General features: G+C 61.5%; 94 protein-coding genes and 4 pseudogenes (1 of these 98 only partly in view). 51 read left to right on the top strand and 47 right to left on the bottom strand.

What is annotated here, in order from left to right; genetic code table 11:
• The 3 genes from NCT05_RS12775 to NCT05_RS12765 form a co-directional block, all read left to right on the top strand.
• A partial coding sequence (locus NCT05_RS12775; protein WP_250502399.1) for a transposase domain-containing protein occupies window positions 1-136 on the top strand: 136 nt, incomplete at its 5' end.
• A 175-nt stretch (window positions 137-311) separates the two neighbouring features.
• Window positions 312-596 carry a transposase gene (locus NCT05_RS12770; protein ID WP_250502393.1) on the top strand — a complete coding sequence of 95 codons (285 nt, stop codon included), beginning with the start codon at window positions 312-314 and terminating at the stop codon, window positions 594-596.
• Window positions 550-1128: an IS5 family transposase gene (locus tag NCT05_RS12765; protein WP_250502392.1), complete on the top strand. Its 579-nt coding sequence runs from the start codon at window positions 550-552 to the stop codon at window positions 1126-1128. The genes NCT05_RS12770 and NCT05_RS12765 overlap by 47 nt, the downstream gene beginning before the upstream one ends.
• A gap of 472 nt (window positions 1129-1600) precedes the next feature.
• Here the strand turns inward: NCT05_RS12765 and NCT05_RS12760 are convergent.
• The 6 genes and pseudogenes from NCT05_RS12760 to NCT05_RS12735 all read right to left on the bottom strand — a co-directional run.
• Window positions 1601-2503 (bottom strand): annotated as a pseudogene (locus NCT05_RS12760) (IS3 family transposase); the annotation flags it as partial.
• Window positions 2504-2527: 24 nt separating this feature from the next.
• Window positions 2528-3883 (bottom strand): IS110 family RNA-guided transposase, encoded by a 1356-nt coding sequence (locus NCT05_RS12755; RefSeq protein ID WP_250502391.1) that lies wholly within the window; start codon window positions 3881-3883, stop codon window positions 2528-2530.
• Between the two features lie 223 nt (window positions 3884-4106).
• Window positions 4107-4379, bottom strand: a pseudogene (locus NCT05_RS12750) (transposase); the annotation flags it as partial.
• Between the two features lie 90 nt (window positions 4380-4469).
• Complete coding sequence (locus tag NCT05_RS12745; protein ID WP_250502390.1) at window positions 4470-5138, bottom strand: hypothetical protein; 669 nt, start codon at window positions 5136-5138, stop codon at window positions 4470-4472.
• Between the two features lie 728 nt (window positions 5139-5866).
• On the bottom strand, window positions 5867-6115 hold the full coding sequence (locus tag NCT05_RS12740) for an amidase family protein (RefSeq protein WP_502801788.1): 249 nt from the start codon (window positions 6113-6115) through the stop codon (window positions 5867-5869).
• Between the two features lie 286 nt (window positions 6116-6401).
• On the bottom strand, window positions 6402-6680 hold the full coding sequence (locus tag NCT05_RS12735) for a hypothetical protein (RefSeq protein WP_250502389.1): 279 nt from the start codon (window positions 6678-6680) through the stop codon (window positions 6402-6404).
• A 719-nt stretch (window positions 6681-7399) separates the two neighbouring features.
• Here NCT05_RS12735 and NCT05_RS12730 point away from each other — a divergent pair.
• Together NCT05_RS12730 and ltrA are read left to right on the top strand one after the other, a co-directional pair.
• Complete coding sequence (locus NCT05_RS12730) at window positions 7400-7846, top strand: hypothetical protein (RefSeq protein WP_250502388.1); 447 nt, start codon at window positions 7400-7402, stop codon at window positions 7844-7846.
• Between the two features lie 701 nt (window positions 7847-8547).
• Window positions 8548-9675 carry a group II intron reverse transcriptase/maturase gene (ltrA, locus tag NCT05_RS12725; RefSeq protein WP_250502387.1) on the top strand — a complete coding sequence of 376 codons (1128 nt, stop codon included), beginning with the start codon at window positions 8548-8550 and terminating at the stop codon, window positions 9673-9675.
• 87 nt (window positions 9676-9762) lie between these two features.
• Here ltrA and NCT05_RS12720 read toward each other — a convergent pair whose 3' ends face one another.
• Window positions 9763-10941: a hypothetical protein gene (locus tag NCT05_RS12720; protein WP_250502386.1), complete on the bottom strand. Its 1179-nt coding sequence runs from the start codon at window positions 10939-10941 to the stop codon at window positions 9763-9765.
• A gap of 768 nt (window positions 10942-11709) precedes the next feature.
• On the opposite strand from NCT05_RS12720, the gene NCT05_RS12715 reads away from it, so the two are divergent.
• The 20 genes from NCT05_RS12715 (at window position 11710) to NCT05_RS12620 (ending at window position 43244) form a co-directional block, all read left to right on the top strand.
• A complete protein-coding gene (locus NCT05_RS12715; RefSeq protein WP_250502385.1) occupies window positions 11710-12531 on the top strand; it encodes an SDR family NAD(P)-dependent oxidoreductase in 822 nt (273 codons plus the stop codon).
• 148 nt (window positions 12532-12679) lie between these two features.
• The gene (locus NCT05_RS12710) at window positions 12680-14065 is read left to right on the top strand and encodes an LTA synthase family protein (RefSeq protein WP_250502384.1); all 1386 of its coding nucleotides are present in this window, start codon (window positions 12680-12682) and stop codon (window positions 14063-14065) included.
• Window positions 14066-14067: 2 nt separating this feature from the next.
• Window positions 14068-21726, top strand: a complete 7659-nt coding sequence (locus tag NCT05_RS12705; RefSeq protein WP_250502383.1) for a type I polyketide synthase — start codon at window positions 14068-14070, stop codon at window positions 21724-21726.
• Window positions 21723-22673 carry a UDP-3-O-acyl N-acetylglycosamine deacetylase gene (locus NCT05_RS12700; protein ID WP_250502398.1) on the top strand — a complete coding sequence of 317 codons (951 nt, stop codon included), beginning with the start codon at window positions 21723-21725 and terminating at the stop codon, window positions 22671-22673. The genes NCT05_RS12705 and NCT05_RS12700 overlap by 4 nt, the downstream gene beginning before the upstream one ends.
• Before the next feature lies 1 nt (window position 22674).
• Window positions 22675-24006, top strand: a complete 1332-nt coding sequence (locus NCT05_RS12695; RefSeq protein WP_250502382.1) for an aminotransferase class I/II-fold pyridoxal phosphate-dependent enzyme — start codon at window positions 22675-22677, stop codon at window positions 24004-24006.
• A gap of 574 nt (window positions 24007-24580) precedes the next feature.
• Window positions 24581-25750, top strand: a complete 1170-nt coding sequence (locus tag NCT05_RS12690; protein WP_284507520.1) for a polysaccharide biosynthesis/export family protein — start codon at window positions 24581-24583, stop codon at window positions 25748-25750.
• A 6-nt stretch (window positions 25751-25756) separates the two neighbouring features.
• Entirely contained in the window at window positions 25757-26575 is an 819-nt protein-coding gene (locus NCT05_RS12685) for an ABC transporter permease (RefSeq protein WP_250502380.1), read from the top strand.
• Window positions 26572-27234 (top strand): ABC transporter ATP-binding protein, encoded by a 663-nt coding sequence (locus tag NCT05_RS12680; RefSeq protein WP_250502379.1) that lies wholly within the window; start codon window positions 26572-26574, stop codon window positions 27232-27234. Before NCT05_RS12685 ends, NCT05_RS12680 begins: the two co-directional genes overlap by 4 nt.
• Window positions 27231-28409, top strand: coding sequence for a KpsE/RkpR family capsule polysaccharide export protein (locus tag NCT05_RS12675; protein ID WP_250502378.1), 1179 nt, complete (start codon window positions 27231-27233; stop codon window positions 28407-28409). Before NCT05_RS12680 ends, NCT05_RS12675 begins: the two co-directional genes overlap by 4 nt.
• Window positions 28410-28522: 113 nt before the next feature.
• Complete coding sequence (gene wecB / locus NCT05_RS12670) at window positions 28523-29641, top strand: non-hydrolyzing UDP-N-acetylglucosamine 2-epimerase (RefSeq protein WP_250502397.1); 1119 nt, start codon at window positions 28523-28525, stop codon at window positions 29639-29641.
• 128 nt (window positions 29642-29769) lie between these two features.
• The gene (gene wecC / locus NCT05_RS12665; protein WP_502801787.1) at window positions 29770-31032 is read left to right on the top strand and encodes a UDP-N-acetyl-D-mannosamine dehydrogenase; all 1263 of its coding nucleotides are present in this window, start codon (window positions 29770-29772) and stop codon (window positions 31030-31032) included.
• 3 nt (window positions 31033-31035) lie between these two features.
• Window positions 31036-32883, top strand: a complete 1848-nt coding sequence (locus tag NCT05_RS12660) for a glycosyltransferase family protein (RefSeq protein ID WP_250502376.1) — start codon at window positions 31036-31038, stop codon at window positions 32881-32883.
• Between the two features lie 164 nt (window positions 32884-33047).
• Window positions 33048-33866 carry a hypothetical protein gene (locus tag NCT05_RS12655; protein ID WP_250502375.1) on the top strand — a complete coding sequence of 273 codons (819 nt, stop codon included), beginning with the start codon at window positions 33048-33050 and terminating at the stop codon, window positions 33864-33866.
• 133 nt (window positions 33867-33999) lie between these two features.
• Window positions 34000-34950, top strand: a complete 951-nt coding sequence (locus tag NCT05_RS12650; RefSeq protein ID WP_250502374.1) for a polysaccharide deacetylase family protein — start codon at window positions 34000-34002, stop codon at window positions 34948-34950.
• Complete coding sequence (locus tag NCT05_RS12645) at window positions 34947-35906, top strand: polysaccharide deacetylase family protein (protein WP_250502373.1); 960 nt, start codon at window positions 34947-34949, stop codon at window positions 35904-35906. Before NCT05_RS12650 ends, NCT05_RS12645 begins: the two co-directional genes overlap by 4 nt.
• 137 nt (window positions 35907-36043) lie before the next feature.
• Window positions 36044-37219 (top strand): glycosyltransferase family 4 protein, encoded by a 1176-nt coding sequence (locus tag NCT05_RS12640; protein ID WP_250502372.1) that lies wholly within the window; start codon window positions 36044-36046, stop codon window positions 37217-37219.
• Window positions 37220-38305, top strand: coding sequence for a CgeB family protein (locus NCT05_RS12635; RefSeq protein WP_250502371.1), 1086 nt, complete (start codon window positions 37220-37222; stop codon window positions 38303-38305).
• Between the two features lie 106 nt (window positions 38306-38411).
• Entirely contained in the window at window positions 38412-40934 is a 2523-nt protein-coding gene (locus tag NCT05_RS12630; protein WP_250502370.1) for a coiled-coil domain-containing protein, read from the top strand.
• A 125-nt stretch (window positions 40935-41059) separates the two neighbouring features.
• Window positions 41060-42535, top strand: a complete 1476-nt coding sequence (locus tag NCT05_RS12625) for a glycosyltransferase (protein WP_250502369.1) — start codon at window positions 41060-41062, stop codon at window positions 42533-42535.
• A complete protein-coding gene (locus NCT05_RS12620) occupies window positions 42522-43244 on the top strand; it encodes a GNAT family N-acetyltransferase (protein WP_250502368.1) in 723 nt (240 codons plus the stop codon). Before NCT05_RS12625 ends, NCT05_RS12620 begins: the two co-directional genes overlap by 14 nt.
• A gap of 42 nt (window positions 43245-43286) precedes the next feature.
• Here NCT05_RS12620 and NCT05_RS12615 read toward each other — a convergent pair whose 3' ends face one another.
• The gene (locus NCT05_RS12615) at window positions 43287-45305 is read right to left on the bottom strand and encodes a putative phage tail protein (protein WP_250502367.1); all 2019 of its coding nucleotides are present in this window, start codon (window positions 45303-45305) and stop codon (window positions 43287-43289) included.
• On the opposite strand from NCT05_RS12615, the gene NCT05_RS37200 reads away from it, so the two are divergent.
• The 4 genes and pseudogenes from NCT05_RS37200 to NCT05_RS12595 all read left to right on the top strand — a co-directional run bounded on the left by NCT05_RS37200 (window position 45266) and on the right by NCT05_RS12595 (window position 47856).
• Window positions 45266-45736, top strand: a complete 471-nt coding sequence (locus NCT05_RS37200) for a hypothetical protein (protein ID WP_502801786.1) — start codon at window positions 45266-45268, stop codon at window positions 45734-45736. The genes NCT05_RS12615 and NCT05_RS37200 overlap by 40 nt on opposite strands.
• Window positions 45737-45750: 14 nt before the next feature.
• Window positions 45751-46431: pseudogene (locus NCT05_RS36975) on the top strand (LysR substrate-binding domain-containing protein).
• Between the two features lie 607 nt (window positions 46432-47038).
• On the top strand, window positions 47039-47257 hold the full coding sequence (locus NCT05_RS12600; RefSeq protein WP_250502366.1) for a sulfite exporter TauE/SafE family protein: 219 nt from the start codon (window positions 47039-47041) through the stop codon (window positions 47255-47257).
• A complete protein-coding gene (locus NCT05_RS12595) occupies window positions 47254-47856 on the top strand; it encodes a sulfite exporter TauE/SafE family protein (RefSeq protein WP_250502365.1) in 603 nt (200 codons plus the stop codon). The genes NCT05_RS12600 and NCT05_RS12595 overlap by 4 nt, the downstream gene beginning before the upstream one ends.
• Before the next feature lie 311 nt (window positions 47857-48167).
• On the opposite strand, the gene NCT05_RS12590 is transcribed toward NCT05_RS12595, so the two are convergent.
• On the bottom strand, window positions 48168-48434 hold the full coding sequence (locus tag NCT05_RS12590) for a hypothetical protein (RefSeq protein ID WP_250502364.1): 267 nt from the start codon (window positions 48432-48434) through the stop codon (window positions 48168-48170).
• Window positions 48435-48767: 333 nt separating this feature from the next.
• On the opposite strand from NCT05_RS12590, the gene NCT05_RS12585 reads away from it, so the two are divergent.
• The 3 genes from NCT05_RS12585 to NCT05_RS12575 all read left to right on the top strand — a co-directional run bounded on the left by NCT05_RS12585 (window position 48768) and on the right by NCT05_RS12575 (window position 52774).
• Entirely contained in the window at window positions 48768-50417 is a 1650-nt protein-coding gene (locus NCT05_RS12585; protein WP_250502363.1) for an OmpA family protein, read from the top strand.
• Window positions 50418-50434: 17 nt separating this feature from the next.
• Complete coding sequence (locus tag NCT05_RS12580; RefSeq protein WP_250502362.1) at window positions 50435-51916, top strand: hypothetical protein; 1482 nt, start codon at window positions 50435-50437, stop codon at window positions 51914-51916.
• A gap of 159 nt (window positions 51917-52075) precedes the next feature.
• Window positions 52076-52774, top strand: a complete 699-nt coding sequence (locus NCT05_RS12575; protein ID WP_250502361.1) for a hypothetical protein — start codon at window positions 52076-52078, stop codon at window positions 52772-52774.
• 57 nt (window positions 52775-52831) lie between these two features.
• On the opposite strand, the gene NCT05_RS12570 is transcribed toward NCT05_RS12575, so the two are convergent.
• The 8 genes and pseudogenes from NCT05_RS12570 to NCT05_RS12535 form a co-directional block, all read right to left on the bottom strand.
• Window positions 52832-53323: an RES family NAD+ phosphorylase gene (locus tag NCT05_RS12570; RefSeq protein ID WP_250502395.1), complete on the bottom strand. Its 492-nt coding sequence runs from the start codon at window positions 53321-53323 to the stop codon at window positions 52832-52834.
• 5 nt (window positions 53324-53328) lie between these two features.
• Window positions 53329-53847 carry an Xre family toxin-antitoxin system antitoxin gene (locus NCT05_RS12565; protein ID WP_250502360.1) on the bottom strand — a complete coding sequence of 173 codons (519 nt, stop codon included), beginning with the start codon at window positions 53845-53847 and terminating at the stop codon, window positions 53329-53331.
• A gap of 656 nt (window positions 53848-54503) precedes the next feature.
• A complete protein-coding gene (gene arsN2 / locus NCT05_RS12560; protein WP_250502359.1) occupies window positions 54504-55262 on the bottom strand; it encodes an arsenic resistance N-acetyltransferase ArsN2 in 759 nt (252 codons plus the stop codon).
• 61 nt (window positions 55263-55323) lie between these two features.
• Entirely contained in the window at window positions 55324-56046 is a 723-nt protein-coding gene (arsH, locus tag NCT05_RS12555) for an arsenical resistance protein ArsH (RefSeq protein ID WP_034474331.1), read from the bottom strand.
• Between the two features lie 30 nt (window positions 56047-56076).
• The gene (arsB, locus tag NCT05_RS12550; RefSeq protein ID WP_250502358.1) at window positions 56077-57147 is read right to left on the bottom strand and encodes an ACR3 family arsenite efflux transporter; all 1071 of its coding nucleotides are present in this window, start codon (window positions 57145-57147) and stop codon (window positions 56077-56079) included.
• Window positions 57148-57169: 22 nt separating this feature from the next.
• Window positions 57170-57662 (bottom strand): annotated as a pseudogene (locus NCT05_RS12545) (arsenate reductase ArsC).
• A 23-nt stretch (window positions 57663-57685) separates the two neighbouring features.
• The gene (locus NCT05_RS12540) at window positions 57686-58162 is read right to left on the bottom strand and encodes an ArsI/CadI family heavy metal resistance metalloenzyme (RefSeq protein ID WP_008342563.1); all 477 of its coding nucleotides are present in this window, start codon (window positions 58160-58162) and stop codon (window positions 57686-57688) included.
• A gap of 12 nt (window positions 58163-58174) precedes the next feature.
• Window positions 58175-58498: an ArsR/SmtB family transcription factor gene (locus tag NCT05_RS12535; protein ID WP_008342560.1), complete on the bottom strand. Its 324-nt coding sequence runs from the start codon at window positions 58496-58498 to the stop codon at window positions 58175-58177.
• Window positions 58499-59335: 837 nt separating this feature from the next.
• On the opposite strand from NCT05_RS12535, the gene NCT05_RS12530 reads away from it, so the two are divergent.
• Window positions 59336-60352 (top strand): IS110 family RNA-guided transposase, encoded by a 1017-nt coding sequence (locus NCT05_RS12530; protein ID WP_034474336.1) that lies wholly within the window; start codon window positions 59336-59338, stop codon window positions 60350-60352.
• Window positions 60353-63324: 2972 nt separating this feature from the next.
• Here the strand turns inward: NCT05_RS12530 and NCT05_RS12525 are convergent.
• The 3 genes from NCT05_RS12525 to NCT05_RS12515 are packed head-to-tail and all read right to left on the bottom strand — an operon-like array spanning window position 63325 to window position 66803.
• Window positions 63325-64065, bottom strand: a complete 741-nt coding sequence (locus NCT05_RS12525; protein WP_250502357.1) for an SDR family oxidoreductase — start codon at window positions 64063-64065, stop codon at window positions 63325-63327.
• Window positions 64062-65378, bottom strand: a complete 1317-nt coding sequence (locus NCT05_RS12520; RefSeq protein WP_250502356.1) for an FAD-binding oxidoreductase — start codon at window positions 65376-65378, stop codon at window positions 64062-64064. Before NCT05_RS12520 ends, NCT05_RS12525 begins: the two co-directional genes overlap by 4 nt.
• 3 nt (window positions 65379-65381) lie before the next feature.
• The gene (locus tag NCT05_RS12515; RefSeq protein WP_239295218.1) at window positions 65382-66803 is read right to left on the bottom strand and encodes a UbiA family prenyltransferase; all 1422 of its coding nucleotides are present in this window, start codon (window positions 66801-66803) and stop codon (window positions 65382-65384) included.
• A 193-nt stretch (window positions 66804-66996) separates the two neighbouring features.
• Here NCT05_RS12515 and NCT05_RS12510 point away from each other — a divergent pair, with 193 nt between their 5' ends.
• The 6 genes from NCT05_RS12510 (at window position 66997) to NCT05_RS12485 (ending at window position 73554) form a co-directional block, all read left to right on the top strand.
• Entirely contained in the window at window positions 66997-67395 is a 399-nt protein-coding gene (locus NCT05_RS12510) for a GtrA family protein (RefSeq protein ID WP_034474346.1), read from the top strand.
• A gap of 117 nt (window positions 67396-67512) precedes the next feature.
• A complete protein-coding gene (locus tag NCT05_RS12505) occupies window positions 67513-68337 on the top strand; it encodes a glycosyltransferase family 2 protein (protein ID WP_250502355.1) in 825 nt (274 codons plus the stop codon).
• Window positions 68334-69305, top strand: coding sequence for a UDP-glucose 4-epimerase family protein (locus NCT05_RS12500; RefSeq protein ID WP_250502354.1), 972 nt, complete (start codon window positions 68334-68336; stop codon window positions 69303-69305). Before NCT05_RS12505 ends, NCT05_RS12500 begins: the two co-directional genes overlap by 4 nt.
• 191 nt (window positions 69306-69496) lie before the next feature.
• On the top strand, window positions 69497-70522 hold the full coding sequence (locus NCT05_RS12495; RefSeq protein WP_250502353.1) for an MraY family glycosyltransferase: 1026 nt from the start codon (window positions 69497-69499) through the stop codon (window positions 70520-70522).
• Between the two features lie 12 nt (window positions 70523-70534).
• A complete protein-coding gene (locus NCT05_RS12490; protein WP_175980403.1) occupies window positions 70535-72430 on the top strand; it encodes a polysaccharide biosynthesis protein in 1896 nt (631 codons plus the stop codon).
• Between the two features lie 17 nt (window positions 72431-72447).
• Window positions 72448-73554 (top strand): glycosyltransferase family protein, encoded by a 1107-nt coding sequence (locus tag NCT05_RS12485; RefSeq protein ID WP_250502352.1) that lies wholly within the window; start codon window positions 72448-72450, stop codon window positions 73552-73554.
• Here the strand turns inward: NCT05_RS12485 and NCT05_RS12480 are convergent.
• From NCT05_RS12480 to NCT05_RS12465, 4 genes are all read right to left on the bottom strand, one after another.
• Entirely contained in the window at window positions 73490-74410 is a 921-nt protein-coding gene (locus tag NCT05_RS12480) for a LysR family transcriptional regulator (RefSeq protein WP_033537194.1), read from the bottom strand. The two genes, NCT05_RS12485 and NCT05_RS12480, sit on opposite strands and share 65 nt — an antisense overlap.
• 111 nt (window positions 74411-74521) lie before the next feature.
• Entirely contained in the window at window positions 74522-75109 is a 588-nt protein-coding gene (locus tag NCT05_RS12475) for a phosphatase PAP2 family protein (RefSeq protein ID WP_250435025.1), read from the bottom strand.
• Between the two features lie 30 nt (window positions 75110-75139).
• The gene (locus tag NCT05_RS12470) at window positions 75140-76198 is read right to left on the bottom strand and encodes a GlxA family transcriptional regulator (RefSeq protein WP_034472789.1); all 1059 of its coding nucleotides are present in this window, start codon (window positions 76196-76198) and stop codon (window positions 75140-75142) included.
• A 189-nt stretch (window positions 76199-76387) separates the two neighbouring features.
• Window positions 76388-76840, bottom strand: a complete 453-nt coding sequence (locus NCT05_RS12465; protein WP_034472787.1) for a GDP-mannose mannosyl hydrolase — start codon at window positions 76838-76840, stop codon at window positions 76388-76390.
• A 1081-nt stretch (window positions 76841-77921) separates the two neighbouring features.
• Between NCT05_RS12465 and NCT05_RS12460 the strand changes: the two genes are divergently transcribed.
• From NCT05_RS12460 to NCT05_RS12440, 5 genes are all read left to right on the top strand, one after another.
• A complete protein-coding gene (locus tag NCT05_RS12460) occupies window positions 77922-78920 on the top strand; it encodes a GlxA family transcriptional regulator (protein WP_033537200.1) in 999 nt (332 codons plus the stop codon).
• A gap of 143 nt (window positions 78921-79063) precedes the next feature.
• Window positions 79064-80593: a mannose-1-phosphate guanylyltransferase/mannose-6-phosphate isomerase gene (locus tag NCT05_RS12455; protein ID WP_239295211.1), complete on the top strand. Its 1530-nt coding sequence runs from the start codon at window positions 79064-79066 to the stop codon at window positions 80591-80593.
• Between the two features lie 112 nt (window positions 80594-80705).
• Window positions 80706-82085 carry an undecaprenyl-phosphate glucose phosphotransferase gene (locus NCT05_RS12450; RefSeq protein ID WP_008342527.1) on the top strand — a complete coding sequence of 460 codons (1380 nt, stop codon included), beginning with the start codon at window positions 80706-80708 and terminating at the stop codon, window positions 82083-82085.
• Window positions 82086-82135: 50 nt separating this feature from the next.
• A complete protein-coding gene (locus NCT05_RS12445; RefSeq protein WP_008342525.1) occupies window positions 82136-83290 on the top strand; it encodes a polysaccharide biosynthesis/export family protein in 1155 nt (384 codons plus the stop codon).
• A gap of 86 nt (window positions 83291-83376) precedes the next feature.
• Entirely contained in the window at window positions 83377-85608 is a 2232-nt protein-coding gene (locus NCT05_RS12440; protein WP_250502351.1) for a polysaccharide biosynthesis tyrosine autokinase, read from the top strand.
• Window positions 85609-85619: 11 nt separating this feature from the next.
• Here NCT05_RS12440 and NCT05_RS12435 read toward each other — a convergent pair whose 3' ends face one another.
• Entirely contained in the window at window positions 85620-85910 is a 291-nt protein-coding gene (locus NCT05_RS12435; RefSeq protein ID WP_250502350.1) for a hypothetical protein, read from the bottom strand.
• Window positions 85911-86007: 97 nt separating this feature from the next.
• On the opposite strand from NCT05_RS12435, the gene NCT05_RS12430 reads away from it, so the two are divergent.
• Window positions 86008-86466: a hypothetical protein gene (locus NCT05_RS12430; protein WP_034472777.1), complete on the top strand. Its 459-nt coding sequence runs from the start codon at window positions 86008-86010 to the stop codon at window positions 86464-86466.
• Window positions 86467-86477: 11 nt separating this feature from the next.
• On the opposite strand, the gene NCT05_RS12425 is transcribed toward NCT05_RS12430, so the two are convergent.
• Window positions 86478-87899, bottom strand: coding sequence for a hypothetical protein (locus NCT05_RS12425; RefSeq protein ID WP_241814162.1), 1422 nt, complete (start codon window positions 87897-87899; stop codon window positions 86478-86480).
• 536 nt (window positions 87900-88435) lie between these two features.
• Between NCT05_RS12425 and NCT05_RS12420 the strand changes: the two genes are divergently transcribed.
• A complete protein-coding gene (locus NCT05_RS12420; RefSeq protein ID WP_008342514.1) occupies window positions 88436-89131 on the top strand; it encodes a dienelactone hydrolase family protein in 696 nt (231 codons plus the stop codon).
• Between the two features lie 44 nt (window positions 89132-89175).
• Here NCT05_RS12420 and NCT05_RS12415 read toward each other — a convergent pair whose 3' ends face one another.
• From NCT05_RS12415 to NCT05_RS12395, 5 genes are read right to left on the bottom strand one after another with little or no spacing between them, the layout of a single operon-like run.
• Window positions 89176-90285, bottom strand: coding sequence for an MraY family glycosyltransferase (locus tag NCT05_RS12415; protein ID WP_250502349.1), 1110 nt, complete (start codon window positions 90283-90285; stop codon window positions 89176-89178).
• Window positions 90286-90343: 58 nt separating this feature from the next.
• On the bottom strand, window positions 90344-91378 hold the full coding sequence (galE, locus tag NCT05_RS12410) for a UDP-glucose 4-epimerase GalE (protein WP_034472825.1): 1035 nt from the start codon (window positions 91376-91378) through the stop codon (window positions 90344-90346).
• A 25-nt stretch (window positions 91379-91403) separates the two neighbouring features.
• Window positions 91404-92543: a glycosyltransferase family 4 protein gene (locus NCT05_RS12405; RefSeq protein WP_250502348.1), complete on the bottom strand. Its 1140-nt coding sequence runs from the start codon at window positions 92541-92543 to the stop codon at window positions 91404-91406.
• 19 nt (window positions 92544-92562) lie between these two features.
• The gene (locus NCT05_RS12400; RefSeq protein WP_250502347.1) at window positions 92563-93369 is read right to left on the bottom strand and encodes a glycosyltransferase; all 807 of its coding nucleotides are present in this window, start codon (window positions 93367-93369) and stop codon (window positions 92563-92565) included.
• Complete coding sequence (locus NCT05_RS12395; protein ID WP_034472769.1) at window positions 93366-94628, bottom strand: oligosaccharide flippase family protein; 1263 nt, start codon at window positions 94626-94628, stop codon at window positions 93366-93368. The genes NCT05_RS12400 and NCT05_RS12395 overlap by 4 nt, the downstream gene beginning before the upstream one ends.
• 452 nt (window positions 94629-95080) lie before the next feature.
• Between NCT05_RS12395 and NCT05_RS12390 the strand changes: the two genes are divergently transcribed.
• The 5 genes from NCT05_RS12390 (at window position 95081) to NCT05_RS12370 (ending at window position 100893) form a co-directional block, all read left to right on the top strand.
• Entirely contained in the window at window positions 95081-96481 is a 1401-nt protein-coding gene (locus tag NCT05_RS12390) for a phosphomannomutase/phosphoglucomutase (protein WP_250502346.1), read from the top strand.
• 148 nt (window positions 96482-96629) lie between these two features.
• Window positions 96630-97625, top strand: a complete 996-nt coding sequence (gene waaC / locus NCT05_RS12385; RefSeq protein WP_250502345.1) for a lipopolysaccharide heptosyltransferase I — start codon at window positions 96630-96632, stop codon at window positions 97623-97625.
• 47 nt (window positions 97626-97672) lie between these two features.
• Window positions 97673-98557 carry a Kdo hydroxylase KdoO gene (gene kdoO, locus NCT05_RS12380; RefSeq protein ID WP_034472762.1) on the top strand — a complete coding sequence of 295 codons (885 nt, stop codon included), beginning with the start codon at window positions 97673-97675 and terminating at the stop codon, window positions 98555-98557.
• Between the two features lie 44 nt (window positions 98558-98601).
• On the top strand, window positions 98602-99924 hold the full coding sequence (gene waaA / locus NCT05_RS12375) for a lipid IV(A) 3-deoxy-D-manno-octulosonic acid transferase (RefSeq protein WP_250457503.1): 1323 nt from the start codon (window positions 98602-98604) through the stop codon (window positions 99922-99924).
• Between the two features lie 165 nt (window positions 99925-100089).
• Entirely contained in the window at window positions 100090-100893 is an 804-nt protein-coding gene (locus NCT05_RS12370) for an FkbM family methyltransferase (protein WP_034472761.1), read from the top strand.
• A gap of 27 nt (window positions 100894-100920) precedes the next feature.
• Here NCT05_RS12370 and ureG read toward each other — a convergent pair whose 3' ends face one another.
• The 16 genes from ureG to urtA form a co-directional block, all read right to left on the bottom strand.
• Entirely contained in the window at window positions 100921-101571 is a 651-nt protein-coding gene (ureG, locus tag NCT05_RS12365) for an urease accessory protein UreG (RefSeq protein ID WP_250502344.1), read from the bottom strand.
• 11 nt (window positions 101572-101582) lie between these two features.
• The gene (locus NCT05_RS12360) at window positions 101583-102263 is read right to left on the bottom strand and encodes an urease accessory protein UreF (protein ID WP_250502343.1); all 681 of its coding nucleotides are present in this window, start codon (window positions 102261-102263) and stop codon (window positions 101583-101585) included.
• A complete protein-coding gene (gene ureE, locus NCT05_RS12355; protein WP_034472758.1) occupies window positions 102250-102855 on the bottom strand; it encodes an urease accessory protein UreE in 606 nt (201 codons plus the stop codon). Before ureE ends, NCT05_RS12360 begins: the two co-directional genes overlap by 14 nt.
• Window position 102856: 1 nt before the next feature.
• On the bottom strand, window positions 102857-104563 hold the full coding sequence (gene ureC / locus NCT05_RS12350; protein ID WP_250502342.1) for an urease subunit alpha: 1707 nt from the start codon (window positions 104561-104563) through the stop codon (window positions 102857-102859).
• 12 nt (window positions 104564-104575) lie between these two features.
• Window positions 104576-104881 (bottom strand): urease subunit beta, encoded by a 306-nt coding sequence (locus NCT05_RS12345; RefSeq protein ID WP_008342484.1) that lies wholly within the window; start codon window positions 104879-104881, stop codon window positions 104576-104578.
• A gap of 4 nt (window positions 104882-104885) precedes the next feature.
• Window positions 104886-105188 (bottom strand): urease subunit gamma, encoded by a 303-nt coding sequence (locus NCT05_RS12340; protein WP_008342482.1) that lies wholly within the window; start codon window positions 105186-105188, stop codon window positions 104886-104888.
• 99 nt (window positions 105189-105287) lie between these two features.
• Window positions 105288-106007 carry an amino acid ABC transporter ATP-binding protein gene (locus tag NCT05_RS12335; RefSeq protein ID WP_008342480.1) on the bottom strand — a complete coding sequence of 240 codons (720 nt, stop codon included), beginning with the start codon at window positions 106005-106007 and terminating at the stop codon, window positions 105288-105290.
• Window positions 105994-106644, bottom strand: a complete 651-nt coding sequence (locus NCT05_RS12330; RefSeq protein WP_008342479.1) for an amino acid ABC transporter permease — start codon at window positions 106642-106644, stop codon at window positions 105994-105996. The genes NCT05_RS12335 and NCT05_RS12330 overlap by 14 nt, the downstream gene beginning before the upstream one ends.
• The gene (locus NCT05_RS12325; RefSeq protein WP_250502341.1) at window positions 106641-107318 is read right to left on the bottom strand and encodes an amino acid ABC transporter permease; all 678 of its coding nucleotides are present in this window, start codon (window positions 107316-107318) and stop codon (window positions 106641-106643) included. The genes NCT05_RS12330 and NCT05_RS12325 overlap by 4 nt, the downstream gene beginning before the upstream one ends.
• A gap of 18 nt (window positions 107319-107336) precedes the next feature.
• The gene (locus NCT05_RS12320; RefSeq protein WP_008342474.1) at window positions 107337-108125 is read right to left on the bottom strand and encodes a transporter substrate-binding domain-containing protein; all 789 of its coding nucleotides are present in this window, start codon (window positions 108123-108125) and stop codon (window positions 107337-107339) included.
• 172 nt (window positions 108126-108297) lie between these two features.
• Entirely contained in the window at window positions 108298-109158 is an 861-nt protein-coding gene (locus NCT05_RS12315) for an urease accessory protein UreD (RefSeq protein ID WP_250435013.1), read from the bottom strand.
• Window positions 109159-109190: 32 nt separating this feature from the next.
• Window positions 109191-109883 (bottom strand): urea ABC transporter ATP-binding subunit UrtE, encoded by a 693-nt coding sequence (gene urtE / locus NCT05_RS12310; protein ID WP_008342470.1) that lies wholly within the window; start codon window positions 109881-109883, stop codon window positions 109191-109193.
• 150 nt (window positions 109884-110033) lie between these two features.
• Window positions 110034-110900: an urea ABC transporter ATP-binding protein UrtD gene (urtD, locus tag NCT05_RS12305; RefSeq protein WP_250502340.1), complete on the bottom strand. Its 867-nt coding sequence runs from the start codon at window positions 110898-110900 to the stop codon at window positions 110034-110036.
• The gene (urtC, locus tag NCT05_RS12300; protein WP_250435012.1) at window positions 110897-112090 is read right to left on the bottom strand and encodes an urea ABC transporter permease subunit UrtC; all 1194 of its coding nucleotides are present in this window, start codon (window positions 112088-112090) and stop codon (window positions 110897-110899) included. Before urtC ends, urtD begins: the two co-directional genes overlap by 4 nt.
• A 3-nt stretch (window positions 112091-112093) precedes the next feature.
• The gene (gene urtB / locus NCT05_RS12295) at window positions 112094-113698 is read right to left on the bottom strand and encodes an urea ABC transporter permease subunit UrtB (RefSeq protein ID WP_250502339.1); all 1605 of its coding nucleotides are present in this window, start codon (window positions 113696-113698) and stop codon (window positions 112094-112096) included.
• Window positions 113699-113775: 77 nt separating this feature from the next.
• Window positions 113776-114800, bottom strand: partial view of an urea ABC transporter substrate-binding protein gene (urtA, locus tag NCT05_RS12290; protein ID WP_008342462.1) — the 3' portion only. 283 nt of this gene lie beyond the right edge of the window; 1025 of the gene's 1308 nt are visible here — the last part of the coding sequence; its start codon lies beyond the right edge, outside the window; it ends in the stop codon at window positions 113776-113778.

Raw genomic sequence — 114800 nt, 5'->3', positions numbered from 1 at the left:
TTGCGGCGTCGAGCCGTACGACTACCTGCTGCATGTGCTCACGGAGCTGCCGCAGCGTGCGCCGGATGCGGATTTGACTGATCTGCTGCCGTTCAATTATGCGCGGCAACAGCAGGACAAGGCGGAGACCGGCTGACTCACAGGCCGCGCGCCGGTCATCGTGACTGCGCGCTTCCATCGCCCTGATGCAGATTCACGAGTGAATATCAACCGCCGCGGTGCGGCTACGCTTCGCTCGATCGTCACTTGCAAACAATTCTCGATACGGTGTGCTAAAGCTCGCGCTTACATCTGAACAACTGGAGCCAAGGATGGGCGCGCCGATTGTTGAGGACGAACTGTGGGCACTGATCGAGCCATTGCTGCCGATGCCAAAACCACGGCGCAAGAAGTATCCGGCACGGTTGCCGGTTGCGAACAGGGCTGCGCTGAACGGCATCCTGTTCGTGCTCAAGACCGGTATTCGCTGGCGCGACCTGTCGACAAAATTAGGATTTGGCTTGGCTCAATCTGCTGGAGACGGTTGCGCGACTGGCAGAAGGCGGGTGTGTGGAAGCGATTGCACGAACTACTGCTGGCGAAGTTACGCGAGGTAGGCGAACTGGACTTCTTGCGAGCAGCCGTCGACTCTTCATCTGTGCGAGCCGTTGGGGCGGGCGAAAAACTGGACCGAACCCCACGGATCGCGCGCGACCAGGTTCCAAGCACTACATTTTGGTAGACGCCACCGGCGTTCCGGTCAGCGCGATCCTGACAGGCGCGAATCGCAACGACGTCACCCAATTGCTGCCACTCGTTGACGCCATTCCACCGATACGCGGCATACGTGGCCGACCTCTTCAGAAGCCCAAAGTCATCTACGCAGACCGTGGCTATGACTCCGAGACGCATCGCCAGAAGCTTCGCAAGCGCGGCATCAACCCGGTGATTGCCAAGCGCCGGACCGAGCACGGAAGTGGTCTGGGCAAATTCCGATGGGTTGTCGAACGTACTCATGCGTGGTTTCAAAGCTTCCGTCGTCTTCGTATTCGCTTCCAACATCGCGCCGACATTCACGAAGCGTTTCTCAAACTCGGTTGCTCCCTTGTCTGCTGGAACATCGTCAGACGGACGGAGCAGCCTTTTTGAATCCATCTCTAAGCGCCCAGCAGCCACGGCTTGCGTCCGTGGTACGAATGTGGGGGAAGTACCCAATTTGAAGTGTGGACGAGCCGAGCCTAAAGGGTCCGAACGCTTAACGAACGCGACAAGGTATTGGTGTTAGGACATTGGCGACACGCCATAGGGCCGACTCATACTCGTCTGCATCGGAGTGGCAACACGGCGTCCCGGAAGATCTTCGAGCGTCGCATGTCAATCTGGTTGTACACAAAAGCCCAAATGTCAATAATTTATAGACGAACAGCAGAGGCGTAACAGCGCGCTTGGTCGACTTTGATAAAAAGGGGACGGGGGTATCAAGCGTTCGTATTCGGTCAGTGGGTGACGCGAAGAGTAGCCTCTAGCCCGACTCGTTCTCAAGCAGAGGAACGGAATCAAGCAGGAACTGGATGAGTCGCACGCAGGGTGAGGTCGGTCGGAATCGGTGGAGGCCAACGCGTTAAGCAACGGTACGACCCAGATAGAACCGCTGCGTAAATGCAGCAGGCGACAGGTAGTTCAGACGTGCCTGCGTGCGCTGCCGGTTGTAGAACATTTCGATGTACTCGCCGATCGCGAGCCTGGCCTGCTCGCGCGTTGCGAAGCGCTGATGATAGATCAGTTCGTTCTTGAGTGAACCCCAGAATGATTCGATCGGCGCGTTATCGTAGCAATTCCCGCGGCGACTCATCGACGCGCGCATGCCGAACTGCCTGAGCAGCTTTTGGTATGCCTGTGCGCAATATTGCGAGCCGCGGTCGGTGTGCTGAATCAGGCCCGGCTTCGGGCGCCGGATCGAGACGGCGCGAAACAGCGCCTGCATGACCAGATTTTTCGTCATGCGCTCGCTCATCGCGTAGCCGACGATTTCGCCGCTGTACAGATCCTTCAGGCCAGCGAGATACAACCAGCCCTCGTCGGTCGCGATGTACGTGATGTCGGCGCACCAGGCCTGATCGGGCGCTGCAACCGAGAAGTCCTGGTCCAGCAAGTTCGGCGCGACCGGCAAATCATGCTTCGAATTGGTGGTTGCCTTGAACTTGCGCTTCTGCCTGCACCGCAGGCCCAGTTTCCTGCGCAACCGTTTTATCCGGTGTACGCTCACACAAACACCGTGCTGTTCAAGATGCTTCTGCAGGCGCTCGGGACCGAAGCTCTCGCGCGTGCGCTGATGAGCAGCGAGAACCTCTGTTTCCAGTCGTGGTTCCTGCTGTGCCCGTTTCGAGGGCGTGCGTTTGCGCCATGCGTAATAACCGCTGACCGAAACACCCAGCAACCGGCACATCGGTGGCACCGGATAATCCTGTCGCATCTTTTCAATCACGCCGTACTTCACCGCGACTCCCTCGCAAAGTACGTCGCGAACTTCCTGAGAAACTCCTTCCCGTCAGGCGGATTTCGCCTGCAGTACAAAGCCCAGCGATTCGGCCCGTCGGGTGAGATTGTTCAGGACACGCTGCCGGTAGCGTTCCTCATAATATTCGGCGCCCGGATCGACGTACTCCATCCCGTAACGCAATGTGTTGTAGAACAGCACCGCGACCTTGCGAGCCGTAGCAGTGACGGCCTTTGCCTTGCCGATACGCGCCGACAGGCGTCGGTAGAAACCGCCCAGTGCCGTGTCCGTCTTGCCGATCGTGACGGCCGCGAGGCGCAGCGCAGCAGCGGCCTTGCTGGACGAACGACGGGTTTTGGAGGACAGCACTTTGCCACCGGAAATCTTGTTGCCCGGCGCCAGACACAGCCACGATGTGAAGTGCTTCACCGTCGGCCAGCGCGACATGTCTGTGCCGCATTCAGCGACTAGCTTCAGGGCAAGGTAAGGTCCGAATCCGTGGATCTGTGTGAGGTCGACACCGAGCACGCTGTAGAGCTCCGCACGTACGTCGAACGAGAAGTCATTTGACTGCCTGCTCCGACGACGCGCGGCAGGCAACGGAGTGCTCACCGGAGTCGCATTGGCGTGTAGTTGCCGGAGTACGAGTTCGATACGTTCGTCGCACTGCGCCACCTGCGTTTGATAAAAATCATAGAGTGCAAGCGCCTGGGTCAGCTCGAACACATGTTCGTCCTGGTAATTACCGACCAGCGCATCGCGAATCGTTTCGCTCGACGCCTTGCAGCGGACGTCGCGATGTCGGGCCAGTTCTTCCGGATTGCGTTCGCCGGCAACGATCGAGCGGATAATCTTCATACCGGTAGCGCCGGTGACGTCCTGCACGACATGATGCAGTTGCAGGTTCATCTGCATCAGCGCCTTCTGCATGTGCTGGATATGTGCTGCGGCATACTCGAGTAGTCGTTCGCGTTGACGCAGATAGGCGCGTAACGTCGCGATATCATGCCGGGGACGGAAGCTGGCCCGCAGCAGGCCGTACGCGTGTAACTTCTGCAGCCACTGCGCGTCGCTGACATCGGTCTTGCGGCCGGGCACATTTCTCACATCCCGTGCATTGACCAGCACCACCTCGAAGCCGTACGCTTCAAGCACTTCGAAAGCGGGAATCCAGTAAACACTGGTCGATTCCATCGCGATCTTTGTGATCCCTATCTGCTTGAGCCACTGCGCGAGCTGGTGAAGCTCCTGCGTAAAGCTGCCAAATGACCGGACCGGTTTCGCATCTCGTTCCGGTCCAACTGCGACCACGTGAAACTTGGCGCCGATGTCGATGGCCGCAGCATAGGGATGCACTACTGTAACCGATGCGCCGCTGGTGGCGCCCTGAGACTTCATCGTCTTCATGTCTACCTCCGCCTGGGGATGGTCAGAGAGCGGGACAGCGGAGTAGATCACCTTCCTGAACGGGATCGCCTGACGGCGTCACCAATGCTGGGTCCGCATCAGTCCCTGGACCATGTTTTTTAACGGGATGAATCACCAATAATTCGACGGCCGCTCTCCCTGATGCGCATCAGTGTAGCGCTGCCCGGAGTTTCTGCCCTTCGGGCAGGGGCGCGCCCCTTCACATGTTTTTTAACAGATCGCGCTCCATCTTCACTTCCGCCAGTTCTCGCTGTACGCGCGCCAGCTCGGCCTCCAGTTCGGTCAGCGGCTTCTGGTCCCTGCCGACCTTCTGCAGTTTGCCTGCCCTGGCTGAACGCACCCAGTTCGCCAGTGTCTTGAGCGGAACCGAGAGCCGGCGTGCCGCTTCCGAAACACCGACACCTTCAGTCAATGCCAGCTTGACCGCCTCCTCACGAAACTCTCTTGTGTAGACCGCTTTGGGAATTCGATTCATTCATGCCTCCGTTTCATGATTTTACGAAACGTTGGCTTCCACTTTTTTCAGCCGACCTCAGGGATCAGCGGGCGGATCAAGGTTGCTCGATCAATTACCGATCATCTTCTTCGCCCTTCGTTCCCGACCGATGATGCTGAGACGGAGCCGGTATCCGCTTTTCTCCATAGCAAGCGCTGCCGTTACCAACGCCCGCGTTAGAAAGCCACGCCTGCGGCTGGACCGGGTTATAGTGTCCGCATAAGGCGTCTCGCCATATTTCACAGGTTGCACAGGCCTCGTTGGTTCTTTTTCCGGATTCGGTGCGCTGGTTTCGGAATCAGGGACGAGCGATGCGAGAGTCGCGACGGTGTCACGCTGCGAGGGTGTTCCGGTCACGAGATTGTGCGGGGATCCTTCGATGGGCTGAAGCGTTTGCGGGGCGCGCGCAGCCGACGAAACGTCTGATGTGCATCCGAACTGCCTCTGGTCCTCGTCGAAAACGCCTGTCTCGGAGAAGAGGGGCCCGGGCTCAATCGAAGAAGAACTTGGCTCAGCTTCTGATCGTATGGCCCGCGGCATGACACTGGTGCCTGCCGTGACAGAGGTCGCAGTGGGCGCTATCTGACTGGTCGGAACGCTGTTGCGCAGCGCGTCCTCGGCGAGGCGCTTTAGTAGTGACGCTCGTTGCCTTGGATTCGGAATGGCAGACACGGCGCGAAACAAGTCTGGCGTGACAAACTCGTTGATAGTGATCTTTATTTGCAATGAAGCCGTCATGTGGTCATTCCATCGTTGGGTTTCTTGTCTTGCATCGAAGTCGCCTTGCCCGACGCAGCGAAAAAAACGCTCGAGTTGAAAAAGCAGGGATTCGCCGTAGCATCGCTCTGTGTGACTCACGACGCTAAAGGCCGATGTTGCGCTTCGAGGAGGAACATGGCGCCTATGAGCACGAGCAAGGAATATTCATTACGCTAGTGACTTCTAGTGCTGGACAGTTCCATCGTTAATCATTCGCGAAGTGGAGCTTCGGTGCGAGTTCGTTCCGTGCGGTCAAGGCGGCTCCTCTGTTTCCCGTGGCTGCTAGGCTGTTCAGGCCCGACTGATCAGGTCCACTGTACCCGGGTACAGGCGCATGCGAGCAAGCGAAAGCTCTCGAAAAGGGGTAGCTTTTGAGTTTCGTCCCTTCTTGCTGACTCAACGCGATCGCGCAATCTTCGCTTGTGCCCGAAGCAGGACGTTACAAGCGAAACATGGTCGTGGAGAGTCGACCACGTCGCGTTATCAGCTCGGCAACCCTGCCGACTTTACTCGCAGCCGTCGAAGAGCCGGTGCCAAGCGTTCAAGAATGCGGCCTGAATTGCTCTGAGCAACGCACTCCTCAAAGCGGTTTAGGGTGGCAAGCCGCGGCGTGAGATGCGTTCCGGCTGCGCAATTGGCGTCGGGGGCAGCAACAATCAAAGCAGCCTGTAGGCGATCGCTCGCCTTGTTAGTCTGAGCCTATGTGGCTAGATGGTTTGCAATGGAAATCCGACGACATTGACGCGACTCGGCTTCAGGCCCTCGCTTACAAGCGGTATCGCGCCGAGCCCGATCAGTTGGTCGACGAGCGTCGCGGATACCTCGGGCGTGTACGCGAACGCGGGACAGCCCGCGGTCGTTTCAATGCTCACGAGATCGATGTTGTCCTTGATTGCGAACGGTATGCCGTAGAGCGGCAGACTGTCCGGATCGTGGCCTTCCAGTCGATCGATCAAAGGCGCGATCTCTTCTTCGGTTAGCAGATGAACTACGGGCGGTGACTTCGTTAGCTTTGTACGGCGACGGCGGTGGTCTAAAGTGCCGCCTCGAATCGTCAGTGAGCCCTCGCTTGGGCACGCTTCGACAGCCTTTGCTGAACCGAATCTCATGACCGACGAACTAACAAACGCCAGCTTCGCGGATGCACTCGATCGCATGCGCACGGTGCCTTGCGACTCCCGACGGTGCATCGCGTAGGTTCGCTCGTCCATTCCATGCCGCATCAACGTTGCGGTTCAGGCTTCAGCCCGCTGCGCCGATTCCGAGCCAGTCGTCATCGTCGCCCCGATGAAAGACATCGACATCGTTAAGCCCAACCAAGTCCCACCCGACCACCGCATGTAGGACATCGCGGGCAAATTCTTCGATGATCACATGCCACTCTGGCGAGGCTAGTAAGCAATCTTCCGGGTTTAGCTTGCCGCGGGCTCTGCGAAGAGTAGCGACAGTCAGAGCGAGAGCGCGAGCTTCGACGAGCAACGCGTCTCGCGAGATTTGGCTGGGCAATTGATTGTCTTTCATGGCCATTATTACGGCGCAAACGTTAAAAACTTGAGTCACTTGTCGATCGCGACAACCTTTGTACGACTGTCAGCGCGGATCCGCCTCAGTGCGACAAAATATAGTGGTATGATACATTATCATTATGATAAGTATGATAAGATCGCATAAATTTGGTGAAGATCGTAAAAGCCGGTTCGCGTAAATAGTAGCTGACGTATTGCCGTGGCGTAAGACGGTGTATTCGCCGCACACGATCTGTTTAGAACATTGTTTTGCGAAAGGCGTCGCTGCATTGAGCTCTCGGTTTGCTGTTCACACTTTACTTACCGTCAGCCCATTACCATAATGACGCACCGATCACTTATCCCTACGGGGCGCTGGAAGGTTCAAGCTGAATTGGTGAATGGAAAATCGGCCATTCGCGTATGCGGTCATGCATTGTCTGAAACATTGCCATCGCTACCGGCACATGATTTTTCGCTTACGCCAGACCAAGCTAACGAACTTATTTTTAGCCTGAATCAGGCGTTGCTAGATCTGCAACGCAGGGAAAGTCGGGACTAAGTTGTTACCAAGTGGCAGAAGTCGCGATCGAGCACTAAGTGCGCCTGTTCGAAATCTTCTATGCGCTGCTGGCGCCGCTGCGAAGTCGAAAGAGTCGACGAAGATCCTAGACTCATAGTTCGCCTCGCTCTCGATCATCGTTTACGTTTTCGTGCGCGCTTTCATGCGGTACCTTGGACACTGTCGTCAGCGCAGAGTACCGCAACAAGTTGTCCGCAGCCGTACTACAAGTAACCGAAAGATGCATCGCACCAGAAATAAAAATGAAAATAATGCGGGTCGTCAGGGTAGGTCTATGCGCTTTAATGGCGATAGCCGTCACACGATTTTGTACTCAGGACTCGGAGTCGGCTCAAGCAGAGATCGACCGACAGACCGTCAACTGCTTAACAAGCGAACTCACGAGTGAAGAAAAGTATCGCATGGCGCAGCTCGCCGATGAACATAACATGGAAGCGACGCGATCTGTCTATGACGAAGTGTTTTCCAGATGCATTGTTAGACTCGACCAAGTTGACCGCCAAGAAACCTTGATAAGAACTGCGCAGCAAGCCCTGAATCATGACCCTGAATTCCAGCGGATGTTGAGGGTACGCGGCTTGGCTCAAAAACACATGTAGGACCGGTTGGGATCGGCTGACTCGCGACTGAATGAAAGCGAGGTTTCCTGCGAATCGCACCGGCTTTTTTGGAGTGCCGTCTTGTCGGTCAAGCGGTCGCGACGTAGTTCGCTTGGTAAGGGCTGTCGTATTTTCAGGCTCTTTTGAAAATGAAGTGGGGTGTGCCAAGAACGCGAGCATCAATTGACCGATGTTTGCGGTGCTTTACCAAAGATGAAGGAAGGCCCTTCGGAGTCGGCTTGCAGGAGCAGGCTCCAAACCGCCACAAGCTGCGTGGGTAAAGAGCCCTCGTGGTGAGCGTTGTCGGAAAAGGCAGGGATTACTCTGTCAGGTAAGAGTCAAAGAGACGAACGTGAGTGAACCGCTGATGACGTGTCGATAATTTCACGAACCGATGTCAAAACCGGAGAGCCCACTTGCTCCGGGACAAGATTGGGCGATGCCTGCTGACGGCCCAATCGGCATCCGGCATAAAGGCGGCGTGACTTTGATTCGGGCTTTGGAAAGGAACTTGGGAACCTGTCGTCCTGATGCGAAGGGAGAAATCCAAGCGGAAGGCCTCCGCAAGGATGAGAGTACCGATGCAGGGCACAGGGGCGGAGACGCCCATAGTAGGGTTGAAGGTTCTGTAATGGGACTGGACCGAAGGGGCGTCATCGTCTGGCGTTATCTCGTCGGCAACTTGAAAGAGGAGGACCGGGGTGAATAACGCAAAGCCGTTTTGTATTTCCAAGCGAGAGGTATGGGAGGCGTATAGGCAAGTGAAGGCCAACCGCGGGGCGGCGGGTGTGGACCGGCAGTCGATGGCGGAATTCGAGGCGGATCTGAAGCACAATCTGTATCGAATCTGGAATCGGATGTCGTCTGGCAGCTACCTTCCGCCGCCGGTCTTGCGGGTTGACATACCAAAGGACGGGGGTGCGGGTACGAGACCGTTGGGAATACCGACTATTTCAGATCGCATCGCCCAGACGGTGGTCAAACGATATCTGGAACCGCTTGCGGAGCCGGTGTTCCACAACGATTCGTACGGGTATCGTCCTGGACGGTCGGCGCATCAGGCGCTCGAAGTGGCCCGGCAGCGATGCTGGAACCATGACTGGGTGCTGGACCTCGACATCAAGAATTTCTTCGGTAGTATTGATTGGGAACTCATGATGCGAGCGGTGCGCTGCCATACGACCTGTGCGTGGGTGCTGCTATATATCGAGCGCTGGCTCAAGGCACCCGTGCACATGCCGGACGGGACCGTAGTGACGCCGGATAAGGGCACCCCGCAAGGTGGTGTCGTTAGTCCGGTGCTGGCCAATCTGTTTCTTCACTATGCGTTCGACCGGTGGATGCAAAAGTCCTACCCGGACATGCCGTTCGAGCGATACGCCGATGACGCCATTTGTCACTGCAAGAGCGAAGCGCAGGCTCGGCGGCTGAAGCAGGACCTGGAGGCGCGGCTTGCGGAGTGCAAGCTGGAGTTGCATCCAGAAAAGACAAAAATCGTGTACTGCAAGCAGGCCAACAGGCGTGCCGACTATCCGATCTGTCAGTTCGACTTCCTGGGCTATACGTTCAGACCGCGAAGTGTCATGAACCGGATGGGTAAGCTGTCCGTAGGCTTCACTCCGGCCGTAAGCAACAAGGCCGCCCGAGCGATGCGTCAGGAGATGCGCCGCAAGGGGCTGTTGCGTCGATACGATCTGGATCTGAATGACCTGGCGGACCAAACCCCTCCGATCCTGCGAGGTTGCCATAGCGCCCGGCAGCGGCGGATCAAGGCAAGCCAATGTTGGTTCAAAGCGTGCGTAGTGAGCGCGGCAACGTGGCATATTTAAAGAAACACAACTTCTGCGCAGGCGCGCACTGTCATGCGCAGTTCGGGCTTGCGTCCCCCTGGCTTCGAAAGTGTAGGCGTCAGTGCATTACATCAGCGGCTCGTAGACGGTGACGGCGAAGCTCCAAAGGCAGGAGTTCCAGCCGTTCCAGTCCTTGAAGAGGTCCGCTTCGTCCAGCTCGACGCCGTACTTCTTCCTGAACTTGCTTTTCTCGTACGCGTCGAGCATCGACGCCCGCCTTTCCGGCGATACATTGAAGCGATACGCCGCCTTCTGCACTGGAATATCGATCAGGCCGAGCCGTTCCACCAGATCGGATCGCACCTTGTCCCGACCGATGCGCGGATCCTTCACGTTCTTCCATTTATTCGGCATGGCCACAGTGAGGTCGAGCATGTCGTGGGTCAGGAACGGGAAGAACACATCCTGGAAGACGTTCGCCATTCGGTGGATGCTTTCCCCGCGAGTATTGAAGAAGCTACGGTCATAAACCCATCTGTCGTAAGGAACGGAATAGGTTTCCTGAGCGCCGGACAACAGCACATACTCGCTGGGGTTGTGATCGCCCCAAAAGTCCAGTTGATAGGTGTAGGGGTTCCATCCTTCGCACGGCATGTCCAGCCTTCCGATGTTATAGACATCGGGCTTGCTGTCGTCCACGAGGGAGATGTGGGTCCAGTCGTTCGCGGCCATGATCTTGCGGAAAGAATCGACCTCGAACCTACACCAGCAATGGAACAGCACGTTGTCGAACGGCATCTTGCCCTGACGTCGCAGGCGCGCCATGGTTCCCGAAATGATTCGGCTATCCGATCCCGACGAATGCGCCATCAGATATCGCTTCGAGGGATTCATGCGCAGGAGCACTTTCTCGAGCGTATTTTCCAGTTCTTCCAGATAACTTTCGTACGAGCCGGAATACGTGGGAATACGTGTTGGCAGTACGTCAGCGCAATATTCTTCCGGCGCCGCTCTCCAGATTTCCTTGAACGGTGTTTCGGTCGTATTTTTGAAGGTTTTGTCCAAAAAACGCTCGTCGAACGTCAGGGTCTTCTGCGCCTTGGCCAACGCATGAAAGCTATCCGAGAAAACTTCATTCCGATCCTTGAAGACACATCGATTGAAAAACGTGTCCGTGTTCAATTTGGAGCGATAAGGACTTTTCATAAAGAACCGGGGTCGAAAGCGCTCTGCGCGATGCGGATGTGACGGAAAGGAAGGGCGGCAATCGAGGCGAGTCACGCACCATGCGATAACCTCGGCCAATCGAATTCCGCTGGCGGGCCAAAACATACTGGCGAACCGATCGGAAGTCAAACGGCCCGCCGAGGAGACGACGGCCGTCGCGCTGGACGAGCGATAACCTTGCAGAAGCGCTCAGATTTCCTCGCTGATAGCCGTTAAACTCATGCTTGAGCACTGGAGAAGTCCTGTGCTCATCGGTTCGCGAACGTTTGCGCGAAGTGCGCACGCGGGTCAGAGTCTTATTGAAGGAGTTTTATTCCGTGCTCCACCGCGTTGCATTTCCGGCTGAAGCATCGCGCGCCCGCACAACAATGCAATCTCTGCGGACGCATGCTACTTGACATCACCGGATCAATTATCAGAGCGCTCAGGGCCAATACGGCCATGTCGAAATCGGTAAAACATTCGCTTTTTTTTTGATGAAATGTGTTGCCAAGGTACAACTTTTAAGGAGGCGTTGCAAAATGTATGGCGTCGAGGAATTCACTCGCGGTATGATTGCGCCCGCTCACTAAAAGCTTGCAACTCTTTTTCAGTGCACCCGTTTGCCAGTCAATAGTTGTGTCGCGCTGAACTGAATGTTTTCCAAGTGGATCGGAGAGCTTAAGAGGATCGGCGCGTCAAGTGTGGTTCTCGCGACTTTATACCTTGATTGGCGCAAATCCACGTCAGAACTGACATTCGCGGTATCAGCAGATGCTCTGGCCTCGCATGTTTTTAGCGGTGGTCTGCGGGATATTCCGCGGGCCTGTCGCTGCAAAAAAAAGCGAATAACTCCGTGCTGAGATCATGGCAAAACAGGATGGTTTGAAAGCGAGGGGGCAGGCGAGCACGAATGAGCCGCGCGTAGTTGTTATCACGGGCGGCAGTGCGGGACTCGGTCGGGCGCTAGCCTTGAGCTATTGCGCCCCCGGCATCACGCTGGGACTGATCGGAAGGAACGCTGAACGTCTCGAAGCCGTCGCCGCGGAATGTCGCACGCGCGGCGCCGAAGTCGTGGCTGGCTGCATGGACGTCCGCGACGCCGCCGCGCTTCAAGCGTGGATCTTCGATTTCGACGCGCGACACCCGATCGACTTGCTAATCGCGAATGCCGGCGTCGCCAGCACGCTGCGCTCATCGGACGACTGGGAAGGCGCGAGCCGTACCGCCGAAGTCGTCGATATCAATCTCTATGGCGCTTTGCACGCGGTGCTTCCCGCCATCGAATGCATGCGTACCCGGCGGCGCGGCCGGATCGCGGTCGTCAGTTCGCTCGCCGGATTGAGAGGCATGGCAATCTCGCCCGCGTATTGCGTCAGCAAGGCCGCGCTCGTCGCGTACTGCGATTCCGTGCGTCCGGTGCTCGCGCGCCACCATATCGGCATGTCGATCGTGATGCCGGGCTTCGTGCGAACCGCGATGAGCGACGTTTTTCCCGGCAGCAAACCCTTCATGTGGAGCGCCGAAAAGGCCGCTTCTTATATCAAGAAGCGCCTGAACCGGCGCCGTGTGGAAATCGCTTTTCCCTTCAGTCTGACGCTCGGCCTCAAGTTATTGCGCCTGTTGCCCGCCGCCCTGGCCGACGCGATCCTCGGTCTCCTGTTTCAAGTCCCTCGTCGGAATATGTGAAGTGTCTCCCAGTTTGACATTCGCGGCCGTCCTGGTCGCATGCTCCTTTGCCGTTGAAGCGATCGCCGTGACGCGATCGCCGCTTCGTCGACCGCCCGTTGCGCTGGTACTGCATCTAGCCGTGCTCGCTGGCCTGACGGCGGGCTGTATGGCGCTGACCGGGCGGCCGCTGTTTTCCGCGGGCTTCGTGCTCGTGCTGATCGGCGTGCTCGCGGTCGTCGGCAACGCCAAGTATGCTTCGCTGCGCGAGCCGCTCGTCTTCAGCGACGTGAGCCTGTTCAGCCAGGTCTTCTCGCATCCGCGTCTGTATCTGCCGTTCCTCGGATTCGGCAAGCTCGCCGCCGTGCTGGTCTGCCTCGCGGCGGCGGCGGGCGCATTCCTGGCCGAAGCGCCCGTGGCGGCCAGGCAGCGATGCATCGAAGGCATCGTCGCGTTGCTTTGTCTGCCGATGTGCGTCGCGCTGTCGCGGCGTTTGCCGTTTTCGCTGCAGCCGTTTTCGGATCAGCGCCGATTCGGCTTCTTCGCCGCGTTCGTCGGCTATCTGGTCAATGGCCTGAGCGGTGCGCAACGGCGCGCGTTTGCACGCGCCCTCAGCGCGAGCCCGTTTGCGGGCAGTTGTCCGGACGTCCATCCGGACGTCATCGTCATCCAGAGCGAATCTTATTTCGATGCCCGCCGGCTCGGCTCATGCGTCTCGAATGCGCCGTACGGGCATTTCGATCGCGCGCGACGCGAGTCGTTCGAGCAAGGCAAGCTCGATGTGCCCGCATGGGGCGCGAATACGATGCGCAGCGAATTCGCGATGCTCACCGGCCTCGCGTCCGCCGCACTCGGTTACTCGCGTTTCTATCCGTATATGTTCGTGCGCGGGGCGTGCGCATCGCTGGCGGGATACTTCAGCCGGGGCGGATATCGCACGGTGGCCGTGCATCCGTATCACGCGAATTTTTTCGGTCGTCACCGCGCATTCGCGCACATGCATTTCGAGCGCTTTCTGGATATCGCGCATTTCGATAACGCGCCGCGCGTCGGGCCCTACGTCGGCGATGCCGCCGTGGCCGACGAGCTCATCGCGCTGTTGCGGGCCAGCGACGGCAAGCCGCTGTTCGCTCTCGCGATCACGATGGAGAATCACGGCCCCTTGCATCTGGAAACGGTTGCGCAGGGGGAGGCCGCATCGCGGCACACGCTGGGCGACGACGCGCGCTGGCGCGATCTGACCGCGTACCTTCGTCACGTGGAAAACGCCGACGCGATGATCGGCACGTTGACGAGCTGTCTGCGCGACCGTGACCGCCCGGCGATCCTGTGCTTTTACGGCGATCACGTACCCGCGATGTCTTCCGTGTTCGATGCGCTCGGAATAGAACCGACTCACACCGATTACTTTATTTGGCGCAACTTCGGAAGCGACATCGGCACGTACCGGGAGGTCGGCGTCGAGACGCTCGGTTCCGCGATCCAGCGCGCGATGACACAGGCGAATCGTGACCGCACCGATTCGCGCAACGAGTTGCAGCACATGCCGGCATGAAGATGGAAAGGAAAATCGCAATTATCGGGATGGCATGTCGCTTTCCCGGCGGAGTGACGGGGCCCGAAGACTTCTGGCAACTGCTGTGCGATGAGCGCGACGCAGTGACCGTCGTGCCGTCCGATCGGTTCGGCACGGGGTTCTATCAGCATCCGTCCAAGAAAGAGCCGGGCAAGAGCTATACGTTCGCTGCCGGCGTGCTCGACGACGTAGCCGGTTTCGATGCCGCGTTCTTCGGCGTTTCGCCGCGCGAAGCGAGCCAGATGGACCCGCAGCAGCGCCTCATGCTCGAACTTGCGTGGGAAGCGTTCGAGGACGCCGGCGTGCGTCCGGGCGAGATGCGCGGCCGCAATTGCGGCGTGTTCGTCGGCGCGGCCGCGATGGACTACGGCAACCGCAGCATGGACGACCTCAACTGGATCGATCCGTACTCGGCCACCGGCAACACGCTCAGCATCGCGTCCAATCGCGTGTCGTATCTGTTCGATCTGCGCGGCCCGAGCATGTCGGTGGACACGGCGTGCTCGTCGTCGATCGTCGCGCTGCATCAGGCCGTGCAGGCGTTGCAGTCGGGCGAAACCGAAATGGCGCTCGCGGGCGGCGTCAATCTGCTGCTGCATCCGTTCGGCTTCGTGAGCTTCTCGAAAGCGTCGATGCTGTCGCCGAGCGGCCGCTGCCGCGCCTTCGATGCAACCGGCGACGGCTACGTGCGCGCCGAGGGCGGCGCATTCGTGCTGCTCAAACCGCTCGAGCGCGCGCTCGCGGACGGCGACACGATCCACGCCGTCATCGCGGGTTCCGGCGTGAACTCCAACGGTCATTCGCACGGCGGCATCAGCGTGCCGACGACAGCGATGCAAGCCGAGCTGCTGCGCTCGGTCTATCGCCGCGCGTGCGTCGATCCGCGTTCGCTCGCGTATCTGGAAGCGCATGGCACCGGTACGGCGGTCGGCGATCCGATCGAGGCGCGCGCGCTGACCGAAGCGCTCGCGGGCAGCCGCCCGGCCGAAGATCCGCTGCTGATCGGTTCGGTGAAGACCAACGTCGGACACCTCGAAACGGCGTCGGGCATGGCGGGCCTCTTCAAGGCGATCCTCTGCCTGAAGCACGGCGCCGTGCCGCGCTCGCTGCATTTCGATACGCCCAATCCCGCCATCGATTTCGAAGGCGGCCGCCTGCGCGTCGTCGACCGCTTCACGCCGCTCGCGCGTCGCGAAGATGCGCCGCTGACGATCGGCGTCAACTCGTTCGGCTTCGGCGGCACCAATGCGCACGTCGTGCTCACGGAAGCGATGAGCGCGGCCGCAGCGCCGGTAACGCCCGCCCCGATCGATACGCCGGACACGGCCTTGCCTCCGCTCGTCCTCTCGGCGCGTTCGCCGGCGGCGCTTGCCGCACTCGCCGGGCGTTACCACGCGCGCCTGAGGAATCGCTCGGACTGGGCCGCGCTTGCAGCCAGCGCCGCGCGCGGCCGCGACTGGCTCGAACAGCGCGTGATCATCGCGCCGCCGGATGTCGAATCGGGCTGCGCCGCGCTGCGGATGATCGCCGATGCATCCGATGAAGCGCTTCCGGCTTACGTTGCGCACGGCCAGGCCGTGGCGGCGGGCGGCACGGTCGCGTTCGTCTATTCGGGCAACGGTTGCCAGTGGGCCGGCATGGGCCAGCAGCTCTATGCGGAAGATGCCGTGTTCCGCGCCGCGCTCGACGAAGTCGACGTCCTCTGGCGCGCCGATGGCAGCGACTCGCTCGTCGACGTGTTGCGCGCCGGCGCAAGCGTTGAATGGCTCTCCGCGACGGAAAACGCGCAGCCGCTGCTGTTCGCGATCCAGGTCGGCATCACGCGTGCGCTCGACGCGCGCGGCATCGAATTCGATGCCGCGGTCGGTCATAGCGTCGGCGAAATCGCGGCAGCGTGGGCATCGGGCGCGCTGACGCTCGACGAGGCCGTGCGCGTGATCCGCATTCGCAGCGCCGCGCAGGGCCTCACGCGCGGCACCGGCAAGATGGCGGCGGCGGGCATCGGTGAAGCCGATGCGCGGGCGTTGATCGCGCGTCTGGGTCTCGCGGACTCGGTCGAACTGGCGGGCACCAACAGTCCCGAGGCCGTGACGCTCGCCGGATCGCCCGAAGCACTCGAAGCGATCGGCGCGGCGCAGGCCGCGAACGGCAGCTTCTTCCAGTTGCTCGATCTCGATTACGCGTTCCACAGCAGCCGCATGGACGCGATCGAGCCGGTCGTGCGCGCCGGTCTCGCCGATCTCGCGCCGCGCGAAGGCACGAAGCGCTACGTCTCGACCGTCACCGGCGACACGCTGTCCGGCGCGGCGCTCGACGCGGGCTACTGGTGGCGCAACATCCGCGAGCCGGTGCGTTTCGGTGACGCGCTTGCGCGTCTCGCCGACGCGGGCGTGCGCGTGTTCATCGAAATCGCGCCGCATTCGATCCTGCGCCACTACGTCAAGCAGACGCTCACGAGCCTGAATCTGGCGTGCGTCGTCGTGCCGACGCTCAAGCGTCATCACGACAGCGCGCAGATGCTCGAGCATTCGATTCTCTCGGCGCTCGCGCATGGCGCGCGCGTTGATCTCGAACGCTTCGTGCCCGCGACGGCGCAGGCTTTGCACGCAACGCTGCCGACTTATCCGTGGCAGCGCGAACGTCACTGGCAGACCGCGACCATCGAAGGCTACAACCTCGTGAACCGCCGCGCGGATCATCCGCTGCTCGGCTATCGGCTGCACGAGCATGCGTTCGCGTGGGAAAATCAGCTCGATCCGCAGCGCGTGCCAATGCTCGCCGATCACGTCGTTGATGGCGGCGTCGCGTTTCCGGGCGCGGGTTATGTCGAGATGGCGCTGGCCGCCGCGCGCGTGTTCTTCCGCACGCCTGACGTCGCGCTGGAGAATCTCGAAATCCGCATGCCGGTCGTGTTTCAGCCGCAGCACGCGAAGCTGTTCCGTTTCGTGATCGATCCGCGCACCGCGTCGTTCTCGATCGAAACGCGCGAGCGCATGAGCGACGGCCCGTGGAATCTGAACGTGACCGGGCGCCTGCTCGAAAGCGGCAACACGCTGAACGGGCAGAGCGCCGCCGACGAGTCTTTGCTGGCGCGCCTCGAAGCGCGTCCCGCGATGTCCGGCGACGCGCTCTACGCGAGCACGGCGACGATCGGCCTGAGCTACGGCCCGGCGTTCCGCTGGGTGCGCAACGTGCAGGTGGAGGGCGACGACGCGCTCGCCGACTTCGACGCGCCGCAGGCGCTCGGCGGCGCGCAGGCGCTGACCGGCTGGCTGCTGCATCCGGCGCTGATGGACAGCGGCTTTCATCCGCTCTTCGCAGTGCTCGGGCAGGATGGCGCGGCGCCCGGCGACGCGCGCGCGGCCTTCGTGCCGGTGCAGATCGGCCGCGTCGATTTTCTGCGGGGCGATTCGGTGCGCCGCGTGCTTGTGCGCGTGCTGCGCCGCAGTCCACATTCGATCGCCGCGTCGTTCGAATTCCTCGACGCAAGCGACGCGATCGTCGCGCGTCTTTCGGCGTGCCGTTTCCGTCGCGTCGATCTGACGGGGCGGCGTCACGCTGCGCCCGCGCGCTTTGCCTACGCGCTCGAAGCGCGTCCGCTGCCGGAGGGCTTCAGCGCCGCCGCGCTGCCCGCGCCGTCCGTGCTCGTCGAACGCGCGGCCGCGCGGCTCGCGTCGCACGAAGACATCGCGCAGCGTGCGCGTCATCTGAGCGAAACGCTGCCGTTGCTCGACGTGCTCGCGGGTCTCTACGCCCTGAACGCGCTGGACGCGATCGGCGCCTTCGCGCAGCCCCGACTGCCCGCGCTCGCGCAAGCGCCGCTGCGCGCGCGCTTCGCGCAGATGGTCGTCGAAGACGGTCTCGCGCGTTTCGAAGGCGAGCGTCTCGTGCGCGACGATGCCGCCTGCGCGGCGATGCCCGCGCTCGACGCGCTCTGGCGCGACGTGCTGGCCGATTCGCCCGCGCACGTCGCCGAGCTGACGCTGCTCGCGCACGTCGGCGCCGCTCTGCCGCGCGTGCTGCGCGACGAAACATCCGCCGATGCCGCGCCCGCGTTGCTCTCGCCGACGGGGCGCAGCCTCGTCGACCAGTTCTTCAATGCGTCGCCCACCTGGTCGCACGCCCGCGCGATGCTCGCCGCCTGCGCGACGGAAGCGCTCGCCGCCTGGCCGCGCACGCGTCGCCTGCGCGTGCTGGAAATCGGCGCGACGAGCGGCGACGTGCTTCAGCCGCTCGACATCGGATTGCCAGCGTCGCAGTGCGAGCATGTGCTCGCGGGCACGGATCAGCAACTCGCCGCGCTCGATGCAAAAGCGTACGCGCACATTCAGACGCTGCTGCTGGGCGAAAGCGATGCGCTCTTCACGCATTGCCGCGACGCCGCGCCGTTCGACGTGATCGTCGTCAATCGGATGATCGGCGAGCAGGCCGATGCGCTCGCCGCCCTGCACGCGATCGCCGGACGCCTCGCGCCGGGCGGCATGCTTGTGCTCGCCGACGCGCGCCGCAGCCGTTTCGCCGACATCGTCTTCGGCACGGCCGGCCACGAGGTCGCCGCCCAGACGTACGGCGCGCTCGCGCCGGCCGCGCTTCAGTCGCTCTGCGAGCGCGCCGGTCTTCTCGATGTCGCGCGTCACACCGAGCAGGGTCTCGATCTCGAAGGCGCGCCGACGCTGATGATCGCGCGCAAGCCGGCTTCGTCGCCGCAGACGCCATCCGCTTCAGCCGATGCCCATCCCTGGCTGATCGTGCAATCCGGCGATGACGACGGCGCATTCGCTTCGGCGCTCGCGCAAGAACTCGCGCGTCGCGGCTGCACGGTCGAATCGGCGGGTGCGCGCGAAGCATCCGCATGGTTCGAAGGCAAGAACACGCCGACGCGCATCGCGTTCATCGCACCGCGCGCTCATTTCGATGACGCCGACGGCGCCGAGGTGATGCGCGCACAGCAGGACGGCGCGCTCGCGCTCGCGACGCTTGCGCGCGAACTCGATGCATCAGGCATGGCTTCTCAGACGCGCCTGTGCGTGGTGACGCGCGGCGGCGCGCCTTTCGATCACCGCGCGGTCACGGCGGCGCAGCCCGAGCAGGCGAGCCTCTGGGGCCTGGGCCGCGTGATGGCGAACGAGTATCCGGCGCTCGCGCTGCGCCTCATCGACGTGACGTGTGCCGATGATCTAGCCGCATCGCAACTCGCGCACGCACTCACGCACGACGACGGCGAGGAAGAGGTGCTGCTCACGTCGAAGGGCCGTTACGTGCCGCGCATGATGCCGGCGCAGACCGCCGAACGTCAGATTCCGCGCGACGACGCCAAAGCCACGGCCGGTCAAGCGGCCGGTGCCGCGCCCGCCGTGCTGGCGTTCGACATGCCCGGGTCGCTCCGCAACCTCGAATGGTTCGCGCAGTCCGCGCGCGAGCTGAAGCCCGGCGAAGTCGAGATTGCGCCGATGGCGACCGGCCTGAACTTCCGCGACGTCATGTATTCGATGGGCCTGCTCTCCGACGAGGCGGTCGAAACCGGCTTCGCGGGCGCGACGATCGGCATGGAACTGTCTGGGCGCATTGTGCGCGTCGGCGCGGGCGTCGAAGGCTGGGCGCCCGGCGACGCGGTGCTCGGCTTCGCGCCGGCTTCGTTCGCCACGCACGTGATCACGCGGGCGAGTGCGATCGCGCGCAAGCCCGAAGCGATTTCCTTCGAAGCGGCCGCGACGATTCCGACCACCTTCTTCACCGCGTACTACGCGCTGTGCGAGCTCGCGCGGCTGCGTCGCGGCGAGCGCGTGCTGATTCACGGCGGCGCGGGTGGCGTCGGCATCGCGGCGATTCAGATCGCGCGGCATCTCGGCGCGGAAGTGTTCGCCACCGCTGGCGCCGACGAGAAGCGCGAGTTCGTGCGCCTGCTCGGCGTCGATCGCGTGTTCGACTCGCGCAGCCTCTCGTTCGCCGACGACGTGCGCGCCTGCACCCACGGCGAAGGCGTCGACATCGTGCTCAACTCGCTCGCGGGCGAGGCGATGGTGCGCGGCATCGATACGCTGCGTCCGTTCGGGCGTTTCCTCGAACTCGGCAAGCGGGACTTCTACGAGAACAGCCAGATCGGTCTGCGGCCGTTCCGCAACAACATCAGCTATTTCGGCATCGACGCCGATCAGCTCATGGGCGTGCTGCCCGAGCTCACCACACGCCTCTTCGAGGAAGTGATGGCGCTGTTCGTGAACGGCGTGCTGCATCCGCTGCCGTATCGCGCGTTCCCGGCCGCGCGAGCGGAAGAGGCGTTCCGCTACATGCAACAGGCGCGGCAGATCGGCAAGGTGCTCGTCACGTATGCATCGGGGACACCCGCGCCCACACGCGGCGTCGCGCAGCCTGAGCTGCGTCTCGATCCGCAGGCGGCGTATCTGATCGTTGGCGGCACGGGAGGGCTCGGGTATGCGAGCGCACGCTGGATGATCGCGCGCGGCGCGCGGCATCTCGCGCTCGCGAGCCGCGGCGGCAAGCTCGACGCCGCGAAGCAGCAGGAACTCGAACAAATGCGCGCGACGCACGGCGTGCAGGTGTCCGTCGTGTCGTGCGACGTAACCGACGCCGCCGCGCTCGATCGGCTGATCGCGAACATCGAGTCGCGCGGCACGCCGCTGAAGGGCGTGCTGCACTCGGCGATGCGCATCGACGACGGCCTGCTGCGCAACATAGACGACGCGCGCATGCTAGCCGTGCTCGAACCGAAGGTCGCGGGCGCGTGGAATCTGCATCGCGCGACGCGGCACTTGGCGCTCGATTTCTTCGTGCTGTATTCGTCGGCGACGACGTATCTTGGCAATCCGGGCCAGGGCGCATACGTGGCGGCGAACAGCTTCCTCGAAGCGCTCGTCGCGCATCGCCGCGCGGCCGGGCTGCGCGCGACTTTCATGGCGTGGGGGCCGATCGAGGACGTCGGCTTCCTCGCGCGCAACAGCGCGACGCGTGAAGCGTTGCAGGCGCGTATCGGCGGTGCGTCGATCACCTCCGACGAAGCGATGACCGCGCTCGAACTCGCGCTTGCAAGCGGCGCGACGGGCGAGGCGGTGGTGCGTCTGGACTGGGCGGCGATCGCGCGCGGCATGCCCGCGGCGCAGGCGCGCCGTTACATGGCGTTGCAGGACAGCGGCTCGACCGAGTCGACCAGCCAAGACGGCGCGCTGCTCGACCAGTTGAGCGCGCTGCCGCGAGGCGAAGCGGTCGCGCTGGTCGAGACCGCGTTGCGCGGACATATCGCGCGCATCCTGCATATGTCGCCGGAGCGCGTGACGCCCGAGCGCTCCGTGCTCGACCTCGGCATGGATTCGCTGATGGGCATGGAGCTCGGCATGGCGGTCGAGGAATCGTTCGGCGTGAAGCTGTCGATCATGGCGATCGCGGAAGGCGCGACCGTGACGACGCTCGCCGAGCGCATCGTCGACATGCTGGCCGATGAAGGCGGTGCGAACGCATCGGGAACGCAGGACGCGCGCGAGGAAATCGCGGCGCTGGCGGAACGGCACGCGCTCGACGAAAACGAGGCGCGCGCGCTGCTCGAACGCAATCGAAGCGCCGCTGGCCAGGAACGGTATCAACAGGGAGACGAGTCATGTCAGTCGACGCCGGCATTCGCGGAGTGACGCTGCCCGCAGGCTGGCGGGCGAGCGAAGGGACGCTGGCGCGTCCGCTCGAACTGTCGGGACGCGGCCTGCATACCGGGCGGCGCGTGAACGTGCGGATCCTGCCTGCGGCAAGCGCCTCGAGCGCGGGCGAGCGGCACGGCATCGTGTTTCGCCGCGTGCATAAGGGGCAGGCGCTCGGAACGGTGGCAGCCGTCCCGTCGCTGCGCCGTGGCCAGCCGCTCTGCACGATGCTGCATGGAAACGATGGTCTCGGCGTGCGCACGGTCGAGCATCTGCTGGCTTCGCTTCTTGCGTGCGAGATCGATCACGCGATCGTCGAATTGGACGCCGAAGAAGTGCCGATTCTCGATGGCAGCGCGCAGCCGTGGATCGACGCGATCCTCGCATGCGGGCGCAGCGCGCTGCCGCAGCCGAAGCGTTTTCTGCGCGCGCTCGAAGCCGTGAGCGTCGCGGATGGCGAAGGCGCGGCGCGCCGCGAAATGCGCATCGAACCCGCCGACGACTATGTGCTCACCGTGCACAACAACGATCTCAAGGGCTTTGGCGACATGGAATGGCACGGCCGGCTCACGCCGCGCGTGTTTGCCGAAGAGATCGCGTCGTCGCGCTCCTATGGGCAGATCAAGTGGGCCGTGCCCGCGATCGTCGTCGGCTATTTGCGCGGCGTGCCGATCCTGCGCGGCGCGCGGCCGTCGTGCACGGCGTCGATCGTCGGCAAACGCGTGCTGGGCGGATTGCGTCAACCGGACGAGTTCGTGCGGCATCGCGTGCTGGATCTGGTCGGCGATTTCGCGCTCGCCGGCGCGCCCCTGCTCGGTCACGTGAGCGCGCGGCGGCCGACGCATGAAATGAACTACCGGCTGCTCGCGGCGCTGCTCGGCACGCCCGGCGCATACGAGTGGGTCGAGGCGCAAGCGGGCGATGACCCGGCTCGGAACGGATGACATGGGACTCGGAGAAACACTGAAGCAGCAGCTGGCTGCGAAGGCGCTGAAGCGGCAACTGGAGCGCGCGACCGATGCGGTTGCGGCGCCCGGCGTACCCGACGTTCAGGCGGTGCAGGCCGCGCAGACGCTGTCCGCGCGCAGCCGCTTCGAAGCGATGCCGCAATACCAGCAAGTCCGGCTGATGCGCGAGATGGGCGCGACGCTGCGTGTCGAGTCGCCGTTCTTTCGCGTGCACGATGGCATCGCGGGCGCGACGACGCAGATCGGCGGGCGCGAGTACATCAACTTCGCGAACTACAGCTATCTGGGACTGGCGGGCGATCCAGCTGTCGCGGCGCGAGCCAAGATGGCAATCGATCGCTATGGCACGTCGGCTTCGGCGAGCCGCATCGTCGCGGGCGAGCGGCCGGTGCATCGCGAACTCGAGCGGGCGCTTGCCGCGTTCTATGGAACCGACGACTGCGTCGCGTTCGTGAGCGGCCACGCGACGAACGTGACCGTGATCGGCTCGCTGTTTGGACCGGGCGATCTGATAGTGCACGACGCGCTTGCGCACAACAGCATCGTGCAGGGCGCGCAGCTCAGCGGTGCGAAGCGCCTGAGTTTCGCGCACAACGACTGGCAGGCGCTCGACGAATTGCTAACGCGCGTGCGTCGCGAGTATCGCAACGTGCTGGTGGCAATCGAAGGCCTCTACAGCATGGACGGCGACTTTCCCCATCTGCCGCGTTTTTGCGAGGTGAAGGAGCGGCACAGCGCCTTCCTGCTGGTCGACGAAGCGCATTCGCTCGGCGTGCTCGGCGCGACGGGCAGAGGCATTCGCGAGCATTTTGGCGTGGCATCGGATCGCGTCGATCTGTGGATGGGCACGATGAGCAAGACGCTTGCGGGCTGCGGCGGTTTCATCGCGGGCTGTCAGCCGCTCGCCGACATGCTGCGCAATCTTGCGCCGGGTTTTCTTTATAGCGTGGGGTTGGCGCCGGCGCTTGCCGAGGCTTCGCTCGCGGCGCTTGAATGTCTGATTGCGCAACCGGAGCGTGTGGCCCAATTGCAGGCGCGCGGTCAACAGTTTGTGAGCGAGGCGCGCGCCGTGGGACTCGACACGGGGACTAGCGCGGGTTATGCGGTCGTGCCGGTCATTACGGGGAGTTCGCTCAAAGCCGCGCAATGGGCGAACGCGCTGTTCGAGGAAGGTATCAACGTGCAGCCGATCTTCTATCCCGCTGTTGAGGAGAAAGCGGCACGGTTGCGATTCTTTATCTGCTCGACGCATGAGGCGGATCAGGTTAGCCGGACCGTTGCGACGGTGGCGAGGATCGCGGGGCGGTAAAAAAGTGAGTGGACCGTTCGTGCTATCTGTTCAAGCTATGACGCCGTCTGTGTGATGGCGCAATGGTTCGCGAGCACCGTATCGAATGTATTCAAATTTCAACAGGACTAAGAAAAGTTATCTGATGCGATGAATACTGGCTAGAATGTTATCGGTCTCGGTATGTCGCCTGACGCACCGACTTATCCTTGGCTATGTCAGGCACACGATTGAGCGAATTCGTCGCGGCTCAGCGCGAATAAGCTGCGTGCCGCCCGCCAAGGGATCGCACATGCAACCATGAGCGAACACGGCGATTCGATCCGGACCCGGCCAGATCGCGAGATTGAAACAACAATTGCAGGAGCGTTCAAGCGAAGTGGTCGGCATGACCGCTTCGTCGCCCAGGGGCTGTTGATGGATGTTCCCATATTCAGCCGGAACCGGTCGGCTGACGCTCCGAAAAGATTTCTCCAATGATGCGCTCATCGGAGCGGGACCGCGAAACGCAATGAATGATCGGCCATAGCCGTGCGTTTCCGGTGTCGCGACTGGTCCGATTGGAAGGCAGCGCCAGATTCAGGTTTCACGGTTCATGAAGAAGAATATTGTTGCAGTTTGCCTTCCTGCAGTTCTGATGCTTTCGGGGTGCGGAACATTTCCTGACTGGCTGCCGACATCCGGCGCGAGTCGCCAGCAGATCTTGGAGCAGCCCGATACGGGACGCGTTGAAGGTATCCAGGTCGTGGACGTGAACGATGCCGTGGCGCGCAAGCTGGCCGCCGCGAAGCAACTCGATCAGTTCTCGACTGCCTTTACGAGCACGACAGCCAATAACTATGTGATCGGTCCGGGCGACGTCATCCAGGTGACGCTGTGGGAAACGCCGCCGGCAATGCTTTTCGGCGCCGCAGAGCCGGTGTCGCTGCCGTCGCTCGGTTCGAGCACGACGACCAGCGTCACGCTGCCCGCTCAGATGGTCGCGGCTGATGGCACGATCTCGGTTCCGTTCGCGGGCCGCATCGACGTAGCCGGGCACACCACGGGCCAGATCGAGGCAAGCATCGTCAGCCATCTCAAAGGCAAGGCAAATCAGCCGCAGGTGCTCGTCGGCGTGACCAAGAACAATGCTTCGAACGTCACGATCGTGGGCGAGGTCAACTCGAGCTCGATGATGCCGCTCACGCCGAAGGGCGAGCGTCTGCTTGACGCGATTGCTTTCGCGGGCGGCCTGAAGCAGCCGGTCGGCCATATGGCAGTGCAACTGTCGCGTGGCGAAAAGACGGCCACGATGTCGCTCGATTCCGTGATTCGCGATCCCCGGCAGAACGTGCTGCTGAGGCCTGGAGACGTCGTGACCGCGCTGTTCCAGCCGCAGACGTTCTCGGTGCTCGGCGCGACGGGCAAGAACGATGAAGTTCCGTTCGAAGCGCAGGGCATTTCGCTTGCGCAGGCGCTCGCCCGGTCCGGTGGTCTGAACGATTCCCGTGCGGATGCGCGAGGCATTTTCGTATTCCGCTTCGAAGACGCGAAACTGGTCGACGACAAGAATCCGTCGGTCAAGTCCAGCAATGGCAAAGTGCCGGTCGTGTACGAGATCAATCTGCGCGATCCGGCCGCCTTCTTCGTTACGCAGAATTTCCCGATCCAGAATCACGACGTGATCTACGTATCGAATTCGCCTGGCGCGGAGTTCCGGAAATTCCTGACTTATGTGGTGATGGTGGCCGATCCGACGGTGACCTTCACCCACGATTTCCAGTAACGCCGAATGACGCCAAGAATTCGTACACCGCTCGAGATCACGTTCTCCGTCTGGCGCGCAATGTTCCTGCGCGAAGCGCTCGATCGTCTGTTCGAAGCGCGGGCGGCGTGGTTCTGGCTGTTGTTCGAGCCGATCGCCTACATCGGTGTGCATGCGTTCGGCTTCGAGACATTTCATATTCGCCAGATTGGTGGCATGGCGATCAATATGTGGATCATCTCGGGCTTCGTCGGATTCATGCTCTGGCGTCGTACGTGGATGCAGGTTCTGCATGGCATCGACTCGAATCGCGCGTTTTTCGCTTATCGGCAGGTCAAGCCTTTCGACGTCGCCATCGTACGTGCGACCCTAGAACTCTTTCTGATGGTCCCGATTTCGATCGTCATCATGTCGCTCGCGATTTCCATGGGGCACGGCATGAGGCTGAACACTCAGAATCCGATCTGGCTTCCACAAGATCCGTTGCTGGTGTTCGAGGCGGCGTTTGCGCTGTCTCTGCTGGGATTGGGTTTCGGGCTGATCACTTCGGTAGCGATGCGCTTTGTGCCGGAGATCGACCACATCTTCAAGATTATCTATCTCCCGCTTTACTACATATCCGGCGCATTGCTTCCGCTGCAGTTATATGTGCCGGCGCCTTACCAGCACTATGTTGTGGCCAATCCGCTTGTAGACGGCCTCGAGCTGATGAGACTCGGCTTCTATCCCGATTACACGCCGCTGAAGGGCGTAAGTCTTTCCTATGCTTACGGATGGGCGTTGGGGCTTTTGTTTTTCGGGCTGATGCTATACAAGCGGTTCTCTAAAAAACTGGTGATGCGATGATTCTCGTCGAGAACGTTCACAAGCGTTACCAGACCGAACATGCCGCGAAAAAGTGGATTCTGAATGACGTCAATCTGATCATTCCGTCCAGGCAGAGCGTCGCCTTGATTGGCAGAAACGGTGCTGGCAAGTCCACTCTCTTACGCATCATTGGCGGAACCGATTTTCCGACCAAGGGACGCGTCCAGCGACGTTGCCGGGTTTCGTGGCCCATGGGCAACGCGGGCCTGGAGGGAACGTTGACGGGGCGTCAAAACGCCAAGTTCGTGTGTCGAATCCACGGTCATCAGGACGAGCTGGCGAATCGTCTTGCCTATATTCAGGACTTTGCCGAGTTGGGGTCAGCCTTTGACGACCCCATTCAGACTTACTCATCGGGCATGCGCTCGCGCTTGCAATTCGCGATGTCATTGGCGTTCGACTTCGACGTCTACATCTCCGATGAAGTGACGGCCGCGGGAGATGCAAGATTCAGAAAGAAGGCCGCGGATACGTTCAAACAAAAGACGAGCCATGCAAGCGTGATCATGGTCTCGCACGACGAAAGCACACTTAGACAGTTTTGTCAGTCGGCTATCTGGATCAACAACGGCCAGGCGCATTGGTTCGATGATCTTGAAGATGGCTTGAAAGAATATAAGGAAAGTCTTCGGGCATGAGTGAAGCATTGTTGCCAAAACGTTCGGGCCTGATCAGCAAGTTGAACTCGCTGTTCGTCCGATCCAAAAATACGGTGGCTTCCATGAGAGCTTTCAAGCTTCTCGTGCGGCTGATCATCGTTCTTTCGGTTCTTTCCGTGCCGTACTGGTTGTTCATCGCTTCCGACCGGTATGTTTCCAACACCATCGTATTCGTCCAGCGAACCGACCAGATCAACGGACCTTCCGCCGCTTCGCTGAGCGTTGCCGCGCTTGCGGGCGGTGCCAATCCGAATAGCGCCGATCAATTGTTGCTGACGCAGTATCTTCTGTCCCTGGACATGCTGGAGAAGCTGGATGCCGCATTCGATCTGCGTTCGCATTACAGCGGCTGGAGCCATGATCCCTTTTCGCGCATGATGTTCCGCAACGAGCCGATCGAATGGTTTTATAAGTACTGGTTGTCGCGCGTCGACGTTTCATACGACGACTACAACGGCGTGATCAATATTCAGGTGCAGGCGTATGACGCCAAGACCGCGCGCGCGATCGTAGAGTTCATGATTCGGGAAGGCGGGGCGCAAATGAACCTGATTGCGCACCAGCTCGCCGAGTCCCAGGTCGATTTTCTGACCAAGCAGGTTATGGCCGCGCACGAGCGTCTGCTCAGCGACACCCACACCATGATTGATTTCCAGAATCGTCAAGGATTGGTTGCGCCGAGCACGACGGCACAGAGCCTCAATGGCCTGATCGACAAACTCGAAGCGCAGAAGACGGATATCCAGACGCAGCTCAGTTCCTTGCCTTCGTCGTTGAATGCCGATCAGCCCACCGTGGTGATGCTCAGGAAAAGTCTTGCGGCAATCGAACAGCAGATTCAGCAAAGGCGGGCTGAGTTGGCGTCTCCGTCGAAGAGAACGCTGAACTATGCAGTCGAAGAATTCCAGCGATTGCAGATGGAAGTCAGCTTCTCCGAAGACTTGTACAAGACGGCACTTTCCGCTTTGGAGCAGGGCCGCATGAACGCCGCGCGCACTCTGAAAATGGTTTCAGTGCTGCAGTTGCCGACGATGCCAAGTTATCCGATCGAGCCTGAGCGCTGCTACAACGCATTGGTGACCTTGCTTGTCGGATTTGCAATTGTGGGGGTCTTGAAGCTGCTCGAAAGCATCATTCTTGACCACGTCGACTGAGATATCGGAAGGCGCCACGGCTCGTGGATGCTTGTGAACATAACCAACAGGAAGATTGAATGCTGACCGCGAATCGTCAACGGAATGCGGTCGAGTATGTGCAACGGGAAAATATGAAAGTTCTGACTGTCTTCGGCACTCGCCCGGAAGCCATCAAGATGGCGCCCGTAATCAAAGCGCTCGCCGCCGATCCGGCCTTTGAGGTCAAGGTCTGTGTCACGGCTCAGCATCGTCAGATGTTGGACCAGGTGCTCGATCTTTTCGACATTCGTCCGGACTTCGATCTGAATCTGATGAAGCCCAATCAGGACCTGAGCGACATTACCTGCAACGTGCTGCTGGGCATGCGTGACGTTTACCGGCAATGGATGCCGGACATTGTCCTCGTTCACGGCGACACGACGACGACGCTGGCGGCAAGCCTGTCCGCCTACTATGCGAGGATAAAAATCGGGCACGTCGAGGCGGGTCTGCGGACGCAGAACAAGTATTCCCCCTGGCCGGAAGAGATGAACCGACGCATTGCCGGTGCGGTCTCCGACCTTCATTTTGCGCCCACGGAAAAATCGCGCGATAACCTGTTGCGCGAAGGGACACAGGCGGATTCGATTTACATCACAGGCAATACGGTCATCGATGCCTTGCTGGACGTCGTCGAGCGTGTACGGCACGACGCAACGCTGCGCACGCGCTTCGAAACTCAGTTTGATTTCCTTGATTCGACCAAGCGTCTCATCCTGGTCACGGGCCATCGTCGCGAGAATTTTGGCGCCGGCTTCGAGAACATCTGCTGTGCACTACGCGATATCGCGTCACGAGGAGACGTGGAAGTCGTTTATCCGGTTCACCTCAATCCCAACGTGCAGGAGCCGGTCCGTCGCATTCTCGCGAATGTATCCAACGTGCATTTGATCGAGCCATTGGACTATCTGCCCTTCGTCTACCTGATGGACCGCAGTGCGCTGTTGATCACCGATTCGGGCGGCGTGCAGGAAGAAGCGCCTTCGCTCGGAAAACCTGTCCTGGTCATGCGGGACACCACGGAACGACCGGAAGCGGTCGACGCCGGTACGGTCGAACTGGTCGGTACTGATTCCGCCGCTATCGTGGCTAGAGCCAACCGTCTGCTCGACGATGCCGCTTCCTATGAACTCATGGCTCGCGCCCATAACCCGTACGGAGACGGGAAGGCAGCGGCGCGTATCCGCGATGTTTTGAAATCGGGTCTCTGATTCCTCGCCGGGGAAGTGATGATCCGCGTTTGCAGCTACGGTAAAGACGAGTAAGCGTCCGAGCGTATCCAAAGATATTTAACAATCCAGCTCATAGAAAGACAACTGTCATGTTTAGTAGCATTTCCATGATCGGCCTGGGATATATTGGCCTGCCCACCGCCACGCTGTTTGCTTCGCGCAAGAAAAAAGTTATCGGCGTCGACGTCAATCAACACGCTGTCGACACGATTAACCAGGGCAGGATTCATATCATCGAGCCTGAGCTGGATATCCTCGTGCATGCGGCAGTGACCGAGAAGTATCTGCGCGCGACGACCAAGCCAGAAGCTGCCGACGCGTTCCTGATCGCGGTGCCAACACCATTTACCGATGGATACAAGCCGGATCTCAGTTATATCGAAGCCGCCGCCAGGTCAATTGCCCCGGTCCTGAGCAAAGGCAATCTCGTCATCCTCGAGTCGACTTCGCCTGTGGGCACCACCGAGAAGCTGGCGCATTGGCTGGCCGAAGCGCGTTCCGATCTCACGTTCCCGCAGCAGGCGGGCGAAGCCGCCGATATCCAGATCGCTTACTGTCCGGAACGCGTGTTGCCGGGTCGCGTGGTGCAGGAGCTCGTGGCTAACGACCGCGTCATCGGCGGCATGACGCAGGCGGCCACTGCGCAGGCTATCGATCTCTACAAGACTTTCGTCGACGGCGCGCTGGTCGCAACGAATGCTCGCACGGCCGAGATGTGCAAGCTGACGGAAAACAGCTTCCGCGACGTCAATATTGCGTTCGCTAACGAGCTCTCCATGATTTGCGACAAGCTCGACATCGACGTCTGGGAACTCATCGGCCTCGCGAATCGTCACCCGCGCGTGAAGATTCTTCAGCCCGGCGCCGGCGTCGGCGGGCACTGCATCGCGGTCGATCCGTGGTTCATCGTCGATCGCACCCCGGAGGAGGCTCGTATCATCCGCACGGCGCGCGAGGTCAACGACCACAAGCCGGAATGGCTGATCGGCAAGATGAAAAAGGCGATTACCGAGTTGCTGGCTGTGCGGCCGGGTTATTCCGCGAGCGATCTCAAAGTGGCCTGTCTCGGCCTCGCATTCAAACCGGACATCGACGATCTGCGCGAAAGCCCGGCTGTGGAAATCGTTCAGCAGGTCGCCCGCCTGGGTTGCCGAGTGCTCGCGGTCGACCCGAACGTGACCGAACTTCCGGAGAAGCTTGCGGTGCGTAACGTAACGCTTGCTCCGTTGACCACCGCATTGGCCGACGCCGATGTCGTGTGCGTTCTGGTGAAGCATCGACCGTTCATCGACGCGGCTGAAGAGATCAGCGACCACGGCAGACTCATCGATGCTGCGGGTCTATTGTCTGGCCAGGTCGCGAAGGTATAAGAGATGTCATTGCAGCAATCATTGGTGCCGCACGCTCGCGAGGAGTTCGTTCGCGGCAATTATCAAACGGCCTTTGAACTTTATAAGAAGGCCGCAGAGAAAATTGGCGAAAAGTACTTCCGCGCGAATCTTGAGCTATGCGAGAAGCGCATGGCGGGAAAGCAGGTTCGGTTCTTCTCCATTCTGGACGAGATTTCTGCCGCGTCCTGGAAGACTGAATTCTCGCTGACCCCTCTGGCCCGATCTGGCTATCAGGCCCAGATCGAATCATTGTCGAGTCCCGCGCTGTTCCTTGAGAGCTGCTGGAAAGGAAACCAGGGAGAGTGGGAGTACGCTTTCACTTCTCCAGGACTGAAACATCACAACGCAGGCGCATTGTGCGCGGCGATTGGCAGCGCCAAGGCAAAGGGACTTCCCGTTCTGTTCTGGAACAAGGAAGACCCGATGCATTACGACCGCTTCATGCCGATCGCTTCTCGATGCGATGTGATCTTTACGACCGACAGCAACAAGGTGCCGGACTATATTCGTGACGTTCCGGGCGCTCGAGTCGAATCGCTATCGTTTGCCGCCAACCCGCAGCTCTGCAACCCGTCCGGCCGCTTCAACCAAGAGCCAGGAACGGTATGCTTTGCCGGCTCATATTATTCGGTGGGTCATGACGATCGCAAGGTTCAGATGGACAATCTGCTCCCTACGATCATCGATTTCAAGGGCGATATCTACGACCGCATGTCGAAGCTGGAAAACGATCGATATGCGTATCCGCCCCAATATAAGCCGTTCATTCGCGACGCGGTGCCGTTCACCGAAATCGTCGACGTGTACAAGCGGTACAAGCTGTTCCTGAACGTCAATACGATCACGGATTCGCCGACCATGATGTCGCGGCGAGTCTACGAGCTGCTCGCGTGCGGCACGCCGGTGATTTCCACGCCGTCGCGATCGATCGAAGAACAGTTCCCTGGCATCGTTCAGGTTGCGAAGAATGCGGCCGAGGCAAACGAACTCGCGAAGCATCTTCTGAATGACGAGTGGGCATGGTTGCGTCTGTCCCACCGAGGTTATCGCGAGGTGATGCAGAAGCACACCTATGCACATCGAGCCGATCAGATTCGTCGTGGGCTGGGACATGCGAGCGAATACACCGAGCCTTCGGTCTCGATCATCATGGCCAGCAACCGCCCGCATTTCATCGATCGGATCGTCACCAATGTTTGCCGGCAAACGCACCCGAATAGCGATCTGGTCATGGTGATTCAGGGGTATTCGAAGGCGCAGGAGTCGGAACTCGATCAGAAGTTGAAGGAGCGAAAGTCGAACATCGGCACTATCACGATCATTCGTGACGATAGCGACGCACCCCTCGGAGCGCGCCTGAATAGGGCGGCAGCCGCGTCGAGCGGCGAGTACGTCGCCAAAATGGATGACGACGACTTCTACTTCGAGAATTACCTCTCCGACATGCTCATTCCGTTCCGCTTCGGTAACTGGGGGATCGTCGGAAAGCGCGAGGTGTTCGTCTATCTGGAAGGAAGAGACGAAACGCTGCTGCGCATGAAGGGAGAACGGCACAAGCCCGCCCAGTTCGTGGCAGGGCCGACGTTCGTGATCAAGCGACACGTGCTGGCATTGACGGGCTTCGCGCCTTTGAATCGCGGCGAAGACTCGAATCTGCTCGAATCGGTGAGGAATCTGGGTTTCTCGATCTACGCGAGTGACCCTTTCAACTTTATCCAATTCAGATCGAAGGACTCGACTCGCCACACGTGGCAAGTAGATGAAGAGTTTTTCACCGCCAAGGGGTCCTTAGTCGGAAAAGGTATGCAAGAGGATGTTGTCCGGCTGTGATCTTCGGGGGAAGTGCGCGCGTGCGGTCGAACGAGTCGAGACCCGGTCCGCGAGCGGCAGCGACTGCGATTCCAGGTCGGTCTTCCCGTCGAGTCGACGTCGCGGATTAGTCTGCGTGAGTGTTCAGGCCACGTGCCCCTGATCTGATAAAGAGAAATTGATTCATGCATGTCTACTTTGATTTCGAGCAAGCGATGAAAGCGCCGCGAGGCGACGCCTTCATGATCTCATTTGGCGGTGTCTTGTTCCCGTTCAAGTGGAATCTGGTTGAAGGGTCGGACAAGCTAGTGATCTTTCTGCCGGGGACTACCGACCGGGGGCGTCCAATTCCTTCGTTTCAGCGGTCCAGCTATTTTGAGGACCTGAACGCGAACTGCGTGGCGTGCTTCGATCCCTCGCTATTGCTCTCTCCGACTCTGTCTCTGGCGTGGTTTCAGGGAGAGGGCGAGCGGTTCTACGCGAGCATGCTGGCGCAACTGATCAAGCAGATGTTGACGGCGCTGAAGATCGATGGTCAAAACGTCCTGATTTATGCAAGCTCGGGCGGCGGCATTCCCGGCTTCAACGTCGCAGCCGCCGTTGCGGAATCGACCTTGTATGTGTGCAACGTCCAGACCGATGCATCGAAGTATTGGAGCACCGCATACAGTGCCATGGCGACTGTCTGCTATCCCGGTGAAAAGCCGGCGGACCTTCCCGCAAAGTATGACAAGCGACTCAGCGTTCACCATTTCGACGCACCGTTCAACTTGGTTTTTTCGCAGAATCTGGAGGACGCCTTCCACTACGAGAGGCACTTTCTTCCGTACGTTCAATATGCTGAACCCCGAGAGCAAATAAGAAGTTCAAAGTTCGTTACCTACGCTGACAAGGTAAGCGGCCACAATCCGTTACCTCGGGCGACGGAGCTGGGTGTTATCCAGCGCCTGCTCGAAGGAAGGGATGTGCTTGAACTCTTTCCTCAAGGGGCATATTTCCAGTGAAGGAAAGCCTGGATAAGTTGCGTGCAACGACGGTCAGAAAGGCTCAGGCAACACAGAGCGGATCACGACTGGGGTCTCGAAAGGGTTCTTCAATACTCTGTTGGATTGACATGGCTTGATAGCCCGATACAAGATGAAAAGCCGCTATGCACTTCTGACTGTCGATACCGAGGCGTTGCCAGGTCGCGCAACGCGGGATCACATCGACCGTCTGATTTGGGGGCGGCATGAGAGTGGCACGGCGGGCGTTCGCGAGATGAGTTCTATCGGCAATGAGTTCAATGCGAAACACGTCTTCTTTGTCGATATGTGCGCGACGCATGAGCGCCTCGATGAAATGCGCGATGTGGTGCGCTGGCTCGTCCGCGATGGACAAGATGTTCAGCTGCACGCCCATCCAGAGGTGCTTCCCGAAAGCTTCTGGATGAGCCACGGCTTCGAGGCCCGGCCGAAGTTCATGAATGAGTACGCCGACGACGCACGAGCGACATTCGTTCTCAAGCATTTCGGCAAGCAGATTGCGGAAGTGACCGGTAAAGATCTTCTCGCTTTTCGTGCCGGGTCGTTCCGCTGGAACGCAGGCACACTCCGGGCGCTCAAGGCGGCGAACATACCGCTTTCGTTCAACAACACGATGCGGGCCTATCGGATGAACCGGTGCGCCCACAGTGAACCGACCAACCGACCGTATCGCTGGTCGAACGGGGTTGTCGAAGTACCTTTGACAGAGAAGTATGTGCCACCGCGAGCCGAAAGGGAAGCGCGTTGGGCGAGCCTGACTTATCCCGAGTCGAGCTACTTCCCATACGCTGCGCCGCGCCGCAACTGGCTATCCGCATTTCGTGGCGGCAGCGACAACTTGTCGGTATTTCTGATGCATTCCTGGTCCTTGCTGTATTGGGACGAAAAAGGGCGTGCGACGTACAGAGATGATCAGCGTCTGGAGGGCTATCGAAACCTTTTGGCTCGGGTCGTGAAGGACTATGAGGTCATCACTACGCGGGATTTTCTGGATCTGTACTCGCGGGGCAAAGTTCGTGCGACCCATGCGGTCGACATAAAAAAGGCAGAGTTGAAGAGATGAAAGATCGTTACGCCTTGCTGACCGTCGATACGGAGGCCTTGCCCAAGCGCGCCACGGACGATCACGTAAAACGATTGATTTGGGGCGAGCACGCCGAAGGTACGGCCGGAATACGAGAGATGTGCTCGATTGGCGCAGAGTTCAACGCGCGGCATGTGTTCTTTGTCGATATGTGCGCGCCTTACACCCGTCTCGATGAGATGCGCGAGGTCGTGCGTTGGCTCGACGCGCAAGGTCAGGACGTGCAGTTGCATACCCATCCGGAGTATTTGCCGCCGAGCTTCTGGGCTGATCATGGTCTGAATCCGAAGCCGCAGTATATGAATCAATATGCCGATGACGCACGAGCGGAATTCGTCATCAAGCACTTTGGACATTTGATCGCGGAAGTCACCGGCAAGAAGGTGCGGGCGCATCGAGCCGGCTCGTTTCGCTGGAACGCACATACGATCCGCGCGCTCAAGGCAGCCGATATTCCGTTGTCGTTCAATAACTCCACATGTGCAGTGCATGCCGGCCAATGCAATTTCAGCGAGCCGACCAATCAGCCTTATATTTGGTCGAATGGCGTCGTCGAGGTGCCCACTACTGAAAAGAAGATATTGCCTAAGGTGGGTAAGGATGAGTGGTGGACTCGTCTCACGTATCCGGAGTCGAGCTACTTCAGGTTCCGTCCCTGGTGGGGGAAGTTCCTTCTAGGCACACTCAGCGGCAGTCCGGAGTTCGCGGTGTTCCTGCTGCATTCGTGGTCGCTGCTGTATTGGAACGAGCACGGACACGCGTCCTATCGGGATAGTCATCGTCTGGAAGGCTATCGGAAGCTGCTGGCCAAGCTGACCAAAGACTACGACGTCATCACGACAGAAGATTTTCTGGACCTTCACGCAAGGGGCAAGATCAAGACGGCTAAGAACGTCGATCTGTCATTTGCCGAACTGAAATCCCGATCCGTATGAGCATGCTCGGGAAGCCTTTGCATAGCTGGTTTAGCGAACCGTGGCTCGTCCTGAGCCGGCAGCTAACCGTCCGCACACTCGAACGACAGGTGCGTATTCGCGCTCGTCAGACGCCATACCAGCCGGATCCAGCCAGCATGTTGTATGTGGCGGCGAGTTCGCTGCCCTATCACACGACTGGCTATACCACGCGTACGCATGAAGTTATCTGCGCCCTGCAGTCCGCGGGCGGCAACGTTCATGTATTGACGCGGCCGGGTTATCCGTGGGATCGCAAGGATCGCCAGCGCGATGCTCATGGCGATGAAACCATCACGGATAACGTGCGCTATCAGCATGCGGCCGAGCCTTACAACAATCGTCCGGTACTGCAATACGCTTTGCAGGCAGCGGCGGTCGTCGCGGATATCGCGAGACGCCGGCGCGTGGCCGTGATTCATGCCGCCTCCAATCACGTGAATGCGTTGCCCGCACTTCTCGCGGCACGTCAGCTGGGCATACCGTTCCAGTATGAGATGCGCGGTTTATGGGAATTGACGCGGACATCGCGCATGCCGCAATACGAGGCGTCGCAGGCATTCAGGCAGGGTCTGCAACTTGAGGGTCTGGTCGCCCGTCAGGCAGACAGGCTATTCGTCATTTCCCAGCAGCTTGGCGACTATGCGCGAGAACATTTCGGTGTCGACGCGAATCGCGTGTCCTTGCTGCCGAATTGCGTGGATCCGGACCGCTTTGTCCCGGCCGATCCGCACAACGTGCAAGCAGGCATGATCGGCTACGCCGGCTCGCTGATCGGCTACGAGGGACTGGATACGCTTGTTGACGCCGTCGATACACTGGCTCGCGCGGGACATCCTGTTTCGGTGACGGTGATCGGCGACGGCGAGGCACGTCCGCAGCTGGAGGACCAGGTGCGGCGCCTTGGCCTGACCGATCGCATCAGATTCGTCGGCAAGATGCGGCCGGAAGCAGCGCGCGCGATGTTGAGCCGCTGCGCAGTGGTATGCATTCCGCGCAAGCCGTTCAAGGTATGCCAGATCGTTCCACCCATCAAGTTGGTGGAAGCGCTGGCGATGGGCAAGCCGGTAATCGCTCCCGATCTGCCGGTGTTTCGCGACGAGATGGGCGATTGTCCTCCGGGCTGGTTTTTCAAATCGGGTGACGCCGATGATCTGGCTCGCAAGGTGAAATCGGCATTGGCCGATGTTGAGGAGTTGGGTCGAATGGGGAGGCGTGCAAGAGAGCACGCTGTCACGCAGCGTCGGTGGCGCGACTTCGTGGTCGAGGCATTGCCAGTGCAGGGTGAGGTTTGAATGGTCGGCAGGGTTATCAGAAAGCTGGGGACGCTCGTTTATGAATATCCGCGGGTATCCGAGGACGTCGCGCAGCCGGGACCGTACGGTCGGCTGAAGATCGCGCTCGTGTCGGATTACTTCACGACGGATTGTTTATCGGCGGAGTGCAGGATACGCGTTCTGACACCGGCGAATTTCAAGGATGTGATCGACGAGTGGAAGCCCGATCTCGTCTTCGTGGAATCGGCGTTTCATGGCGTGGACGGTAGCTGGCGCTATGAACTGGCGATACAGCCGAAATGGATGCGCTTGACCAAGCCGACGACGATTCATCGCCTGGTCGAGTTCGCCAGAAATCGCGGTATTCCAACGGTCTTCTGGAACAAGGATGACGGCGCGTTTTTCGATGCGTTCATCGACGTGGCGAAGGCATTCGATTTTGTTTTCACGACGGACAAAGAGTGCATTGACCGCTATCGTCAGCATGTGCCGGCGCACGTGCCCGTGAGCACGCTGGTCATGCCATATCAGCCTGCATTCCATAACTTCACGGGATTCAGCTTCAGCCGCAACGAGGCTTGTTTCACGGGCAGTTACTATCGGCGGATCTTGCATGAGCGAAAGAATTTTCTCGACATGGCGTTCGATGCCTGCGAGGAATCCGGCCTGCGAATCAATGTTTTCGATCGCAATTTCGATCGGCTGTCTCGTCATTTCGAATTCCGCTTTCCACAGAAAAGCCACTTGCGCCTGCACGGAAAGGTGTTGCACCGCAAAACCGCCGAGGTCTACAAGACACATGTCGCCTCGCTTAACGTGAACTCTGTCACGGCTTCCGAAACGATGTGTTCGCGTCGTCTGCTGGAAATACTGGCGTGCGGAGGAATTGCCGTGACGAATCCGAGCCGTGCGGTAGATCGATACTTTCGTGACTACTGCCATGTAATCAGTACAGCGGAGGAGTCGGTGGAAGTATTTTCCCGTCTCCGGCATGGTCCTTCGCAGGAGGACCTGGCGCGTGCGGAAGCAGGAGCACGTTACGTGCGGCAAAACCATACGTGGTCGCATCGACTGGCGGAAATCTGCGCGGTCGCGAAAATTTGAAGAGTCGACAAGATGATCCTCTTGATCGCAGACCGCTGCTGGAACGCTGAGGCTGCTAGAAAGCATCGTGCCGCACCACGTTAATTGATTGATACCTAGATACTTCATGAACACGATCGACGAAGTCCAGAGTAGTTTTGGGCAAATGACAGAAGAGGCACGACTCAAGGATCTGGAGGAAGAGAATTCGCTCCTGATCGATCAGATTCACGTTGTGCAGGTAGAACTGGAGCGCTTGCATGGCGGCGCTCCGGCTCAGGCTCAATCGCAAATTGTCGGTAGCGTGACGCTGAATTGGGTGGACGATCAACTGCCAGAGGTGATGGCGGAGAATCTGCGATGCCAGGCCATGCTTGAAACGCAGAAGGAGATTCACCGGCTCGAGGCAGAGCATGCATTGGCGAACAAGCTGGGTGGCATCCTTATTCAGGCAACGAACTCTACCGCTTCAATGTTCGCCGCGCCTTCGAAACTGCTGGGCGTCTGGCGCAAGGAAAAGAAAACGACTCCACCGGGCAATCTCGGCGGTAAGGGATTCGAGAAGACTATCGCCGCCTATCGACAAGGCGGGCTCGCGGCTGTCGAAGAGCTGCTGGCTTCCGTTTCGGTATCGGCCTTCATGCAGGCAAACGCCTTGACGGCCGTTGCACGCAGCGTGATGCAAAAGACGCCTGCGGAAGCCGCCGAATTGGCGCGACGCGCATATGCGATCGAGCCACGCGCATTCCGTCTCAAATGGCTCGCGTTTCGCCTGCATGAGGCAGGCAAGCTGCTCGACGCTGAAGCCATGCTTGAGGCTTTGCCTTCGGATATGCAGTTCAGCGAATCCGAGACGCGGCAAGCAATGCGATTGCGCAATGACGCGCAACAGGCTCGCTTGCGCGAAGCGAAGGAAAAGTGCGCATATTCGGAACGACGCGCCGAGTTGGGCCGCCAGGTGATGGGCTTGACGCAGGCGCGAGAAGAGCAGGCTGCGCTGGCAGCGAGTCGGCAAAAGGAAATAGAAGCGTTGCGACAGGCCGAGGCACGACTCGAGAGGGATAACTTCGCGTTGACGCGCGAACGAGACGAGCATGCCGGGTTGGCGAGGCGGGGCCAGGACGAGATCAAAACCCTTCAACAGGCTCAGGCTCGACTCGAACGCGAGCATGTTGAACTGACTCGGGCCCGGGACGAGCAGGCCGCGTTGGCGAGCCAACGGCAGCACGAAGTCGAAGCTTTGCGGGAGGCGCAAGCCCGACTTCAAGAGGAATGCGCCGAGCTGACCAGGGCAGGAGATGAGCAACTTGCGTCGGCTGCGCAGCAGCAGAAAGAAAGCGAAGCTCTGACACAGGCTATTGCACGACTCGAACAGGCGCAAGTCGAGTTGACCCAGACGCGGGACCAGCAAGCCGCGTTGGCAGCGCAGCGGCAGAGTGAAATCGAAGCTTCGCAGCAGGCTCGGATCCGGATGGAACAGGAACACGCGCGATTGATTCGCGCACGGGACGAGCAGGCCGTGCTGGCGGGGCAGCGGCAGGGCGAAATCGAAGCCTTGCGTCACGCCCAGGCCCGACTCGAACTCAGGGAATCCGCATTGGCTGAAAGGCATGAAACGCTTCAAAAAGAAGTGATGGCGCTGGCACGGGCGCGAGACGAGCAAGCCACGCTCGCCGCCCAGCGACAAGGCGAACTGTTGCAGCTCACCCGAACTCAGGTAGCATTTGAAAAGGAAAAGTCGGCGCTGGAAATTAGGCAGCGAGAGCTTGAGCTATCGACATGGGCGGGTCAGGAACACACCAAGCAGATCATTCAGAAAGTCGAGGCACTGGCATCGGCGCTCGCCCAGCGGAACGGTGTCGTGGACGATCTGTTCAAGAAGCAATCCGATAGCCTTATCCAGGTGCGGAAGTACCTCGACGGCGTCTTGAAGAACGAGATCGCCAATTCGACCAAACAGACGCAGGCGTTCATTGGACTGCAGAACTACTATGCGACGGGCGAACTGCCGCGGTTGAGCTGTGAACGAAACAGCTGGCCGGTCAGCCAGGACTTCGCGCTTTACCTGGTCGAGCTGATCGAAGCCAACAACTATGACCTCGTGATCGAATTCGGATCGGGCATCTCCACCGTCATCGTTGCAAAGGCGCTGACCAAGGCATCGCTTCGTCGCGAGGGCAAGCGTGCTTCTCGCCTCGTGTCATTCGATCATCTCGACAAGTATTACGCGCAAACCCGTGCCCGTCTCGCACAGGCGGGCCTGGAAGACGCAGTTCAGCTTATGCTGGCGCCGCTACAGGATTGGCAGGCTTCCAATGGCAATACCTATCCCTACTATAGCTGTCAAAGCGAATTGAGCGACCTGGCGCAACAGCATGACGAGGCCGGTCAGCGGGTGCTCGTTATCGTCGATGGTCCGCCCGCCGCGACGGGAAAGCATGCTCGCTATCCCGCAGGTCCGCTACTTTTGCAACGCTTTAGCGCGGCCCGCGTCGATCTTCTGCTCGATGACTACATCCGCGAAGACGAAAAGGAAGTCACCAAAATATGGCGGGCGGAAATGCAGGCCGCAGGACGCGAGCACGACCTTACCGAACTGAAGTTCGAGAAGGATGCGTGTCTCTTTTCGGTGTTCCCTTCAAAAAACTGAGAGAAGGAAGTTCGGACTATCACAATGTTCCGGACTTCAACCGCCGTTTCATGAAACCAGATCAGGACTTGAGTGACATCATGCTGGCACTCTGCACCGTGATTAAGCCGTAGGACCCGATCGCGATGCTCGCATTGCTGTCCTGGCTTTTCCAGGCGATGTTCCTTGCAGTGGTTGTCTATTTTGCACTGTACGTTTTGCTCGAACTGCGGGTGTTTCTGATTTCCCGAAAAGTCGAGCAGCGCAGGCTGACCGAACTCGACCATATGCCTCACGAACCCGAACCGGATTTCCGGCCTCGGGTGAGTGTGCTGCTGCCGATCTGTAACGAATCGGGGGTCGTCGAGCGGTTAATCGATGCCGCTTGCCGGCTGGACTACCCGACCAATGCGTTCGAAATTCTGGTGCTCGACGATTCGTCGGACCGTACCACTGAACTTGCGCGCGCGAAAGTCGACGTCCACGCGGCACAAGGCATCGAGATTCGCCTCATCAAGCGATGCGATCGGAAGGGACACAAGGCGGGCAATCTGGTCAACGGAATCCAGCAGTCGCGTGGCGAGTTCTTCGCGATATTCGACGCGGATTTCGTCCCGCCCGTCGATTTTCTGTTGCGAACCATCCCGCGTTTCAAGGATCCCGAACTCGGATTTCTGCAAACCGGCATCGGCTATGAGAATCGCGATGTATCGTTTCTCACACGCTTCCAGGCAATGGAAATGGGCCATCAGCAATACGTGACGGTAGGCCTGAGCGAAGACGGCGATATGGCTTCGCTGAGCGGAAGCTCATGCGTATGGCGCAAAGCCTGCGTCGATGCGCTGGGCGGCTGGAATGACTCGACCGTCACGGAAGACGTGGACCTCGGCTATCGCGCGCAGTTCGGCGACTGGAAATATGCTTATCTTCGCGACGTGGTGTCGATGTCCGTGTTGCCCGAGACCATCAGCGCATTTCGGGTTCAGCGGGAGCGCTGGGGACGAGGGCTGATTCATAGCGCGTTCAAGCACGTGCGGAAAATGCTGTTGCAGCCGCTACCGCTGGTCAAGCGCCTGCATGCTATCTCGGTGATGTTTTCGTCCGTGCTGCTGGCAGCCATCCATGTGCTGGTCCTCCTGAGCCTTCCGCTCACCTATCTCGTTCATTTTGATGGAGCCGGCGTGCGTTGGGGGGCGCTGATGTTCTTCATCCTCGTCGCCGTATGGGGAGTCGGCAACGCATTGGGTGCGGGCAAAGGCGCCCGGTTCGAGGACCGGCCCAGCATATTGATGTGCGTCGCGCACACCTACCTGTACATCGCCATGTTTCTGCCAATGTCCTGGTACTACTTTGTGGGTGGTGTGCGGGCATTGTTTGGCGTCTATAACGATTTCAATCGCACGCCCAAAGGCAAGGACGAACTGCACTCGGCCATGCCTCGCATCAACACCATTCTGTGGCTCGGCGAGGTCGTGACTTTTCTCTATTCACTGTTCACGATCGGTGTAGCGTTCGAAAGAGGCAACATTGTGCTGGTGCCCCTCAATGTCACCGTCTGCGTCGGATTCGGCATGGTGTTGCGGTGGACCTGGATGGAACGATGTGCGCGTGTGCGCGGCTAGCTTCGCCTCATTTAACACAAAACCCGTCGAGATGGACAATCACCAGACGTTGACGTTCCGCCCGGCGCGTGCCAGCGATGCGGCCGTGTGTGCGCCGCTCGTCTTTGCATCAGGCGAGCACGAGTTCGAATATTTTCTCGGCGCGTCGCCAGAGCAATGCATCGCGTTTCTGAAAAGAGAGTTCGGCGGGTCGAGCGGACGCTTTTCATGGCGGCGCCACGAAGTGGCGGTGGATGCTCAGGGTAAGGTCGTGGCCGTGCTTGCGCTCCATGACGGTCGCCGTCTGCTTGCCGACCATCCCCGTATCGCCTGGGCGGTGCTACGTCACTTTGGTCCGATGCGCGCGGTGCCAATCCTGCTTCGTGGCCTGATTCTGGAAACCGAATTGCCCAAACCCAGGCGCACGCAAACGCTGCTCGCGCACTGCGCGACTGCGTCCGATGCGCGTGGCAAGGGCGCTTTTACCGCGCTATTCGACTATGCGTGCCGAGCAAGACTCGATTGCCTCGACGCGGAGAATCGCGAACTGGTGCTCGATGTACTCGTAAGCAATCCGCGAGCAATGGCGCTCTATCGAAGGCTAGGCTTCGTTCCGCTAGAGCGGCGGTGTGCGCGTTCGCGCTATCTTCCGGCAAGGCTCGAGTCGGTGCACATGCGGCTCGACAGGGCGAATCGACCAGCGAGCGACGGCGAAGCGAATCTCATCTAGCGTATGGCCGTGTTCGCGGGCGGTGTAGTCCGGCCCTGCGGGCTACAGGTTCATCAGGTTCTCGCAGAACATCTGAACTGCGCCGAGTTTGGCTGAATGGGAGTTTGTGACCGTAATGGCGAGGGTCGCCTCTGACATCGAAGCCGATACGGTGAAGTTGCTTGCATGGTTGCCTAGCATCTTGGTCAAAGGGGACACGTTACAAACGAACGTTCCGTTATCGTTGGAGACGAGAACGGAAAACGTCACATAGTCGTCGGCGAGCGGCACTGCAGCGCGGCAGAGACACCGGAATTCGAATACCGTAAGAGACACCCGGCGAACTGCTTCGTGCGTTTTGAACAGAAAGGCCGCTGTCCCGCCGGCAGGTATGCCGGATTGGGTGACGGGAGCGATCTTGATCACGCCCTGAGCGATATTCAGACCTTGCAGATTGGTTTCGGTCTGATCGCTCCAGATCGAGTCGTTATCCCGAGCGATGATGGTCCCGCCCGAGCCGCTCACAGCCGAAGGCGTGCCATTGCTATTGTTCCCGCGCACGAAAACGCGCAAAGCGGGCGTGCGCACGAGTTGTGCAAAGTTGCCGAGCGTGCCGGTCGCCTTGTTATGGTCGATCTCGCCGCCAACGTAATATCGGTCGGCGAGAATTGCGTGCGCGCCGGAACCGAAGATCATATTGTCTTTGACATCGGCGCTGACCGTGCCACTGACATACGTGCCGAACGAACCCAGTTGAATATGCGAGCAGATGTTGTTGCTTAAGTGGACCTGCGTCTGCGCGCATATTTCATCGGGATACAAGCCGCTGGAACTCTTGATGGAATTCCCGCAACTCGCCTTGAGCAGCCATTGCACGACGTTGCCATAGACGCGCACATGGGCGGAATCATCCACCCAGATCGCGGCATATTGCGACGTCACGGTTGAAGTGAAGGTGTTGCCGCTCACGACAGCATTCGCCTTTGGGCTGTTCTCGATTTCAACCGCGCCCCACGCGCTGTTCGCGTCGAAATTTCCGATAACCTTGATGTCGCGGCAGTCGCGAGTGAAGTTATACGACGCGCAGTTCTTTCCGTTATACGTTTCGCATCCCATCACCATGCAGCCAAACACCGACTGATGCTGGAAATGGCCGGCGTTTTGCCGCGCCGGTGCGGTCGACTTGCAGAAGAGGATCTGGGTGTTATAGATCGGATTCTTTGTATGCGTAGCCGTCGCAACGGGCAGCGAGTCCAGGCAGCCGAGAAAATCCACGGCATAAAAGAAACCGTTGAACGTGCATCGCTCGAATACGAAATCGCTGAGCTGGACATGCTTGTCGATGCTATAGACGCTGAAGCAGTTCGACGCCGTGCCGTTCAGTGGTCCCGCATGCTGGCAATCCAGATGGCGCGCCGAGAAACCCGACTGTCCGATATGGACCGATTGCCGGACGAGCAGACCGCCATTCGGCGTTCCCGTGCCGAGCCACGCGACATTGGCGACCTTGACCACGACGCCGCTTACGACGAAGCGCCCGCCTGTCGACGCCGTGCCCTGCGAGAAGTACAGCTGTCCTCCGCCTAGCAGGGCCAGGGCATCGTTCGCCCGTTGAATGGCGTCGGTATCGTCGGTTTCACCGTCGCCTCTTGCGCCAAACTGGCGAACGTCGAGCGTGCCGCCGAATGCCAGTTTCCATCGCCCTCCGTCCGCTGCGACGATAATCGTGCCGCCGTTTTCGGTGCTTGTCGTATCTTTGGGATCGTGTTCGTAGACGCCGCCGCCGCCGTCATGCGGTCCATAATAACCGGTGACAAACGCGCGGCTATAAGCGCTCTTTGAGGCTTGGCGCAGCGCCGAAATCGAATCTGCGACGAGTGCGTTCGGAGCGGCGAAATCCGTTGGGGGCGTTCCGTGAAAGATGTCGACCTGGCCGGCGGTATGAGATGCCTGCGCGCCCGCACGCGATGTCCCGGCTATTGCGGCGGCTCCGACGCCTGCTGCGAACAAAAACTTGCGACGATGAGCTAACGGAGAGTCTGATGCCCAATCGGAATGAGTCTCTTGCTTGCCTGGCTCCATTAATCCTGTTCCTTTTTTCTGCACATATTTCAAGCACCGGACTTGCAAGTATAAAGCGCGGCAAGGGCATTCCCGAAGGGGAAGAGGCGATGCAGTCCGATCGTTACATAACGGACGTCACGACGTTCAAGCACTTATGCTTGCCAGAAGACTTGCTTGACAGCCGCTCATTTCCGATCGCTCATGCTCCTTCAATGCCGAGACCGTCTTTTTCCACTCAGCTTCTCACGCTCTGGATTCCGATCGCCGTATTCTGCGGCCTGCTGAGTGTCGCGGTATGGCTGATGTTGTCGTCTGCACTTAGCGAGCGCGTTGTAGCCGCGAAGCAGCAGGTGGCCGCCGTGTGCATGGCGGTGACCTCGCGATCACCGGCGATGGTCCAATTCAAAATACTTAATGGCTTGACGGGATTCGAGCGCAAAGTTAGCTAGTCGGACCCGGGGGAATGTGGGCTGTGAGAGAGCGGTGTCCTGCACGAACTCCTTCGACGACTAGGTTGATTGATTCGAGGCGTTTCCCCCGGTACCGAGTGGAAACACGATGTACTCCCGAACGGAACGAAGCCACCGACGCAGGGCGTGCGTTCCAGGAAAGCTGCACGCGCATTCTGACGGTGCTCGCGGAGGCGGAAGCCGTTCTCGCCTCGCAATATCGCGAGCCGGTTGGTACCGTGCGCGTTGCGTTGCCGGCCTCGTTCGGCCGTCTGCGCGTCGTGCCGGTGCTGTCGCGCTTTTCAGCGCAATATCCGGACGTGCGGCCGCATCTTGTTCGCAGACCGCTTCGTCGATTTGGCTGAAGAAGGCATCGATCTCGCCGTGGCATCGGCGGGCCGCCGGATCTGCCATGGTCGCTCGGCCGGCGCTTTCTAGGCCGTGTACGACTGATCTTCTGCGCGGCGCCGGCCTATCTTGAGAAAAACGGCATGCCGCAGAGGATCGACGACTTGCAGGAACGTGCCTGCGTCGTATACGGACGGTCCGATGGCACGCAGCCGCCGTGGTCGTATGCTGCGGCGGATGGGCAAGTCGTGCAATGCGTCGTGCGTCCACGCAGCGTGGCAGGCGACGCCGAAACACAACTTGCATTCGTACGGGCGGGACTTGGTATCGCGCAACTCGCGACCTGACTGGTGCGGGATGATCGGAAGGCCGGCCACCTCGTCACGATCCTTGGTGAGGCCGCAACTGATGGCTTGCCGCTTAGCTTGTTGTGGCCGGTCGCGCGGCAACTGACGCCGAAGGTCCATGTGCTGGCACAGATGCTCGAAGGGCATTTACGTGTCCGATAAACAATATCGTCCGACCTCTCAGTCGGACTCATGCTCAAATGATTTCGATCGCAAACGCAGCTCCCTTGATCCTCGGTGTATCTTCCCTATGTTCGCGGGGCGGAGTCTGGAGCCAGTCGCTTGCGAAGGGGCTGCTCAGTAGACCACGCTTCTGGTTCGACCGTCACAAGTACCAGCGTCGCCTCGGATATCGGGATTCGGCGAGAACTGCAATGAAATGCGTGGGTCGTTGAAGAACGCAGCAAAAACCAGCTAAAAAAGAAGCGAACGTCCACGTAGCCTTGTCTTTTTTTGGCTTGTTCGTGTCGTACGGTCGAAAATCGCTCGCGGCGCGCCTTTTCGACAGAGCGGCGAGATCGCCTAGTGGCTTTCCATGATCCGCGCATCGTAATTTTCAGCTCACTCGCTACGGTCATGCTCGCGGTTCCTCAATGAAGGAGCCGTCATGAGCTTCACGCCCGAAATCATCGTCGTCGTCGTCGTTGCCGGACTGCTGTGCGGCTTTCTGAATACCGTTGCGTCGTCGGGATCGGCCGTGTCCCTGCCTATCCTCATGTCGGTCGGACTTCACGCGGCCGCCGCGAATGCGACCAATCGTATTCCTGTGCTGGTCGGCGCCATCGCCGCGACTGTAGGACTCGCGCGAAACGGAGCGATTCCGTGAGCGGCGCATTGATCGCAGCGGCGCCGCTCACGGCGGGTGCGGCGCTGGGTGCTGTGGCGAGCGAACATCTTCCGGGCCATGACTTGCGCAAATTCATCGTAGCCGCCGTGGTGCTGGCGCTGATCCTGATCCTCACGAAGCTGAAGAACCTGCTGAGCGCAGTCGGCGATAGCAACGTCGAACTCGGCGTCAAGACGATGTTGCTGCTCTTTCTCGTAGGCATATGGACGGGCTTCATCGTGCTCGACTCGGGCACGTATATGCTGCTCGTTCTCGTGCTCGCAGCAGGGCTGACGCTCGTCGAAGCCAATGCCATCAAGAATTTCCCGACGTTGCTGACGACCGCCGCGGCGATGGCGGTCTTCGTCCAGCATCAAAGCATCGATTGGTCGATTAACGGAATCATGGCGACGGGCAGTCTGATCGGAGGACTGTTGGGCGCGCGCCTCGCAATCTCCGACAAGTCGCGGCGCTGGATCGTCGCGTTATTGGTGATCGTCATCGTCGCCGAGCTGATTCATCTCGCTGTGCCGTTTCACTGGCTCGATGCACGAGTCGTATCGGCGATAAATGCTTACAGCGACAACGCGTTAAATTGAAGTTGAGCCGCTCTCCTTGCTTCGAAATCCCTTTTGTTTTGCTGGCAAATGACCGCATGTCATGCGGAAGCGGACCAAGACGGTCGCAGGTTGGAGGGAGGCGCTTTGGGTCGCGAGTGTGAGTTCGCTGACGCGTACAGTCGTAGTCCCGCCGCCCGACGCCGCCAAGGTGAGCAGTCCGCCGGGGTGCAGACGTTAAACGCGACCGGGCCCAACGTCGGCAATGGCCGAGCCGCGTTCTTTCGTCGTGAGGAAAGGTTTCGTTCAGCCATTGCACCTGTCGTTTTGAGCAAGTTCAACAGGCGGAAGTATTAGTCGATGACCGCGAGAAGCTTCTCTTCCTTTCGCTTGTCTCTCTCAAAAAAACAGGCGGACGAGAATCGCTTCTTCACTTCCTCCAACGCGGCGAGCACGCCTGTGATTTGCTTCGGCCCAATGCCAGTTGCCACGTGCCTGGTGCGCGATGACTCAGCAAACTGATCCTTCATAGGCTTGATTGTGCCGGCAATAGCTGCAGCCTTCGTCGGCGGAGCTGCTCTCGGGAAGGCGGCCTGGTTGGGTGCAGCGATCACGTTCAAGACTGAGGTTGCGGATCCGGGTAAGCAAGGTCATGCACATGGGCGCGGCGTGAGACACCGGCACTATGTTAAATGGCGCGCCGCTCTGCAGACGATGGAGCTTGGTCCTGCGACCTTGTCGGTTCGAAGAGGTCGACGCGCTCAGGCTCGTGACGCAATCCATCATTGGCGCTTCCAAATCCCCGATGGATTCGCCGCATAGCAACAAAAGAGCACTAAAGTTAATTAAGAGCTTGCCGTAAACCACTCTAGGTGCGCCTGTCATGCCGCATCGACGGGGAACGAAAAGCAGCGGCCGAACGGACGCGATAAAAACCAAGAACTGAGGGGCGAATGTCAATTGCATTCGGAAGGGCAAGGCCGTTATGGCTTGCCACGATCACTATTTTTGCCGCTACGGGGTGCGCCAACACTGGCGGCCTTCAAAGCAACAACAGAGAGGGCGCTTCTGGACAAAGCGACCTCAATATCTTCGAAAGCACATTTGCCAATCCCGATCCCTGTGCGAACAGCAGCCGGAACACCGGTATTGCAGTGGGCGTTGGCCTTGGCGCGATTCTCGGCGCAGTCATTGCGCCCAAGAACAAAGTGGCGGCAGCGGCCATCGCGGCGACGGCGGGCGGTATCGCCGGCGGACTGGTCGGCCATGCTGTCGACAGCCGGCGCTGTGCCCTTTCTAAGATTGCAGCTAAGCACGATCTCATCTATACGGCTGCTCCGCTCGAAGTCCGGGCGGCAGACACGGGAAAGACTGAACAGATCGGAAGCTCGTTCACGATCGTTGATACGATGCGCCACACGCAGTTCGAGACTGGTTCCGCGGAGCTGACACCCGACGCGAAAGTCTACTTCGCCGAAATCGCAGAGCAATACCGGACATCGACCCGCTTAGCAGAAGCCTCGGGCGATGGCGACAAGGCTGCCGCAGCCAATGCGAAGATTCTGTTGATCGGCCACACGGACGACATGGGCAACTCGGAATTGAACGCCGATCTATCGGAGCGCCGCGCGCGCACGGTGGCCAAATTGTTCGCGGAACACGGCGTGGCAGCGGGGAACGTTTTTTATCAAGGCGCGGGCGAGACCTTGCCGATCGCGGATAACCGGACCGAGGAAGGACGCGCGCAGAATCGTCGCGTCGAGATCGTGGATCTGGCTGGCGCGAGAACCGACATCCTGCAAAGCTACGCGAGCAGCCGCGTTCCGAAGTATCAGTATTATCGGCCGTTGTCGTCGCAACAAGACGATGCCCGCGTGCAAGCGGCGAGCGTGAAGCCCGGCCAGACGCAGACGGCGGTCGCACAGAGGCCCGCACGTCCGAAGATGGCGCAGACGAGCACGACCCGGATTGCCGCAGCGCCGTCGGGTTCGACTTCGAAGCCCATCGAAGCTGTCTCGACGGCGACACCTGATAGCATCGACTTCGGCTGGCGCGAAACGATGCCCGCAGCAATCGGCCTTCGTTTCGCCGCCACGCCCGTCTCGCCGTCTTTCTCCTTGATGTCCAAGGCAGTCGCCGACGAAGCGCCGGTCACGAAGAGTTGCATGAACGATCGCCCGCGCGTTTCGCACGCGATGAAGTCAGTTGCGGACGATCAGGCCGTGCCTGTGAGGGACCACGTGCAGAACTTGTACGGCAGCAGCTGGGGCGCAACGCTGAACGGACAGTATCTCGCGCTGAAGGACGTGTCCGTCCTCCGCAACGGCTCGACGGCTGGCACGAAGCCGACGTTGCTGGTCTGGAAGGACTATCAGCAGAGCGGCGGTTTGGCAGGCCCCGCACAGGTGCGCCTGTCTCCAGAAGTCAATGCCTATGCTGTGGATGGCGGCGTACTGTATCGAGTGTTCGTCAATAACGCGGCCGTATTCGACTGCGCCGACATCATCTTCGCGAACGGCAAGGCGACTGCAGGCGAACTCGTGCGCCATAAGAGCAGCCAGTATTTCACTGTCGAATACGTGCCAGTCATCGCACGCACATAAGAATAGGAAAAACGATCATGATGGACCTCATACAGGCCAATCTCAGCACCGTTACTTGGTGCGTCGTGGCCGCCGTCGCTGCGCTCGGCGCGTTCGCATACCGTTCGACGCTTGAGTTCTGGCTGAACCACTGGAAATACACGTTTCCCGTGCTAGGCAAGACTGCACGCCTCGCGCGCCACGGGATTCACGCACAGGGCGGGTGGACCGACTCGGAACGCACGCTCTGTGGCGACTACAACAAGTTCATCTCGTATCTGTCAAAGGAAGAGTTCAACAAGCGCAACGCGTATCTCGCCAAGGCCGATGACAGTGGTCGCTCCCCGACGCCCGTGTGGCTTCTCGCGCTCCTGACCGTGCTGGTCATCGCCGAAGGCCTTGGGTTTTCATATCTGCTTGGAAGCTGGATGGCTCGCGACGGCAGTGCAAATACGCACACGCTGCTGATGGTGGCGATCGTACTCGTGCTCTGCGTGATCATGGTGTTCCTGACGCACGTGGCCGGGCATCAGTTATACCGCTCGAATCTTGTCGTCCGTAGCCGCAAGCAGTGGAAGCAAGACAAGACCCAGGAGCGCTTCTCAAGCCGCAAGGTCAAGCTCGACGATGATCAGTCGCTCGACGACGGCGAACCGGACTATACACAGGTCGTGAATCGCATCGGCACCAACCACAGCTACTTCATGGTGGGCGTGACGATTGCGGTGATTGTGATCATCGCTGTGACGTCGACTTGGATGCGCTGGAGCAATCTCAACGCCGAGCAGACGCGTGAAGCAATGGGCATGAGCCAAAGCGTCGATGCCGGCAATCCGTTCGCCACGGCCAATGCAGTCCCTGCGGAACTCATGTCTAGCCAGAAGGCTGCCGATGACCGGGCGCGCGCGGAAGAGTCGTCGTCGACGCGCAGCGAAGGCGCCGCCGCGTTCATCACACTCGCAGTGATTTTTGTGGTGACGCAGATCGTCGGAATCTTCGGCGGCTTCGCTTGGGGATTCGGCGGTCGCGAGAGCCGCGCCGCGTGGAAGACGACGAAGGGCTTCACCACGTTCGAGGACTACAACAACTACTTCGCGCCGCTGCGCGCGATTACGCAGTCGCAATTGGAGAATCTTCAAAAGCGGATGGCCGAGAACGCCGACATTTCGGGCAAGACGTTCACGAAGACATTCCGCGACTACGCGATGGAGTTGCGCGCACAGTCCGATCTCGATGCTGCTCCGGTTCGCGCGCCTGCCGACACGCGGACCGATGAACGAGCAGCCGCTCAGGCCGTGACACAGCCGCCCGTCGCCGATGTCGCTGCGAGCGTCACGATCGACGAACTCGTGTCGGAAATCGAGGGAACAGCAGATCTCGCGCGCAAGAAGGAGCTGATCTATCGTCTCAACGAACCGGTGCGGACAGCAGTCATCGCCGAGATCAAGTTGCGAAAGGAGCGCGCGGAGCAGGCCAAAACTGCGCTTGAATCGCAACTCGACGATCTCTTCAAGGTTTGACTGTCGACCATGAAACGAATTGTCAAAATCGCATTTGCCGCGGTCGCAATGACCCTGTGCGCAAGTACCGCGATGGCGGGCATTAGTAACGACATTCCAAGCTGTTACGCGGCCAATCACATTAATCCGCCTGCGAGTGGAATCGACCGTGAACTGTTCATGGCGATCGATCAGACCACCGTCTTCGATGAGAAGCTGCAAGCGCAGATCGCCGCGACCGCGGCTACCGCCGTCAAGCCGGGGAGCGCCTACACGCTGATCGACTTTTCGGCCTTCTCGCAAGGTCACTATACGGAAGTGGTGACACGCGGCATCATCGAAGCGCCAATATCGGCGAAGCTGCGCGACGACGTGAGCGAACGCGCGCTACGCACGTTCGACGCGTGCATGACAGGCCAGTCCGCGTTCGCCAGGAAGTCATTGCTGGCGGCGGTCGTGCAGGTCCAGTCGACGGCGACCAATGATCTTGCGAAGTCGGACATCCTCGCCGCGCTAAAGGACATCGGCGACAAAGTGCGCGCCTCTCCGGCCGCCGACCGTGTGCTTTTCCTAGCGTCGGACATGCTCGAAAACAGCTCGGTCGCGAGCTTCTACGCCCACAACACCGTCCGGCGCGTCGATCCTGCGGTGGAGCTGAGGAAGGCGAACGCGGCGGGTCTGATCGCCGATTTCGGCGGTGCGCGTGTCTATGTGATCGGCGCCGGGCTGCTTTCCGGCGATGCGAAAGCGCGCAATGCATACCGCGATCCGCAGGCGATGACAGCGCTCAGGCAGTTCTGGACACTGTATTTTCAGCAATCCAATGCGAAAGTGCAGGAGTTCGGCGCTCCTGCTCTTCTCAGCCCGATTTCGTACTGAACGGGCAACAGGACGCTTACCTGGGCGATTGCGCAACACCGAAACTCAATCCCCGGGCTAGCGGATCATCGTTAGCCGAGGATCGAGCGCAAAGCGTTCGTGGTTCTTCAAGGCGAGTTGGTCTGATGCTGAAGCAACGTTGATCAGCAAGTTCCAAGAATGTTTGCTGACGGTACTCGGGACTAAGGCGAGCGGGCTTGCAGCCAACAGCGCGTCGCCGAATTTCTGTTGATTTGGACTGACGGCACCCGGGCTCAACCAGTGCGGATTTGGAACCTCGGAAGGAAGGAGGACTTTGATCGGCGTGGTTCCGAGTTCAATCTCTAGTAGTCGATGGGGCACGCTATCCAACACGTCGAAGCACTTGTGCACAGCAACTTCCAATATCGTAGTAGCAGGGTCCAGTGAGGCATAGATCACTCGTTGTCCGGGCGACGACCACCGTCCTCCAACGAGAAAAGCGCCTTCGGCCGTGTTCCAGGTAGGGAAGTGCTTCTCTCGTTCGAGGCGCCAAACGGTTAGTGCGCTCGTCCCAAGCCCCGCCGGCAAAGGCGTCAAGAGTACACCCCGTAGTCCATACGGGCGAGCAGTGTCTTGACCAATTCCGCACCCTCGGAGCTTTGCAGCAGTTCGACCGGCCGACGCTGATCGAGCCCGATCGCGGGCTGCGATAGCCATCGCTCTGCGGCTTCTTTCGATCCGAGGACATCAATCGCCTGTTCGGTAATGCAAGCAAGCCTGAGTAGCCGATCCGTGGCATTGCTGTCGAGCAGGCGGCTTTCGTCTTTGCCGCGCTGCAGGGTTCGCTCACTCACGCCGATTGCGAGCAGTAACGCTTCACGCGAGACGACACCATACTCATCGATCATTTCGCGCGCGAGGGCCACTGGTAGACCCCTTGTTACGACGTCGTGAGCCTGTAACGAGGTCATATCAGCAACTCTTGCCATGTCCCCGAACTGTGACGTCCCGTTGCTTACATATGGTCCGAACGAAGAAATGCGGGTTTGGATCGCAAGGACGAGGCTCCGAAACGGCTTTCCCGTTTCGCTGTCGCGGACTGTCCGCTTCATCTCGATCTCCATGCTGCAACGTGTCTCTACATTTTGCGCCACGTGGCGGAATTTCACATTTCTCTATCGCCGCTATTAGGGGTGGGCGCTTCCGTAGAAAATTGCCATAGTCTGGGTAGGGGTCGACGATGCTCCGAGTGACCGTCAGGTGCAGATTACGTTTCTGCGGGAATCCAATGACAAAGGTCTCACGGCGACGTCGTCGCGGCGCTTGCGGAGCGCTTCATCGGCTTGCGCGTGCTGACCGTAGGATGCTGTGGCCATGCGACCGGAGCCCCGCGATTGGGTCCGATTGTGTGCGAATGTGTGCGAATGTGTGCGAATGTGTGCGATTGCGTGCTGACGGCCGGCGACTGAGCGTGACGACGTGACAGATATCTAAATATAACTATCCCGTTGTAGTCAGACGCAACCATCGGCCTGCCGATGTCGGAGGGGTCAGCTCTGCGCGCTGACGAACGTCGATATTAAGCTATCCTACGAAAAGTTGATAGAAACAGCTATGTCATTGTTCGGCGGAGGTAAGGTAGGGTTACAAAGCCCCGTCCGCTAGATCGGCGCGCTTTTACTTGCTCCGCCCAGTTGACTAACTGGCGGCGGAAGATCCCGCCAGGTTCGAATCCGTCGGCTCGTTCGGCAAAGACCGTCTAACCGATTCACCCAAGAACGGCGGGCTGGCCCCCGATACAGCGTGACCGGTTCGTCGCGTGGTAGATCAGGCATGACGTGTTCGTCGATGAGCGCCAGTTTATCGCAGGAACGCGGATATTTATTGATGTGGACTTTCGGTAGATATGCAGCCGGACGCAATTCCGACACGACTCTGACGAGTTCTTCATTGGGGCGCTGCGTCCGCGAACGCAATGAAAGTTGCCCGTTGTAATCTTTCCTCCTCGGTGGTACTGCTTTATTTCCTCGTCGACCTTCAACACCTTCAACATCGTGGTAGCAGACGCCGGACACACGCCTCGGAACTGGCTGGATGCCAGCAGAGGCGGAGGCACTTCGGTGCGCGCAACGGGTGCAAAGCCTTGACCAGCAAAATAGTGCTCAGCCGTTGTCGTTAGCAACACTACCGATCGAACCGCCCGCGTCCGGCACGCTGCCAACAAATGGGCGATGATGGTTTCGCCGAGACCGAAACCACGGGCGTCCCGTGCAACAACGATCGAGCGCATGAGAGCGAACTCGCCGTGATATTCGACGCAGCCACACGCGATGGTCGCAGATGGATCCACTCCTACGAGGAAATTGGTCAGGTGCTCCGCAACGCCGACCGTAGGCAATTCGTTGGCTTCGAGCAATGCCTCTATCGCGGCGAGGTCGGTTGCAACTGCTATCGAAGATGCATGATGCAGGTCCTGTGTGCCAGTGAGTCTCAACAGCCGGAAGAATTTCACAGAGACGCGGAGCATTCGACAGCATGCGAATGGGCGGCGCGACGCTGAACGCGAGTGGCGACTGGAACCGCTCGCATCAGATACCCGATTGATTCACGCGCTTCATCAGTTCCTCAGCGCTCTCCTTGCGTTCGCTGTACCGGTCTACGAGGTATGGACCGATGTCGCGCGTCAGCAGCGTGAATTTGACCAGTTCCTCCATCACGTCAACGACGCGATCGAAATACGCTGAAGGTTTCATGCGGCCGGCTTCGTCGAACTCCATGAACGCCTTGGCCACCGACGACTGGTTGGGGATGGTCAGCATGCGCATCCACCGTCCGAGCACACGCATCTGGTTGACGGCGTTGAACGACTGAGAGCCGCCGCTGACCTGCATCACGGCGAGCGTCTTGCCCTGGGTGGGCCGCACCGCCCCGACCGAAAGCGGAATCCAGTCGATCTGCGCCTTCATGATGCCAGTCATCGCGCCGTGCCGCTCCGGCGAGCACCAGACCATGCCTTCCGACCACAGCACCAGCTCGCGCAGCTCGGCCACCTTGGGATGGTTGTCCGGCGCGTCGTCCGGCAGCGGCAGGCCGCTCGGATTGAATGTGCGTACTTCGGCACCCATCGCCGTGAGCAGGCGTGCGGCTTCTTCACTCAGCAGGCGGCTGAAGGAGCGCTCGCGCAGCGAACCATAGAGCAGCAGGATGCGCGGCTGATGGGGCGACGCCTTCGCAGCCTGCAGTCGATTGATATCGGGCACGCGAAACAGCGCGGGGTTCACCTGTGGGAGATCAGTAGCGAGATCGGACACGTTTGCCCTCTGTGATCGTTTCGTTATTCGTCAGGCGCACTCGTACCAGTCCTTTGAGCGGTTCACAATGCGCACCACGAGCAGCATGACGGGTACTTCGATCAGCACGCCCACGACGGTCGCGAGCGTAGCCCCTGAATTGAAGCCGAACAGACCGATTGCCGTGGCGACGGCCAGTTCGAAGAAGTTCGACGCGCCAATCAGCGCCGACGGACAGGCAATGTTGTGCTTTTCGCCGACCGCGCGATTGAGCCCATATGCAAGGGCCGAGTTGAAGAACACCTGGATCAGGATCGGCACAGCGAGCAGCACGATGACGAGCGGCTGCTTCAGGATGGCTTCGCCCTGGAACCCGAAGAGCAGCACCAGCGTCGCCAGTAATGCTGTGATGGACCACGGGCCGATCTTTGCCAACGCGGCATCGAACGCGGCCTGCGCCCTAACGAGGAGCACCTTGCGCAGGATCTGCGCGAGGACGACCGGAATCACGATGTAGAGCACGACGCACGTGAGCAGCGTCGCCCACGGCACCGTGATCGCGGAAATGCCGAGCAGCAGGCCGACGAGCGGCGCAAAGGCGACCACCATGATGCTGTCGTTCAGCGCGACCTGTGAGAGCGTGAACAGCGGATCGCCGCCGGTCAGCCGGCTCCAGACAAAGACCATCGCCGTGCAGGGCGCGGCGGCAAGCAGGATCAGGCCCGCGACGTAACTGTCGAGTTGCTCTGCAGGCAGCATCGGCGCGAACAGGTGCTTGATGAAGAGCCACGCGAGCAGCGTCATCGAGAACGGTTTGACCAGCCAGTTCACGACGAGCGTGACGCCGATGCCCTTAACGTGCTGGCGCACCTCGTGCAGCGAGCCGAAGTCGACCTTGACGAGCATCGGGATGATCATCACCCAGATCAGCAGGCCGACCGGCAGATTGACGTGCGCATATTCCATCCGGCCGATTGCCTCGAAAACACCAGGCAGGACCTGCCCAAGCAGAATGCCCGCGACGATGCACAGCGCGACCCAGACGGTCAGGTATCGCTCGAAGAAGCTGATGGCCGGTCTCGCGGGCGGCTTCCCCGAAGCGGCAACATTGGGGGTGTTCATGGGGTGACTCGATGGAAAGGGTTCAGCTCGGAAGGATGTCGTTCAGCGTCTGCGGCAGTTGGGCGTTATCCAGCCGCTCCAGAGCGAGCGCGAGCAGTTGCAGCGTGCGGTAGCCGATCGCTTCGCGCCTGAGTTCGAACGCCTGCCGCTTGCCTTCATCGCCGCCCGGCGCGTTCGCCGGATCGGCGTAGCCCCAGTGAACCTTGACCGGGCTGCCCGGCCAGAACGGACACGGTTCGGCCGCAGCGCTGTCGCAGATCGTGATGACGATGCGCATCTGCGGCGCGCCGTCCTGCACGAATTCATCCCAGCTTTTGCTGCGATAGCCTTGCATGTCGATACCTGCGGTCGTCAGCGCTTCGAGCGCGAACGGATTGATGCGGCCGCTCGGGGCGCTGCCCGCGCTGTACGCGCGGACGTCCTTGCCGAGCTTCTTCCCAATGGTTCAGCATGCCTTCGGATAGCACGCTGCGCGCAGAATTGTGGGTGCAGAGAATCAATACGTTCGTGGTCATGGGGCTATCAGCGGACAGCGTAGTCAGCAACAGGCCGAGCCGGCAGGCTTCACAGCAATGCGAATTGGTTTGCCGCTCGGAGCCCGGCAGGACGTTGCCCCTGACGACGCCGAAGTCTTCCGGCTCTCGCCATATACGGGCGCGCCGTCCAGCGTATGGAAGTGTTCCCAGGCAATACCCTGCGGATCGAGAACCCAGTGCTTGTCGCTGCGCGCATAACAGCAGGTGGTTTCGCCCTGATCGAGCAGGGCCAGGTCCGCGGCCTCGGCCCTCTTCGCGAGTTCGGCAAGCTCGGCGGCGGCGTCCACCTGGAAGCCGAGGTGATCCACGCCGACTTTCGTGCCTCGCGTCGAGATCGCAAAGTTCACGCGGGGATCGTCCAGCATCCATTTCGCGTAGTCGGCCTCGACGCGCGCCGGTTCGGCGGCGAGCAGTTTCGAATAGAACGCGACACTGGCTGCGATGTCGTCAACGTGGACGTGGATGTGAAACCGCTTCATGGTGGTTCTCCATCACAATTTGCATGAGGCCGCGCCAGGTCCAAGGCAAGGCTGCCCTTGACAGCAGTTTTCGGTCAGAAAGCCAAGCACCGCGCTCATCTGATCATAGACGGCCCGATAGATCAGGCTGCGCCCGTCGCGCTCCTGCGTGACGAGGCCAGCGTGCATCAGTTCCTTCAGGTGAAAGGAGAGCGTCGCGTTTGGAACGTCGAGCTGGTCCGCCATGGCGCCCGGCGTCAAGCCGGTTGGACCCGCGACGACCAGCATTCGGAACACACGCAGGCGTAGTTCGTGGGCAAGCGCTGCAAGGGCGCGAATAACGTCTTTATCTTCCATATTTCCAATATATTCGAAATATTGCAAGGAAGCAAGTCGCTTCGGCAGTTCACCGGGGCAATGACGACTATCGTTTTGCGAGCGGGTCTGGCCGGTACAGTGGGTCGACGGGCAGTTCAGGATCGCCTCCGCCCGAAACGCGAGCGCCGGCAGTAGCTGACTCCGTATGCAAATCGCATCTGACACTCATCGGCCACGAGCTGACGTTCGCAACTATTGCCACGGCATTCAGATGGCCCGATCTGCCCGCAATTAGACGCCCGATGGGCACAACTCTGTTGCTCCGTCTCCTACTGAATCGCGAGGTGAGCCAATTTATGGCGCCTTAGCGCTGCTCGCACGTACTCGCGGCGGACCCTTCACAACGGCCGCAGCATCGGTCAACATAAGAGGAACGGGCTATGGCTAACGTCCAAACGCTGGACGAAAGTAGTGGCCGGTGGGCCAATTGTCGGATCGCTCGTATGAATCTGAGTGGCGCTTTGATAGGACCGGCCAAGGAGCTATGGAAGACCATGTTGGCAACGCGTGCGTTTTTTTTAGACGGAACCGGCAAGTTGGGAGAAAACGTCGCATGAATCGCAGGCTGGCCTAATTCGCAATGAAGGCCATGACATGATGGCGTCGCGTGCACGTGACTCGCACGACGCGCCCACACGGCTGACGTCATGAAACTAGTCAGCGGATTTCATCGGGGGCCGCAGCGTCTAAGGCTGCAACAAGCCCGGATATAGTGGAATGGCCTCGTCCCACCTTCGATGCGTGAATGCAAATGATCGCCATCAGAGGGTATGGCAGTATGAGCACTCCCTGATCCACGTATGAGCGGAGGCCGTCATGAGCGTCTCGTTGCTGAGCATCGATCTGGCAAAAAGCATCTTCCAGCTGTACGGCGTCGACGAGCGAGGCCACCCGGTGTTGAGTCGGCGAGTCAGCCGCAGCAAGCTCCTCGAAGTAGTCGTTGCTCTACCCTGTTGCCGGATCGTGATGGAAGCTTGTGGTGGGGCGCACTACTGGGCTCGCCGCTTCTCGGCAATGGGGCATCACGTGCAGATCATCGCTCCGCGATTCGTCAAGCCGTTCGTAAAATCCCAGAAGAATGACCGCAACGATGCGGAGGCAATCGTCGAAGCTGCGTCCCGCCCGACCATGCGCTACGTCGCAGTCAACAGCGTTGAGCAGCAAGATATCCAGTCCATGCATCGCGTCCGCAGTCTGTTGATGCGAGACCGCATCGCACAGATCAATCAGATTCGAGGCCTGCTGGCTGAATACGGGGTGGTCATTGCCCAAACACCTCTAAAAATAAGGACGCAACTCCCCGCGATTATCGACGACGAATGCAACGAGCTGACAGGGTTGACTCGGTCAATGATGAGAGATATGTACGAGAGACTCGTCCTGCTGGATAAGCAGATCGCCCGGTACGATGAGTTGATTCATCACGTGCACAGGGCATCGCCTGCAAGCCAGCGCCTGGAAAAGATTCGTGGGGTCGGGCCGATGATTGCAACCGCCGTCATCGCCGCTGCGGGAAGCGCCTCCGAGTTCTCAAATGGTCGGCAGTTCGCGGCCTGGCTGGGTTTGACGCCACGCCAGCACTCCTCAGGCGGCAAGGATCGTCTGTTCGGTATCACCAAGCGCGGGAACGGCTACCTGCGAGTGCTGCTGGTACACGGTGCGAGATCCGTGGTACAGCAGGCGATAAAGCATACGGATACGCTGTCTCGATGGATACTTGAGGTGCAGGCGAGACGGGGAACGAACATCGCGGTCGTAGCGCTTGCCAACAAGATTGCCAGGACGATCTGGGTATTGCTCGCACGCGGTGTGGAGTACGTATCGCCGGTATGAGCGGAGCGTCGGTCGGATAGTAGCAGTGATTTACCCTCTTCACTGGTTGCACAAGTAATCTGATTCAATGGCTAACAGGTCGGACCGTCGGTGACAAAACCTGCGCAGTCTTAGGGCTCTCGAAGCCGTGGATATAAGTAGGAGTCGCCGGGCGAAATCCATTGGGGCCGGGCACACGCGTGCCACAGAAAGGCCGAATGTATATATGCAATCCAGCACCTGCTCGCCGTAGAACAGATTGTTTGGCAAACGGGACGAGGCCATGTATACGACTGCAACCCATCTTGTCCAGGTCGATTCGCATAAAAACTGGCGCAAGCGGGACGCGTTCATATACGGTCCTAGAAGAATACTGGCAAGCTGACGTCCATCGGGATGAAATTCTTTCCGTAGCGGACGTTAGCGCCGTCGGAGCGACCACAGCGGCACAATCTTCCACGGTCGCCAAAAGCGAAGTGGTAGGAAGATGAGATCATCTTGTGTTCAGCATGCCGTAGATCTCGGGGTAACTGCACGCGGAAAAGATCTCGCACCAGACGGAATTCAAGATTTTTGCGGTTTCAGCGCGTCACGACAGCGTGCCCACAATTCGATCACCTCCGCACTCGTCAGATCCAGCGCAAGTGACTCGGTGAAAATACATTCGACTTGGGGGCAGCGACGCTTTTGTTTGACGTGTTCTCTGCAAAGTTTCAACGCGAGTTGGCCAAGCTGAACGCGCGTCATCCAGTCAAAGGACGTTTTCGATCGTGCGTGCCACAGGCGGGTAGATTCGACTAAGTGAGGAAGTGACCATGTTCGCGTCAGTCCGTACGACACTAGCGTCGCACAAACTAGGTAGCAGACGCAATGGACCCGGGTGTCGTCGGTGTCAAATTGAACGTTGAATTCGCGCATAGAGCATCGCACAGGAACTGACATTTAAGTACGGCGCGCCAGCAATCAGACGGCGGGCTGGCTTCACCGCTTTAGCAGAAAGGTTAGGGCATCCTGCAAAACTCATCTACGTTCGAGTTTGAAATGCAGCGTTTCGCGGACGACGACACGTGCACCACGAAAAAATTCAGCGGTAGCGAGGTTCACGAAATCGTCGATCGGAATTCGGGGGCGAATGCGGATTGCTATGTCAGCTCGAGAAAAGTGCGAACTTTCGCCCGCAAAGCGCTCACATACCAACGCGAACCTCGTCGGGCCGCCCCCAACTTCGTGATCGCTCAGGATGCGTTGCCGGCTAAGAAGGTTTGACGTGGGCGGATTTTCACTGAAGCATCGATGCATCGGATCTTCGAACGTCCGCTCCGCTGACAATGCCGGCCGACAAGGCGTCCGATTGGCGAACGGCGGCAACGAGTGAGCTCCGGTAGTTGGGCCGCAGGCGTAGTCGAGCGGGGTCGTGAAGAAACTTCTGCACGTTCGGCCAGAGACGCTTCTGACCGCACGGGGTCGTGGTTCCGCAGCCGTCCGAAGGAGAATCTTGCATAAGAAGCGGCTCTTTTTGGCCGGGCCGATCGACTGAGTGATGCCTGGGCGTGCGGTCAATTCGCTGTTGAAATATTGGTATCGCGGCGCGTGCTCAAAATACGTTCTGCCGAATATGGGACGATTAAGGCCGCGCTTTGCTTAGACGGGACAAATAGCAAGCGAATCCCAATATTCTTGGAGACTGCAATCGTGAGTGAAGTCTCACTGGCGTCTGTCTCCCGACCGTTCGCAATCACTCCACGCTCGTAAAACTCGGATACGAATGAACCTGGCGGAGCGCGGATTCATATATGCCCGTGGCTCTGAAAGGAAGTTGGTTTGCTGTTGAACGCATGCGCAGAAATGAACGGCAGTCCCGATGGGACTGCAAGGGCGCATCGATTGAAGCTAAGCTAATTCGATGAACGGTAACGGAACGATCAGCAGACTTGTCAACAACGTCGGTTAGGATGACCGCTCGTAGACGTCCTCAATCTTCCGTTGTATCGAACAATCTTTGCAACGCAAATGAGCCGACTGTCTAGCGTCACTCAATTTTCCTCGGTTTGCGAAAAAACATCGTATCTTCCGACGACTCAGTCCTTAAATAGTGTTTCAATCCGATTGCTACTTATGCACTAGCGTTAAATGTATTTTGTTGCATGCTCGTGCAACCACTTTAGCTTTGTATAGGGCTTGCACCTTTATTTCTGGCTTTTTTGGTCGCGGCGCTACGAGCTTACTTCGAACTCGGATACCTATGAAGTTAGGGAGAGTCGATGTGCGGCTAATTCCTAGAGTTGGGGTTGGGGTTGGGGTTGGGGTTGGGGTTGGAGTTGGCGTTGGGGTGAGCAACTTTAGACAAAGCCCGCGTCAACAATGCGATTCGTGGCTCAAAAAAAATCGCATAGATTGAACGCGAGCGACGAAGATTAGGTAGAGGCGCACATGGGAAAAGTGGTGTGCCATGGCTTCTCGAATATAATCAAAATCAAGAACGCCACGACGAAAAGACCTTGCAAGTTTTTACCTTCTTGTGTGCGGGCCCATATTTTATTCGGATCACTGATTCGCGTTCGAGCGTTTAAAACTGGAGCGTTCGAGTTTAAGGCGCCGAGAGTTCTTGAAAATGGTTGCTGAACTTCGCACTTAAAATACATGCGAGTTGCCTTTGCACCTGTTCTCGCGCTCCCCACCGTCGCGAACGTCCCAGCGCGGGGCCTCGAGACACGCGTCGACGCTCCCTAGCGATTCTCTTCCCCAGTGCTGTTCAACAACGGCCATGGCGGCCTGAAATTCATACGAGACAACAAAATAGATCGTCGACTGTAAGTCACAAAGTACACATTACGGCGCCACTCTGTCACGGCGTATCTGATGATGGGAGTCGGCAGTGCCGTGACTCCGCAAGTGGGGTTTGACTCCAACCACATCTTCGGCAACATATATCGGCGCTCTTGGTGGCTTGGGGGTCTGCGGAGTGTCAACTATCGCGCTGAAACTGCGCCTACTTAAAGCGACGCGCGCTTAAACACGAACCGCGGCACGTTCCGGATGATCAGCATAATCCCCCACCAGAACCACGGCGTATAAAGCACGTCCTTCTTCCTGTCGATTCCGCGCACGATGTCCTTCGCGACCTTCTCCGGCGTGGCGACGAGCGGGCCGGGCAACGGCAGCCCCGCAGTCATCGGCGTGGCGACGAAGCCGGGTTTGATATCGACGACATGCACGCCGACCTTGAACAACCGCGCGCGCAAGCCTTCGAGAAACGCCTGCAACGCGGCCTTCGCGCTGCCATAAAGATAATTCGACGGACGTCCGCGATCGCCCGCCACCGACGAGATCACCGCGAGCGTCCCGTGCCGCTGCGCCTCAAGCCGATTGGCGATCGGCGTGATGAGCGCAATCAGCGAAAGCGCATTGGTATGAAACTCGCGCACCGCGACGGCGGGATCGCTCTGGCAAGCCGCCTGGTCCGGCAGCGTGCCCGACGCAATCAGCACGATATCGATCGAATCCATGTGCGCGGCGCAGTCAGCGAGCATCGCGGCGTGATCGTCGAGCTTGTCGATATCGAGCCGATACGTGGCAACCGAAGCCGCCCCCCGCGCCGTCAAATCGGCGGCGACCTGCTCCATGCGTTCCTGATTGCGCGCGACGAGAAAGAAGCGCGCGCCTTTCGCGGCCCATTCTCGCGCGCAGGCGATGGCGATAGCGGACGTGGCGCCCACGATGACGATGTTCTTCATAGGCCGGTCATTCGTTTCCAGAAATGCGACAGCATGGCCGGATCGCGAAGCGATTCGAGCGCCTGCCATCGGGGATAAGCGGCGCGGAAATCGGCGCCCGACATGTGCGCGTCCTTGGCCGGGTAGATGCGTCCGCCGGCATCGCGCACGATCGCGTCGAGCCCGTCGAAGAGCTGCGAATTACGCAATTCATGCTGCGGAAAGTCGAGCGCGAGCGAGGTGCCTTCCATCGGAAACGACAGCAGCCCCGGCGACGGAATGTTCCCGCAGCGCTTGAGCACCGCGAGAAACGAACCCGTGCCGCTCGATGAAATGCGATCGAGCATCGCGCGCACCGCATCGCGCGCGCTCGCTGCCGGCACGACGCACTGATACTGCTGAAACCCCTGCGGCCCGTAGATGCGGTTCCATTCGAGCAGACTGTCGAGCGGATAGAAATAGCCGTCGTAACCGACGCGCGAAAGCTCGATCGCGCGTCGCTGCTTCCGGTAGTACAGCTCGTTGAACGCGCGCAGCGTGAGGCCGTTGATGAGCGAAACGGGCGGCGTGAACGGCACGCGGCGCGTGTTGCGCTGTTCGACATCGAGCGAGCCGTGGATCGCGTGATCGCCCGCCATGAAGATGCCGCGCCCGAGCGCCGGTCCGCGGCTCGCGCAATCGACCCACGCGACGCAATACTCGTGCTTCGCGTCGTACTCTTCCGAGAGATCGAAGAACTCGTCGAGCTTGCCGAAGCGGATGCTCGTCACGTCGATGAGACTCGTGCGGATCGGCATCAGCGAGAACTCGGCCCACAGGATGAGTCCCGTCAGCCCGAGCCCGCCGATCGTCGCATTGAACATCTCCGTGTTCGATTCCGGCGAGCATTCGATGAACGTGCCGTCGCTGCGCGCGAGGCCGAACGCGCGCACATGCCGCCCGAACGTGCCGCGCACGTGATGGTTCTTGCCGTGCACGTCGTTGGCGATCGCGCCGCCCAGCGTCACGTACTTCGTGCCCGGCGTGACCGGCAGCATCCAGCCGCGCGGCACCGCGAGCGCGAGAATCTGCTCGAACGTGATGCCGGGCTCGGCGCGCACGATGCCGCGCGTCCAGTCGGCGGCGATGATCCGGTCGAGCGCGAGCGTCTGAAAGACGTGATTCGAACTCGCGAGGCAGACGTCGCCGTAGCTTCGGCCATTGCCGAACGCGAGCGTCGTGCCATGTTCGCGCTGCACGTCGCGCCATCGCGCCTGCGCTTCGTCGCGCCAGTGCGCGGCGTGCGCGGTCTGCGGCAGGCGCGGGTAGCGGCCCCAGGAGAGCAGTTCGCTCATCGGTCAGATCGCGAGCCAGAACGCGAAGCCGCACAGCGCGACGACGACGAGGCTCATGCGATCGCGCGCCGCGAACACGATGGGATCGTCGTTCATGCGTCCGCGATGCGTGATGACCCATGTCCGGCTGAACCAGTAGAGCATCAGCGGACATACCATCCAGATGTATTGCGGATGCCGGTAAAGCACGGTGGTGCGTTCGTCCTGGATATAGAGCGCGAGCACGAGCACCGAGATGTAACCCGACGACGTTCCCAGCGACGACACGATGGCCAGATCGCTCGCCAGATAACCTCGCCCGCGCGCGCCTTCGCGCCCGGACTTCATCATCGCGTGAAGCTCGGTGTAGCGCTTGACGAGCGCGAGGCTCAGGAACGCGAACATCGAGAAAGCTAGCAGCCAGAAAGTGAGCGGGACATGGATCGCCGCGGCGCCCGCGACGATGCGCGTGGTGTACAGCGCGGCAAGCACGACGACGTCGATCATCACCTGACGCTTGAGCGCGAGCGAGTACGCGAGCGTCAGCACGTAGTAGCCGAGCAGGACCGCGTTGAATTTCCACGACAAGAACGTGAGCGCGATCGAGAACGCGGCGGCGAGCAGGACAGGGCAGAGCGCCATGCCCCAGGCGAGCGGCATCGTGCCGGCGGCGAGCGGGCGCTTGCGCTTCACCGGATGCTGCCGGTCGTCCTGCAAGTCGAGCAGATCGTTCAGCAGATACACGCTCGATGCACACAGCCCGAACGCGAAGAACGCAATCACGGCGGACTCGATGGCCGCCGGCGACTTCAGCTGATGCCCCGCGAGCAGCGGCACGAAGATCAGCACGTTTTTCAGCCACTGATGCAGCCGCAGCGACTTGGCCCAGACCTTGAGCGTCGGCGGGCGATTCTCGAAGACCTGTTCGACGTTGTCGTGCTTCGATGCGGCGCGCACGACGCCCGCGTGCGGATTGACCACGTACGCGCGATCGGCGGCGGCCCAGACGGACATGTCATCGTGCGAATTGCCGACGTAATCGAAGCCCTTCTCGCCGTACTCGGCGACGAGCCGGTCGCGCTTGCGATGCGCGGAAAGGTTGACGCGCTCGTCGGTGGCGAACACGCGATCGAAGATGCCGAGATGCTCCGCGATGCGATGCGCGAACGATTCATGGCTCGCGGTGGCGAGCGCGATCGTGCGGCCCCCGGCGCGCATGTCCTTCAGCCAGTTCACGACCTGCGTGTTGTAGGGCAGCGTCGCGACATCGATGCTCACGTGCTCGGCGAGCCGCGACTTGAGCACGGACTTGCCGCCGCTGGAAAGCCACAGCAGCGGCTTGAAGAATTTCTGCGGTGAGGATCTCAGGAAGGCGAATCCGCTCTCGACGAGAATGTCGGAGTGAATCAACGTGCCATCGAGATCGACGACGATGGGCTTGCTCATTCAATTCACGTTGAGATGATTGCTTAAGCCCACGACCGGGCGGAACCGGCCCTGGCCGTCTTCTCAGCGACGGCTTCGGCACCGGCTTTGTCGAGTTTTCCAGGCACATCGTATATGGTGTCGATTTTTCCGCCAAGCAACGTGTGACGTAGCGCCGGAAAAACGCCGAACCACCGAACCATGTTCTGAACACATGCAACTCGCGCTGCTCTACACCTTTTTCGCCGCCATCGCGACGCTTGCCAACATCGGCGCGCAGGATCTGACTACGCGCATCTATAGCGGCCCCTGGCATGTTTTGCTGTCGGTGTTCGTCGGCACGGGCGTCGGTCTCGTCGTGAAATATCTGCTCGACAAGAAATGGATCTTCCGCTTCAAGGCGGAGAATGCGCGTCACGACGCGACCATGTTCACGCTCTACGTCACGATGGGCCTCGTCACCACAGCGATTTTCTGGGGCGTCGAATTCGGCTTCAATCACGTCTTCGGAACGGCCGAAATGCGCTACGTCGGCGGCTGCATCGGTCTCGCGATCGGTTATGTGATCAAGTACCGCCTCGACAAGCGCTACGTGTTTCGCACGTTCGCCTGACGCGACGCCCCGCCGCCCGCGGTTGCCGAAACCTCCGACATTAAGGACAATCTTGGCGTCTTCCACCCGTCGATGCGGTCCGTTTTCCTTTCGTGGCGCGGACGCCCCATTTGTCCGATGAACGCGAACGCCCCGCCGATCACTCTCAGCATTTCCATCGTCGTCTACCGGCCCGATGCCGCGTTGCTCGCGCGCACCGTCGAAACGCTGGAATCCGCGCTCGCCCAACTGCACGATGTCGCCGGGCGCCCGTGCCTGTATCTGATCGACAACGGCAATCCGGGCGAGTTCGCCGACCTGCCGGCGCCCTCGGATGCCGAATTCGACACCGTGGTGCTCAAAGGGCACGGCAATGTCGGTTATGGACGCGGCCACAATCTCGCCATCGAGCGCGCGAACAGCCGCTTCCATCTGATTCTCAATCCCGACGTCGAACTCAATGCCGATGGCCTGCGCCGTGCGCTCGCCTTTCTGCACGGCTCGCCGGAAACCGGTCTGCTCGCGCCGTGGATCGGCGGCGACGATGGCCGTCAGCAGTTTCTTTGCCGCCGCTATCCGACCGTGCTCGACCTTTTCGTGCGCGGCTTTCTGCCGTCGGCGCTGCGCAAGCCGTTCGCGGGGCGCCTCGCGCGCTACGAAATGCGCGATGTCATCGGCGACAGCAATATCGTGTGGGATCCGCCGATCGTGAGCGGCTGCTTCATGCTCTTCAGAACCGATGTGCTCAAGTCGCTCGGCGGCTTCGATCCGCGCTATTTCCTCTATTTCGAGGACTACGACCTGAGCCTGCGCACGCGCCGCGTCGCGCGCATCGCCTATGTGCCGTCGGTGCGAATCCTGCATCACGGCGGCGGCGCGGCGAAGAAAGGCTCGGTGCACATCAAGCTGTTCGTCACGTCGGCGTACCGGTTCTTCAACCGTTTCGGCTGGAAATGGCTATGAGCGAATCCGGCCGACGCATCGCGATAACCGGCGCCAACGGCTTCGTCGGCCGCGCGGTGAGCCGTGCGCTCGCGGCGCGCGGGATCGGCGCGACAGGGCTCGTGCGGCGCGACGCGCAGTGCGAACCGGGCGTCGACGTGCGCCATATCGACGGCCTCGATTCGATCGCGCCCGAAGCCTTTGCCGGTTGCGACGCAGTGATCCATCTTGCGGCGCGCGTCCACGTAATGGCCGACGCCGCCGCCCAATCGCAGGCCGTGTTGAAGGCGTATCGGGCGGTCAACGTCGACGGCACGCTCGCCGCCGCCGAATCCGCGCGGCGAGCGGGTGTCACGCGCTTTGTCATGATGAGCAGCGTCAAGGCGCTCGGCGAAAGCGATCCGGGCCGCCCGTTCACCGAAGACGACGCGCGCAATCCGCCCGATGCCTACGGCGTGTCGAAAGCCGAAGCCGAAGTGAAACTGCTCGAATTCGGCAGCCGCACCGGGCTGGAAATCGCCATCGTGCGGCCGCCGCTCGTCTACGGCCCCGGCGTGCGCGCCAATTTCCTGGCGATGATGAACGCGATCGCGCGCGGCATCCCGTTGCCGCTCGGCGCGATCGATGCGCGCCGCAGCCTCGTCTCCGTCGACAATCTCGCGAGCGCGACGATCGAATGCGCGCTCCATCCGGCCGCGGCGGGCCGCCTGTTCCATGTCACGAACGGCGACGACCCGAGCGTCGCCGAACTCGCGCGCAAGCTCGGCCAACATCTCGGCAAACCGGCGCGGCTCGTGCCGGTGCCGGTGGGACTCTTGCGCGGCGTCGGGCGTCTGACGGGCAAGACCGCGCAGATCGATCGGCTGACCGGCAGCCTGCGCCTCGATTCGAGCCGCATCCGCGAGACGCTCGGCTGGCAAGCGCCGCAATCGCTCGACGAAGGCCTCGCCGCCACGGCCGCGTGGTTTCGCTCGACGCGCGCGCAATAAACGGTTCTCGCGACCGGAAACGTCCGTCGCGGACGTTAAAATATGCGCGGCTTCGATATCGGCGCGATTTTCGTTATCCGTCAGTTATTTACGACTCATTCCGGCGACCGTTCGCGTATCCTTGCGGGTTTGCCCGGAATAAAAGTCGCCGGGACGATCGGGGCTTCGTTTTCGACAACTCATAACAACGCATGCTGCATTCGTATTTCCAAGCTTCGCCGCCGTTGGCCGCGATGTCGGTCGCGGTATTGGCGTTCGCCGCCTGCGCGCTGATTCTGCGGACGCTCATCCGCACGGGCCTCGCGTGGCGCCTCGCCACCGATATCCCCAACGAGCGTTCGCTGCACGAACGGCCCACGCCGCGCGTCGGCGGCTGGGGCATCGTGCCGGTCGCCGTCGTCGCGCTTCTCGTCGCGGCCCCGTCGATGTGGCTCGTCGCGGCCTGCGCGGTCTTCCTCGCAGCCGTCTCGCAGATCGACGACCGACGCGGCTTGCCCGCGCGCGTGCGCTTCGCGGCGCATATCGTCGCGGTGACGCTCGTGATCGTCGCGCATCCGGCGAACGCGCCGTGGTGGGCGCTCGCATTCGTCGGCTTTCTGATGCTGTGGCTCGTCAATCTCTACAACTTCATGGACGGCTCCGACGGGCTCGCCGGCGGCATGGCGCTGTTCGGATTCGGCGGCTACGCGCTCGCGGCGCTCGCCGGACCCGCGCCGCAAGCCGATCTCGGCCTGGCGAGCGCGGCGATCGCCGGAGCGGCGGCCGGTTTCCTGACCCTCAATTTCCATCCGGCTCGGATTTTTCTCGGCGATGCCGGGTCTATTCCGTTGGGATTTCTCGCAGGCGCGCTCGGGTTCTGGGGCTGGCAACGGGGCGCGTGGCCCGTCTGGTTTCCGGCGCTCGTGTTTTCGCCTTTCATCGCGGATGCCACGGTCACGTTGCTGCGACGCCTCGCGCGCGGTGAAAAATTTTGGCAGGCGCATCGGGAGCATTACTATCAGCGCATGGTGCGCCTCGGAATGGGGCACGCGCGTACCGCGCTCACGTGGTATCTGCTCATGCTGGCGGGCATGATCCTCGCGAACTGGGCGCTGTGGTTTTCCGTCACGGGGCAGTGGGCGGCGGTTGCGGGCTGGGCAGTCGTGGTTGTGGCAGCGGGCGCGGTCGTCGACGCGCAGTGGCGTCGTCATGAAACGCGCCTTACCCGACAATCTTGAGGGTCCATGCTGATGAATCGAATAAAAGCTACATGGCTATCGGCGGGGGCGTTCGGCTTCGATCTCGTGGCCGTCGTCGGAGCCTGGGTCGTCGCTTACCTGCTGCGCTTCAACGGCAGCGTGCCGCATGATTTCCGCGATGGCGCGCTGCACGCGCTCTTGTGGGTCGTGCCGGTCTACGCCATCGTCTTTCGCGTCTTCGGGCTGTATCGCGGCATGTGGGTGTTCGCGAGCCTGCCGGACCTGATGCGTATCTCCAAATCGATCGTCGTGGGCGCGCTCGTCGTGATGGTGGGCGCGGTGATGTCGCAGCCGACGCCGATCATCCCGCGCTCGGTGCTCATCGTCTCGCCGCTTCTGCTGTTTCTCGCGATGGGCGGCGCGCGCGCGCTTTATCGCGCGGGCAAGGAGTTCTATCTGTACGGCGGTCTGGTCGGCCAGGGCAAGCCCGTGATCGTGCTCGGCGCGGGCACGGCGGGCGCGATGCTCGCCCGCGAGCTTGCGCGCTCCAGCGAATGGCGTCTCGTCGGCCTGCTCGACGACGATCCCGCCAAGCAGGGCCGCGAAGTGCTCGGCCACAAGGTCCTCGGCGGGTTCAGCGACCTCTCCCGATTCGCGGAGCAGTACAAGACCGACTACGTGATCATCGCGATTCCTTCGGCGTCGGTCGAGGAGCAGCGGCGCGTCGCCACGTTGTGCGTGCGCGCCGGCGTAAAGGTGATGGTGCTGCCCGCGCTCACGCCGCTCACCGAAGGCGGCAACTTCCTGTCGCGCGTGCGGCAGATCGACCTCGAAGACTTGCTCGGCCGCGAGCCGGTGAAGATCGACATGCCGCACGTCGAGCAACTGCTCCACGGGCGCGTCGTGATGGTGACGGGCGGCGGCGGCTCCATCGGCTCGGAACTGTGCCGTCAGATTCTGCGTTTCTCGCCCGCGCAACTCATCGCCTACGACCTCTCCGAATATGCGATGTATCGCCTCATCGAGGAACTGCACGAGAAGTTTCCGGAGTGCTCGGTGATTCCCGTCGTCGGCGACGCGAAGGATTCGCTGCTGCTCGATCAGACGATGGCGCGCTTCACGCCGCACATCGTTTTCCATGCGGCGGCCTACAAGCACGTCCCGCTGATGGAAGAGCAGAACGCGTGGCAGGCCGTGCGCAACAACGTGCTCGGCACGCTGCGCGTCGCGCGCGCGGCGATTCGCCACAACGTGCGCCATTTCGTGCTGATCTCCACCGACAAGGCCGTCAACCCGACCAACGTGATGGGCGCCTCCAAGCGTCTCGCCGAGATGGCCTGTCAGGCGCTGCAGCAATCCGCGCCGCGCACGCAGTTCGAGACGGTGCGCTTCGGCAACGTGCTCGGCAGCGCGGGCAGCGTGATTCCGAAATTTCAGCAGCAGATTGCGAAGGGCGGTCCGGTCACGGTCACGCATCCGGAAATCACGCGCTTCTTCATGACGATTCCGGAAGCCGCGCAACTCGTGCTGCAGGCGTCGAGCATGGGGCGCGGCGGCGAGATCTTCATTCTCGACATGGGCCAGCCCGTGAGAATCGTCGATCTCGCGCGCGACCTCATCCGTCTCTATGGCTTCACGGAAGAGCAGATCCGCATCACGTTTACTGGGCTGCGTCCGGGCGAAAAGCTCTACGAAGAACTGCTCGCCGACGACGAAACCACCACGCGCACGCCGCATCCGAAGCTGCGCATCGCGCAGGCGCGCGGCGTGCCGGACGATTTCATCGACGAATTGCTGCCCTGGCTGATGCAGCATCGCGTGCTCTCCGACGAAGAAGTGCGCCGCGATCTGCGCCGCTGGGTGCCCGAGTATCAGACGGCGACGATGCCCGTGCTGCAAAGCGTGCCCGTCGCGAAGGCGGCGAACGAACGCGGCGCGGCCGGCTGACCGCAACGGGGTCACGCATGACGACGCTCGACGAAGTCCATGCGCTGACCCACGCGGGATCGCTGTTATCGCTAAGCGGCGAGATCGTCGCGCCTTACGATCTCGAAGTCGCGCACGCCGATGCATCCGCGTTCTCCGCGCTGCCCGCCACCATCCTGAACGCGGGCCGCGAACCCTTCGACGCCGACTATGCGCGCGAGCGCCGCGTGCATCTCGTCAACGCGTTCGGCGTCACGCTCGGCGATTCGATCATCGGGCTTACGGCGCTCTCCGCCGTCAAGCGCCTTTATCCGCATCTTCGGTTCACGATCTATCGGCCGGCGCGCGCGCCGCGCTACGTGCAGCGTCTTTACGAGCTTGCCGCGCCGCGTCTCGCCGATATCGTCGGTCTGCCTGTGCCGCTCGCGAGCCTGCCTGCCGATGAACCGAAGATCGACGTCGGCAATCAGCTTTTCTGGCCGCGCTTCGCCTCGATGCCGATGATCGACTTCTTCCTTTGGGCGATGGGCGTCGCGCCTTCGACCATCGCCGCCGCCGACAAGCGCAATCGCTGGCTCGCCGATGTGCCGCTCAAGCCGATCGCAAACGAGCCATACGCGCTGTTTTGCCCGAACGCGAGCACGCCGGTGCGCAGCATTCCGGCGTCGATGCGCGCGCGTATCGTCGCGCGTCTCGCGGATGAAACCGGCCTGCCGGTGATGGGTTTCGGGCCCGTCGACGATCCGCGTTATCGCGATATCGCGCCGTTTTGCATCGACACGGACGATTTCCTCGCGTGGATCGGGCGCGCGCGCTATCTCGTCACGGCGGATACGGCGGCGCTACACGCCGGCGCGGGATTCGACGTGCCGACGACCGCGTTCTTCACGACGATCCCCGCCAACATGCGCGCGCGCGATTATGCGAACTGCGTCAAGGTGGAATTCAGCTTGCCGCATCTAGAGGGCGTGCACGCGAGCGCGCGGCCCGCCGATCTGCGCGCGCTCGAGCGCGCTTATCGCGATTACGACTGGCGCGCGATGCCGTTCGCGGATGCATCGCCGCAAACGACGCCCGCGTTCAGTTTCCCTTGCTCACCTGAAACGACGGCAGGCGCGCATACAACTCCGCAACCCAGTCGATGAACACGCGCACGCGCCTCGGCTGATGCCGGTTGGCCGCATACAGCACCGACACCACGCGCGGATACGACGGATATTCCCGTAGCACTTCCTTCAACGCGCCGCTTCTGACGAGCGGGTCGAGCGTATAGCTCGAGCTTTGAATCAGCCCGAGCCCGTTGGCGCCCGCCGCGATATACGAATCGCCGTCGTTCACGGCGATCTTGTGCTTCATCGCGATGGTGCGGGTTTCGCCATCGACGACGAATTCCCAATTGCGCACGCGTCCCGAGTTGTTCAGCACATAGCCGACGGCGAGATGCTGCTCGAGGTCATCGAGCGACGTCGGCTCGCCGTGCTTTTCGATGTATCCCGGCGACGCGCAGGTGATCTGCGTATACGCGCCGATGCGTTTCGCGACCAGCCCGACATCGCCGACCGCGCCCACGCGCACGACACAATCGACCGCTTCCTCGACGAGATCGACTTGCCGGTCCGTCAGCACCAGCTCGACGCCGATATCGGGATACGCGGCGAAGAACTCCGGCAGCGCGGGAATGATCGTGTTCTTCGCCATCACTTGCGGCAGGCTGACTTTCACATTGCCCTTGGGACTCAGCTTGGAATGCGACAGCGACGCTTCCATGTCGTCCACTTCGCCGAGCACGCGCACGCAGCGCTCGTAATAGGCTTCGCCGTCTTCGGTGATGCTGATGCTGCGCGTCGTGCGATTGATGAGGCGCGCACCGAGATGCGCTTCGAGCGCCTGAAGCGTGCGCGAGACGCTCGCGGGCGGCAGGCGCAGGGCATCGGCTGCCTTGGAGAAACTGCCCGCCTCGACGACTCGCGCGAAGACTTTCATTGCAAGGAAGCGGTCCATGCTCGATCCCGGAAACGTGATCGCGCGCCTCTATGGGCGCGCGAGAGAAAAGAGCCTGCGATCATACTGAAGTTCGTCAGCCCATGCGCTGCGAGTGAACTGACGCGAAGCTCAGAGCCCGAGTCCCTGACAGAGCCGCCACGAATAGTGCTCGATCATCCGCTGGAACGGCGCGTGATGGCCGTAGGCGATCGACGAAACCGCCAGCAGCGCGCAACCCGCGACGAGTGCGCGCGGCATCTTGCGCGGCGTTTCGAAGACGCGCATGAGGAAGAGGGCGGCGATGACCGCGCCGAGCACCCAGCCCGCGACGACTTCGGCGGGCGTGTGCGCGTCCTGCATGATGCGGCTCGCGCCGATGGCCGCCGCGAGCGCGAGTCCGCCCGCCGCGCCCAGCCGATGCCAGCTTCCGCCGAATGCGCCGAACAGCAAGCCGCCCGCGACGGTGTAGATCGACGCGGCGAGCATCGTGTGTCCGCTGATCATGCGCAACTGGATCGCGGCGATCTCGACGCCGCAGCCGGCATAGAGAATCTTCGACAGACCGACGAGCCCCATGCCGATCGCGAGCAGCACGGCCCAGCGCACCGCGAGGCGCACGTCGACCGTGCGCAGCCACAGCGCGCAGACGAGCGCGAGCGGCAGCAGAAAGGCCGCGTCGCCGAGATTCGAAAGCGTCCAGAGTACCTTTGATTCCATGCGTATTTGTTCTAGGCCGGCTCCGGACGTTTACGAACCGTCGCCCTGTTTTCGGCGGCCTGCCATCCGGTATTCGGTCGGCGAGATCGAGAGCCGCTTGCGGAAGATTTTCGCGAGGCCGTCGCCGCTGCCCGCGCCGCAGCGCCGCGCGATCTTGTCGACCGGCAGATCGGTCGCGGCCAGCAACATGCAACTCGCATCGAGCCGCGCGCGCAACAGATATTCCGACGGCGTCAGCCCGATCTGCGCCTTGAAGCGGCGCAGGAAATTGCGCTCGCTCATCGCGGCGACGCGCGCCGCATCGGTGATCGAGATCGGCCGCACGTAGTTTTCGCGGATCCAGCGCGCGGCGGCGTCGATCTTCTGGCGCACGCTGCCGGCTTCGGTATCGTCGAGCACGGTGGCGAGCTTCTGCCACGCGCCCGGAATGGAGCGCTCCGATACTTCACGCGCGAGCGCCGCGCCGTGATCGCGCTTGATGATCGACAGCGCCGCCGCGATCGGCCCTTTGGGATCGTCGAGCGTGAGCGTTTGTTCCGCGATGAAAAGCGGATTCGATAACGCCGGCGCAAGCGCGCGGCCTTGCGGCTCGCCGGCGAAATCGAGCGTGCGGTTCTGCACGTCGAGATTGGCCGCGGCGAGAATCTGCGCGCCTTCGCCGATCGCCTTGATAAATGGGATCTTCGGCGCCACGCGCGCGAGGCGCTTGCGCAGCGCGGCATCGTTACGCGCATGACGCGCGCCCACGCCGCCCGCGATGAACAGCGCGTCGCATTCGTTCATCCAGCGCGTTTCGAGACTCTCGGTCCAGATCCGCATCGAGCAACTGCTCGCCACGCTGCCGCCATCGCTCGACAGAAACATCAGCGAATAATTCGGCGCCTGCGCGCGTGCGTTGGCGTCGGCGGGCAGATGCACCTGATTCGCGACCGAGAAGACCTCGGAGATCGAGCTGACTTCGACGAGCGAAAAGTCCTCGAAGATCAGAATGCCGATTCGCTTCGCCGCGCTGGTCATATCGGCGGACGGCACGTCGGGCGCGACCGCGCGCACGACCTGAAGCCGGCCCGTACCATTGGCGTACACCATCGACTTCTCCCTGTGCGAACCGCGGCAGGCGTCGTGCCCGGCCGGGGTTCGATCGATGCAGGAACGTAAGTAGCGGGAAAGTGAGCTTACATGGGCGCACTATACGCGGCGCCCGGCAGCCGCCGCGCGCCGAGTCCGAAATTGACGAAGTGTTGGCAGATGATCTCGGTACGCGCCTTTTCGCGCGGATCAGCGGAAGTAGGCCTTGGTGTTTTCGTGCACGTCGTCGCGCGCGAGCAGTTCGTCGGGCATAAGCCATCGATAGTCGCTGTGCTGATCGAAGCGGCCGATCGGAACCTTGCTCGAGAGCGTCAGCGCGTAGGCGAGCACGATGTAATGCGTGCCAATGCCATCGGCGCCCGCAAAGTTGTCGTCGTAGAGATGCTCGTAGACGCCGAAGAAGCGTGCGGCCGAACGCTGCGCGCTCGCGACGCCCAACTCGTTGCTGACGATGCGCCTGTAGGCGGCATCGAGCGATTCGTCTTTTCTGATGCGGCCGCCCGGCACGAACCATGTGCCCTGCGCGGGCCGGTTGCGCCGATGCCCCACGAGGATGCGCCGGTTGCCATCGGTGACGATCAGATCGATCGCCACGAGCGGCGCGAGCCGCACGACCGTCAGGAAATCAGCGTTGCTCAGCATCGTTGCTCCGGGTTGGCTTCGGTGAGTCGTGCGTCGCGCAAACGATGCCCGCTGCGACGCAGCATGACCGTGCGTGCGCGCACGCGCGGGGGAATTTCACGACTGAAACAAGCAAGGCTGACGAGCAACGGTCAGCACATTGTCAGCGCGGGCGGCAAACCTGACCGATTTGCGTGTCCGCGCGCTGTACGAGAATTTGCGCGAAGACGATTGCGAACGTACGCGCGATTCGAGCCGCATTCAGCCGATCATTGCAAAACAAGAATTGGGCGATTCGACAAATAGTGTCAAGGCGTGCGCCGCCGCAAAAATACTAGCCGATGGCGGACGGTGACAGCGCCCGAGTCCCGCGTGCATGCAGGTCCGACGCGATCTCGCGTCCGCTGCAATGCAGCATCTAAGTTCATATGAAAATACCGCATTATGCCTTTGAATAAAAATAAAACGGATTAATCAAAAATCATGTTGGGGGCCTCGACTGCGTTATTAGAAAATCATTGACTATTAATGCCGAAGCCGTTCGCGGATTTTAATCGGCGTCTGAAATGCGCATTACATATCGTTCCTAAATGTAACGGCGAAACCAAAATTTTCCGATTGCAGCTGTACGAACGTCCGCTTTCACACAGATCGATGTTTCATAAATGAATCAATTCGAATGATCGGACTTGGCGGCCATCGCGTCCGGCGGACCGCGCAGGGCCGTCCTGTGGAGCTTAGTGAGCAACGCTGTGTCCGATCTGGCGGCACGGGAATCAGATTGAGCTAAACCGCCAAATCAACCCTTGTATGACAAATCCGTATTTGTTTTCCATGCATTGAATGCAGGCTTTCCGGAATTTGGGGAAGGATTTCAATGTGCGCTCACCCTCATAGCGGAACAGATTCTGTGGTTTAAGCGCGAAAATCCAGAGCACAAAAAACATTGTCTGCTTATTATTCAAGCCAGCGGATCGATTCCGCCAACACTTCGTTCCAATCGGTCACGGCAACCCGGCGAAGTTCGGGGAGTCCATTGATGCGCCGCAATGACCGAACAACTCTTCCGCGCCTTCCAGGAAACAAGCTGCAGAGGATGACCATGCCTTACGCCACTCTTGAACCCGCAGTCATGGGTTGGACGCCTCCCGCGTCGAACGCCTCGCAGACCGAGGTGCGCCAGGTCGCGATCCTGCTGTTCGACGGCTTTTCGCTGCTCGGCGCGGGAATCGTCGCGGAGGTCTTCCACATGGCGAACGAGCTGTCGTCGGCGAAGTCGCGGCCGGATTGCACGTACGACGTGCGGTTCCTGTCGGTCGAAGGCGGCAACGTGGCGTGCTCGTCGTCGGTGCGCGTCTGGACGGACGGTCTCGATGCGCGCCACTACGGCGGCTTCGACGCGCTTTTCGTCGCCGGCGGCCGTGGCGCGGAAGAAGCGGCGAAGGACGATCGCATCATCGAATGGCTGCGTCGCGTGCAGACCAAGACCACGGTCGTGCGCGCGATTTCCGAGGGCCGCAAGGTGCTCGACGCCGCGGGCATCGGTCAGGCGCAGGACGCGCAGGCGCGCTACGGCAACGCGATGCAACTCGTGCGCGACGAGCAGCAGGGCGACGCCGGCGACCGCTACGAGTCGATGAAGGGCGCGCTTCTGATCGTGAAGCGCGATCTCGGCATCGACGTGTCGCGCAGCGTCGCCGAACGTCTGATGCCCGGTTCGGCCGCGAAGCTCGTGTCGATCCTCGGCGACAGCGGCGTGGCGTCGGCGGGCGACAAGATCCGCGCGGCGGCGCGCTGGCTGCAGGACAACTGCGAACGGCCGATTTCGGTCGTCGATGCGGCGCAGGTGGCCGCGATGAGCGAGCGCAACTTCTTGCGCCGCTTCAAGATCGAGATGGGCATCACGCCATCCGATTATTTGCTGCAGGCGCGCCTCGCCGTGACCTGTGCGCTTCTGACGGATTCGGAACTGCCGGTCGACAAGATCGCGCGCAGAAGCGGCATGGGCAACGGCGACAGGCTCGCGAAGATTTTCCGCAAGCGCCTTCTGATCTCGCCGACGGAGTACCGAATGCAGAGCAGACGCGAGGCGAACGGCTGACCCGCGCGCTTATGTGACGTGGGCCGCTCTGAGCCCGACTATGGCGTAAAACGTCGGACCTTTGGCCGGACCCGATCGGTCCGGCACTTAATCATTTCCCGAACGGTTCGCCGTTCGGACGAACAGGCAGGCAGGAGTTCTTTATGACGAATGAAGCACGCACGGAAGGCGGGGTGAAGCAGGGAGCAGCAGGTGTGGAGGCGGGCCCGGCCAAGGCGGCCGGGCCGTGCCGCCGCCTCGTCCCTGTGATCCTCGCCGGCGGCTCTGGCACGCGCCTGTGGCCGATGTCGCGTGAACAATTCCCGAAGCAGCTGATCGGCGTCGTCGGACGTGACTCGCTGCTCCAGGCGACGGTGTCGCGGCTCAAAGGCTTTGCCGGCAACTTCAAGGTCGATGGCGAGCCGATCATCGTGTGCGGCGAAGAGCATCGGTTCACGACGGAAGAACAGACGCGCGAAGCCGGCGTCGATGCACGCATCATCGTCGAGCCGGCGCGCCGCGACACCGCGCCCGCGCTCACGCTCGCGGCACTTGCCGCGGTGAAGGACGGCGAGGACGCGATCATGGTCGCGATGCCGGCGGATCACTCCATCGCCGATATTCCGGCGCTGCATCGCGCGATCGCGATCGCGGCGGAACATGCGGAGCGCGGCGTGATCGCGACGCTCGGCATTCCGCCGACGCGCCCCGACACCGGCTTCGGCTACATCCGTCTGGGCGCGGCGCTCGATGACGGCGCGCACGAGATCGACCGCTTCGTCGAAAAGCCGGCGGCGGAACTCGCGGCGCAATACGTCGCGGCGGGCACGTACTGGTGGAACAGCGGCATCTTCGTCGTGCGCGCGAGCGTGTGGCTCGCGGCGCTGCAAAAGCTCAATGCCGACATGCACGCGGCGTGCTCGGCCGCCGCGCAGGAGGGCGAGGCCGACGGCAAGTTCTTCCGCCCGCAGGCGGCGCAGTTCGGGCGCGCGCCGTCCGACTCGATCGACTATGCGGTGATGGAGCACATCGGCACGCCGACGAAGCCGTGCGACGGCGTGGTCGTGCCGCTCGTCGCGGGCTGGTCGGATCTCGGTTCGTGGGACGCCGTGTGGGACGCGATGGACAAGGACGAATCGGGCAACGTCGCAAGCGGCCGCGTCGTGTTCGAAGGCGCGACATCGAGCTATGCGCGCTCCGAAGGCGGACGGCTCGTCGCGTGTGTCGGCACGACCAACGTGATCGTCGTCGAGACGGACGACGCCGTGCTCGTCGCGGACCGTTCGCGCGTGCAGGACATCAAGGGGCTGGTTGCGCGCATCCGCGAGCAGCACGCGCCCGAAGCGGATACGCATCGCAAGGTGCGCCGCCCGTGGGGTTTCTACGATTCGATCGAGCACGGGGAGCGCTTCCAGGTCAAGCGCATCGTGGTGTCGCCGGGCTCGAAGCTGTCGCTGCAGATGCATCACCATCGCGCGGAACACTGGATCGTCGTGTGCGGCACGGCGCTCGTCACGCGCGGCGAAGAGCAGTTTCTGCTCTCCGAGAACGAATCGACGTTCATTCCGCTCGGCGTGCGGCATCGTCTGGAGAACCCGGGCAAGGTGCCGCTCGAAATCATTGAAGTGCAGTCGGGGAGCTATCTCGGCGAAGACGACATCGTGCGTTTCGACGACACCTACGGGCGCAGTTGAGCGTTCGAAGGCAGAAGACTTTCTTGCAACCGTTCACAAGAAGAAGACGGGGCTAACGCGAGGAGGAGACTGAAGGGCGGTAAAGGGCCGATTGCGTTCCGGGGAAAAAAACATGCGCGATTTACAGGGATTGCTCGCGCGCCTGTTCGACGTCTTGATGATCGTCGGCGGTGCGGCAGTGGCGTCGCAAATCAGGTTCGAGTACATCGAGGCACACACCTATTCGGTGGCGTTCGTCGCGTTCGCGGCGGCGTTCTCGCTTGCGCTCTTTCCTGGCTTCGGCGTCTACCAGTCGTGGCGCGGCCGCAGCAAGCTTCAGCTTGCGTGTCAGGTCTCGCTCGGCTGGCTCGTCGTGCAGGGCTGCGCGCTCGCGCTGATGTTCTCGCTGCATCGGCTCGACTACGTGTCGCGCCTCTGGTTCGCCTACTGGACCGCGATGTCCGGCGGCCTCATGATCGCCGGCCGTCTCATCACGCACGCGATTCTCGCGCACATGCGCAACGCGGGCCTGAACTTGCAGCAAGTGGCAATCGTCGGCTGCGGCAGACATTGCGATTCGATGCTGCGCAAGATCGAGCGTTCGCAGGACACCGGTTTTCGCATGTGCGCGGCGTTCAACGCGGCGGCGGGCAAGTCGCGTCTGAACACGCGCCTGCCCGTGTATGACGATTTCGACGCGTTCGTCGCCTTCGTGCGCGCGCAGAACGTCCATGAAGTGTGGCTCGCGCTGCCGCTGTCGGAGGAGCCCACGATCCTGCGCTTCGTGAACGAATTCCGCGACGATCTCATCAACGTGCGCTTCATCCCCGACGTGCGCAGCCTCGCGCTGTTCGAAAGCGGCGTGACCGATCTGCTCGGCCAGCCCGCGATCAATCTCGTCGCGACGCCGTTGTCGGCGTCGGCGCAGCTGCAAAAGGAAATCTTCGACCGCCTGTTCGCGCTCGGCGCGATCATCGCGGTCTCGCCGGCGCTCATCTGCATCGCGCTCGCAATCAAGCTCACTTCGCGCGGGCCGGTGTTGTTCCGGCAGAACCGCAAAGGCGCGGATGGCCGCGTCTTCACCATCTACAAGTTCCGTTCGATGCGCCTGCACACGGAACAGGCCGGAGTGCTTCGCCAGGCCACGCGCAACGATCCGCGCGTGACCCGTGTCGGAGCGTTCCTGCGCCGCACCAGCCTCGATGAGCTGCCGCAGTTCTTCAACGTTCTGCGCGGCGACATGTCGGTCGTGGGCCCGCGTCCACACGCGCTCGAACATGACGACCTGTATCAAAAGGTCGTATCGGGGTACATCCATCGTTACCGGATCAAGCCAGGCATCACCGGCTGGGCCCAGGTCAACGGTTTTCGTGGGGAAACGGATCGGATCGAAAAGATGGAAGGACGCGTCGCTCACGATTTGTACTATCTGGGTAACTGGTCGTTCGGACTCGATATGAGAATCATCGCCGCAACGATCTTCAAGGGACTACGCCACACCAACGCTTACTGATGCAGGGGACGACCATCATGCACAACCAACAACAACCGGGCACCACCTCCATGGCCGCCAACACCAACGTGTCGCGTATCTTCCGCCTCACGAGCCTGGCTGCGGCAGCTTCCGTCGCCGTGATCCTGACGGGTTGCGGGCTCTCGCCGGGCATGCACATGGAAAAGCCCGCCCAGCTCGTCGAAACGTCGAACGATCAGGGAGATCCGGCCACGACCACCAACATTCCGATCACGACGATCGACGCCGCGCTCGTGAAGAAGATGCGCGCCGCGCAGCCGTCCGTGACGGGCGATCCGAACGCCTCGCTCTACGGCAAGCCCGCGCCTTACAAGCTGGGCGTCGGCGACGTGCTGCAGATCACGGTCTGGGATCACCCGGAACTCGTCGCGGCGCTCGGCCAGCCGGCGAACCAGACGCGCACGTCGGATGCCGCGCCCGGCTTCGTCGTCGATGCCGACGGCAATCTGCAATTCCCGTACGTGAACAAGCCGCTGCACGTCGCGGGCAAGACCGAGACGCAGGTTCAGCGCGAGCTGTATGCCGAGCTGTCGAAGGTGTTCGTGAAGCCGCAGGTGACGGTGCGCGTCGCGTCGTTCCGCGCGTCGCAGGTGTATATCGACGGCGATGTCCGCACGCCGGGCGCGCAGCAGATCAACGACATTCCGATGACGCTCACCGAGGCGATCGGCCGCGCGGGCGGTTTCGCGACGACGGCGGATCAGAGCCGCGTCACGCTGATCCGCGATGGCGTCACGTATCACATCAACATGGCCGGCATGACGTCGAAGGGCCGCAGCCCGTCGGATATCATGCTCAAGCCGGGCGATGCGCTGCGTGTCGATTCGCGCGACGAAAACGGCGTCTACGTGATGGGCGAAGTGACCAAGCCGGCCACCGTCATCCCGATGCGCAACGGCAAGCTCACGCTGTCGGACGCGATCTCGCAGGCGGGCAGCTTCAACCCGGAAACGTCGAACCCGCGCGAGCTGTACGTGATCCGCAACGGCGCGACGGACCAGCCGGAGGTCTACAAGCTCGACGCGCTGTCGCCGGTGTCGATGCTGCTCGCGAACAACTTCGAGCTGCAGCCGCATGACGTCGTCTATGTCGACAACAACGGGCTCGTGCGCTTCTCGCGCGTGCTCAACCTGCTGCTGCCGGCGATCAACGCTGGTTTGACGGCGGCCGTGTTGACGAAGTAAGCATCTGGCATCAAGTGTCTGACCGGCGCGCGCGGGGCGCGCCGGAGCATCATGGTTCGACTTAAAAAATATAAGCGAGCGAGATCATGTCGATGAACTTTGATACGCGATACGTGGACGTATCGACGGGTGACGAACTGCGCCTGTCCGATTACCTGGCCGCGGCGATGCTCAACTGGAAGCTCGTGACGCTCGTCATGCTCGCCGTGATTGCGCTCGGCACCTCTTACGCGTATCTCGCAACGCCGACCTACAAGGCCGACGCGATGATCCAGGTCGACGAGCCGGCCAACACGAACAACGCGAACGCCGGCGCCAAGGCGCTGCAAGCCGCCGTTCCGCAACTCACCGAAACGAAGACTTCGACTGCCGCGCAGATCGAACTGCTGCGCTCGCGACTCGTCATCGACGATACGGTTCGGCGTCTGCATCTGGATATCGATGCGTCGCCGCGCGTGTTGCCGGTCGTGGGCAAGCTCGTCGGCAACGTGTTCGCGATGCTGAACCGGCCGGTTCCGCAGGGTTATCTTTCGCGCTTCGCGTGGGGCGGCGAAGCCATCGACGTGCCGCTCTTCGACACGCCGAAGGAACTCTACGACAGGAAGTTCACACTCGTCGCGCTCGAGCGCGGCGCTTACGAACTGCGCGATCCGAACGGATTGATCGTGCTGACGGGGCAGGTCGGCAAGGAAGTGTCGGGCGCGACGCCGCAAGGCCCGGTGACGCTCAAGGTCGACAAGCTCGACGGCAAGCCCGGCGTGCAGTTCGAACTGCAACGCTTCTCGACGATCACGACCATCGACCGTCTTCAGCAGCGCCTGACCGTGGCGGAGACCGCACTGCAATCGGGCATCATCGGCGTATCTCTGGAAGGTAGTAATCCGAAGCAAATCGCGGCGATCGTCAACAACATCGCGAATCGTTATGTGGAGCAGGACACGCAGAAGCGTTCGGCCGAAGCGGAGCACACGCTCGCGTTTCTGGAGCAGCAACTGCCGCTCGTGAAGAAGCAGCTCGATGAAGCCGAGCAGCGCCTGAGCGCGTTTCGCAACAAGCAAGGTTCCGTCGATCTCTCCGAAGAGAGCCGCTTGCTCCTGCAGCAGATCGTCGACAACAAGACGAAGCTCTCCGATCTTCAGCAACAGCGCGCGGAACTGTCGCTGCGCTTCACGGCGAATCATCCGTCGGTGCAGGCGCTCGATGCGCAGATTGCATCGCTCACCGCCGCGCAGACGCGCCTCGGCAAGAACGTGTCGACGCTGCCCGATACCGAGCAGACCGCGCTGCGCTATACGCGCGACGTGCGCTCGAGCAGCGAGCTTTACGCGAACCTGCAGAACAGCGCGCAGCAATTGCGCATCGCGAAGGCGGGGCAGGTCGGCAACGTGCGGATCGTCGATCTCGCGCAACCCGCCGACGATCCCGTGCGTCCGAAGCGCGCGCTCGTGATCCTGATCTCGGCGGGCATCGGCCTCGTGCTCGGCATCATCGCGGCGTTCGTGCGCAAGTCGCTGTGGGGCGGCGTCGAGCGTCCCGAAGACATCGAACGGCAACTGGGCACGCGCGTCTTCGCCATCGTGCCGCGCAGCACGCAGCAGCTTCGTCTGCAACGTCAGGTCGGCATGCGTCGCGAAGGCATGCACGTGCTCGCCGCGCAGGCGCCGGAGGATGCGGCCGTCGAAGGCATTCGCAGCTTGCGCACGTCGCTGCAACTGCAGCTCGGCGAAGCGCGCAACAACGTCGTGATGCTGACCGGCTCGCGGCCCGAAGCGGGCAAGTCGTTTCTGTCGGCGAATCTCGCGACGCTCGTCGCATCGACGAGAAAGCGCGTGTTGCTGATCGACGGCGACATGCGCCGCGGCGACATCCACTCGCACTTCGGCGTGCGTCACACGCCGGGCCTATCTGACGTGCTGATGGGCGCCAACGCGATGGACGTCATCGTTCACGACGTGTTGCCCGGCGTCGATCTGATTCCAAAGGGCTCGCTGCCATCGCATCCGGCGGAGCTGCTCGCGAGCGATCGATTCGGCGAAATCCTTGGCGAACTGAAGCAGCTCTACGATCTCGTCGTCATCGATACGCCGCCCGTGCTCGCCGTCACCGACGCTACCGTGATAGGCCGGCACGCGGGCACGAGCCTGCTCGTCGTGCGGCACGGCAAGAATCAGGTGCAGGAAATCGGCGAGACGATGAAGCGCCTCTATCACGGCGGCGTGCACATGAAGGGCGTGCTGCTCACCGATGTGCCGCAATCGAAGGTGCTGATGGGCAGCACCTACGCGGGTTATTACAGCTACGAGAGCATCGCGGAGTAGGTCTTCTCAGTTCAATACGGCGACTTGTAGATGTCGCGCGCACGCGCGGCATTCGACGCCGGCGCCTTCAGACCCGGAGGCGCCGGATAAAGCGTCGCGGCCGCGCTTCGCGGCATCATCATCGCTTTTGCGTCGGTCTTGTGCGTGCCCGGACGCAGCCGGGCGCCCCCCGCCGGATTGCCCACATAGCCGTTCTGTTGCGCGAGCAGCGCGTCCATCGACGGAGTATCGGCCGAATCGCCCGCATTCGCGAACGATGGCGCGAAGGCCGCGATGGCCAGCCACAAAAGCGCGTGTTTCATGTGTCTCCTCCTGATCGCGCGATACCGCACGCAAATGGTTGCCGAAAGCGGGCGTCGTTATAATCGCCGTCCGACCTGATTCTTTGGCTTTCCGTCCGTGAAAAAGCTCATCGCTCTCGCAGTCGCTTCGATCGTCCTCACCGCTTGCTCGTCCGTCGAGAAGGAGCAGACGAAGGAACGCACGTTCCTGCTCTCGCAGCAATCGCTCGATACGGCGCAACGCAATGCGACCGTCGCATGCCGCGACGCCGCGCAGTGCGATGCGGCCTGGAAGCTCACGAAGACTTACGTCGAGCAGAATTCGAAGGAACGCCTGACACGCGCCGACAATGCCGCGATCGAAACCGACGTGCCTTCGGACACCGGCAAGCCGGTGTTCTCGGCGACGCGCGTCCCGAACGGCGACGGCGCGACGATCTCGCTCTTCGCGCAATGCAAGGGCATGTTCGAGGACGAGCGCGCGCGAGGCTCGGATTTCGACGACTGCGCGACGAAGATCATCTCCGTTCAAAACGGCTTCGCGCCTTATCTGCGGGCACATCTGCGCGCGCAGTGAGCGGACGGACCTTACTGCGCGGGCAGCGAACCTGACGCGCGCGGCGGATTCGCCGGACGTATCTCCGTGAGCGGCCCGTCTTGCGGATGCATGTCGGGCGGCGCGCCGTAAAAAGGCGCGCTTTGCTGCGGCGTGCGACCGGCCGCTTCGGCGGCGCGCGCGTGGATGCCATGCGCGATGCGCGCATACGACGCGACGACGAGACCCAGCGCGACACCGAACATCAGCCCCGGAAAACGCTCGCCGAGCGGATTACCGCCGATCGACGTCGCGGGCAGCGCAGCGAGCACGAAGAGCGCACGGCCGAGCACCGGCAGCCAGGGCGCATCGGGCGTGCTGTGCCGCCATGCGCGATACGCCCGCGAACCGCGCCAGAGCGCCCACAGAATGGCGATCGGCAGCGCGAGCCCGAACAGCACGCCGCCCGCGAAGAACTGATAAACCCAGAAGTCGCGGCCGGCCGCCCATTTTTTGAAGGCGTAGAAGTCCTGCTCGCTGATGTCTCCGGCAAGATCCGGCAGATACGACGGCGCGTAGCGATAGTCGTGTCCGTAGCCCATGCCGACGATCGTCGACATTGCCGACGACGTAGTCTGATCGACCTGATCCTTCATTTCCGCGAGACGCGCGATCAGCACCGGATCGCGTGCGGGCGGCGCATCCTGCACGAGCGAGAGACGCTTCATCCACGGGGCTCCGATCGTTGGAAAGAACGTGGCCGTCGCGGTGGCCATCGCGATCAGCAGCGTCAGGATCGTGGCCGCGCGCAGACCGGCGGCGAAGAACGCGCGCAGCGAAGGCGCGGCGAGCCACGTCGCATAAGCGATCAGCAGCACGGTGCCGACCAGGAGGCCCGGCGTGCCGAACAGAATCTCAATGACGATCGTCGCGAGAAAAAATAGCCCGGCCAGCTTCCCGATGCGCTGCGCGAAGACGATTTCGTGCAGCAACAGCCCTTGCAGGCAAAGGAACGTGACCGGGACGACGCGAATGCTCAAGGTGTCGATGCCGCCGGGCATCGCCATGCCGAAACCGCCGCCGAACACGAGCGATGCGATCATCGACCAGACCATCGCGCGTTCGATCTGCGCAAGACGCTGCGCATCCCACGGACGGCAGCCTACGAAATAGCCGAGCAGCATCAAGAGGAACGGCAGCACGACGCGCGCGTAGTTGCCGGCGTCGTTGCCTTGCAGCCATTGGGTTGCGACGCTGCCGAAGATCGTGAGCAGAAAGAGCGCGCTGACGAACCCGCGCATGCGCGAGCGGCGCGCGAAGCGCGGCGCGATGAGCAGCATCGCGCAGGCGGCGCCCATCGATGTCACGGTGAGCAGAACATCGATGGCCTTGCTGGCCGTCTCGACGCTTCGTAAGTCGAACGCGAGCGGAAGCAGGCAAAGCCAGATCCAGACGACGGCGAACTTGTTGCGCATGACGGCCCCGGCACCCCTATTTTTTGCGTCGAATATAGCAGCGGCTCTTGTCGTGCGCGGTTGCGGCGGCGTCTTGCGACTAGTCTTCGGCGCGAAACGACGGAAGCGCGTGTGCGCCGGACCACGCTTCATCGGACGCTTCGAATCGATGTCCGCAAAGCACGGCATTCTGGCGGATCGCCGCCGTTCGATGGACCGAAGATGCAATGGCCGGAAGCGGTCCGATCCGGCTTGAGACCACTCAATATGCGCGATGTGCGTGCTACACGCCGGAACGAGGTGCCCCGCGATGCCGGGGAAGCAGGCCCACGAGGACGCGCGGTTCCGGCCGCGCGAGCCACTCGATAACAATCGACCCTCGCAGAAGGGAAATGGCATGGGCGGTTCGGCGCGACACGCATGCAAGGCCCCGATCGATCGATACGCTCGATTCATCCGGGGACTCGCGATCATCGCCGAGATGAGTGGTCCGCTTCGAGCGCGGCGCGGGAAAGTTTGGATATGATGGGCTCGCTTCATCATCCAGGAGACTTCCCATGTCCGAGACGCTCAGCATCTCCATCCCCGATGGCAATTTCGACGCTTACGTCGCATATCCCGCGCAAACGACCGCGCCGGCCGTGATCGTGATTCAGGAAATTTTCGGCATCAACGCCGACATGCGCGAAACCTGTGACGAATACGCGCGCCAGGGATACGTCGCGCTATGCCCCGATCTCTTCTGGCGGCTGGAGCCGAACGTCGAGCTCACCGATCGCACCGAAGCCGAATGGCAGCAGGCGCTCAAGTACTACAACGCATTCGACGTGAACACGGGCGTCGAGGACATCGCGGCGACGATCGGTTTCGCGCGCGGACTCTCACAAGTGCAGGGCAAGATCGGCTCGGTCGGCTTTTGTCTCGGCGGCTTGCTCTCGTTCCTGACGGCGGCGCGCACGGATGTCGACGCATCGGTTTCGTACTACGGCGGCGGCACGGATCAATACCTCGCCGAACTGCCGAAGATCAAGGTGCCGCTCATGCTGCATCTCGCGGAAGAGGACGAATTCATTCCCGCCGATGCGCGCAACCGCGTGCTGGCGGCGGTGAAGGGGCAGCCGAATGTCGAGGTGTACACGTATCCCGGCTGTCATCACGCGTTCGCGCGCAATCAGGGCGCGCATTACGACGCGGCGGCCGCGCAACTCGCCAACGGCCGCACCGCGGATTTCTTCGCAAAGCACCTGAAATAAGGCTTCGAATGAAAAACGCCGCCTGGAACTCAGGCGGCGTCGCTTCATTTCTTCACCGTGTGCGGCCGGCGAAACACGAGCCAGCGCGGTGATTTGAAGCGCACGATGCTCATGTAGAGCCACACGTAAGTTGCCGCGAACACGACGACGAAGCAGAACAGATGCACCGTATGCCGCCAGAAGAGCGTCGCGGGAATCACGGCGACGAGACACAGCAGCCACAGATACGGCGACGTCAGCGAATTGCGCCGCGTCAGCTCATGCGCGTTTTTCACGCCGACGGCCCAGCGCATCAGACGCTTGTAGACGAGCATATGCAGATGCACGCCGTCCGGAATGCCCGGCGAAATGCCGCGAATGAACTTCTTGCGATAGATCGAGAAGCACGTCTCGAAGATCGGATACATGAAGAGCAGCACCGGATACCACGCGGAGACATCGCGGTTGCGCATCACGAGCATGATCGAGAGTTCGCCCAGCATGAAGCCGACGAAGTACGCGCCGCCGTCGCCGAGAAAGATCAGCCCGGCGGGGAAGTTCCAGATGAAGAAGCCCATCACCGCGCCCATCATGATGAGCGAGCCGGAGAGCACGATCGGATCGTGCACCTGGAACGCCACATAGGCGAGCGAGGCGAACATCATGAAGCTGACCATCGATGCGAGGCCGTTGAAGCCGTCGATGATGTTCACCGCGTTGGCGAGCGCCGCGACGGCGAGCACCGTCACCGCGCATGAAATGACCGCGTAGGACAACAGGAAATCGAGCGGCGGCACGCTGATGCGCGTGACCGCGATGTTCAGGAACGCAAAGGCGAAGCCCGCGGCGGCCATCGTGCAGACGAGGCGCGCGAGCGGCGAGACGCGCTTGGTCAGGTCTTCGATCAGCCCGGAGAGAAACGCCGGCAAGCCGCACGCGACGATGCCGAGAATGCCGCCCGATACGGCCGGATAGCCCCATCGCAACTGCACGGCCGATGCCGTCAGCCCGCAGATGATGCCCACGCCGCCGATGCGCGGAACGGGCCGCGCGTGAAACTTCTGCACGCCGGCGAGATCGGTGTCGCCGAGCACGCCTTCCTGCAGGTGTGCGAAGCGCACGATCAACAAGGTCACGAAGAGCGAGACCAGAAAAGCAAGCGCGAAACTGAGCATGAAATAGAACCGATGGAAAAAAGCGGCGCCGCGCGCAAAGCGCAGCGCCTCGACGCTTTTAAGCGAACCCTTGCGGATTCTGCGACTGCCAGCGCCAGTGATCCGCGCACATGCGTTCGATGCCATGCTCCGCGCGCCAGCCGATCAGTTCCGCCGCGGCGGCCGGATCGGCGTAGCAGGCGGCGATATCGCCCGGACGGCGCGGCACGAGCTCATACGGAACCGGCTTGCCCGACGCCGCCTCGAACGCCTTCACGACATCGAGCACGCTATAGCCTTGCCCGGTGCCGAGATTCACGACGAAGCTGCGGTCGAGCTTCTTGAGCGCATCGATGGCCGCGATATGCCCGCGCGCCAGATCCACGACGTGAATGTAATCGCGCACGCCGGTGCCGTCGTGCGTATCGTAATCGCTGCCGAACACGCGCAGTTGCGCGAGCTTGCCGACGGCCACTTGCGCCACATACGGCATCAGGTTGTTCGGAATGCCCGCCGGATCTTCGCCGATCAAACCGCTCTCGTGCGCGCCGACCGGATTGAAATAGCGCAGCGTCGCGATGCGCCACGACGGATCGGACACTTCGAGATCGCGTAGGATCTGCTCGGCGATGAGCTTGCTCTGGCCGTAGGGGTTCGTCGCGGAAAGCGGAAACGATTCGTCGATCGGCACGCTCTTCGGCACGCCATACACCGTCGCGGACGAGCTGAACACGAAGTTGCGCACGCCGCGCGCTTTCATGACCTTGAGCACCGCGAGCAGGCTGCCGATGTTGTTCTCGTAGTACTCGATGGGCTTCGCGACCGATTCGCCCACGGCCTTCAACGCCGCGAAGTGGATCGCGCCGGTGATCGCGTGCGCGTCGAAGATGCGGTTGAGCGCGGCTTCGTCGCGGGCATCGGCTTCATAAAACGTGACGCTCTTGCCCGTGATGCGCTCGACGCGCTTCAACGACTCCGCGCGACTGTTGACGAGATTGTCGATGACCACGACGCCATAGTCCGCGTCGAGTAGTTCGACGCACGTATGCGAACCGATGAAGCCCGCGCCGCCGGTGACGAGAATCGTGCCCTTCGTCGGCTGATTGCCATTCATCTTGTGCTCTCCCGATTGCATGAAATCAAAGTGAAATGCCGGTAATGGCATGTATTGTGCCCTTGTAGCGTTCGACGACATTTTTTTCGTCGAATTCGCTCGCGACCTTTTCGCGGCCGCGCCGCGCCATGGCGGCGCGCTCGTCGGCGGAGAGCGTCAGCATGCGCTCGAGCGCTTCGGTCAGGCTGTCGGCGCTTTTGACCTCGCAGAGCAGGCCGTTCACGCCGTCCTCGACCACTTCGCGGCAGCCGGGAACGTCGGTGGCGACGATCGGGCGGCCCATCGCCGATGCCTCCATCAGCGTGCGCGGCACGCCTTCGCGATACGAAGGCAGCACGACGCAATCCGCCGCGGCGACGAGCGGCCGCACGTCGTTCGCTTCGCCGAGATATTCGACGATATGCTCCGCTTCCCACTTTTCTACGTCGGTGCGGCCGATCGCGCTCGGATTGTCGACGCCGACCGGCCCGAGCAACTGAAAACGCGCGTGCGGAAACTTCGCGCGAATCCTGCGTGCGGCTTCGACATATTCCGCCACGCCTTTATCCCACAACAGACGGCCGATCAGGATGAACACGAAATCCTCGCGCGCGGGCAGCGGCTCGAACGCGAATTCGTCGAGATCGACGCCTTCGCCATGCAGACGCCGCGCGCGATCCGGATGCGCGAGCAGATTCTCGTGCAGGAAGGCTTCGTGATCGTCGCGATTGAGGAACCACACTTCGCGCGGAAAGCGGAACGCGAAACGGTACAGCCGCTTCGCGACCTGCGCCGTGCGGCTCTTCTGGATGAAGACGTAGCCGAGACCCGTCGTCACCGCGATCGACGGCACGCGCGCGAGCATCGCGGCAAGCGAGCCGTAGATGTTCGGCTTGATCGTATAGTGAAACACGATATGCGGACGCGTCGCACGATATTCGCGAAAGAGCGCGGCGAGCGTCCTGAGGTCATCGCGCGGATCGGTGCTTTTCGATGCGACCGGCAACTCGACGCAGCGGCAGCCCATTTCGGTGAGCGGCTCGAAGGTGCGGTCGCGCGGCGCGATGATCGTGACTTGCGCGCCGCGCGCGGTCAGCATGCGCAGCACGCCTTGCCGGTAGGTATAGATCGCCCACGCCGTGTTGCACACGAGGGCGATACGAAGCTTCGACTTTTCTTTGGTCATCCGGAAGTCAGGAATAGGTTCACGCGGCGGATGCGCGCTTCAGCAAGCGCGCCTTCAATCCACGCAACGCGCGATACGGCAAAACGAGATGCGCGATGCTCTTCGCGACGCCCGCCCAGTCGAGCGGATTGGTCACGCGCAAATGGCGCAGTTGCAGACGCAGTGTCGACATGATTTGCGCACGCCGTTTGGTCGCGCTGATGCCGCTTTCGTTCAGTTCGTAGAAGAGACCGAACTCGGGCAGATTCGCGCCGTCGTGCCGTTGTAGCAGACGCAGGATCAGATCGAGATCCTCGGCGGCGCGATACTGCGCGCGATAGTTGCCCGCTTCGATCACGGCGTCGATGCGCAGCATCAGCGACGGATGCGTGAAGCATGTGCGCGCGAGCATCATGCGGCGGATCGCGGCGGGATCGGCGGGCGGCGTGAGATCGAAGAGCGGCGCGCCATCGGTCGATACGACGTGCGTCCACATGCCGAGCACCGCGACGCGCGGATGCGCCTCCATATACGCGCGCTGCTTCGCGAGGCGAGCGGGCGTCGCGAGATCGCCTGCGTCGATGCGCGCCGCGTAACGGACGCCTCGCGCGTGCAGCGCCGCGATGCCCGCTTCGAGCGCGCGCTCGATGCCGCCGTTTTTCGGCATGCGCAGAATGTCGATGTTCATGCCGTCGATGACGGGCGCGACGATAGGCGGCGTGCTGCCATCGTCGACGATGAGCACGTTCACCATCGACGTTTCGCCAAACGACGCGAGCGTGCGTTCGACATCGGCCTGGCCGTTGAACGCGGGCATCAGCACGGCGACATCGTGGAGTTCGTTCATGCGCGCAGCCGAAAACGGATGTAGTAGAAATTCACCGATGCCGCCGCGACATAACCCGCCGCGAGTCCGATCAGCGCGCCGTAGCCTTCCATGCGCGGTATCGCGAACCAGTTCACCGCGAACGCGACCGCGAGCGCGAAAAGCCATTTTGACAGCAGCACATACTTCGCCTGATATTTCAGCACGACGAGATTGCCGATCGCTTCGATGCCCGCGGGCACCGAAAGCCACACGGCCCAGCGGAAGATGTCCGCCGCGCCCGCGTAATTCGGTCCGAACACGCGCGCGATGATGAAGCCCGCGAGCGCATCGAGGACGGCCGCGCCCGCGATCATCAGCGCGGCGGTCATCGCGAAGAGGCGCACGAGATTGCGCTTCAGGCGCGCGGTTTCCTGCACGCGATACACGAACGCCGGCGCGATGGTCTGCGAGAGCATCAGCGCGAGCGCGATCCAGTTCTCGTTCAACTGCTGCGCGGCGGAGTAAAGCCCGAGTTCCGCGAACGACACGCGATGCGCGAGCATCAGCCGGTCGAGCTTCAGGAACAGATACATGCAGATGAGCCCGAGCCAGAACACCGTGCCCGCGCTCGCGAAATGTCTGAACAGTGCGCGGTCGAAACGCCAGCCGAGCGTGCCGCCGTGACGGCGCACGTAGTACGCGACGAGCGCGGCGCTGATCGCCGCGGCTTCGAGCGCCCAGAGCCAGCCGAAGCTCGACGGCGCGGCCGCGATGCGCACGAGCGCGAAGACGAGCGCCGCCTTGACGATGGCCGCCGCCATGCTCGCGATGAGCTGCGGCTTGCTGTAGGTGAGGCTTTGCAGCCACGAATTGACGACGCCGATGAACGGCTCGCGAAAGAGCATCGTGACGGCGAGTCCGGCGAGCATCAGCCCGACCATCGGGTCGGTGCCGCCGGCGGCGATCCAGATCCACGTTACGCAGAGTGCGACGACCGACACGCCCATGCGCAGCACGAACGCGCTGCCGAGTACGGCGCCGGTATCGGCGGGCTTGCGGTTGACGATCGTCGGCACGAGAATCTCCGCGCCGCACACCCACGTGATCGGCGCGATGACGAGCAGCAGCGTGTTCGCGTATTGCCACTTGCCGAAGTCGTCCGGGCCGAGGTAGCGCGCGAGCAAACCGGAGATGACGATGGCGACCGCGATCTGCGTGAGCCGCTCCAGCCCGAGCCAGACGATGTTGGCGAGCGCGCGGGCGACGTCCGGATTGCCGGAGCGCGTGAGCGCCTTCATGCGGTGAAGCGCTCGGCGTAATCGGGCACGGCGCGTGCTACCCAGGCCTGACCGCCTCGCGCAAACGAGCGATCGGTCAAGTTTTGTGTGTTTGCACGCAGACGCGCCTCATTCGAAGGCATCGAGGCGAAAGAGCGTTTGAGCATTGGATTAGAATGAACGCGCAGGCTCCAACCGGCTTCGTCAGAGCGAGCGCAACCACCAGAGCGCCGAAAGACAGCGATTATAAGTGCGATCCGTGGGCCGCCCGCTGCGCCGGTTTTGCATCCATTTGCTTCGAATTGTTTCTTTCGTATTGGTTTACCAGACGCATAGGCAGAATTCGATACGTCATCTGGCAGTCGTTCGCGCGCGCTGTGCATTGCAGCGGCGCGCCAACCGTCACGACCTGCATGCCCTCATGGCTGCATCGCCGAGAAACCATCAACTAATAGAGAGGAGGTAGCCATCTCATGAGCCAAGTTTCCCAATCCATCTTCAAGGCCTACGACATTCGCGGGATCGTCGGCAAGACGGTCGACAAGGACGTCGCTAAGAGCATAGGCCAGTCGTTCGGCAGCGAGATCAAAAAGCAGGGCGGCGATTCGGTCGTGGTCGCGCGCGACGGTCGTCTCTCCGGTCCCGAACTCGTCGGCGCACTCTCGGATGGCCTGCGCGCGGCGGGCGTCGATGTTGTCGATATCGGCATGGTGCCGACTCCGGTCGGCTACTTCGCGGCGAGCGTGCCGCTGCCGTTGCCTTCGGGCGAGCGTCGCGTCGATTCGTGCATCGTCGTGACGGGCAGCCACAATCCGCCCGACTACAACGGCTTCAAGATGGTGCTGCGCGGCGCGGCCATCTACGGCGATCAGATCCAAGGCTTGTACAAGCGCATCGTCGATAACGACTTCACGACGGGCGAAGGCACGTACACCGAATTCGACGTGTCGCAGATGTATCTCGACCGCATCGTGTCGGACGTGAAGCCGGTGCGCGCGATGAAGATCGTCGTCGATACGGGCAACGGCGTCGCGGGCGGTCTCGCGCCGCGTCTTTTCAAGGCGCTCGGCTGCAAGCTGGTCGAACTCTTCACGGAGATCGACGGCAACTTCCCGAATCATCATCCGGATCCGGCGCATCCGGAGAATCTGCAGGACGTCATCAAGGCGCTCAAGGAAACGGACGCGGAAGTCGGCTTTGCGTTCGATGGCGATGGCGACCGTCTCGGCGTCGTCACGAAGGACGGGCAGGTCATCTATCCGGATCGCCAGTTGATGCTGTTCGCGCAGGAAGTGCTGTCGCGCAACAAGGGCGGCCAGATCATTTACGACGTGAAGTGCACGCGCAATCTCGCGAAGTGGGTGCGCGAGCAGGGCGGCGAGCCGGTCATGTGGAAGACCGGCCATTCGCTTGTGAAGGCGAAGCTGCGTGAAACGGGCGCGCCGCTCGCGGGCGAAATGAGCGGCCACGTGTTCTTCAAGGATCGCTGGTACGGCTTCGACGACGGTCTGTACACCGGCGCGCGTATGCTCGAAATCCTGTCGCGCGTGGCCGATCCGAGCAAGCTGCTCAACGATCTGCCGAATTCGCTTTCCACGCCTGAACTGCAATTGAAGTTGCAGGAGGGCGAGAATTTCGAGCTGATCGCGCGTCTGCAGAAATCGGCGAAGTTCACTGGCGCGGACGACGTGCTGACGATCGACGGTCTGCGTGTCGAGTACCCGGATGGGTTCGGGCTGGCGCGTTCGTCGAATACGACGCCGGTCGTCGTGATGCGTTTCGAAGCGGACAACGACGCGGCGCTTAAGCGCATTCAGGAAGATTTTCGTCGGGTGATTCTGGCGGAGAAGCCGGACGCGCAGTTGCCGTTTTAAGTATTGCGGGCGTCACTCGATGCCCGGTGAAAAGCGGCGCAATCGAATCGATTGCGCCGCTTTTTTTGCTTATCCGATGAACGCGCCGCGCTAAAATCCCCGTTTTCCTGCTCACCGCGCCGCGCCGTCCGCGCTTCTCCATCTCAGCGTGCAAAAGATCCTGATCGTCCGCGTGTCGTCGCTTGGCGACGTCGTCCACAACATGCCGGCCATCGCCGACATCCGCCGCCGCTATCCCGATGCGCAAATCGACTGGCTCGTCGAGGAAAGCTTCGCGAGTCTCGTCGAACTCGTACACGGCGTGCGCCGCGCGATTCCGTTTTCGCTCAGGCGCTGGCGCAAGGCGTTCACGTCGCCGGCGAACTGGCGCGAGATCGGCAAGTTCAAGCGCGAGCTCGCCGCCGAAAAATACGATCTCGTCATCGACTGCCAGGGTCTCATCAAGACCGCGTGGGTCGCGAGCCGGGCGCGCGGGCCGCTCGTCGGCCTCGGCAATCGCACCGACGGCGCGGGCTACGAATGGCCGGTGCGCTTTTTCTACGACCGGCGCGTGCCGATCGAACCGCGCACGCATGTCGTCGAGCGCACGCGGCAACTCGTGGCGGCGGCGCTCGACCTGCCGAAGCCGCAAACGACCGACGACATCGACTTCGGCCTCGACACGCGACGCGCGACGCTCGCCGTCTCCGCGCTCGGGCTGAATCTTCCCGTGCCTTACGTCGTGTTCGTGCACGCCACCTCGCGCGCCGACAAGCAATGGCCCGAAGCCGCGTGGATCGAACTGGGCCAAGCGCTCGTGACGCGCGGCGCGTCGATCGTGCTGCCGTGGGGCAGCGAGGCCGAACGCGCAACGAGCGAAAAGCTCGCGAAGGAATTCGGCGCGGCCGCGATCGTGCCGCCGAAGATGTCGCTGCCCGCGGTCGTCGGGCTGATCGACGGTGCCGCGGCGACCGTCGGCGTCGATACCGGTTTGGTGCATATTGCCGCGGCGCTGAAGCGCCCGACCGTCGAGTTGTACAATTTCTCGACCGCATGGCGCACCGGCGGCTATTGGTCGCCGAACGTCGTCAATCTCGGCGACGCGAGCCGGCATCCGACGCTTTCCGAAGTGAAGACCGCGCTCGCGGGCTTCGGCCTGCTGTAGTTTTCACCGCGCTGCGCTGTGTGCGGGCAACTCAAGGTCGTAGACACATGACGGAATCTCAAATCATCGAAGTCGCCTCGGGCGATTGGCAAGGCAAGAACCTGTCCGTGCCGCGCGAGACGCTGCTCGCCGGCGTCGAAAACGGCAAAGTGCTGTATTTCCCCAACCTGCGCTTTCCGATCGAAGGCGGCGAGCTTTCGCTGCTCGATCCGGGCATCGCGGATCCGAAGCGCAAGAACATCAGCCTCGCGCCCAACGGCGGCGCGTTGAACGGCGTGCTCGGCGACAGCGTGATGCAGTCGGCGGTGCGCTCGCTCATCAAGCGCTATCAGGATCATGCGCGTTCGCTCGTCGACGGGCTCTTTCTCGAATACGACGGAAAGCTGCGCGTCGCGCCCACGAGCCTCAGGCTGCGTCAGGTCGAGACGCGCGAAACATCCTGGCGAAAGGACGATGCCCGTCTTCACGTCGATGCCTTCCCGTCGCGGCCAACGCACGGCGAGCGCATCTTGCGCGTGTTCACGAACATCAATCCGAAAGGCGCGCCGCGCGTGTGGCGCGTCGGCGAGCCGTTCGAGGACATGGCGAAGCGTTTCCTGCCCGGCATCAAGGCGCAGGCGCCCGGCTCGGCGTGGCTGATGAATCTGCTGCACATCACGAAGTCGCCGCGCAGCGAGTACGACCATCTCATGCTGCATCTGCATGATGCGATGAAAGCCGATCTCGACTATCAGAAAAATTCGCCGCAGGAGACGATGCCGTTTCCGCCCGGCTCGGTGTGGGTCTGCTTCTCCGATCACACCTCGCATGCGGTGATGTCCGGCCAGTTCATGATGGAGCAGACCTTCTTCCTGCCCGTCAAGGCGATGGCGCGCCCCGATCACGCGCCGCTCGGCATTCTCGAACGCCTGAAGGGCCGGGCGCTCGTTTGAGCGGCGCCGCCTCGTCCGCCGCTACGCCGGGCGCATCGGCTTCCGTGCTCCGGCTCGTCTATCGCGCGCTCTGGTGGATCGTCGCGCCGCTCGCGGTGCTGCGGCTCTACATCCGTTCGCGAAAGGAGCGCGGTTATCGCGAGCATATCGGCGAGCGTTTCGGCCACATCGCGCCGCGCCGCGCCGACGATCTCGCGCCGCTCATCTGGGTGCACGCGGTGTCCGTGGGCGAGACGCGCGCGGCGCAGCCGCTCATCGACGCGCTGATGAAAGCGCATCCCGAAGCGCGCGTGCTGCTCACGCACATGACGCCGAGCGGCCGCGCGACCGGCGTCGAGCTTTTCGGCGACCGCGTGTTGCGCAGCTATCTTCCCTACGATCTGCCCATTCTCGTGCGGCGCTTTCTGCGCGCGTGGCGGCCGTCGCTCGGCATCGTGATGGAAACGGAAGTCTGGCCGACGCTCATCGACGAATGCAAACGCGCCGACGTGCCGCTCGTCTTGACGAACGCGCGCATGTCGGAACGTTCGTACCGGCGCGCGGCGAAGTTCGGGCGCGCCGTGCGCGAGGTGTTCGGCGGCTTTTCGCGTGTGCTCGCGCAGACGCCGTCCGATGCCGAGCGGCTCACCGCGCTCGGCGCGCGCAATGTCGCCGTGCTCGGCAATCTGAAGTTCGACATGACCGCGCCGCCCGAACTGATCGCGCGCGGTCACGCGTGGCGCGCGGCGATCGGCGAGCGGCCCGTGTGGGTCGCGGCGAGCACGCGCGAGGGCGAGGAAACGCTCGTGCTGCGCGCATTCTCGGCCCTCAACGTGCCCGATGCGTTGCTGATTCTCGTGCCGCGTCATCCGCAGCGTTTCGACGAAGTGTCCGCGCTGATCGCGAGTCTCGGGCTGACGAGCGCGCGCCGGTCGGTGTGGGCGCCGAAGCCCGTCGCGGCGGGCTCGGGCGCGGACGTGCCCGAGCCGTTGCCGGCGAGCGTGCAGGTCTTGCTCGGCGATTCGATGGGCGAGCTCGGCGCGTATTATGCGGCCGCGGATCTGGCGTTCATCGGCGGAAGTCTGTTGCCGCTCGGCGGGCAGAATCTGATCGAAGCGTGCGCGGCAGGTGTGCCGGTGCTGATCGGCCCGCACACGTTCAACTTCACGCAGGCGACCAACGATGCGATCGCGGCGGGCGCGGCGTTGCGCGTGCAGGATCCGCAGGAACTCGCGCGCGGTCTGCGCGAGATCTTCGGCGACAAGGCGCGGCGTCTCGCGATGAGCGCGGCGGCTTCGGCGTTCGCGGCGCGGCATCGCGGCGCGACGGAGCGTACCGTGAGCGTGCTGAGCGCGCTGCTTGAAGAGGACAGCGAAGCGGCGAAGTGATCCGACGCGATCTCGCTGTTTCCTGCCGCCAACTGCGCTTTTCCTCAGATGAATCTTGCGAAGTAAGTTCGGAGGATAATGAACTTCCTCGAGCCGATCCTTTCGAACGCATAACAAGCGGCCGGGTGCCTGCGAACGTGCTTCCAACTTTCTTCGAGGACGCGCATGCAAGATCTCATCAAGTCCGTCGTCAAGGACATGTTGCCGCCAAGACTGTTGCGCCTGCTGCGGCCATCCCCAGGACCGACCGACGCATGGGGCACCGTCCGTTACGGCGCGCATGGCCTGATTCTTCCCGGCAATCGGCGCTTCGAATACCGGCCTTGTCCGGCGGATCGCTCGGTTTGTCGGCAGATCTTCTTTCTTCGCGAATACGCGACGGATCATCTCATGCGCGCGAAGGAAATCGCCGCGTTCTATGAGGCTTGCGAAAATCCGCTGATCGTCGATGCGGGCGCCAATATCGGCGCCGCCGCAGTGTGGCACGCGCTCACTTATCCGAAAGCGAAGATCGTCGCCATCGAGCCGGACATATCGAATTTCGCGCTGCTCAACAAGAATGCACAGGCGTTTCCGTCGATCAAACCGCTCAACGCCGCGATCGCGGCCAAGCGCGGCACGCTTTATCTGAACGATCCGGGCGGCGGCGAGTGGGCGTTTCGCACCGCGGAGCAGCCCACCGAGAAAGGCTATGCCGTCGATGCGCTCACGCTCGAAGACGTGATGCCGTCCGGCACGACGCCGTTCATCCTGAAGATCGATATCGAAGGCGCGGAGGCCGACCTGTTCTCGCGCCATTGCGATGCGCTGAACATGTTTCCGGTCATCATCATCGAGCTGCACGACTGGATGCTTCCCGGCGAATCGAACAGCCGCAACTTCCTGCAATGGCAAGTCGCGATGAAGCGGGACTTCGTGCAGGTCGGCGAGAACGCGGTCTCGATATCGAATTCGATCGCGCTGCCGTAACGCGCTGTCGTCACGCGATTTTCCGCGTCAAGCCAGCAGCAAACCCTTCTTCTCGATGAAGCGGATGACTTCGTCGAGCCCATCGAGCGCCTTCAGATTGCACATCACGAAGGGCCGCTCGCCGCGCATCTTCTTCGCGTCGCTCGCCATGATGTCGAGATTCGCGCCGACGTGAGGCGCTAGATCGGTCTTGTTGATGACGAGCAGATCCGACTTCGTGATGCCAGGCCCGCCTTTGCGCGGAATCTTCTCGCCGCCCGCGACATCGATCACGTAGATAGTCAGATCGGAGAGTTCGGGGCTGAAAGTCGCCGCGAGGTTATCGCCGCCCGATTCGATGAACACGATATCCGCATCCGGAAACTTCGACACCATGCGATCGACGGCTTCGAGATTGATCGACGCATCTTCGCGGATTGCCGTATGCGGGCAGCCGCCCGTCTCGACGCCCATGATGCGCTCGGCCGGCAGCGCGCCCGCGACGGTCAGCAGGCGCTGATCTTCCTTCGTGTAGATATCGTTGGTGATGGCGACGAGCTCGTATTTCTCGCGCATCGCCTTGCAGAGCATTTCGAGCAGCGTGGTCTTGCCGGAGCCGACCGGCCCGCCGACACCGACACGCAACGGCGGCAGTTTCTTGGTTCGGCGAGCGGCGGAAGAGTAAGCGGGAGCGTTCATGGAGTGTCGGTTCAGGAGCGGAAAAGCCGCGAATATTGCGATTCGTGCCGCGCGGACAAAACGCCGAGCTGCGGCGCGAAGGTGTTGATGTGTTGAGGCGCTGTATCGAGCGCGCGGCGCACTGCGGCATCGATCGGCTCGCGCAACGCGACGATGATGCGCTGTCCCGCGAGCTGGCCGAGCGGCACGGCCTTGAGCGCGGCGGCCGCCTGATTCTCGACCCAGCTGAATGCGTAGGCCGCGAGCGCGGCGTCGGGTGCCGCATCGTGCGCGAACGCGGCGAACGCGAAGGCGGTCGGCTGCGCGATCGGCTTGATCGCGGCGAGCGTCGCGCGGCGTGCTTCGTCGCCCCATTCGAGCGACACGCACAACTGCGCGAGCGACCAGCCCATCTGCTCCGTTTCGCGTCTCAATTCCGCCGATTCGCGGCTCGCGATGTATTCATCGTTCGCGGCGTTCAGCGCGGCTACGTCGTGCGAACGCCAGTGTTCGATCTGATGCGCGAGCATCGGCAATTCGCCGCGCGCGAGCACGCTGGAAAGGCCGCTCGCGATCCAGTCGCGCGCGCTGTCGCCGTCGTGGATCAGGCCGTGCTCGATCGCCGCTTCGAGCCCTTGCGAATAGCTGAACGCGCCGATCGGCAATGCCGGCGACGCGAGATGCAACAGCGCGGTGAGCTCAGCGATGCGCATGGCCGTGGTGATGATGACCGTGATCGTGACTATGATCGTGACTATGATCGTGGCCGCACGACGAATGATCGTGATCGTGCCCGTGATGCTCGTCGAATACCTTCTGCGCGAGCGCGTAGTCTTCGCTGAACGTCTCGTCGTGGCCGTGCTTGTGTCCGCCGCCGTACGCGCCCGTTTCGGGCTGGAACGGCTGCGATTCGTGCGCGACGAGCACGCCTAAGCGCTTCAGCATGTCTTCGAGCACAGGATCGGCTTCGAGCTTCAGATACTCCGCGCCGACTTCGACCGGCGTATGCCGGTTGCCGAGGTGATAGGCCGCACGCGTCAAGAGACGCACGCTCGGCGCGCGCACGATGAGCACGTCCTCCGCCGCCGCGACGACGCGCACGAAGCCGCCGTCGTCGGCGACGAGCATGTCGCCATCCGCAAGCACGGTGCCGCGCGGCATGACGAGGGCGACTTCCTCGCCGTTGTCGAGCGTGGCGGCGAGGCGGCTCTTGCAGCGCGCATCGAAGGGAAGAGTCAGCGTGGGCGCGCGTTTTTTGAGGACGTCGGCAAGCTTCGCGGTCAGACGTTTGTCGATGGTACGCATATCAGAACAAGAAGTAACGCTGCGCCATCGGCAGAACGGTGGCGGGATCGCATGTGAGCAATTGTCCGTTGGCGATCACCTGATAGGTCTGCGGATCGACGCTGATGGACGGCTGCCATGCATTGTGAATCATGTCGGCCTTCGTCACATTGCGGCAGTTCCTGACCGCGACGATCTGCTTTTGCAAGCCATAACGATCCGCGATGCGCGCCTCCATCGCCATCTGCGATACGAATGTCAGCGACGTCTTGCCGAGTGCGCCGCCGCGTGTCGCGAACATCTCGCGATAATGCACCGGCTGTGGCGTCGGAATGGACGCGTTCGGGTCGCCCATTTGCGCGACCGCGATCATGCCGCCCTTGACGATCATCGCGGGCTTCACGCCGAAGAACGCGGGTTCCCAGAACACCAGGTCGGCCCACTTGCCCGGCTCGATCGAGCCGACTTCATGCGCGATGCCGTGCGTGATTGCCGGATTGATCGTGTACTTGGCGACATAGCGCTTCGCGCGGAAATTATCGTTACGCGTGCTGTCTTCGGGCAACGCGCCGCGCTGCACCTTCATCTTGTGCGCGGTCTGCCATGTGCGAATGATGACTTCACCGACGCGGCCCATTGCTTGGGAATCCGAAGAAAGCATCGACAGCGCGCCGAGATCGTGAAGGATGTCTTCGGCCGCGATGGTCTCGCGACGAATCCGCGATTCCGCGAACGCGATGTCTTCCGCGATCGACGGATCGAGGTGATGGCACACCATCAGCATGTCGAGATGCTCATCGAGCGTGTTGACGGTGTAGGGGCGCGTCGGATTCGTGGAAGAGGGCAGCACGTTCGATTCGCCCGCGACCTTGATGATGTCCGGCGCATGGCCGCCGCCCGCGCCTTCTGTGTGATACGTGTGGATCGTGCGGCCCTTGAACGCGGCGATGGTCGTTTCGACGAAGCCCGCTTCGTTCAGCGTGTCGGTGTGGATGGCGACTTGCGTGTCGGTGTCGTCGGCGACGCTCAAGCAATTGTCGATCGCGGCGGGCGTCGTGCCCCAATCCTCGTGCAGCTTCAGGCCGATCGCGCCCGCTTTCACCTGCTCGATCAGCGGCTCCGGCAGGCTCGCGTTCCCCTTGCCGAGAAAGCCGAGATTGACGGGCCAGCCGTCGGCGGCCTGCAGCATGCGCTCCATGTGCCACGGGCCCGGCGTGCAGGTTGTCGCGTTGGTGCCGGTCGCGGGGCCGGTGCCGCCGCCGAGCATCGTCGTGACGCCGCTCGCGAGCGCTTCGTCGATCTGTTGCGGGCTGATGAAGTGAATGTGCGTATCGACGCCGCCCGCCGTCACGATCATGCCTTCGCCCGCGATCACTTCCGTCGCCGCGCCGATCGCGATGTTCACGTTCGGCTGAATGTCCGGATTGCCCGCCTTGCCGATGGCGAAGATGCGTCCACCCTTGATGCCGATATCGGCCTTCACGATGCCCCAGTGATCGAGGATCAGCGCATTGGTCACGACGGTATCGACGACGTCGGCGGCGGGGCGCTGCGACTGGCCCATGCCGTCGCGAATCACCTTGCCGCCGCCGAACTTCACTTCTTCGCCGTAGGTCGTGAAGTCGCGTTCCACTTCGATGATGAGATCGGTGTCGGCGAGGCGCACGCGGTCGCCGGTGGTCGGGCCGAACATTTCCGCATAAGCGCGGCGGCCGATGCGTAGCGTCATATCTGTCCTTTTTTAGAGCGGGCCCATGACGAGCGCGTTGAAGCCGTACACATGGCGATCGCCGGCCAGCGCGACGAGTTCGACGGTGCGTTCCTGACCGGGTTCGAAGCGGACTGCCGTGCCCGCCGCGATGTTCAATCGGAAGCCGCGCGCCTTCTCGCGCTCGAATTTGAGCGCCGCGTTGACTTCGTAGAAGTGGAAGTGCGAGCCGACCTGCACCGGCCGGTCGCCATGATTCGCGACGACGACCGTAACCGTCTCGCGGCCCGCATTGAGCTCGTGCTCGCCATCGTCGATGAAATATTCGCCGGGGATCATGGTGTCAGGGAATCGGATGATGAACGGTGACGAGCTTGGTGCCGTCGGGGAAGGTCGCTTCGATCTGGATGTCGGGAATCATCTCGGGCACGCCTTCCATCACGTCGTCGCGCGTGAGCAGCGTGGTGCCGTAGTGCATGACTTCGGCGACGGTCTTGCCGTCGCGCGCCGCTTCCATCAATGCCGCCGATATGAACGCGACCGCTTCCGGATGATTGAGCTTGAGGCCGCGCGCGCGGCGACGCTCGGCGAGCAGGGCCGCTGTGAAGATCAGCAGCTTGTCCTTTTCTCTGGGCGTGAGTTTCATGGGCTTCTTCTATGGAGAAAAGTGTTTCGGGCTTTGCAATGCTAGCACCGGAATGCCGCGTCTCATGCGCTTTTAAGGGGCTTTCGGTAGGCTTTCGGCTTACTGGATGAAGCGCTGCAACTCCACGGTCGACGGCCGCTCGAAGATGGCGTCCGGCGCGCCCGATTCCCACACGCGCCCCTGATGCATGAACACGACCTTGTCGCTCACCTTGCGCGCGAAGCGCATTTCGTGCGTGACCATGATGAGCGTCATGCCGTCGCGCGCGAGGTCTTCGACGACCGCTAGCACTTCGCCGACGAGTTCGGGATCGAGCGCCGATGTGATCTCATCGCAGAGCAGCACGGTCGGCTTCATCGCAAGTGCGCGCGCGATCGCGACGCGTTGCTGCTGACCGCCCGAAAGCTGATCGGGAAAAGCATCGAACTTGTCGCCGAGACCGACGCGTTCGAGCACGGTGTGCGCCGTCGCGCGCGCCTTCGCCCTGTGGATCTTCCTGACGACGGTCTGCGCGAGCATCACGTTTTCGCCCGCGGTGAGATGCGGAAAGAGGTTGTACTGCTGAAACACCATGCCGACTTTCAGCCGCAGCGCGCGCAGGTCGGCATGACGCGCATCGATATGCTCGCCGTCGATTTCGATCGAGCCTTCGTCGATGCTCTCCAGACCGTTGAGCGTGCGCAGCAACGTGCTCTTGCCCGAGCCGCTGCGCCCGATGATCGACACGACTTGTCCGCGCTCGACGGCGAAGTCGATGCCCTTCAGCACCTGATTCGCGCCGAACTGCTTCTGAAGATTGCGGGTTTCAACGAGCGGCATTCCATTTCCTTTCGAGCGTGCGCGCATAGCGCGTCAGCGGATAGCAAAGCAAGAAGTAGATAACGGCGACGAGCCCATACACGAGAAACGGCCGGAAAGTTGCGTTCGAAATCATCGTGCCAGCCTTCGTCAGTTCCGTGAAGCCGATGATCGATACGAGCGCCGTATCCTTCACCGCCTGCACCGCGAAGCCGACCGTCGGGCCGACCGCGATGCGCGTCGCTTGCGGCAGGATCACGTGACGAAGCTGCTCCATGTAACTCATCGCGAGCGACGACGATGCTTCCCACTGGCCCTTCGGCACCGCTTCGACCGCGCCGCGCCAGATCTCCGCGAGATACGCGCTCGTGAAGAGCGTGAGACCGACGCTCGCCGCGAGCCACGGCGACACGTCGATGCCGAGCAAGGGCAGGCCGAAGAACACGAGGAACAACTGCATGAGAAGCGGCGTGCCCTGAAAGAGCTGGATATAGCCTTTGACGAGCATGCGCAGCACTTGCGATTTCGACACGCGCATGACGAGCAGCACGAAGCCGACGATGCCGCCCAACACGAACGACACGATCGACAGCACGACGGTCCAGCGCGCCGCGAGCAGCAGGTTCTCGAAGATCTGCGCGAGCGTGAATTCGATCATCGCGCGGCGCTCCGGTGGTTCATCAGAAAGCGCTTGCCCATGGCGTTCAATGCGGCGCGCAGAGCGAGCGCCATCACGAGATACGCGGCCGTGATGAAGAAGCACGTCTCGAACGCGCGGAAGTTGCGCGACTGGATATAGCTCGCGGCATACGTGAGATCGGGCACCGATATCTGCGAGACGACCGCCGAGCCGAGCATCGTAATGACGATCTGGCTCGTCAATGCGGGGAACACTTTGGCGAGCGCTTGCGGCAACACGACATGACGGAACGTCTCGCCACGCGACATTGCGAGCGATGCCGCCGCTTCGAGATGACCCTTCGGCACGGCGGCGACGCCCGCGCGCACGATCTCGATCGAGTACGCGCCGAGATTGAGCGTCATCGCGAGAATGGCCGCGACGTATTCGCTGAGATGAATGCCGAGCGCGGGCAGGCCGAAGAATACGAAGAACAGTTGCACGATGAACGGCGTGTTGCGGACCGCTTCGACATAGGCGCCGACGATCGCCGCGAGCCACGCATGCCGGCTGTTGCGCGCGGCGGCGCGGAGCACGCCGACCGACACGCCGAGCGCCGTCGAGACTGCGGTCAGCGCGAGCGTGGTCGCCGCGCCGCTCGCGAACATGCCCGCGTACTGCGCGAGATCGGCGAATTGAAGTTCATAGGCCATACGATGCCGCGCTCCCGATCAAAGGGTCGCGGGCAGCGGCTGGTTGAACCACTTCTTCGACATCGTGTTGAGCGTGCCGTCCTTCTTCGCCTGCGCGATGGTGTCGTCCACTTTCGACATCAGGCGCGGCTCGTTCTTGTTCATGCCGACGAAGCACGGCGAATCCTTGATGATGAACTTCGCTTCCGGCCGGCGCGGCGGATTCTTCGACAGGATCGCCGCCGCGACGATGTTGCCCGCCGCGATCAGTTGCACCTGTCCCGAGAGAAAGGCCGAGATGGTCGCGTTGTTGTCCTCGAAGCGCTTGATGGTCGCGTTGGGCGCCATCTGCGAGAGCGCGATCTCTTCGAGCGCGCCGCGCGTGGCGCCGACGGTCTTGCCGGTGAGATCGGCGGGGCTCGTCACCTTGATGTCGGCGGGGCCGAACACGCCTTGAAAGTAGGGCGCGTAAGCCGTCGAGAAGTCGAGCACCTTCTCGCGTTCCGGCGTCTTGCCGAGCGACGAGATCACGAGATCGACCTTGTTGGTCGTCAGATACGGGATGCGGTTCGCGCTGTTGACGGGCACGAGTTCGAGCTTCACGTTCATCGACTTGGCGAGCAGCGCGGCCATGTCGACGTCGTAGCCTTGCGGTTTCATGTCGGCGCCGACCGAGCCGAAGGGCGGATAGTCTTCGGGCACGGCGACGCGCAGCGTGCCGTTCTTCGCGATGGTGTCGAGCGCGTCGGCATGCGCGGCGAGAGGCGCGAGGGAAAGCAGCAGCGCGACGAGTGCGGTGCGCCGCGTGCGGGAAAAAGTCGTGAGCATCGATGATCCTTCGGTCTTGAACGGCCGCGTTGGAATGCGCGGCTCTCGAGCGAAGGCTTAAAGCGAGAGTCGTGCCATCGATGCCTATTTCTTATGCTGTCAGCGTTTGCCGGTTGCGCGTAAATCGTCGCGCACAATCCATGTGCAGACGCGTGCGCTTCGTTGGTGCGTACTAGGTAGTCCACAAACGCAGAGGTCGCGCATCGACGCCATGCACGAGCGGACGAAGACGCGACCAGCAATCGGTGAGTGCGTTTTGCAGCGGTTCCATGGAGCGGCTGATCGCGCGCACGATCAGCACGCCCGGCGCGACGCACGATGCGCCTGCGCGGAGCTCATCGTCGAAGGGCAGATGTGCGGCGAGGGTCTCGGCGAGGGCATCGTCGCATGCGGGGCCGATCGCCCAGAGCGTGCCGTAAGCGGGGAAGCCCGCGAGACCTTGAGCGGAGTCGCGCAGCGGATCGCGCGCATCGAGCAGCGTGCGTTCGAACCAGAGCGTCGAACCATTGCGATGCGCGATACGCGATGTCGCCTTGATATGCCCTTGCGTCCACTTTTCGCCGGCGGCGGCGCGGCCGAGCAGCATCGCGTCCCAGCCGATCGCGCTCGCGCCTTCATCGAGTGTCAGGTTGAATTCGAGTTCGACGTTCGACGATTCGAACACGATGTTGTTTTGCGGCAGCCAGTCGAGCTTCGCGTGCGCGGCGAGATCGATATCGATGCGCTGCGTCGCGAGCTTGCCGTTGGCCTTGTACCACTTGGTCGCGCCGGGCGTCGTGATGACGGCGTGCGTGTCTTGGTGCAGACGAACGTCGATGGAAAGACGATCGCCGCCCGCGACGCCGCCGGGCGGGTGCACGATCACCGAATGACAGATATCGCCTTCGGGATAGAGCGGCCGTTGCAGCCGCAATGGGCCTTCGTGCTTGCGATGAACGCAGACGGTGCGGCCGTGCTGACGCGCGTAGCCGAGTTCGAGCGAGCCGCGCCAGATGTTCGGATCGGCGAGTGTTGCGTGCGATTCGTGGTGCATGAGCGATGCGTTTTTCTAGAGCGGAGCCTCGATCATACGGCGATCAGCTCGCGCACTCCATGCGCGTCCATTTCCGAGCCCGCGCCGCCCGCGACGATTTCGCCGCGGCTCATGACCCAGTATCGATCGGCGAGTTCGCGCGCGAAGTCGTAATACTGCTCGACGAGCAGGACGGTCATGCCCATTTCGTCGACGAGTTGCCGAAGCGTTCGGCCGATATCGCGGATGATCGATGGCTGAATGCCTTCGGTCGGCTCGTCGAGGATGAGCAGTTGCGGCTCGCTCATCAGCGCGCGGCCGATTGCGAGTTGCTGTTGTTGACCGCCGGAGAGATCGCCGCCTCGGCGGTTCTTCATGTCTTTGAGGACGGGGAACAGCGCGTAGATGTGATCGGGAATCTTCGATGGCGCTTTGCGGCTCGCTGCGCCGACGAGCAGGTTTTCTTCGACGGTGAGACGGCCGAAGATGTCGCGGCCTTGCGGCACGTAGGCGAGGCCGTTTGCGACGCGCGCGTGGGTGGGCATCGAGGAGAGCTTGTTGCCGCGCCAGGCGATGGTGCCGCTTTTTGTCGGGACGACACCCATCAGGCAGCGAAGGAGCGTCGTTTTGCCCACGCCGTTGCGGCCCAGCAGGACGGTGAGTTTTCCATCGGGGACGGTGAGTTTCACATCGCGGAGGATGTGGCTGCCGCCATAGTATTGGTTCAGGTTTTCGACTTCTAGCATTTGCTTTGTCTCTTGGTCTGCGCTTGTTTGCTTACGCTTGCGTGGAGTCCTGTGATCGCGTCGGTCTATTAGCACTGCCCCGCACAGGGGCAACGCTAATCGACCACTAAGAAAACAGGCTTCCACGACGACCCACGCCGACATAAAACACTAACGCCCAAGATAAGACTCAATAACGGCCTCGTCCCGTTTGACGTCATCGAGCGTGCCTTCGGCAAGAACACTCCCCTCAGCCATAACAGTAACCTTCCCGCTATCTCCCGAAAGCGCAGCAACAAACTCCATATCATGCTCGACGACCATCATCGAACACGACCCACGCAGCTTGTTGAGCAACTCCGCGAGTTCCATCGTTTCATGATCGGTCATGCCGGCCGCAGGCTCATCGAGCAGCAAGAGAGCAGGCTGCTGCATCAACAACATGCCGATTTCGAGCCGCTGCTTCTGCCCATGCGACAACTCGCCCGCAAGCCGCGTCGCCTGATGCTGAAGGCGAATCAGCTCGAGCGTCTCTTCGATGCGAGCCTGCGCGGCACCATCCAGCCGCGCCCTCAACGATGCGAACCAGCGCTTGTCCGTCTTCATCGCGAGTTCGAGGTTCTCCCACACCGGATGATTCTCGAACACAGTCGGCTTCTGAAACTTGCGCCCGATGCCCGTGCGCGCAATCACCGGCTCCGACATGCGCGTGAGATCGAACGTCTGCCCGAGAAAAACCTTGCCGTCGTCGGGACGTGTCTTGCCGGTGATGACATCCATCATCGTCGTCTTGCCCGCGCCGTTCGGGCCGATCACGCAGCGCAACTCGCCCACATCGATCGACAACGTCAGCTTGTTCAGCGCGCGAAAGCCGTCGAAGCTCACGGTGACGTCCTCGAGATAGAGGATCGTGCCGTGCGATACATCGATCTCGCCGGGCGCGAGCACATGCCCCAGACCCGACGACACGTTGATGTTCTTGTGGCTCGTCTCCGGAATCGGCGGCAAATCCACGATCAATGCGTTATGTACAGTCATTCGGCAGCGTCTCCATGCGCCTTCTTGCGGCGCGCGAGATCGATCAGTCCCATGATGCCGTTCGGCAGAAGCAAGGGCACGAGCGTGAAGATGAGGCCGAGGAAAAACAGCCAATACTCCGCGAAATAGGCGGTGAAAAAGCTCTTCGCGCCGTTGACGGCGAACGCGCCGACGATCGGTCCGATCAGCGTGCCGCGTCCGCCGACCGCGACCCAGATCGCCATTTCGATCGAGTTCGCGGGCGACATCTCGCTCGGATTGATGATGCCGACCTGCGGCACATACAACGCGCCCGCGATGCCGCACAACACCGCCGACACCGTCCAGATGAAGAGCTTGTACGCGAGCGGGCTATAGCCGAGGAACATCAGGCGCGCTTCGCCGTCGCGCACGCCGGTGACGACTCGCCCGAGCTTCGACGTGACGATCCATCTCGCCGCGAGAAACGCGAGCACGAGCACCGCGAACGTGATGAGAAAGAGGGCGGTGCGCGTGCCCGGATGCGTGATTGGAAAGCCCGCGATGCGCTTGAAGTCGGTGAAGCCGTTGTTGCCGCCGAAGCCCGTTTCGTTGCGATAGAAAAGCAGCATCGCGGCGAAGGTCATCGCCTGCGTGATGATCGACAGATACACGCCCTTGACGCGCGAGCGGAACGTGAAGAAGCCGAACACCCACGCAAGCACGCCAGGCACGAGGACGACGAGCAACAGCGCATACCAGAGATGTTCCGTGCCCTCCCAGTACCACGGCAGCTTGTGCCAGTCGAGAAACACCATGAAGTCGGGAAGATCGCTTTGATACGTCCCCTCGCGGCCGATCGAGCGCATCAGGTACATGCCCATCGCGTAGCCGCCGAGCGCGAAGAAAAGCGCATGGCCCAAGCTCAGAATGCCGCAATAGCCCCATACGAGGTCGAGCGCGAGCGCGCCGATTGCGTAGCACATGAGCTTGCCGACGAGCGTCATCGCATAAGCCGAGAGATGGAACGTGCTCGTTTCCGGCAGCACGAGCGCGCTGACGGGCACGAAGATCACCATCGCGATGACGAGCGCGATCAACGCGAGCCAGCCTTTCTTCGGCAAGAGCGCGGCGCGCGGCGGCAGGCCGAGCGCGAAGCCTGCGCGCGCCGCGCCCGGATCGGGTTGCGGCGTGACGTCGAGGTTCGTGCCGACATTGGTCGAGGCGGTCATGTCTCAAGCCTCCGCGCTGCGGCCCTTGAGGGCGAACATGCCCTGCGGACGCTTCTGGATGAACAACACGATGAGCACGAGCACCGCGATCTTCGCGAGCACCGCGCCCCAGAACGGCTCGACCGCCTTGCTGACGAGCCCGAGCCCGAAGCCGCCGATCACCGTGCCCGCGAGCTGGCCGACGCCGCCGAGCACCACCGCCATGAACGAATCGATGATGTAGCTCTGTCCGAGATCGGGCCCGACGTTGCCGATCTGCGAGAGCGCGCAGCCGCCGAGTCCCGCGATGCCCGCACCGAACGCGAACGCGTACGAATCGACACGCGCTGTCTTGACGCCGACGCACGCGGCCATGCGGCGGTTCTGCGTCACCGCGCGCACGAAGAGGCCGAGGCGCGTCTTCGTGAGCACGCCCCACGCGATCGCGACGACGGCGAGCGAGAACGCGAGGATCGTCAGACGGTTGTACGGGAGGATGAGGTTCTGCATCACGGTGACGCCGCCGCTCATCCACGAGGGATTCGTCACCTGCACGTTCTGCGCGCCGAAGAGCGTGCGCGTCGCCTGAATCAGGATCAGGCTGATGCCGAAGGTCGTCAGCAGCGTTTCGAGCGGACGTCCGTAGAGATGCTTCAGCACGAGCCTTTCGAGCACGATGCCGACGAGCCCCGCGGCGATGAACGACGCAGGCACCGCGAAGAGCGGATACCAGTTGAACGCGGCGGGCGCGTAATGCCGCACGAGGTTCTGCACGACATAGGTCGCATAGGCGCCGATCATCAGGAACTCGCCGTGCGCCATGTTGATGACGCCGATCAGCCCATATGTGATCGCAAGCCCGAGCGCCGCGAGCAGCAGCACGCTGCCGAGCGAGAGGCCCGCGAAGATCGTGCCGAAGATTTCGCTGCGGCGCTGAATCGAATCGAGTGCGTAGATGCCTTCCTGAGCCGCGTTGCGTACGCGTTCGTCGGGTTCGTTGAACGTGCCGTCGGCCTTCTTCGCGACGATCGGGCGCAGCAGTTCGTACATGTCGAGGTCATGGCGCGCCGCGACGAGTTGCGCGGCTTCGAGACGCCTGTTCACGTCGGGATCGTGCAGCGCGGTCATCGCCCAGAGCGTGTCGAGGCGCTTCTTTAGTTCGGAATCCTTTTCGATGGCGCGGGCTCGGTCGATCATCGGCTTCATCGATGCGTCCGGGTTCTTCAGCAACGCAGCGATGGCGTCGCGGCGTTTGGCCGTATCGGGCGATGCGAGCTGCAGCCCCGACAACGCGCCCGCGACCTTCGTGCGCAGCAGATTGTTCAGCGTGATCGGCTGCGCATCGGGCGCTTCGGCGGTCTTGCCGGTGATCGCGTCCTTCGTGCCGTCATCGGTCTGAATGTAGACGTGACCGTTATCGGTCGCGACGAGCGAGCCATCGGACAGCGCGCCGAGCACGGCGATGGAAGGCGCATCGGCATTGGCAATGAGCTTGTCGATGGCGGCGGTCTTGGCTTCGAAGTCGTCGCCGGCGAGCGGGGCGAGATCGTCGTTGGTGAGCGCGTGGGCCGCGAGCGACGTCATCGCGAGGATGAGCGCAAAGAGCGCGCGCTTGAGGGAGCCGGTCATGTGGGCCTTTCCGTTAGAACTCGAAAGGCCGCGCGCATCGCATGAAACGCGCGGCCTCGCTGCATCGACGTCACGCGTTACGCGACACGCACACGCTGACGGCGCAGGAACGCGGGAATCGAGCTGACGACATCCGGCTTGCCCTCGTTGCCCGCGATATACGGGCTCCACGGCTGCGCGCGTATGGCGGTCTTCGTCTTCCAGACGACGTTGAACTGACCGTCGCCGCGAATTTCGCCGATCATCACGGGCTTATGCAGATGATGGTTGCCGTCCATCGTCAGCGTGAAGCCGGAAGGCGCGGCGAAGGTCTGACCGACCATCGCGGTGCGGACCTTGTCGACATCGGCGCTCTTCGCCTTTTCGACGGCCTGCTTCCACATGTGGATGCCGACGAAGGTCGCTTCCATCGGATCGTTGGTGACGCGCTTGTCGCCGCCCGGAAGGTTCTGCGCCTTTGCGTACGCGAAGAATTCCTTCTCGAACTTCGAGTTGTTCGGGTTCTTCACCGACATGAAGTAGTTCCATGCGGCAAGATGGCCGACGAGCGGTTTCGTGTCGATGCCGCGCAGTTCCTCTTCGCCGACCGAGAACGCGACGACAGGCACGTCCGTCGCTTTCAGGCCCTGGTTGCCGAGTTCCTTGTAGAACGGTACGTTCGAATCGCCGTTGATCGTAGAGATGACAGTCGTCTTTCCCCCTTGGGCAAAGGTCTTGATGTTCGCGACGATGGTTTGATAGTCGCTATGTCCGAACGGTGTGTAGACCTCCTGAATGTCTGCATCTTTCACGCCCTTGGAGTGAAGGAACGCGCGCAGGATCTTGTTGGTCGTGCGCGGGTACACGTAGTCGGTGCCGAGCAGGAAGAAGCGCTTGGCGCTGCCGCCTTCCGGTCCCATCAGATATTCGACGGCGGGAATCGCCTGCTGATTCGGCGCGGCGCCCGTATAGAACACGTTGCGGGACATCTCTTCGCCTTCGTACTGCACGGGGTAGAAGAGCAGGCCGTTGAGTTCCTCGAACACCGGCAGCACGGACTTGCGCGACACCGAGGTCCAGCAGCCGAACACGACCGCGCACTTGTCCTGCGTGAGAAGCTGAC

It is taken from the genome of Caballeronia sp. AZ7_KS35 (assembly GCF_023631045.1).
GTDB lineage: Bacteria > Pseudomonadota > Gammaproteobacteria > Burkholderiales > Burkholderiaceae > Caballeronia > Caballeronia zhejiangensis.
The sequence above is the reverse complement of the archived record's forward strand: the minus strand, read 5'-3'. Positions and strand labels throughout refer to the sequence as shown.

Excerpts from the sequence above, each read along its gene's own strand:
- NCT05_RS12520 (WP_250502356.1), bottom strand. The coding sequence starts at position 65,378 with ATGAGCGAACTGCTCTCCTGGGGCCGCTACCCGCGCCTGCCGCAGACC.
- NCT05_RS12770 (WP_250502393.1), top strand. The coding sequence starts at position 312 with ATGGGCGCGCCGATTGTTGAGGACGAACTGTGGGCACTGATCGAGCCA.
- NCT05_RS12370 (WP_034472761.1), top strand. The coding sequence starts at position 100,090 with ATGCAAGATCTCATCAAGTCCGTCGTCAAGGACATGTTGCCGCCAAGA.
- wecB (WP_250502397.1), top strand. The coding sequence starts at position 28,523 with ATGAAAGTTCTGACTGTCTTCGGCACTCGCCCGGAAGCCATCAAGATG.
- NCT05_RS12755 (WP_250502391.1), bottom strand. The coding sequence starts at position 3,883 with ATGAAGACGATGAAGTCTCAGGGCGCCACCAGCGGCGCATCGGTTACA.
- NCT05_RS12630 (WP_250502370.1), top strand. The coding sequence starts at position 38,412 with ATGAACACGATCGACGAAGTCCAGAGTAGTTTTGGGCAAATGACAGAA.
- NCT05_RS12425 (WP_241814162.1), bottom strand. The coding sequence starts at position 87,899 with ATGCGCAACAAGTTCGCCGTCGTCTGGATCTGGCTTTGCCTGCTTCCG.
- NCT05_RS12440 (WP_250502351.1), top strand. The coding sequence starts at position 83,377 with ATGTCGATGAACTTTGATACGCGATACGTGGACGTATCGACGGGTGAC.
- NCT05_RS12655 (WP_250502375.1), top strand. The coding sequence starts at position 33,048 with ATGCATGTCTACTTTGATTTCGAGCAAGCGATGAAAGCGCCGCGAGGC.
- ureC (WP_250502342.1), bottom strand. The coding sequence starts at position 104,563 with ATGACGCTACGCATCGGCCGCCGCGCTTATGCGGAAATGTTCGGCCCG.
- NCT05_RS12735 (WP_250502389.1), bottom strand. The coding sequence starts at position 6,680 with ATGAAAGACAATCAATTGCCCAGCCAAATCTCGCGAGACGCGTTGCTC.
- NCT05_RS12335 (WP_008342480.1), bottom strand. The coding sequence starts at position 106,007 with ATGCCGCTCGTTGAAACCCGCAATCTTCAGAAGCAGTTCGGCGCGAAT.
- wecC (WP_502801787.1), top strand. The coding sequence starts at position 29,770 with ATGATCGGCCTGGGATATATTGGCCTGCCCACCGCCACGCTGTTTGCT.
- NCT05_RS12575 (WP_250502361.1), top strand. The coding sequence starts at position 52,076 with ATGGCGATCGATCAGACCACCGTCTTCGATGAGAAGCTGCAAGCGCAG.
- ureE (WP_034472758.1), bottom strand. The coding sequence starts at position 102,855 with ATGCGTACCATCGACAAACGTCTGACCGCGAAGCTTGCCGACGTCCTC.
- NCT05_RS12400 (WP_250502347.1), bottom strand. The coding sequence starts at position 93,369 with ATGAACGAACTCCACGATGTCGCCGTGCTGATGCCCGCGTTCAACGGC.
- NCT05_RS12475 (WP_250435025.1), bottom strand. The coding sequence starts at position 75,109 with ATGGAATCAAAGGTACTCTGGACGCTTTCGAATCTCGGCGACGCGGCC.
- NCT05_RS12500 (WP_250502354.1), top strand. The coding sequence starts at position 68,334 with ATGAGCGAATCCGGCCGACGCATCGCGATAACCGGCGCCAACGGCTTC.
- NCT05_RS12675 (WP_250502378.1), top strand. The coding sequence starts at position 27,231 with ATGAGTGAAGCATTGTTGCCAAAACGTTCGGGCCTGATCAGCAAGTTG.
- NCT05_RS12455 (WP_239295211.1), top strand. The coding sequence starts at position 79,064 with ATGACGAATGAAGCACGCACGGAAGGCGGGGTGAAGCAGGGAGCAGCA.
- NCT05_RS12395 (WP_034472769.1), bottom strand. The coding sequence starts at position 94,628 with ATGAAGGCGCTCACGCGCTCCGGCAATCCGGACGTCGCCCGCGCGCTC.
- NCT05_RS12345 (WP_008342484.1), bottom strand. The coding sequence starts at position 104,881 with ATGATCCCCGGCGAATATTTCATCGACGATGGCGAGCACGAGCTCAAT.
- NCT05_RS12515 (WP_239295218.1), bottom strand. The coding sequence starts at position 66,803 with ATGAGCAAGCCCATCGTCGTCGATCTCGATGGCACGTTGATTCACTCC.
- NCT05_RS12435 (WP_250502350.1), bottom strand. The coding sequence starts at position 85,910 with ATGAAACACGCGCTTTTGTGGCTGGCCATCGCGGCCTTCGCGCCATCG.
- NCT05_RS12450 (WP_008342527.1), top strand. The coding sequence starts at position 80,706 with ATGCGCGATTTACAGGGATTGCTCGCGCGCCTGTTCGACGTCTTGATG.
- NCT05_RS12600 (WP_250502366.1), top strand. The coding sequence starts at position 47,039 with ATGAGCTTCACGCCCGAAATCATCGTCGTCGTCGTCGTTGCCGGACTG.
- NCT05_RS12660 (WP_250502376.1), top strand. The coding sequence starts at position 31,036 with ATGTCATTGCAGCAATCATTGGTGCCGCACGCTCGCGAGGAGTTCGTT.
- NCT05_RS12325 (WP_250502341.1), bottom strand. The coding sequence starts at position 107,318 with ATGGCCTATGAACTTCAATTCGCCGATCTCGCGCAGTACGCGGGCATG.
- NCT05_RS12510 (WP_034474346.1), top strand. The coding sequence starts at position 66,997 with ATGCAACTCGCGCTGCTCTACACCTTTTTCGCCGCCATCGCGACGCTT.
- NCT05_RS12315 (WP_250435013.1), bottom strand. The coding sequence starts at position 109,158 with ATGCACCACGAATCGCACGCAACACTCGCCGATCCGAACATCTGGCGC.
- NCT05_RS12580 (WP_250502362.1), top strand. The coding sequence starts at position 50,435 with ATGATGGACCTCATACAGGCCAATCTCAGCACCGTTACTTGGTGCGTC.
- NCT05_RS12415 (WP_250502349.1), bottom strand. The coding sequence starts at position 90,285 with ATGCTCAGTTTCGCGCTTGCTTTTCTGGTCTCGCTCTTCGTGACCTTG.
- NCT05_RS37200 (WP_502801786.1), top strand. The coding sequence starts at position 45,266 with ATGCCCAATCGGAATGAGTCTCTTGCTTGCCTGGCTCCATTAATCCTG.
- NCT05_RS12535 (WP_008342560.1), bottom strand. The coding sequence starts at position 58,498 with ATGGAAGATAAAGACGTTATTCGCGCCCTTGCAGCGCTTGCCCACGAA.
- NCT05_RS12330 (WP_008342479.1), bottom strand. The coding sequence starts at position 106,644 with ATGATCGAATTCACGCTCGCGCAGATCTTCGAGAACCTGCTGCTCGCG.
- NCT05_RS12650 (WP_250502374.1), top strand. The coding sequence starts at position 34,000 with ATGAAAAGCCGCTATGCACTTCTGACTGTCGATACCGAGGCGTTGCCA.
- kdoO (WP_034472762.1), top strand. The coding sequence starts at position 97,673 with ATGACGGAATCTCAAATCATCGAAGTCGCCTCGGGCGATTGGCAAGGC.
- NCT05_RS12320 (WP_008342474.1), bottom strand. The coding sequence starts at position 108,125 with ATGCTCACGACTTTTTCCCGCACGCGGCGCACCGCACTCGTCGCGCTG.
- NCT05_RS12625 (WP_250502369.1), top strand. The coding sequence starts at position 41,060 with ATGCTCGCATTGCTGTCCTGGCTTTTCCAGGCGATGTTCCTTGCAGTG.
- NCT05_RS12540 (WP_008342563.1), bottom strand. The coding sequence starts at position 58,162 with ATGAAGCGGTTTCACATCCACGTCCACGTTGACGACATCGCAGCCAGT.
- NCT05_RS12685 (WP_250502380.1), top strand. The coding sequence starts at position 25,757 with ATGACGCCAAGAATTCGTACACCGCTCGAGATCACGTTCTCCGTCTGG.
- NCT05_RS12710 (WP_250502384.1), top strand. The coding sequence starts at position 12,680 with ATGGCGCTGACCGGGCGGCCGCTGTTTTCCGCGGGCTTCGTGCTCGTG.
- NCT05_RS12565 (WP_250502360.1), bottom strand. The coding sequence starts at position 53,847 with ATGAAGCGGACAGTCCGCGACAGCGAAACGGGAAAGCCGTTTCGGAGC.
- NCT05_RS12695 (WP_250502382.1), top strand. The coding sequence starts at position 22,675 with ATGGGACTCGGAGAAACACTGAAGCAGCAGCTGGCTGCGAAGGCGCTG.
- NCT05_RS12705 (WP_250502383.1), top strand. The coding sequence starts at position 14,068 with ATGGAAAGGAAAATCGCAATTATCGGGATGGCATGTCGCTTTCCCGGC.
- urtD (WP_250502340.1), bottom strand. The coding sequence starts at position 110,900 with ATGACTGTACATAACGCATTGATCGTGGATTTGCCGCCGATTCCGGAG.
- NCT05_RS12405 (WP_250502348.1), bottom strand. The coding sequence starts at position 92,543 with ATGACCAAAGAAAAGTCGAAGCTTCGTATCGCCCTCGTGTGCAACACG.
- urtC (WP_250435012.1), bottom strand. The coding sequence starts at position 112,090 with ATGACCGCCTCGACCAATGTCGGCACGAACCTCGACGTCACGCCGCAA.
- NCT05_RS12465 (WP_034472787.1), bottom strand. The coding sequence starts at position 76,840 with ATGCTGAGCAACGCTGATTTCCTGACGGTCGTGCGGCTCGCGCCGCTC.
- NCT05_RS12470 (WP_034472789.1), bottom strand. The coding sequence starts at position 76,198 with ATGGTGTACGCCAATGGTACGGGCCGGCTTCAGGTCGTGCGCGCGGTC.
- NCT05_RS12480 (WP_033537194.1), bottom strand. The coding sequence starts at position 74,410 with ATGGACCGCTTCCTTGCAATGAAAGTCTTCGCGCGAGTCGTCGAGGCG.
- NCT05_RS12645 (WP_250502373.1), top strand. The coding sequence starts at position 34,947 with ATGAAAGATCGTTACGCCTTGCTGACCGTCGATACGGAGGCCTTGCCC.
- NCT05_RS12460 (WP_033537200.1), top strand. The coding sequence starts at position 77,922 with ATGCCTTACGCCACTCTTGAACCCGCAGTCATGGGTTGGACGCCTCCC.
- NCT05_RS12495 (WP_250502353.1), top strand. The coding sequence starts at position 69,497 with ATGCTGCATTCGTATTTCCAAGCTTCGCCGCCGTTGGCCGCGATGTCG.
- NCT05_RS12420 (WP_008342514.1), top strand. The coding sequence starts at position 88,436 with ATGTCCGAGACGCTCAGCATCTCCATCCCCGATGGCAATTTCGACGCT.
- ureG (WP_250502344.1), bottom strand. The coding sequence starts at position 101,571 with ATGAACGCTCCCGCTTACTCTTCCGCCGCTCGCCGAACCAAGAAACTG.
- NCT05_RS12360 (WP_250502343.1), bottom strand. The coding sequence starts at position 102,263 with ATGCGCATCGCTGAGCTCACCGCGCTGTTGCATCTCGCGTCGCCGGCA.
- NCT05_RS12635 (WP_250502371.1), top strand. The coding sequence starts at position 37,220 with ATGGTCGGCAGGGTTATCAGAAAGCTGGGGACGCTCGTTTATGAATAT.
- NCT05_RS12505 (WP_250502355.1), top strand. The coding sequence starts at position 67,513 with ATGAACGCGAACGCCCCGCCGATCACTCTCAGCATTTCCATCGTCGTC.
- NCT05_RS12445 (WP_008342525.1), top strand. The coding sequence starts at position 82,136 with ATGGCCGCCAACACCAACGTGTCGCGTATCTTCCGCCTCACGAGCCTG.
- NCT05_RS12640 (WP_250502372.1), top strand. The coding sequence starts at position 36,044 with ATGTTGTATGTGGCGGCGAGTTCGCTGCCCTATCACACGACTGGCTAT.
- urtE (WP_008342470.1), bottom strand. The coding sequence starts at position 109,883 with ATGCTAGAAGTCGAAAACCTGAACCAATACTATGGCGGCAGCCACATC.
- urtB (WP_250502339.1), bottom strand. The coding sequence starts at position 113,698 with ATGACCGGCTCCCTCAAGCGCGCGCTCTTTGCGCTCATCCTCGCGATG.
- NCT05_RS12485 (WP_250502352.1), top strand. The coding sequence starts at position 72,448 with ATGACGACGCTCGACGAAGTCCATGCGCTGACCCACGCGGGATCGCTG.
- NCT05_RS12745 (WP_250502390.1), bottom strand. The coding sequence starts at position 5,138 with ATGACGGCTTCATTGCAAATAAAGATCACTATCAACGAGTTTGTCACG.
- NCT05_RS12680 (WP_250502379.1), top strand. The coding sequence starts at position 26,572 with ATGATTCTCGTCGAGAACGTTCACAAGCGTTACCAGACCGAACATGCC.
- NCT05_RS12715 (WP_250502385.1), top strand. The coding sequence starts at position 11,710 with ATGGCAAAACAGGATGGTTTGAAAGCGAGGGGGCAGGCGAGCACGAAT.
- NCT05_RS12530 (WP_034474336.1), top strand. The coding sequence starts at position 59,336 with ATGAGCGTCTCGTTGCTGAGCATCGATCTGGCAAAAAGCATCTTCCAG.
- NCT05_RS12615 (WP_250502367.1), bottom strand. The coding sequence starts at position 45,305 with ATGGAGCCAGGCAAGCAAGAGACTCATTCCGATTGGGCATCAGACTCT.
- galE (WP_034472825.1), bottom strand. The coding sequence starts at position 91,378 with ATGAATGGCAATCAGCCGACGAAGGGCACGATTCTCGTCACCGGCGGC.
- NCT05_RS12390 (WP_250502346.1), top strand. The coding sequence starts at position 95,081 with ATGAGCCAAGTTTCCCAATCCATCTTCAAGGCCTACGACATTCGCGGG.
- NCT05_RS12525 (WP_250502357.1), bottom strand. The coding sequence starts at position 64,065 with ATGAAGAACATCGTCATCGTGGGCGCCACGTCCGCTATCGCCATCGCC.
- NCT05_RS12690 (WP_284507520.1), top strand. The coding sequence starts at position 24,581 with ATGAAGAAGAATATTGTTGCAGTTTGCCTTCCTGCAGTTCTGATGCTT.
- NCT05_RS12340 (WP_008342482.1), bottom strand. The coding sequence starts at position 105,188 with ATGAAACTCACGCCCAGAGAAAAGGACAAGCTGCTGATCTTCACAGCG.
- arsB (WP_250502358.1), bottom strand. The coding sequence starts at position 57,147 with ATGAACACCCCCAATGTTGCCGCTTCGGGGAAGCCGCCCGCGAGACCG.
- arsN2 (WP_250502359.1), bottom strand. The coding sequence starts at position 55,262 with ATGCTCCGCGTCTCTGTGAAATTCTTCCGGCTGTTGAGACTCACTGGC.
- NCT05_RS12490 (WP_175980403.1), top strand. The coding sequence starts at position 70,535 with ATGAATCGAATAAAAGCTACATGGCTATCGGCGGGGGCGTTCGGCTTC.
- NCT05_RS12585 (WP_250502363.1), top strand. The coding sequence starts at position 48,768 with ATGTCAATTGCATTCGGAAGGGCAAGGCCGTTATGGCTTGCCACGATC.